The sequence below is a fragment of the Micromonospora sp. LOL_021 genome, from assembly GCF_048060215.1.
GTDB lineage: Bacteria > Actinomycetota > Actinomycetes > Mycobacteriales > Micromonosporaceae > Micromonospora_E.
Genome location: NZ_JBHMIN010000001.1, coordinates 284,792 through 399,061, shown reverse-complemented (window position 1 = coordinate 399,061; position 114,270 = coordinate 284,792). Strand labels below are relative to the sequence as shown.

The 114,270-nt window shown below is 71.6% G+C and carries 105 protein-coding genes (2 of these 105 only partly in view); 56 read left to right on the top strand and 49 right to left on the bottom strand.

Annotated elements, in window-relative coordinates; all coding sequences use genetic code 11:
• Together ACFHWT_RS01880 and ACFHWT_RS01875 are read right to left on the bottom strand one after the other, a co-directional pair.
• Positions 1-216 carry the 5' portion of a hypothetical protein gene (locus tag ACFHWT_RS01880; RefSeq protein WP_416592833.1) on the bottom strand. Its footprint begins 390 nt before the window's first position, so 216 of the gene's 606 nt are visible here — the first part of the coding sequence; it begins with the start codon at positions 214-216; the stop codon falls past the left edge of the window.
• Between the two features lie 234 nt (positions 217-450).
• Positions 451-933, bottom strand: coding sequence for an NUDIX domain-containing protein (locus ACFHWT_RS01875; protein WP_416592832.1), 483 nt, complete (start codon positions 931-933; stop codon positions 451-453).
• 105 nt (positions 934-1,038) lie between these two features.
• Between ACFHWT_RS01875 and ACFHWT_RS01870 the strand changes: the two genes are divergently transcribed.
• Genes ACFHWT_RS01870 through ACFHWT_RS01845 form a run of 6 tightly spaced genes read left to right on the top strand, consistent with a single transcriptional unit; the run spans position 1,039 to position 6,531 of the window.
• A complete protein-coding gene (locus ACFHWT_RS01870) occupies positions 1,039-1,527 on the top strand; it encodes a YbaK/EbsC family protein (RefSeq protein ID WP_416592831.1) in 489 nt (162 codons plus the stop codon).
• Positions 1,524-2,336 carry a monooxygenase gene (locus tag ACFHWT_RS01865; protein WP_416592829.1) on the top strand — a complete coding sequence of 271 codons (813 nt, stop codon included), beginning with the start codon at positions 1,524-1,526 and terminating at the stop codon, positions 2,334-2,336. The genes ACFHWT_RS01870 and ACFHWT_RS01865 overlap by 4 nt, the downstream gene beginning before the upstream one ends.
• Before the next feature lie 13 nt (positions 2,337-2,349).
• Entirely contained in the window at positions 2,350-2,952 is a 603-nt protein-coding gene (locus ACFHWT_RS01860; protein WP_281550699.1) for a GNAT family N-acetyltransferase, read from the top strand.
• Positions 2,949-3,785 carry a carotenoid biosynthesis protein gene (locus ACFHWT_RS01855; protein ID WP_416592828.1) on the top strand — a complete coding sequence of 279 codons (837 nt, stop codon included), beginning with the start codon at positions 2,949-2,951 and terminating at the stop codon, positions 3,783-3,785. Before ACFHWT_RS01860 ends, ACFHWT_RS01855 begins: the two co-directional genes overlap by 4 nt.
• A complete protein-coding gene (locus ACFHWT_RS01850) occupies positions 3,782-4,957 on the top strand; it encodes a glycosyltransferase (protein ID WP_416592827.1) in 1,176 nt (391 codons plus the stop codon). The genes ACFHWT_RS01855 and ACFHWT_RS01850 overlap by 4 nt, the downstream gene beginning before the upstream one ends.
• Before the next feature lie 53 nt (positions 4,958-5,010).
• Positions 5,011-6,531, top strand: a complete 1,521-nt coding sequence (locus ACFHWT_RS01845; protein WP_416592826.1) for a phytoene desaturase family protein — start codon at positions 5,011-5,013, stop codon at positions 6,529-6,531.
• A gap of 38 nt (positions 6,532-6,569) precedes the next feature.
• On the opposite strand, the gene ACFHWT_RS01840 is transcribed toward ACFHWT_RS01845, so the two are convergent.
• Both ACFHWT_RS01840 and metF read right to left on the bottom strand, forming a co-directional pair.
• Positions 6,570-7,247, bottom strand: coding sequence for a CDP-alcohol phosphatidyltransferase family protein (locus ACFHWT_RS01840; protein WP_416592825.1), 678 nt, complete (start codon positions 7,245-7,247; stop codon positions 6,570-6,572).
• 41 nt (positions 7,248-7,288) lie between these two features.
• A complete protein-coding gene (gene metF / locus ACFHWT_RS01835) occupies positions 7,289-8,206 on the bottom strand; it encodes a methylenetetrahydrofolate reductase [NAD(P)H] (protein ID WP_416592824.1) in 918 nt (305 codons plus the stop codon).
• 60 nt (positions 8,207-8,266) lie between these two features.
• Between metF and ACFHWT_RS01830 the strand changes: the two genes are divergently transcribed.
• Positions 8,267-9,349 carry a polyprenyl synthetase family protein gene (locus ACFHWT_RS01830; protein ID WP_416592823.1) on the top strand — a complete coding sequence of 361 codons (1,083 nt, stop codon included), beginning with the start codon at positions 8,267-8,269 and terminating at the stop codon, positions 9,347-9,349.
• Positions 9,350-9,371: 22 nt separating this feature from the next.
• Here the strand turns inward: ACFHWT_RS01830 and ACFHWT_RS01825 are convergent, their stop codons facing one another.
• The 4 genes from ACFHWT_RS01825 to ACFHWT_RS01810 all read right to left on the bottom strand — a co-directional run bounded on the left by ACFHWT_RS01825 (position 9,372) and on the right by ACFHWT_RS01810 (position 12,685).
• Entirely contained in the window at positions 9,372-11,315 is a 1,944-nt protein-coding gene (locus tag ACFHWT_RS01825; protein WP_416592822.1) for a S8 family peptidase, read from the bottom strand.
• A 166-nt stretch (positions 11,316-11,481) separates the two neighbouring features.
• The gene (locus ACFHWT_RS01820; RefSeq protein ID WP_416592821.1) at positions 11,482-11,874 is read right to left on the bottom strand and encodes a lycopene cyclase domain-containing protein; all 393 of its coding nucleotides are present in this window, start codon (positions 11,872-11,874) and stop codon (positions 11,482-11,484) included.
• Positions 11,871-12,284 (bottom strand): lycopene cyclase domain-containing protein, encoded by a 414-nt coding sequence (locus ACFHWT_RS01815; protein ID WP_416592820.1) that lies wholly within the window; start codon positions 12,282-12,284, stop codon positions 11,871-11,873. Before ACFHWT_RS01815 ends, ACFHWT_RS01820 begins: the two co-directional genes overlap by 4 nt.
• A 5-nt stretch (positions 12,285-12,289) precedes the next feature.
• A complete protein-coding gene (locus ACFHWT_RS01810; RefSeq protein WP_416592819.1) occupies positions 12,290-12,685 on the bottom strand; it encodes an Rv2175c family DNA-binding protein in 396 nt (131 codons plus the stop codon).
• A gap of 225 nt (positions 12,686-12,910) precedes the next feature.
• Here ACFHWT_RS01810 and pknB point away from each other — a divergent pair, with 225 nt between their 5' ends.
• On the top strand, positions 12,911-14,992 hold the full coding sequence (gene pknB / locus ACFHWT_RS01805) for a Stk1 family PASTA domain-containing Ser/Thr kinase (protein ID WP_416592818.1): 2,082 nt from the start codon (positions 12,911-12,913) through the stop codon (positions 14,990-14,992).
• A 1-nt stretch (position 14,993) separates the two neighbouring features.
• Positions 14,994-15,884: a deoxyribonuclease IV gene (locus tag ACFHWT_RS01800; RefSeq protein WP_416592817.1), complete on the top strand. Its 891-nt coding sequence runs from the start codon at positions 14,994-14,996 to the stop codon at positions 15,882-15,884.
• Here the strand turns inward: ACFHWT_RS01800 and ACFHWT_RS01795 are convergent.
• The 3 genes from ACFHWT_RS01795 to ACFHWT_RS01785 are packed head-to-tail and all read right to left on the bottom strand — an operon-like array spanning position 15,881 to position 18,958.
• Positions 15,881-16,903 carry a threonine aldolase family protein gene (locus tag ACFHWT_RS01795; RefSeq protein WP_416592816.1) on the bottom strand — a complete coding sequence of 341 codons (1,023 nt, stop codon included), beginning with the start codon at positions 16,901-16,903 and terminating at the stop codon, positions 15,881-15,883. The genes ACFHWT_RS01800 and ACFHWT_RS01795 overlap by 4 nt on opposite strands.
• 30 nt (positions 16,904-16,933) lie before the next feature.
• Positions 16,934-18,340, bottom strand: coding sequence for a class II 3-deoxy-7-phosphoheptulonate synthase (locus tag ACFHWT_RS01790; RefSeq protein WP_416592815.1), 1,407 nt, complete (start codon positions 18,338-18,340; stop codon positions 16,934-16,936).
• A gap of 9 nt (positions 18,341-18,349) precedes the next feature.
• Positions 18,350-18,958 carry a nuclear transport factor 2 family protein gene (locus ACFHWT_RS01785; RefSeq protein ID WP_416592814.1) on the bottom strand — a complete coding sequence of 203 codons (609 nt, stop codon included), beginning with the start codon at positions 18,956-18,958 and terminating at the stop codon, positions 18,350-18,352.
• 316 nt (positions 18,959-19,274) lie between these two features.
• On the opposite strand from ACFHWT_RS01785, the gene ACFHWT_RS01780 reads away from it, so the two are divergent.
• Genes ACFHWT_RS01780 through yicI form a run of 4 tightly spaced genes read left to right on the top strand, consistent with a single transcriptional unit; the run spans position 19,275 to position 24,754 of the window.
• Positions 19,275-20,585, top strand: coding sequence for an extracellular solute-binding protein (locus ACFHWT_RS01780; RefSeq protein WP_416592813.1), 1,311 nt, complete (start codon positions 19,275-19,277; stop codon positions 20,583-20,585).
• A 59-nt stretch (positions 20,586-20,644) separates the two neighbouring features.
• Positions 20,645-21,592, top strand: a complete 948-nt coding sequence (locus tag ACFHWT_RS01775) for a carbohydrate ABC transporter permease (RefSeq protein ID WP_416592812.1) — start codon at positions 20,645-20,647, stop codon at positions 21,590-21,592.
• Between the two features lies 1 nt (position 21,593).
• Positions 21,594-22,448 (top strand): carbohydrate ABC transporter permease, encoded by an 855-nt coding sequence (locus ACFHWT_RS01770; RefSeq protein ID WP_278170317.1) that lies wholly within the window; start codon positions 21,594-21,596, stop codon positions 22,446-22,448.
• A gap of 23 nt (positions 22,449-22,471) precedes the next feature.
• Complete coding sequence (yicI, locus tag ACFHWT_RS01765; RefSeq protein ID WP_416592811.1) at positions 22,472-24,754, top strand: alpha-xylosidase; 2,283 nt, start codon at positions 22,472-22,474, stop codon at positions 24,752-24,754.
• Here the strand turns inward: yicI and ACFHWT_RS01760 are convergent.
• On the bottom strand, positions 24,720-25,403 hold the full coding sequence (locus tag ACFHWT_RS01760) for a TetR/AcrR family transcriptional regulator (RefSeq protein WP_416592810.1): 684 nt from the start codon (positions 25,401-25,403) through the stop codon (positions 24,720-24,722). The genes yicI and ACFHWT_RS01760 overlap by 35 nt on opposite strands.
• Before the next feature lie 264 nt (positions 25,404-25,667).
• Here ACFHWT_RS01760 and ACFHWT_RS01755 point away from each other — a divergent pair, with 264 nt between their 5' ends.
• Entirely contained in the window at positions 25,668-26,573 is a 906-nt protein-coding gene (locus tag ACFHWT_RS01755; protein WP_278170320.1) for an ABC transporter permease, read from the top strand.
• On the top strand, positions 26,566-27,366 hold the full coding sequence (locus ACFHWT_RS01750; RefSeq protein WP_416592809.1) for an ABC transporter ATP-binding protein: 801 nt from the start codon (positions 26,566-26,568) through the stop codon (positions 27,364-27,366). The genes ACFHWT_RS01755 and ACFHWT_RS01750 overlap by 8 nt, the downstream gene beginning before the upstream one ends.
• Positions 27,367-27,435: 69 nt before the next feature.
• On the opposite strand, the gene ACFHWT_RS01745 is transcribed toward ACFHWT_RS01750, so the two are convergent.
• The 5 genes from ACFHWT_RS01745 to ACFHWT_RS01725 all read right to left on the bottom strand — a co-directional run bounded on the left by ACFHWT_RS01745 (position 27,436) and on the right by ACFHWT_RS01725 (position 32,492).
• Entirely contained in the window at positions 27,436-29,034 is a 1,599-nt protein-coding gene (locus ACFHWT_RS01745) for a glycosyl hydrolase family 18 protein (protein WP_416592808.1), read from the bottom strand.
• A 158-nt stretch (positions 29,035-29,192) separates the two neighbouring features.
• Positions 29,193-29,543 (bottom strand): DUF2203 domain-containing protein, encoded by a 351-nt coding sequence (locus ACFHWT_RS01740; protein ID WP_123602715.1) that lies wholly within the window; start codon positions 29,541-29,543, stop codon positions 29,193-29,195.
• A 298-nt stretch (positions 29,544-29,841) separates the two neighbouring features.
• Entirely contained in the window at positions 29,842-30,660 is an 819-nt protein-coding gene (proC, locus tag ACFHWT_RS01735; RefSeq protein WP_416592807.1) for a pyrroline-5-carboxylate reductase, read from the bottom strand.
• A 119-nt stretch (positions 30,661-30,779) separates the two neighbouring features.
• Entirely contained in the window at positions 30,780-31,808 is a 1,029-nt protein-coding gene (locus ACFHWT_RS01730) for a 6-phosphofructokinase (RefSeq protein WP_278170326.1), read from the bottom strand.
• Positions 31,809-31,985: 177 nt separating this feature from the next.
• Positions 31,986-32,492 carry a polyadenylate-specific 3'-exoribonuclease AS gene (locus tag ACFHWT_RS01725; RefSeq protein WP_416592806.1) on the bottom strand — a complete coding sequence of 169 codons (507 nt, stop codon included), beginning with the start codon at positions 32,490-32,492 and terminating at the stop codon, positions 31,986-31,988.
• Between the two features lie 359 nt (positions 32,493-32,851).
• Here ACFHWT_RS01725 and ACFHWT_RS01720 point away from each other — a divergent pair, with 359 nt between their 5' ends.
• The gene (locus tag ACFHWT_RS01720; RefSeq protein WP_123602718.1) at positions 32,852-33,544 is read left to right on the top strand and encodes a Crp/Fnr family transcriptional regulator; all 693 of its coding nucleotides are present in this window, start codon (positions 32,852-32,854) and stop codon (positions 33,542-33,544) included.
• A 60-nt stretch (positions 33,545-33,604) separates the two neighbouring features.
• Here ACFHWT_RS01720 and ACFHWT_RS01715 read toward each other — a convergent pair whose 3' ends face one another.
• Positions 33,605-33,799 (bottom strand): hypothetical protein, encoded by a 195-nt coding sequence (locus tag ACFHWT_RS01715; RefSeq protein WP_416592805.1) that lies wholly within the window; start codon positions 33,797-33,799, stop codon positions 33,605-33,607.
• A gap of 218 nt (positions 33,800-34,017) precedes the next feature.
• On the opposite strand from ACFHWT_RS01715, the gene ACFHWT_RS01710 reads away from it, so the two are divergent.
• From ACFHWT_RS01710 to ACFHWT_RS01700, 3 genes are all read left to right on the top strand, one after another.
• Positions 34,018-37,599 (top strand): ATP-binding protein, encoded by a 3,582-nt coding sequence (locus ACFHWT_RS01710; RefSeq protein ID WP_416592804.1) that lies wholly within the window; start codon positions 34,018-34,020, stop codon positions 37,597-37,599.
• 150 nt (positions 37,600-37,749) lie between these two features.
• Positions 37,750-38,760 carry a DUF308 domain-containing protein gene (locus ACFHWT_RS01705; RefSeq protein ID WP_416592803.1) on the top strand — a complete coding sequence of 337 codons (1,011 nt, stop codon included), beginning with the start codon at positions 37,750-37,752 and terminating at the stop codon, positions 38,758-38,760.
• 164 nt (positions 38,761-38,924) lie between these two features.
• Positions 38,925-40,337, top strand: a complete 1,413-nt coding sequence (locus ACFHWT_RS01700) for an alpha,alpha-trehalose-phosphate synthase (UDP-forming) (RefSeq protein WP_278170335.1) — start codon at positions 38,925-38,927, stop codon at positions 40,335-40,337.
• Positions 40,338-40,360: 23 nt separating this feature from the next.
• On the opposite strand, the gene ACFHWT_RS01695 is transcribed toward ACFHWT_RS01700, so the two are convergent.
• From ACFHWT_RS01695 to ACFHWT_RS01675, 5 genes are all read right to left on the bottom strand, one after another.
• On the bottom strand, positions 40,361-41,179 hold the full coding sequence (locus ACFHWT_RS01695; protein WP_416592802.1) for an alpha/beta hydrolase: 819 nt from the start codon (positions 41,177-41,179) through the stop codon (positions 40,361-40,363).
• Positions 41,176-42,579 carry a flavin-containing monooxygenase gene (locus ACFHWT_RS01690; protein ID WP_416592801.1) on the bottom strand — a complete coding sequence of 468 codons (1,404 nt, stop codon included), beginning with the start codon at positions 42,577-42,579 and terminating at the stop codon, positions 41,176-41,178. The genes ACFHWT_RS01695 and ACFHWT_RS01690 overlap by 4 nt, the downstream gene beginning before the upstream one ends.
• Positions 42,580-42,616: 37 nt before the next feature.
• Positions 42,617-43,444, bottom strand: a complete 828-nt coding sequence (locus ACFHWT_RS01685) for an endonuclease/exonuclease/phosphatase family protein (protein ID WP_416592800.1) — start codon at positions 43,442-43,444, stop codon at positions 42,617-42,619.
• Between the two features lie 24 nt (positions 43,445-43,468).
• Positions 43,469-44,416, bottom strand: a complete 948-nt coding sequence (locus ACFHWT_RS01680) for an ROK family glucokinase (protein WP_416592898.1) — start codon at positions 44,414-44,416, stop codon at positions 43,469-43,471.
• Positions 44,417-45,240: 824 nt separating this feature from the next.
• Positions 45,241-45,702: an SRPBCC family protein gene (locus ACFHWT_RS01675; protein ID WP_278170342.1), complete on the bottom strand. Its 462-nt coding sequence runs from the start codon at positions 45,700-45,702 to the stop codon at positions 45,241-45,243.
• 172 nt (positions 45,703-45,874) lie between these two features.
• Between ACFHWT_RS01675 and ACFHWT_RS01670 the strand changes: the two genes are divergently transcribed.
• From ACFHWT_RS01670 to ACFHWT_RS01650, 5 genes are all read left to right on the top strand, one after another.
• Positions 45,875-47,671, top strand: coding sequence for an AMP-dependent synthetase/ligase (locus tag ACFHWT_RS01670; RefSeq protein ID WP_416592799.1), 1,797 nt, complete (start codon positions 45,875-45,877; stop codon positions 47,669-47,671).
• 71 nt (positions 47,672-47,742) lie between these two features.
• On the top strand, positions 47,743-49,383 hold the full coding sequence (locus ACFHWT_RS01665) for a GAF domain-containing sensor histidine kinase (protein WP_416592897.1): 1,641 nt from the start codon (positions 47,743-47,745) through the stop codon (positions 49,381-49,383).
• A gap of 7 nt (positions 49,384-49,390) precedes the next feature.
• Positions 49,391-50,059, top strand: coding sequence for a response regulator transcription factor (locus ACFHWT_RS01660; protein ID WP_123602728.1), 669 nt, complete (start codon positions 49,391-49,393; stop codon positions 50,057-50,059).
• 178 nt (positions 50,060-50,237) lie between these two features.
• The gene (locus ACFHWT_RS01655; protein ID WP_416592798.1) at positions 50,238-51,047 is read left to right on the top strand and encodes an SAM-dependent methyltransferase; all 810 of its coding nucleotides are present in this window, start codon (positions 50,238-50,240) and stop codon (positions 51,045-51,047) included.
• Positions 51,040-52,821 (top strand): putative bifunctional diguanylate cyclase/phosphodiesterase, encoded by a 1,782-nt coding sequence (locus tag ACFHWT_RS01650; protein ID WP_416592797.1) that lies wholly within the window; start codon positions 51,040-51,042, stop codon positions 52,819-52,821. Before ACFHWT_RS01655 ends, ACFHWT_RS01650 begins: the two co-directional genes overlap by 8 nt.
• A 59-nt stretch (positions 52,822-52,880) precedes the next feature.
• Here the strand turns inward: ACFHWT_RS01650 and ACFHWT_RS01645 are convergent, their stop codons facing one another.
• The 4 genes from ACFHWT_RS01645 to ACFHWT_RS01630 all read right to left on the bottom strand — a co-directional run bounded on the left by ACFHWT_RS01645 (position 52,881) and on the right by ACFHWT_RS01630 (position 57,142).
• Entirely contained in the window at positions 52,881-54,005 is a 1,125-nt protein-coding gene (locus ACFHWT_RS01645; protein WP_416592796.1) for a glycosyltransferase family 4 protein, read from the bottom strand.
• Complete coding sequence (locus tag ACFHWT_RS01640) at positions 54,002-55,261, bottom strand: M48 family metalloprotease (protein ID WP_416592795.1); 1,260 nt, start codon at positions 55,259-55,261, stop codon at positions 54,002-54,004. The genes ACFHWT_RS01645 and ACFHWT_RS01640 overlap by 4 nt, the downstream gene beginning before the upstream one ends.
• Before the next feature lie 108 nt (positions 55,262-55,369).
• Positions 55,370-55,603 carry a hypothetical protein gene (locus ACFHWT_RS01635; protein ID WP_416592794.1) on the bottom strand — a complete coding sequence of 78 codons (234 nt, stop codon included), beginning with the start codon at positions 55,601-55,603 and terminating at the stop codon, positions 55,370-55,372.
• A gap of 144 nt (positions 55,604-55,747) precedes the next feature.
• Positions 55,748-57,142 carry an NYN domain-containing protein gene (locus tag ACFHWT_RS01630; RefSeq protein ID WP_416592793.1) on the bottom strand — a complete coding sequence of 465 codons (1,395 nt, stop codon included), beginning with the start codon at positions 57,140-57,142 and terminating at the stop codon, positions 55,748-55,750.
• Positions 57,143-57,319: 177 nt separating this feature from the next.
• On the opposite strand from ACFHWT_RS01630, the gene ACFHWT_RS01625 reads away from it, so the two are divergent.
• The 5 genes from ACFHWT_RS01625 (at position 57,320) to ACFHWT_RS01605 (ending at position 62,774) form a co-directional block, all read left to right on the top strand.
• Positions 57,320-59,089 carry a DEDD exonuclease domain-containing protein gene (locus tag ACFHWT_RS01625; protein ID WP_416592896.1) on the top strand — a complete coding sequence of 590 codons (1,770 nt, stop codon included), beginning with the start codon at positions 57,320-57,322 and terminating at the stop codon, positions 59,087-59,089.
• A 124-nt stretch (positions 59,090-59,213) separates the two neighbouring features.
• Complete coding sequence (locus ACFHWT_RS01620; protein WP_416592792.1) at positions 59,214-60,995, top strand: RelA/SpoT family protein; 1,782 nt, start codon at positions 59,214-59,216, stop codon at positions 60,993-60,995.
• A gap of 42 nt (positions 60,996-61,037) precedes the next feature.
• Entirely contained in the window at positions 61,038-61,574 is a 537-nt protein-coding gene (locus tag ACFHWT_RS01615; RefSeq protein ID WP_416592791.1) for an NUDIX hydrolase, read from the top strand.
• Positions 61,571-62,431: a sugar phosphate nucleotidyltransferase gene (locus ACFHWT_RS01610; RefSeq protein ID WP_416592790.1), complete on the top strand. Its 861-nt coding sequence runs from the start codon at positions 61,571-61,573 to the stop codon at positions 62,429-62,431. Before ACFHWT_RS01615 ends, ACFHWT_RS01610 begins: the two co-directional genes overlap by 4 nt.
• A 55-nt stretch (positions 62,432-62,486) precedes the next feature.
• Positions 62,487-62,774 carry an Lrp/AsnC family transcriptional regulator gene (locus ACFHWT_RS01605; RefSeq protein WP_416592789.1) on the top strand — a complete coding sequence of 96 codons (288 nt, stop codon included), beginning with the start codon at positions 62,487-62,489 and terminating at the stop codon, positions 62,772-62,774.
• A 147-nt stretch (positions 62,775-62,921) separates the two neighbouring features.
• Here the strand turns inward: ACFHWT_RS01605 and ACFHWT_RS01600 are convergent, their stop codons facing one another.
• From ACFHWT_RS01600 to ACFHWT_RS01580, 5 genes are all read right to left on the bottom strand, one after another.
• On the bottom strand, positions 62,922-63,314 hold the full coding sequence (locus ACFHWT_RS01600; RefSeq protein ID WP_416592788.1) for a peptidase inhibitor family I36 protein: 393 nt from the start codon (positions 63,312-63,314) through the stop codon (positions 62,922-62,924).
• A gap of 223 nt (positions 63,315-63,537) precedes the next feature.
• Positions 63,538-65,202 carry a cytochrome b gene (locus ACFHWT_RS01595; RefSeq protein ID WP_416592787.1) on the bottom strand — a complete coding sequence of 555 codons (1,665 nt, stop codon included), beginning with the start codon at positions 65,200-65,202 and terminating at the stop codon, positions 63,538-63,540.
• On the bottom strand, positions 65,199-66,305 hold the full coding sequence (locus ACFHWT_RS01590) for a ubiquinol-cytochrome c reductase iron-sulfur subunit (protein WP_416592786.1): 1,107 nt from the start codon (positions 66,303-66,305) through the stop codon (positions 65,199-65,201). The genes ACFHWT_RS01595 and ACFHWT_RS01590 overlap by 4 nt, the downstream gene beginning before the upstream one ends.
• Positions 66,302-67,162 (bottom strand): cytochrome c, encoded by an 861-nt coding sequence (locus ACFHWT_RS01585; RefSeq protein ID WP_281550749.1) that lies wholly within the window; start codon positions 67,160-67,162, stop codon positions 66,302-66,304. Before ACFHWT_RS01585 ends, ACFHWT_RS01590 begins: the two co-directional genes overlap by 4 nt.
• Positions 67,163-67,241: 79 nt before the next feature.
• The gene (locus ACFHWT_RS01580; RefSeq protein WP_416592785.1) at positions 67,242-67,841 is read right to left on the bottom strand and encodes a cytochrome c oxidase subunit 3; all 600 of its coding nucleotides are present in this window, start codon (positions 67,839-67,841) and stop codon (positions 67,242-67,244) included.
• A gap of 107 nt (positions 67,842-67,948) precedes the next feature.
• Between ACFHWT_RS01580 and ACFHWT_RS01575 the strand changes: the two genes are divergently transcribed.
• From ACFHWT_RS01575 to ACFHWT_RS01555, 5 genes are all read left to right on the top strand, one after another.
• Complete coding sequence (locus tag ACFHWT_RS01575; protein ID WP_416592784.1) at positions 67,949-68,854, top strand: cytochrome c oxidase assembly protein; 906 nt, start codon at positions 67,949-67,951, stop codon at positions 68,852-68,854.
• 73 nt (positions 68,855-68,927) lie between these two features.
• Positions 68,928-69,335, top strand: a complete 408-nt coding sequence (locus ACFHWT_RS01570) for a hypothetical protein (protein ID WP_278170359.1) — start codon at positions 68,928-68,930, stop codon at positions 69,333-69,335.
• Between the two features lie 128 nt (positions 69,336-69,463).
• Positions 69,464-70,543, top strand: a complete 1,080-nt coding sequence (gene trpD, locus ACFHWT_RS01565) for an anthranilate phosphoribosyltransferase (protein WP_416592783.1) — start codon at positions 69,464-69,466, stop codon at positions 70,541-70,543.
• A 165-nt stretch (positions 70,544-70,708) separates the two neighbouring features.
• Complete coding sequence (locus tag ACFHWT_RS01560; protein WP_416592782.1) at positions 70,709-71,935, top strand: glycosyltransferase family 2 protein; 1,227 nt, start codon at positions 70,709-70,711, stop codon at positions 71,933-71,935.
• A gap of 63 nt (positions 71,936-71,998) precedes the next feature.
• Positions 71,999-72,142: a hypothetical protein gene (locus ACFHWT_RS01555; protein ID WP_416592781.1), complete on the top strand. Its 144-nt coding sequence runs from the start codon at positions 71,999-72,001 to the stop codon at positions 72,140-72,142.
• 34 nt (positions 72,143-72,176) lie between these two features.
• Here ACFHWT_RS01555 and ACFHWT_RS01550 read toward each other — a convergent pair whose 3' ends face one another.
• Both ACFHWT_RS01550 and coxB read right to left on the bottom strand, forming a co-directional pair.
• On the bottom strand, positions 72,177-72,602 hold the full coding sequence (locus ACFHWT_RS01550) for a cytochrome c oxidase subunit 4 (RefSeq protein ID WP_416592780.1): 426 nt from the start codon (positions 72,600-72,602) through the stop codon (positions 72,177-72,179).
• Between the two features lie 9 nt (positions 72,603-72,611).
• Positions 72,612-73,577 (bottom strand): cytochrome c oxidase subunit II, encoded by a 966-nt coding sequence (gene coxB / locus ACFHWT_RS01545; protein ID WP_416592779.1) that lies wholly within the window; start codon positions 73,575-73,577, stop codon positions 72,612-72,614.
• 167 nt (positions 73,578-73,744) lie between these two features.
• Between coxB and ACFHWT_RS01540 the strand changes: the two genes are divergently transcribed.
• From ACFHWT_RS01540 to ACFHWT_RS01530, 3 genes are all read left to right on the top strand, one after another.
• Positions 73,745-74,920: a cysteine desulfurase family protein gene (locus ACFHWT_RS01540; RefSeq protein ID WP_416592895.1), complete on the top strand. Its 1,176-nt coding sequence runs from the start codon at positions 73,745-73,747 to the stop codon at positions 74,918-74,920.
• A gap of 62 nt (positions 74,921-74,982) precedes the next feature.
• Positions 74,983-75,207, top strand: coding sequence for a sulfurtransferase TusA family protein (locus ACFHWT_RS01535; RefSeq protein WP_123604854.1), 225 nt, complete (start codon positions 74,983-74,985; stop codon positions 75,205-75,207).
• A 231-nt stretch (positions 75,208-75,438) separates the two neighbouring features.
• Positions 75,439-76,053, top strand: a complete 615-nt coding sequence (locus ACFHWT_RS01530) for a class I SAM-dependent methyltransferase (RefSeq protein WP_416592778.1) — start codon at positions 75,439-75,441, stop codon at positions 76,051-76,053.
• A gap of 10 nt (positions 76,054-76,063) precedes the next feature.
• Here the strand turns inward: ACFHWT_RS01530 and ACFHWT_RS01525 are convergent, their stop codons facing one another.
• The gene (locus ACFHWT_RS01525) at positions 76,064-76,327 is read right to left on the bottom strand and encodes a hypothetical protein (protein WP_416592777.1); all 264 of its coding nucleotides are present in this window, start codon (positions 76,325-76,327) and stop codon (positions 76,064-76,066) included.
• 134 nt (positions 76,328-76,461) lie between these two features.
• On the opposite strand from ACFHWT_RS01525, the gene ACFHWT_RS01520 reads away from it, so the two are divergent.
• Positions 76,462-77,328, top strand: a complete 867-nt coding sequence (locus ACFHWT_RS01520) for a helix-turn-helix domain-containing protein (RefSeq protein ID WP_416592776.1) — start codon at positions 76,462-76,464, stop codon at positions 77,326-77,328.
• A gap of 164 nt (positions 77,329-77,492) precedes the next feature.
• Here the strand turns inward: ACFHWT_RS01520 and ACFHWT_RS01515 are convergent, their stop codons facing one another.
• The 3 genes from ACFHWT_RS01515 to ACFHWT_RS01505 form a co-directional block, all read right to left on the bottom strand.
• Positions 77,493-78,470 carry a carbohydrate kinase family protein gene (locus tag ACFHWT_RS01515; protein WP_416592775.1) on the bottom strand — a complete coding sequence of 326 codons (978 nt, stop codon included), beginning with the start codon at positions 78,468-78,470 and terminating at the stop codon, positions 77,493-77,495.
• Between the two features lie 172 nt (positions 78,471-78,642).
• Positions 78,643-79,011 carry an iron-sulfur cluster insertion protein ErpA gene (erpA, locus tag ACFHWT_RS01510; RefSeq protein ID WP_278170370.1) on the bottom strand — a complete coding sequence of 123 codons (369 nt, stop codon included), beginning with the start codon at positions 79,009-79,011 and terminating at the stop codon, positions 78,643-78,645.
• Positions 79,012-79,192: 181 nt separating this feature from the next.
• Positions 79,193-80,359 carry a glycerate kinase gene (locus ACFHWT_RS01505; RefSeq protein ID WP_416592774.1) on the bottom strand — a complete coding sequence of 389 codons (1,167 nt, stop codon included), beginning with the start codon at positions 80,357-80,359 and terminating at the stop codon, positions 79,193-79,195.
• Between the two features lie 69 nt (positions 80,360-80,428).
• Here ACFHWT_RS01505 and nadA point away from each other — a divergent pair, with 69 nt between their 5' ends.
• From nadA to ACFHWT_RS01480, 5 genes are all read left to right on the top strand, one after another.
• The gene (gene nadA, locus ACFHWT_RS01500) at positions 80,429-81,598 is read left to right on the top strand and encodes a quinolinate synthase NadA (protein ID WP_416592773.1); all 1,170 of its coding nucleotides are present in this window, start codon (positions 80,429-80,431) and stop codon (positions 81,596-81,598) included.
• 281 nt (positions 81,599-81,879) lie between these two features.
• The gene (gene murA, locus ACFHWT_RS01495; RefSeq protein ID WP_416592772.1) at positions 81,880-83,304 is read left to right on the top strand and encodes a UDP-N-acetylglucosamine 1-carboxyvinyltransferase; all 1,425 of its coding nucleotides are present in this window, start codon (positions 81,880-81,882) and stop codon (positions 83,302-83,304) included.
• Between the two features lie 178 nt (positions 83,305-83,482).
• Complete coding sequence (locus ACFHWT_RS01490) at positions 83,483-84,100, top strand: DUF3043 domain-containing protein (protein ID WP_416592771.1); 618 nt, start codon at positions 83,483-83,485, stop codon at positions 84,098-84,100.
• 300 nt (positions 84,101-84,400) lie between these two features.
• Positions 84,401-87,592, top strand: coding sequence for a WG repeat-containing protein (locus tag ACFHWT_RS01485; protein WP_416592770.1), 3,192 nt, complete (start codon positions 84,401-84,403; stop codon positions 87,590-87,592).
• Positions 87,593-87,717: 125 nt separating this feature from the next.
• A complete protein-coding gene (locus tag ACFHWT_RS01480; RefSeq protein ID WP_282231587.1) occupies positions 87,718-88,716 on the top strand; it encodes an aldo/keto reductase family protein in 999 nt (332 codons plus the stop codon).
• A gap of 106 nt (positions 88,717-88,822) precedes the next feature.
• Here the strand turns inward: ACFHWT_RS01480 and ACFHWT_RS01475 are convergent, their stop codons facing one another.
• Both ACFHWT_RS01475 and ACFHWT_RS01470 read right to left on the bottom strand, forming a co-directional pair.
• Positions 88,823-89,623, bottom strand: a complete 801-nt coding sequence (locus ACFHWT_RS01475) for a site-2 protease family protein (RefSeq protein ID WP_416592769.1) — start codon at positions 89,621-89,623, stop codon at positions 88,823-88,825.
• Position 89,624: 1 nt separating this feature from the next.
• Positions 89,625-89,825, bottom strand: coding sequence for a hypothetical protein (locus ACFHWT_RS01470; RefSeq protein WP_123602758.1), 201 nt, complete (start codon positions 89,823-89,825; stop codon positions 89,625-89,627).
• 182 nt (positions 89,826-90,007) lie between these two features.
• On the opposite strand from ACFHWT_RS01470, the gene ACFHWT_RS01465 reads away from it, so the two are divergent.
• From ACFHWT_RS01465 to ACFHWT_RS01455, 3 genes are all read left to right on the top strand, one after another.
• Positions 90,008-91,702, top strand: a complete 1,695-nt coding sequence (locus tag ACFHWT_RS01465; RefSeq protein ID WP_416592768.1) for a bifunctional adenosylcobinamide kinase/adenosylcobinamide-phosphate guanylyltransferase — start codon at positions 90,008-90,010, stop codon at positions 91,700-91,702.
• Positions 91,699-92,496: an adenosylcobinamide-GDP ribazoletransferase gene (locus tag ACFHWT_RS01460; protein ID WP_416592767.1), complete on the top strand. Its 798-nt coding sequence runs from the start codon at positions 91,699-91,701 to the stop codon at positions 92,494-92,496. Before ACFHWT_RS01465 ends, ACFHWT_RS01460 begins: the two co-directional genes overlap by 4 nt.
• Before the next feature lie 151 nt (positions 92,497-92,647).
• The gene (locus tag ACFHWT_RS01455; protein WP_416592766.1) at positions 92,648-93,952 is read left to right on the top strand and encodes a DUF2314 domain-containing protein; all 1,305 of its coding nucleotides are present in this window, start codon (positions 92,648-92,650) and stop codon (positions 93,950-93,952) included.
• Between the two features lie 29 nt (positions 93,953-93,981).
• Here ACFHWT_RS01455 and gcvT read toward each other — a convergent pair whose 3' ends face one another.
• The gene (gene gcvT / locus ACFHWT_RS01450; protein ID WP_416592765.1) at positions 93,982-95,109 is read right to left on the bottom strand and encodes a glycine cleavage system aminomethyltransferase GcvT; all 1,128 of its coding nucleotides are present in this window, start codon (positions 95,107-95,109) and stop codon (positions 93,982-93,984) included.
• 135 nt (positions 95,110-95,244) lie between these two features.
• On the opposite strand from gcvT, the gene ACFHWT_RS01445 reads away from it, so the two are divergent.
• Positions 95,245-96,837 carry a leucyl aminopeptidase gene (locus ACFHWT_RS01445; RefSeq protein ID WP_416592764.1) on the top strand — a complete coding sequence of 531 codons (1,593 nt, stop codon included), beginning with the start codon at positions 95,245-95,247 and terminating at the stop codon, positions 96,835-96,837.
• A gap of 86 nt (positions 96,838-96,923) precedes the next feature.
• Here the strand turns inward: ACFHWT_RS01445 and ACFHWT_RS01440 are convergent, their stop codons facing one another.
• Complete coding sequence (locus ACFHWT_RS01440; protein ID WP_278170383.1) at positions 96,924-97,259, bottom strand: hypothetical protein; 336 nt, start codon at positions 97,257-97,259, stop codon at positions 96,924-96,926.
• Positions 97,260-97,516: 257 nt separating this feature from the next.
• Here ACFHWT_RS01440 and lpdA point away from each other — a divergent pair, with 257 nt between their 5' ends.
• The 3 genes from lpdA (at position 97,517) to ACFHWT_RS01425 (ending at position 101,789) form a co-directional block, all read left to right on the top strand.
• Positions 97,517-98,905, top strand: a complete 1,389-nt coding sequence (gene lpdA / locus ACFHWT_RS01435) for a dihydrolipoyl dehydrogenase (RefSeq protein WP_416592763.1) — start codon at positions 97,517-97,519, stop codon at positions 98,903-98,905.
• A 19-nt stretch (positions 98,906-98,924) separates the two neighbouring features.
• The gene (gene sucB, locus ACFHWT_RS01430) at positions 98,925-100,751 is read left to right on the top strand and encodes a 2-oxoglutarate dehydrogenase, E2 component, dihydrolipoamide succinyltransferase (RefSeq protein ID WP_416592762.1); all 1,827 of its coding nucleotides are present in this window, start codon (positions 98,925-98,927) and stop codon (positions 100,749-100,751) included.
• Between the two features lie 135 nt (positions 100,752-100,886).
• On the top strand, positions 100,887-101,789 hold the full coding sequence (locus ACFHWT_RS01425) for a TIGR01777 family oxidoreductase (RefSeq protein WP_416592761.1): 903 nt from the start codon (positions 100,887-100,889) through the stop codon (positions 101,787-101,789).
• Positions 101,790-101,821: 32 nt separating this feature from the next.
• Here the strand turns inward: ACFHWT_RS01425 and ACFHWT_RS01420 are convergent, their stop codons facing one another.
• Genes ACFHWT_RS01420 through ACFHWT_RS01410 form a run of 3 tightly spaced genes read right to left on the bottom strand, consistent with a single transcriptional unit; the run spans position 101,822 to position 104,228 of the window.
• Positions 101,822-102,844 carry an LLM class flavin-dependent oxidoreductase gene (locus tag ACFHWT_RS01420; RefSeq protein ID WP_416592760.1) on the bottom strand — a complete coding sequence of 341 codons (1,023 nt, stop codon included), beginning with the start codon at positions 102,842-102,844 and terminating at the stop codon, positions 101,822-101,824.
• The gene (locus tag ACFHWT_RS01415) at positions 102,834-103,226 is read right to left on the bottom strand and encodes an SCO5389 family protein (protein ID WP_416592759.1); all 393 of its coding nucleotides are present in this window, start codon (positions 103,224-103,226) and stop codon (positions 102,834-102,836) included. The genes ACFHWT_RS01420 and ACFHWT_RS01415 overlap by 11 nt, the downstream gene beginning before the upstream one ends.
• 21 nt (positions 103,227-103,247) lie before the next feature.
• Positions 103,248-104,228, bottom strand: a complete 981-nt coding sequence (locus tag ACFHWT_RS01410) for an ATP-binding protein (protein ID WP_416592758.1) — start codon at positions 104,226-104,228, stop codon at positions 103,248-103,250.
• A 167-nt stretch (positions 104,229-104,395) separates the two neighbouring features.
• Between ACFHWT_RS01410 and ACFHWT_RS01405 the strand changes: the two genes are divergently transcribed.
• The 4 genes from ACFHWT_RS01405 (at position 104,396) to ACFHWT_RS01390 (ending at position 108,734) form a co-directional block, all read left to right on the top strand.
• Entirely contained in the window at positions 104,396-106,258 is a 1,863-nt protein-coding gene (locus ACFHWT_RS01405; protein ID WP_416592894.1) for a DUF2079 domain-containing protein, read from the top strand.
• Between the two features lie 80 nt (positions 106,259-106,338).
• Positions 106,339-106,980, top strand: coding sequence for a lipoyl(octanoyl) transferase LipB (lipB, locus tag ACFHWT_RS01400; RefSeq protein WP_416592757.1), 642 nt, complete (start codon positions 106,339-106,341; stop codon positions 106,978-106,980).
• Positions 106,981-107,058: 78 nt separating this feature from the next.
• Positions 107,059-108,000 carry a lipoyl synthase gene (gene lipA / locus ACFHWT_RS01395; protein WP_416592756.1) on the top strand — a complete coding sequence of 314 codons (942 nt, stop codon included), beginning with the start codon at positions 107,059-107,061 and terminating at the stop codon, positions 107,998-108,000.
• Positions 108,001-108,044: 44 nt separating this feature from the next.
• On the top strand, positions 108,045-108,734 hold the full coding sequence (locus tag ACFHWT_RS01390) for a DUF4191 domain-containing protein (protein WP_416592755.1): 690 nt from the start codon (positions 108,045-108,047) through the stop codon (positions 108,732-108,734).
• 55 nt (positions 108,735-108,789) lie between these two features.
• Here the strand turns inward: ACFHWT_RS01390 and ACFHWT_RS01385 are convergent, their stop codons facing one another.
• Positions 108,790-109,131, bottom strand: coding sequence for an RDD family protein (locus ACFHWT_RS01385; RefSeq protein ID WP_416592893.1), 342 nt, complete (start codon positions 109,129-109,131; stop codon positions 108,790-108,792).
• A gap of 262 nt (positions 109,132-109,393) precedes the next feature.
• Here ACFHWT_RS01385 and glnA point away from each other — a divergent pair, with 262 nt between their 5' ends.
• The gene (glnA, locus tag ACFHWT_RS01380) at positions 109,394-110,818 is read left to right on the top strand and encodes a type I glutamate--ammonia ligase (RefSeq protein ID WP_416592754.1); all 1,425 of its coding nucleotides are present in this window, start codon (positions 109,394-109,396) and stop codon (positions 110,816-110,818) included.
• A 271-nt stretch (positions 110,819-111,089) separates the two neighbouring features.
• Here the strand turns inward: glnA and ACFHWT_RS01375 are convergent, their stop codons facing one another.
• Positions 111,090-111,731: a TetR/AcrR family transcriptional regulator gene (locus tag ACFHWT_RS01375; protein ID WP_416592753.1), complete on the bottom strand. Its 642-nt coding sequence runs from the start codon at positions 111,729-111,731 to the stop codon at positions 111,090-111,092.
• Positions 111,732-111,744: 13 nt separating this feature from the next.
• Here ACFHWT_RS01375 and ACFHWT_RS01370 point away from each other — a divergent pair, with 13 nt between their 5' ends.
• Positions 111,745-112,071, top strand: a complete 327-nt coding sequence (locus tag ACFHWT_RS01370) for a rhodanese-like domain-containing protein (RefSeq protein WP_416592752.1) — start codon at positions 111,745-111,747, stop codon at positions 112,069-112,071.
• A 240-nt stretch (positions 112,072-112,311) separates the two neighbouring features.
• On the opposite strand, the gene mptB is transcribed toward ACFHWT_RS01370, so the two are convergent.
• Together mptB and ACFHWT_RS01360 are read right to left on the bottom strand one after the other, a co-directional pair.
• The gene (gene mptB / locus ACFHWT_RS01365; protein ID WP_416592751.1) at positions 112,312-113,814 is read right to left on the bottom strand and encodes a polyprenol phosphomannose-dependent alpha 1,6 mannosyltransferase MptB; all 1,503 of its coding nucleotides are present in this window, start codon (positions 113,812-113,814) and stop codon (positions 112,312-112,314) included.
• On the bottom strand, positions 113,807-114,270 hold the final stretch of the coding sequence (locus ACFHWT_RS01360) for a bifunctional [glutamine synthetase] adenylyltransferase/[glutamine synthetase]-adenylyl-L-tyrosine phosphorylase (RefSeq protein ID WP_416592750.1). 2,629 nt of this gene lie beyond the right edge of the window; the window shows 464 of its 3,093 coding nt (coding positions 2,630-3,093); its start codon lies beyond the right edge, outside the window — the gene reads right to left on this strand; the stop codon is at positions 113,807-113,809. The genes mptB and ACFHWT_RS01360 overlap by 8 nt, the downstream gene beginning before the upstream one ends.

The following is a 114,270-nucleotide window of genomic DNA, read 5'->3' as shown; positions in this document are numbered from 1 at the left end:
CACCACCGATCCGGCGGTGGCCGCCGCGGCCCGCTGGTGCTGGTAGTCGTTGAGCAGCCAGCCGCCGAGGCCGCCCACGGCCGCGCCGGCCAGCAGTACACCGACCAGCCGGCCCGGTCCGCGAAAGCGTCGCCGCGCCGCGTCGCCAGCCGGTGCCCCGGGCGCTGTCGCGCCGGTCGGCCGGTCGAGATCGATGAGCCGCCCCTCCGCCGTCACCGGCCCAGGCTAGTCGCAACGCCGACCCGGTCAGGCAATGGCCGCTGCACAGCGGACGCAGCGTCACCACTTCGGGTTCGGAGCACCGGCCGGCAGCATGAGCCGAACACCAGATACCTGTTCCGGCGTCGATCAGGTATCTGACGTTCGGCTCGCGCCGGAGCGGGCAGGCGTGCAGACGGAGCACAGCGGGTGAGCCGGTGCGCGGGGCGGGGGGCGGGTGAACGGCCGGGTTCAGTGGCGGAGCAGGCCGTGTACCGGGACCGGGGTGACGTGGCCGCTCGCCGGGCGGGTGCGGTCGAGCTCCAGTCCGACGTCGACGATCACCGCCCGGGTCAGCTGCGGCACCTGCGACAGCGGCACCCACTGCGCCAGGTCGGTGGAGCCGCCGACCTCGGGCCGCAGCGCGCCGCCGACGACCCGTACCCGGTAGAAGACGCCCAGGTTGTGCCGTTCGCCGCGGCCGGGCAGCCGGCGCTGCGTGGGCACCGTACGGGAGTCGACCCCGAGCAGCGACTCCACCTCGACCTGGTAGCCGGTCTCCTCAGCCGCCTCACGGACCACCGCGTCGACCGGATCCTCGGCGTGTTCGACCTTGCCGCCGGGCAGCGTCCAGTGCCGCCGGGAGCCGCCCGGCGAGACGTAGCGGGCCAGCAGCAGCTGCCCCTGGTCGACACAGACCGCGTAGGCGGCCACTCGCAGATGGTAGGCAGCCATGCTCAATCCTCCGCACTAGATCCGCCGCAAGGAGCATAACTCTCTCAAATAGGGTGTAAATAGTCCGGCGGCGGCACCATCCGGGTCACGAGCAAGATAGAGGCCATGCAGACACATCCGAACGTGCAGGCGGTGCAGGACGCGCTCGACGCCGCCGACGCCCGGGACGGCTCCGGTGCCGGCTGCCGGGTCCGGCTGTTGCCGGACGCGGTGCACACCGCCGCCGCAGCGGCGGCCGCCCTCGACATCGAGGTAGGGCAGATCGCCAACTCGTTGATCTTCGACGCGGACGGTGAACCGCTGCTGGTGCTCACCTCGGGCGCGCACCGGGTGGACACCGCGAAGGTCGCCGCCGACCTCGGGATCGACGCGCTGCGCCGGGCCACCCCCGAGTTCGTCCGGGAACACACCGGGCAGCCGATCGGCGGGGTCGCGCCGCTGGGCCACCCCAAGCCGGTCCGTACCCTGGTCGACGTGGCCCTGGAGCAGTACCCGGAGATCTGGGCGGCCGGCGGCGTGCCCCGGGCGGTCTTCCCGACCACCTACGCCGAGTTGCTGCGGATCACCGCCGGCTCCGCCGCCGAGGTGGCGTGAACGGTCCCGCCGACCGCACGACCCCGGTCCCCGACCACGCGGCCCCGGTCCCCGGGCTGGTCACGCTGCACGTCTGGCGGGTCCCCCGCCGACGGTTGCCGCGCGTGCTGGCCCGGATGGCCGTCGACGCCCGCCGGCTACGGCGCGTCGACGGCGTACGGTTCGCCAAACTGCTCGGTACCGGGACCGGCACCGGATTCGGGCCCACCGACGTCGACCCGACCCGGTGGGCGGCGCTGGTGGTGTGGGACGACCCGGCGACGGCGGCCGGGTTCGACACCTCGCCGGTCGGGCAGGCGTGGCTACGGATCGCCGACGCGCGGGTCCGCGTCGACCTGCGGCCGCTGCACAGCCGGGGCCGCTGGTCCGGCGTCGCCCCGTTCGGTGAGCCGGGCGGTGGGCAGCCGGGCGGTGGGCCGGGCGGTGGGCAGCCTGGCGCCGGGCGACCGGTGCTGGCGTTGACCAGGGCTCGGCTGCGGCCCGCGAAGGCGGTCACCTTCTGGCGGGCGGTGCCGCCGGTCGCCGCCGCCCTGGCCGACGCCGACGGGCTGCGCTGCCGGTTCGGCGTCGGCGAGGCACCGCTCGGCTGGCAGGGCACCGTCAGCGTGTGGCGGGACACGGCGGATCTGACCCGGTTCGCGTACCGTCACCCGCAGCACCGGGCGGCCATCACCCGGACCCCGGTGACACAGTGGTACGCCGAGGAGCTCTTCGCCCGGTTCGAGGTGCTCGGTGTCGCCGGCGACCGGGCCGTGCTGGGCTGGGCCGGAGACGACGAGGATGGGACATGCGGTGCTGGCGGCGGATGAGAGGCGGACCCCGATGAGGCTGGTGCCGTGGCTGCCGGACGACCTGCTGCGGCGGCTCGACGACGTGGTCACCGTGTACGGCGAGGCGATGAACTACCGGGCCGAGCTGTTGGAGGTACGCCGCGGCTACATCGCCACCCACGTACGGCGCCCCGGATTCCGGGCGGTCGCCACGCTCACCGCCGAAGGCGCGCTCGCCGGATTCGGCTACGGCTACCGGTCGGCCGCCGGGCAGTGGTGGCACGACCAGGTACGCGGCGCGCTGCCGAAAACCGCCCGCGGTACCTGGCTCACCGACTGCTTCGAAGTGGTGGAGCTGCACGTTCACCCGCAGGCGCAGGGGCACGGAATCGGCGCGCACCAGCTGCGTACCCTGCTCGGGATGGCCGCCGGAGCGACCACCCTGTTGTCCACCCCGGAGGCCGACGAGCAGCGGTCCCGGGCCTGGCGGCTGTACCGGCGGTTCGGCTACGTCGACGTGCTGCGCAACTTCCACTTCCCCGGCGACGAGCGGGCCTTCGCAGTGCTCGGCCGTACCCTCCCGCTGCCCCACCCGCAGGTAGCACCGGCTGCGGGGGCCGGACCGACGACGGACCCGCAGCCGCGCCGGTCATGAGCGCACGACGGGTGCTGCCCTGGGCGATGTTGGCGCTGCTGGTGCTGGCCCAGATCGGCTACCCGCTGACCGGCGGCGGCACCCGGGCCGGGCTGACCGTCGCCACCGTGGTGATCGGCTTCGTCCTGTCGGTCGGCCACGCGTGGCTGACCCGGGGGCCGCGCAGCGCCGCCGCGCTGCTGCTGGTCACCACCGGCGGCGGGCTGGCGGTCGAGGCCTGCGGGGTGGCGACCGGGTTCCCGTTCGGCGGCTACGACTACGCCGGCACGCTCGGGCCGAAGCTGCTCGGCGTACCGGTGGTCATCCCGCTGGCCTGGACCTGGATGGCCTGGCCGGCGTGGTTGGTCGCGGTGCGGCTGGTCCGCCCGGTGGTGGCCCGGATCGCCGTCGGCGCGGTCGCGCTGGCCGCCTGGGACCTCTTCCTCGACCCGCAGATGGTCACCGAAGGCCACTGGACCTGGCTGGACGCCGACCCGGCGCTGCCCGGGGTGCCGGACGTCCCGGTCGGCAACTACCTGGGCTGGCTGGCCGTGGCGGCAGTGATGATGACGCTGCTGCGGCTCATCGCCGGGGTCGGCGCCCGACGGGCCGACGGGCCGGCGGACGCCCCGATGTACGCGCTGTACCTGTGGACGTACGCGTCGAGTCTGCTCGCCCACGCGGTGTTCCTCGGACTGCCCGCCTCGGCCGGCTGGGGTGGGCTCGGCATGGGGCTGGTGGCGGTGCCGTTCGCGGTGACACTGATCCGCTCGCGGCGGGCGACTGGACCTGCTGGACGCCCGCCGAAGCAGGCGACCGGACCTGCTGGACGCCCGCCACGGCAGGCGACATGACCTGGTGGACGGCGGCTGCGGCGGGTGCGCTCGGCATCGTCGCGGTGCTGCTGGCGCTGACCGCGGCGACGCTGGTCAACACGCTGCGCTGGCTGCGCCGGCCCGGCCCGGCGGCCCCGGTGACCGAGCCGGTGTCGATCCTGCTGCCACTGCGTGACGAGGCCGACCGGGTGACGCCGTGCCTGCGGGCGCTGCTCGCCCAACGGCAGCTGACCGACTGGCGGATCCTTGTGCTCGACGACGGGTCGACCGACGGCACCGCCGAGGTGGTCGCCGAGGTGGCCGGCCACGACCCCCGGGTACGGCTGATCACCGGCGCGCCGCTGCCGGCCGGCTGGCTCGGCAAGCCGCACGCCTGCCAGCAGCTCGCCGACGCGGTCCCCGCCGCACCGGCCGGGGTGCTGGTCTTCGTGGACGCCGACGTGGTCCTCACCCCTGAGGCGGTGGCCGCCGCCGTTGGCACCCTGCGGTCGGTGCCGGCGCAGCTGCTCAGCCCGTACCCGCGGATCGTCGCCGGGTCGGTCGGCGAGCGGCTGGTGCAGCCGCTGCTGCAGTGGAGCTGGTTGACGTTCCTGCCGCTGCGCGCGATGGAACGTTCGCCGCGTACCTCGCTGGCCGCCGCCGGCGGGCAGTTCCTGCTGGTCGACCGGGACGCGTACCGGCGGGCCGGCGGGCACGCCGCCGTGCGGGACCAGGTGCTGGAGGACATCGGGCTGGCCCGTGCGGTCAAGCGGGCCGGCGGGCGGATCGCCCTGGCCGACGGGTCGGCGTTGGCGACCTGCCGGATGTACGGGTCCTGGCGGGAGCTGTCCGCCGGCTACAGCAAGTCGCTGTGGGCGTCGCTGCCGTCGCCGGCCGGCGCGGCCGCCGTCGTGGCCGGACTGATGACGTTGTACGCGGCCCCGCCGGTGTTCGGCGTCGTCGGGCTGGCCGGGCTGGCCACCGGCGCCGGTCCGGCGGCGGCGGTGCTGGTCACGGCCGGTGCCGTCGGGTACGGGCTCGGGGTGGCCGGACGGGTGTTGACCGCCCGGGCCACCGGCGGCCGGGTGATGCCGGACGGATTGGCACATCCGGTCTCGGTCGCGCTGCTCGGTTGGCTCGTGATCCGGTCCTACTATCTGCGCAAGCGGCGGCGCCTCGCCTGGCGCGGTCGTCCGGTGGCCCTGCCCTGACCGGGTGTGCGGTCGGTCGTGCCGGTGCCGAACAGCTGCGAGGAGGAGCACCGATGAGCCGGGTGGTGGTGATCGGCGCCGGGGTCGGCGGGTTGGCCGCCGCGATTCGGCTGGCCCACGGCGGGCACGACGTCACCGTCATCGAACAGGCCGATACCGTCGGCGGGAAACTGGCCCGCTGGACCCGACAGACCCCCGACGGCGCGTTCACCTTCGACACCGGGCCGAGCCTGCTGACCCTGCCGCAGGTCTTCGCCGACCTGTTCGACGGCACCGGCGAGCCGCTGGAGAAGGTGCTCGACCTGGTCGAGCTGGATCCGATCGTGCGGCACCGGTTCCCGGCCGGGCCCGGCGGACCGACCGGGCGGCTCGACCCGTGCTGGCTCGACTCGTGCGCCGACCCGGCGGCGTTCACCGAACGGATCGCGGTGGCCTTCGGTGACGGAGCCGCCGACGACTGGCAGCGGGTGTGGCGGCGGGCCCGGCGGATCTGGGACGCCTCCTGGCGGGACGTGCTGCGCCGGGAGGTCGGCTCGCCGCTGGCGATGGCACGGATGGCGTACCGGCTCGGCGACCTGGCGGCGGTCGCGCCCGGCCGCAGCCTGCGCGGGGTGCTGCGTCGCGAGGTCCGCGACCCGCGGCTGCGGACCCTGCTGGAGCGCTACGCCACCTACACCGGCGCGGACCCACGGCGGGCGCCGGCGGCGCTGCTCGCGGTGCCGTACGCCGAGTTGACCTTCGGCGGCTGGTACGTGTGGGGCGGGCTGGGGGCGCTCGCCGACGCGCTGCTGTCCCGCTGCCTGGACCTGGGCGTGGTGGTGCGTACCGGGTCGACGGTCACCGCGATCGACGCGGCCGGCGGCCGGGTGCACGGCGTACGGGTGGCCGGCGAGACCCGTCCGGTGCCGGCCGACGTGGTGGTGGCCAACGTGGACGCGTCGCGGGTCTACCGGGAGCTGCTGCCGCACGCCCGGCGGTTGGCCCGGCTGACCGACCGCAGCCTCGGCGGTTTCGTTCTGCTGCTCGGGGTACGCGGCCGGACTCCGGAGCTGGCCCACCACACGGTGTTCTTCCCGCGTGACTACGACGCCGAGTTCGACGCGGTGTTCGGTGACCCGGGGCGGGGTCGGCCGGCCCGGCCGGCCACCGAGCCGACGATCTTCGTGACGGTCGCCGACGATCCGGCGGCCCGGCCGGACGGCCACGAAGCGTGGTTCGTGCTGGTCAACGCGGCCCGGCAGGACCTGTCGCTGGCCGGGGTGGACTGGCACCGGCCGGGTCTGGCCGACGCGTACGCCGATCAGGTGCTGCGGGTGCTGGCCGACCGGGGGGTGGATGTGCGGGACCGGCTGCTGTTCCGCGAGGTACGCACTCCGGCGGACCTGGCCGCGTCGACCGGCACGCCGGGCGGGTCGATCTACGGTACGGCCGGCGGGCTGCTGCGGCCGGCGAACCGGGCACCGGCGGCCGGGCTGTTCCTGGTCGGCGGGTCGGTACATCCCGGCGGCGGGCTGCCGATGGTGACCCTGTCGGCGCAGATCGTCGCCGACCAGATCGGCCCGGCCAGCCGGTAGCCCCGGGGCAGGGTCACGCCAGGGCGCGGCGGGCCGGGTCAGGCCAGGGCGCGGCGGACCGCGGTGAACAGTTGGCTGAGCCCGAACAGGCCGAGCAGCACCCAGACCGAGGTGGCCAGGGTGAGCACCCCGGCGGCGAGGTCCGGTGCGATCAGCCCGGCGGCACCGGCCAGCAGCAGCCCGACCAGGGCGATGCTGACCCGGGTCGGTCGCTCCCCGACCGTCACCGCGCCGATCTCCCGCATGCCGGCCGCCGCCGCCCGGGCCCGCAGGTACTCGTGCAGCCAGGACAGCGTGCCGGCGGCGACGACCAGCGGACCGGGGGCGCCGGCCAGCCAGAACCCGAGCAGCCAGAACGCCTCACCCGCCCGGTCGGCGAGCGAGTCGTAGACGTAACCCAGCCGGGTGGTCCGGCCGGTGACCACGGCCAGCGCGCCGTCGACGGTGTCGGCGACCGCGGCCAGCAGCACCAGGCCGGCGGCGGCGAGCAGGCCGGGACCGCCGCGCGGGGCGAGCACCGGCACCCCGAGGCAGAGCAGCACTCCGGCGGCGGTGACCGCGGTCGGGCCGACCTTGGCCCGGCCGAGCAGGTCGGCGACGGCGTGCGCGGCGCGCAGCCAGTACCGCACCACCGGGGTGGCGGTACGTGGGTCGAAACCGCCGTGCAGCCGTGCCCAGGTGACGGCGTAGTCCTGCCAGTTGAGCCGGGTCTCCACGACAGCTCAACCGCTGCGGGACGGCTCGGGTGGCGGGCCGGTCACGCCCGGGTGCCGGCGGCGACGTTCAGCCACACCTCACGGGTGGCCGTCGACCGGTTCATGGTGATGAAGTGCAGACCGGGCACGCCCTCGTCGATCAGCCGCTGGCAGAGCTGGTTGGCCTGGTCGATGCCGAGCCGACTGACCGCGTCGGCGTCGTCGGCGACCCGGGCGAACTGGGCGGCCAGCGCCGGCGGGAACGGGGCCCCGGACAGTTGTTCGGAACGCTCGATGGTGGCCAGTTTGGTGACCGGCATCACGCCTGGCAGGATCGGGGTGTCGCAGCCGGCCGCCGCGACCCGGTCCCGCAGCCGCAGGTAGTCGTCGGCGTCAAAAACCATCTGGGTGATCGCGAAATCCGCACCGGCCCGGCATTTGCGGACGAAGTACCGGGTGTCGGTGGCGATGTCCGGCGAGCGCGGGTGTTTGTACGGGAAGGCGGCCACGCCGACGCTGAAGTCGCCCGACTCGCGGACGAGCCGGACCAGGTCCTCGGCGTAGCGCACGCCCTGCGGGTGGGCCACCCACTCCCCGGTCGGGTCGCCAGGCGGGTCGCCGCGCACGGCGAGCACGTTGCGCACGCCGGCACCAGCCAGCCGGCCGATGACGTTGCGCAGCTCGGCGACCGAATGGTCGACGGCGGTCAGGTGCGCCATCGGCAGCAGGGTCGTCTCGGTGGCGATCCGTTCGGTGAGGTCGACCGTGGTGTCCCGGGTGGTGCCGCCGGCGCCGTAGGTAATCGACACGAATGACGGCCGCAGCGGCTCCAACTCGCGGACCGCCTGCCAGAGCAGCTGCTCGCCGGCGGGGGTCTTGGGCGGAAAGAACTCGAACGAGAAGGTCGGCTGGCCGGCGCGGATCAGCTCCCCGATCGACGGCTGCGAGCCGGGGAGTACGGACGGTAGACCGAGAGCCACGCTGCCGACTGTACCGGGTGGCCTGCGGGCGGCGCATCGACCAGCCGATAGCGTCAAGGAGTGGCAGACAGCATCACGGTGGCGCCGACCGATCGGGCCGACCTGCGTCGACGTGTCGACCGGGCGTTGGCCGACTTCCTCCAGGGCCGGCGACGCTGGCTGGGCGACGTCGACGAGGCGCTGCTGCCGGTGGCCGCGGCGATCGAGGACTTCGTGCTCGGCGGCGGCAAACGGCTGCGGCCGGCGTTCGGCTACTGGGGTTACCGGGGGGCCGGGGGTGGCGACTCGCCCGAGGTGGTCGCGGCCCTGGCTGCGCTGGAGTTCGTGCAGGCCAGCGCCCTGATTCACGACGATCTGGTGGACGGTTCGGACACCCGGCGCGGCGAGCCGTCGATCCACCGGCGGTTCGCCGCGCACCACCGGCGCGGCGGGTGGCGCGGGCCGGCGGACGGCTTCGGTGCTTCGGCGGCGGTGCTGCTGGGCGATCTGTGCCTGGTCTGGTCCGACGAGCTGCTGCACGGTGCCGGGCTGACCGACGGGATGCTGCGTCGGGGCCGGCCGGTCTTCGACGAGATGCGCACCGAGGTCACCGTCGGGCAGTACCTGGACGTGCTCACCCAGTTCACCGGCGACACCTCGGTGCACCGGGCCACCCAGGTGGCCCGGCTCAAATCGGCGAAGTACACCGTGGAGCGACCGCTGCTGCTGGGCGCGGCGTTGGCCGACGCGCCGGCCGCCGTCGCCGCCGGCTACTCCGGGTACGGGCTGCCACTCGGGGAGGCGTTCCAGCTGCGCGACGACGTACTCGGGGTGTTCGGCGATCCGGCGCTCACCGGCAAGCCGGCCGGCGACGACCTGCGGGAGGGCAAACGTACCTTTCTGGTGGCGTCGGCGTACCAGACGACGTCGCCGGCCGGGCGGGCGTTGCTGGACGACCGGCTCGGTGATCCGGTGCTCGACGCCGACGGGATCGAACGGCTGCGCGAGGTGATCGTCGCAAGTGGCGCGTTGGCCGTCACCGAGGCACGGATCACCGAGCTGACCGAGCGGGCGTTGACCGCGCTGGGGCCGGTGCCGGTCGAGCCCGAGGCCGGGCAGGTGCTGCGGGAGCTGGCGGTGGCGGCGACCACCCGTACCGGCTGACCGCCGCCGACCCCAGCCCGGCTCAGCTCAACCGGTAGCTGTTGGCGAAGTTGTTCGGACTGCAGACGTTGAGCTGGCTGCGTACCTGGTCGTAGCTGAACCCGGCCGGCACCCGGCAGGCCCACATCCCGACCACCGGCACCCGGATCCGGTAGCTGTTGGCGAAGTTGTTCGGGCTGCACGTGTTGAGCCGGCTGGTCACCAGGTCGTAGGTGTACCCGGACGGAACGGTGCAGGTGGAGATGTTGTCCCTGGGCACCCGGATCCGGTAGCTGTTGGCAAAGTTGTTCGGGCTGCACGTGTTGAGCCGGCTGGTCACCAGATCGTAGGTGTACCCGGACGGAACGGTGCAGGTGGAGATGTTGTCCCTGGGCAGCCGCAGCCGGTAGCTGTTGGCAAAGTTGTTCGGGCTGCATTCGTTGAGCCGGCTGACCACCAGATCGTAGGTGTACCCGGACGGCACCGAGCAGGCGTAGGTGCCGTCCAGGTTCTGCCCGACCGTCCAGCTGAAGGCGGTCGTGGCGGTCCGGTTGGCGGCGTCGCGGGCGGTCACCGTCACGCTGTACGTCCGGACGGTCGTCGGCGTTCCCGAGATCAGCCCGGTCGAGGAGTTGATCGACAGTCCGGCCGGCAGCCCGGTCGCCGACCAGGTGTACGGCGCGGTCCCGCCGGAGGCGGTCATCCGCAGGCTGACCGCGACACCCCGCAGGGTGTTCTGGGCGCCCGGGTTGTCGACGGCCGGCATGCCCGGCGTACCGCCGCCGGTGTTGACGAACAGCAGCCTGTTCGGCGAGCCGCTCCCCGCGTTGGTGATCTTGTTGGGGGTGGCGATGGTGGACATCGCGGTGGCGATCTGGGCGGGGGTCAGGTTCGGGCTGGCGCCCAGCAGCAGCGCCGCGCCGCCGGCGACGTGCGGTGCCGCCATCGACGTGCCGCTGATGGTGTTCGTGGCGGTGTTTCCGGTGTGCCAGGCCGAGGTGATGCCGACCCCGGGGGCGAAGATGTCGGTGCAGCTTCCGTAGTTGGAGAAGGAGGCCCGGGCGTCGTTGCTGGCGCTGGCGTTGACGGTGATCGCCTGGCTGACCCGGGCCGGGGTGAAGTTGCAGGCGTTGGAGCTGGAGTTGCCGGAGGCGATCGCGTAGACCACGCCGTCGGCGATGGAGTTGCGTACCGCGTTCTCCAGGGTGGTGTTGCTGCCCTGGCCGCCCAGGCTCATGTTGGCCACCGCCGGACCGGAGGTGTGGTGGCCGGTCACCCAGTCGACCCCGGCCGTCACCGCAGCGAACGAGCCGCTGCCGGCGCAGTCGAGCACCTTCACGGCGACCAGGCGGACCGCCTTGGCGACCCCGTACGAGGTGCCGCCGACCGTGCCGGCGACGTGGGTGCCGTGCCCGTTGCAGTCGGAGTTGCTGCCGCCCACCGTGTTGACGCCCCACACCGCCCGGCCGCCGAAGTCGTTGTGCGTGGTGCGGATGCCGGTATCGATGATGTACGCGGTGACGCCGGACGCGGTGTTCGGGTAGGTGTAGGCGTTGTCCAGTGGCAGATTCCGCTGGTCGATCCGGTTCAGGCCCCAGGACGGCGGGTTGGTCTGGGTGGCGGTGGTCCGCACCTCGCCGTTCTGCTCGACGTAGGCCACGTCGGGGTGGGCGGCCAGCCGGCGGGCGGCCCGCTCGCTGAACCGGCCGGCGAAGCCCCGCAACGCATGCCGGTAGGTGTAGTCGACCCGGGCACCGTACCGGCCGGCCAACGTGCTGGTGAGTTCGTCCACCCGGCGGGCAGACGCGCTCCGGTCGGCGAAAACGACCAGGTAGCTGTCCTTGATGGCGGTCGGGTTGGCGGTGCCGAGGATCTCACCCGCCGCCTGCGCAGGTGCCGCGGCGACGGTGCTGAGCGTCAGCAGCGCCGCCAGGGCCGCGCTGACGGCGGCGAGCCGCCCGCCGCGAACATGTCGAACCTTTCCCATGACAGAGATCTCCCTTTCGGGCAGAACAAAACGGGGTAGGAACGGGGTAGGTAGGTTCGCGCGACCCTGGTAGGGACACTAAACGATCAGATGACGCGGATCAATGCATCACATGACGACGAACTTTGCCGTAAACAAATCGGTGCGAATTCATAGCAGTTTCTGGTCAGCGGTCGCCTTCTCCGGCGTCCCCGGGCCGGCGCCCACGACGCCGCCGCAGCCGGGCGAGCAGCCAGTCGCCCTCGCCGGCGACCGGGGCGCGCTGCACGCCGCGTCGCCCCAGCCACACCCACACGGACAGGGTGAACAGCACCATCGCGAATCCGAACAGCAGATCCTCGACCGGCGCGTACGCGATCCGTAGCCCGACGATGGCGGCCGGGTCGTAGCGCACGATGTCACGGCCGGTCAGGATCCCGTTGGAGAGCAACTGGAAGCCGACGATGATCGGGTAGGTCGCCCAGAGGACCGCCCGCAGCACCAGCCGGGTGCGCAGCACCACGAGGTCGACCAGCACGGCGGCCACCACCCCGAGCAGCGCGGCGACGGTGTAGCTCACCGGACCCGCCGCCGACCGGCCTCGGCCTCGTCGCCCACCGAGCGGTGGTCGGCCTCGTCCCCGGCCGACCAGCGGTCGTCGGGCCGACGTGGGCGGCCGGGCGGGGTACGCACCGCGCGGACCGCCTCGAACCCCAGCACCGTGCAGATCGGCACGACCACGAAGAACAGCAGCTCGTCCAGTGGCAGCTGGCCGGGCAGCAGCACCCCGGTCGTCTGGGCGGGGTCGAAACTCCAGTGCCCGACGGCGATCGCGGCCAGGTCCCAGGCCACGAAGACCACCACCACCGCCAGCAGAGTCAGAGACAGCCGACGCCAGCGGCGGAGTACGTTGACCCGTAGCACCGGCTCCAGCCAGATCGCGGCGAACAGGCAGCCGGCCAGCACCGCCAGGTAGCTGAGCTGACCCATCCCGGTCAGAAACCCTCGGCCTGTGCCCGACGTTTCACCTCGCGGGCGCGGTCCCCGCCGAGCGCAGTCGCGGGGGTGCCGGGCAGCGAGTCGTCCGGCCGGTACAGCCAGCCCAGCATCTCCTCGTCGGAGAAGCCGGCGTCGTGCAGCAGGGTCAGGATGCCGGGCAGGTGCTTGCGTACGGTGTGGTTGGCCACCAGTTCGGCCGGCACCCGGCGGACCCCGTCGCGCCGGACGGCGAGCAGCTCCCGGTCCCGGACCATCTGGTGGACCTTGCTGATCGTCACGTCGAGGCGTTCGGCGACCTCGGGCAGGGTCAGCCAACCGGCCGGCTCCCCGGCGGTCACCGGCCCGGTCCCACCGGGCGCCGGCGGTGCTGGGGTCGAGGCGGGATCTGTCACGTCACCACCCTGCCACGCACCACCCCCGCCGGCACCACTGACCCCGTCCTGACGCGTCCGGTGAGCCCGTCCGGTTGCGCCGCGACGGGTCGCCGTTCGGCGGGCCTGGGCGGGTTGCCAGTTGATTGCCGTGCGCTGCCGGCAGGTAACGGTTTGGCCCGGTTCGGTGGACCCGGCCTGATCGGAGTTCTGCCCTCCCCCTGCGGCCGCATAGACTGCCTGCCGATGGACACACAGGTCGCCGACTCGCTGCTGGGCTCGTTGATCGACGGGCGGTACCGGATCCGTGCCCGGGTGGCGCGGGGTGGCATGGCGACCGTGTACACGGCGACCGACGAACGGCTCGAACGCACCGTCGCGCTGAAGATCATCCATCCGACGCAGCTCAACGACGTGCAGGGCCGCGACGCCGGGTTCCTCGAGCGGTTCACCGACGAGGCCAAGACCATCGCCCGACTGACCCACCCCAACGTGGTCGCCGTCTACGACCAGGGCACCCATCTCGGGCTGCCGTACCTGGTGATGGAGTACGTCCGGGGCCGGACGCTGCGCGACGTGCTGGCCGAGCGACGGCGGCTCAACCCGGGCGAGGCGCTGGCGATCCTGGAGCAGATGCTGGCGGCGATCGGTGCCGCCCACCGGGCCGGCCTGGTGCACCGCGACGTCAAACCCGAGAACGTGCTGGTGGCCGAGGCGCCGACCGGCGGCGCCGGGAACCTGATCGACAGCGTCGTGAAGGTGGCCGACTTCGGCCTGGCCCAGGCGGTGCAGGCCAGCGCCGAGGCCGGCGGCGGCCAGCTGATGGCCACCGTGGCGTACGTGGCACCGGAGCTCGTCACCCAGGGCCGGGCCGATCCGCGTACCGACGTCTACTCGGCGGGCATCGTGCTGTTCGAGATGCTGACCGGCCGGGTGCCCTACGACGGCGACCGCCCGGCGGAGGTCGCCTGGCAGCACGTCGATCAGGACGTGCCACCGCCGTCGCAGTCGGTGCCGGGTGTCCCGGCGATGGTCGACGACCTGGTCGTCCGGGCCACCCGCCGGGATCCGGGTCAGCGCCCCACCGACGCCGGGGCGCTGCTGTCCGACGTCCAGGTGGTCCGCGACGACCTCGGCAACGCGAGCGCCAACACGGCGGTGCTGCGCCAGCTGGCGCAGCCGACGATGGCGGTCTCGCCGGTGCCGGAGGCCGAACGCCCCTCCTGGGCCCGGCTGCCGGAGCCGAAGGACCGGCGGGACCGGTCGGCACCGCGCCGCCGGGCCGCCTCCAGCACTGTGGTCCGCTCGGCCGCCGCCGGTGGGCCACCGGTGGTGGCCAGCGGCGGAGCCGACCCGGCACCCGGCCGCCGACGCGGTAGCAAGCGGAGCCGAGCGAAGAGCACCGAGCAGCCTGGCGACGCAGGCCCGTCCGGGCTGCGGGACCGGCTGGCGGAGAACCCGCGGGCCCGGCTGGCGGCGATCGCCGGGGCGCTGGTGTTCCTGCTGCTGCTCGGGGTCGGCGGCTGGTGGCTCGGGGCCGGCCGGTACACCGTCGCGCCCAGCATGGTCGGCCTCGACCAGGCGCAGGCGCAGGCACTGGCCGCGCAGCGTGGCCTGACGATCAGCGTCGCCGACCCCCGGCACGACGAGAACGTCGCCCGGGATCTGGTGCTGGCCCAGGATCCGCCCGGCAACGGCCGGATCGTCCGCGGCGGCGAGATCACCCTGACCTTCTCCCTCGGCCCGGAGCGCTACGCAGTGCCGGATGTGGTCGGCAAGACGCTCGACCTGGCCCGGGTCGACCTGGAGAAGGCGCAGCTGGTGTTGGAGCAGGCGGCCGACCGGTACGACGACAACCTGCCCGCCGGTGTGGTGGCCGCCGTCGACCCGCCGGTCGGCACCGAGGTGCAGGCCGGCGACGTGGTGAAGGTGACGGTCAGCAAGGGCCGGGCCCCGATCACCGTGCCCAACGTGGTGGGGCTCAACGTCGACGAGGCCCGGCGGATGCTGGAGGAGCTCAAGCTCGAGCCGCTGGTCGCCTCCGAGGAGTCGGACAAGCCGAAGGACGAGGTCATCGGTCAGGAGCCGGCGGACGGCGCCGGGGTGGAAGAGGGTACGGAGATCAAGCTCAGGGTGAGCGAGGGCCCGCCAGCGGTCGTCGTGCCGAGGATGATCGACCGGCCCTGTCAGGAGGCGCTGGCCGAACTGCAGGGCCTGGGCTTCCCGGTCCGGGTCGACTTCAACCCCAACGGCACGGTCCGCTACCAGAGCCCCAACGACGGGTCCGAGGTGCCGCCGGGCACCGAGATCGTGATCGGCTGTCTCTGAGATGCCGGTCGACGATTCCGCCGGGCACCGGCCGGTCGGCTCGCACACGCCCACCTCGGGCGGGCTGGCCCGAGCCGCGCTGCCGTACGCCGACGCGGCCGCCTCCGAGGTGGTGCAGGTGTACGTCGGCAACTCGCGCGGCTGGGCGATGCCCGACGGCGACCCGGCCCAGGACGTGGCGTTCCGCGACGGCTGCGCCGAGCGTGGGCTGCGCGCGTACATCCACGTCTCGCTGCTGGTGAACCTCGGCTCGCCGACGACCGCCACGGTGGAACGCTCCGCCGCGACCCTGGCGCACGCGCTGCGCCGGGGCCGGGCGATCGGCGCCGAGGCGGTCGTCTTCCACGCCGGCAGCGCCGTCGACGACGGCTACGCCGACACCGCGATGCGTCAGGTACGTGGGGCGCTGCTGCCGTTGCTGGACGCCGCCGAGGCCGCCGGCGGACCGATGCTGCTGGTGGAGCCGAGCGCTGGCGGCGGCCGGTCACTGGCGTCCCGGGTCGAGCACCTGCGGCCGTACCTCGCCGCGGTGGACTGGCATCCCCGGATGGGGGTCTGCTTCGACACCTGCCACGCGTGGGCCGCCGGGCACGACGTGGCCGGCACGGGTGGCATGACGGCGACGATCGACGCGCTGGTCGACACCGTCGGAGCGGACCGGCTGCGGCTGGTGCACGCCAACGACTCCCGCGACGGCCGCGGGTCCACCCGGGACCGGCACGAGACGATCGGCGCGGGCATGATCGGCGAGGCGGCGTTCGCCGAGTTGATGCGGCACCCGGCCACCGCCGGCGTGCCGGTGCTGGTCGAGACGCCGAGCGAGAAGCACGTCGGGCACGCCGCCGACATCGCGACGCTGCGTCGCCTGGCCGAGGCGGCGACTGTGCGCTAGCGGCGCAGAATGGCACCGAGCACCTCGCCCGCCCGGTCCACCGCTGCGTCGTCAACGTCCAGGTGGGTGACCAGCCGGGCGGCGGTCGGCCCGACCACCGACACCAGTACCCCGTCGACCCGGGCCGCCTCGGCCAACGCCGGGGCGTCCAGCGGGGTCTTGGTCAGGTCAAGACCGACGATGTTGCTGCGCACCTGGTCCGGGCGCACCACACCGTACGGCTCCAACGTCCGCGCCAGCCGGGCCGCCCGCGCATGGTCGTCGGCGAGCCGGTCCACGTGGTGTGCCAGGGCGTACCGCCCGGCGGCGGCGAGCACCCCGGCCTGGCGCATCCCACCGCCCATCCGCTTACGCAGGACGCGGGCGGCCGCGATCCGTTCGGCGTTGCCGACCAGCACCGAGCCGGCCGGCGCACCGAGCCCTTTGGACAGGCACACCGACAGGGTGTCGAACAACGCGCCGTAGTCGACCAACGGCACACCGTCGGCGATGTGCGCGTGCCAGATCCGGGCACCGTCGCAGTGCAGCGCCACCCCGGCGTCGGCGGTGACCGCCCGCAGCCCACGCAGCACGTCCAGCCCGATGATTTGCCCGCCGGAGCGGTTGTGGGTCTGCTCGACGGCGACCGCCCGGGTCGGGACCGCGCCGAAGCCTGCCGGCCGGATCATGGCCGCGACCAGCTCCGGGTCGGGGTCGCCACCGACGGGCGGCCAGGTCCGTGAGGAGATCCCACCGTACGCGGCGGCGGCACCGACCTCGTAGGTGACCACATGCGCATCGGCGTCGCAGAGCAACTCGCCGCCGGGCGGCACCAGGGTCTGCAGGGCGATCTGATTGGCCATCGAACCGGTCGGAGCGAACAGCGCCGACTCGTGGCCGAACATCGCGGCGACCTCGGATTCCAGCGCGTTGACCGTCGGGTCCTCGCCGTACACGTCGTCGCCGACCTCGGCCCCGGCCATCGCCGCCCGCATCCCCGGCGTCGGTCGGGTGACGGTGTCCGACCGAAGATCGATCACCGGCCGGACCGCCCGCCGGACGTCGCTGGCTCAGCCACGGAGCATCTCCGCGACCAGGAAGGCCAGCTCCAGGGACTGCTGGGTGTTGAGCCGCGGGTCGCAGGCGGTCTCGTACCGGTCCGGCAGGTGAATGTCCTCGATCGCCTGGGCACCGCCGAGGCACTCGGTGACGTCCTCGCCGGTCAGCTCGACGTGCAGACCGCCGGGGTGGGTCTGCAGGCCCCGGTGCACCTCGAAGTAGCCGAGCACCTCGTCGACGATCCGGTCGAAGTGACGGGTCTTGTAGCCGTTGGACGACTCGTGGGTGTTGCCGTGCATCGGGTCGCACTGCCACACCACCCGCGCACCAGCGGCGGTGACCTTCTCCACGATCGGCGGCAGCGCGTCGCGGACCTTGTGGTTGCCCATCCGGCTGATCAGCGTGAGCCGTCCGGGAATATTGTCGGGGTTGAGCTTCTCGCACAGTTCGAGGGCCTGCTCGGGACTGGTGCCGGGGCCGAGCTTGACGCCGATCGGGTTGGCGATGCGGGAAATGAAGTCGGTGTGCGCGCCGTCGATCTGCCGGGTCCGCTCACCGACCCACAGGAAGTGCCCGGACAGTCCGTAGGGGCGGTCACCGGAGATCCGGGTCAACGCCCGGTCGTACTCCAGCGCGAGCGCCTCGTGCGAGCAGTAGAGGGTGACGGTCCGCAACGCCTCGTCGTCGGTCATCCCGCAGGCCTGGATGAACGCCAACGCCCGGTCGATCTCCCGGGCGATCGCCTCGTAGCGTTCGCCCGCCGGGGACCGCTTGACGAACCCCTTGTTCCAGTCGTGCACCGCGTGCAGGTCGGCCAGCCCACCGGCGAGGTAGGCGCGGAGCATGTTCATCGCGGCAGCGGAGTTGGCGTACGCCCGGATCATCCGCTGCGGATCGGCGACCCGGGCCTGCGCCGTGGTATCCAGCGAGTTAATCATGTCGCCGCGGTACGCGGGCAGCCCGAGCGCGTCGGTCGGCGACGAGCGGGGCTTGGTGTACTGGCCGGCGACGCGGGCCACCTTGACCACCGGCAGCGACGCGCCGTACGTCAGCACCACCGCCATCTGCAGGATGGTGCGGGCGTTGGCCAGCAGGTGGCTTTCGGTGTTGTCGGTGAAGGTCTCGGCGCAGTCGCCGCCCTGCAGCAGGAAGGCCTTGCCGTCACAGACCAGCGCCAGCCGCTCCCGCAACTGGTCGACCTCGTACGGGGCGACCACCGACGGGACGTTGCCCAGCACCTGGCACACCTCGTCGACCGCGGCCGGATCCGGCCAGGGCGGTGTCTGCGCCCGGGGCAGGCCGCGCCACCGGTCCAGCCCGAACGCCTCGTCCTCGACCGAGTCGGCGGCGGGACGGCTGGTCTGCAGGCTCGGGTGCCCGACCGACGGGTAGCTCAGCTGATGCCATTCTTGGCCCATGGCCAAAGCCTAGACCGGCGGTGCGGCGCCCGACCCGCCGGCCGGTGCGGCACCCGGCGCACCGGCCGGAGCAGCGTCGACGTCGGCGTCGGCCGGACCGGCGTCGCCGGGCTGGTCTGGCGTGGCGGTCTCGTCGTGGATGCACCAGCCGCCGTCGCCGCTGCCGGCCGGCGTCACGGTGAACACGAGACTGACCCGGATCGTCTCCGCCCCGGCCCGCAGCGTGGTGGATCCGACGGCGGCGGTGACGGTGGCGGTGACCTCGTGGCCGACCGGGACCGGCCGGCCAGCCACGATCTCCGCCCGCTCCACCATCAACGACTCGGCGAAGTCGCCGTTGGGGCCGGTGGCGCTCGCGTCGAAGATCTCCTGAGTCGCGGCGCAGAGTTGGGCGCGCCCTTTGTCGAGGTCCTTGGCGACCATCGCGTCGAGGTAGTCCTGCACGAGCCGCCGGGACTCTTCGGCACCAATAGGCACGTCCGTCCCGGTCGGTTCCGGTTGTGGTTGCGGGCTGACGGTGCAGCCGGTGGCCGTCGATGTCAGCAGGGCCAGGGCGCCGACGGCCATGCCGCAGGCTGGTAGCGCCCGGGTCCGCATCCGCAGCGCGCTGGTCCGCATTCCGTCCCTCCCGTGCCCGCTGGCCACCGTCGCCGGCCGCCGCCACCACCAGGCGCCGAGTGTACGACCCGACCGGCGGAAACTGATCCGTCATGGGATTGACATGCCGTCAACACAGTCGTAGCTTCCTTGTCGAATCGCTTCGTCGAAGCGTTTCGACAACCTCATTCGGCCCCCCTTCACCGATCAGCCGCGTTCGAGACCCCGCCGCCAGCGGGCAGCCTCACCGCGGTCCCTGACCATCATCCGACCCCTGTCCCCGTGGCGGCGCCTGCACCGCGCCGCCCCTGCGGCACACCCGCGAGGAGGCTGGAAAATGTTCCGTCGACAGAGAACAAGCACCCGCACCCTGATAGCCGCCGTACTCACCGCCACCGCCCTGACCCTGTCGGCCTGCGGCGCCGATGCCGACGACAGCGGCGACGGCAGCACCCTGCGCCTGTGGCACTACGAAGGCGCCAACAGCGCCATGGGCATCGCCTGGGCCGAAGCCATCAAGCAGTTCGAGGCCAGCCATCCCGGCGTCACCGTGGTCTACGAGGAGAAGGGTTTCGAGCAGATCCGGCAGAACGCCGGCATGATCCTCAACTCCGACCAGGGACCGGACATCCTGGAGTACAACAAGGGCAACGCCACCGCCGGCCTGCTGTCCAAGCAAGGACTGCTCACCGACCTCAGCGACGTGGTGGCCGAACGCGGCTGGGACGAGATGATCTCGCCGAGCGTCGCCACCACCTGCCGGTACGACGGCAACGGGGTGATGGGTGGCGACACCTGGTACGGCATCCCCAACTACGGCGAATTCGTGATGGTTTACTACAACAAGGACATGTTCGCCGAGTACGACCTGTCGGTGCCGACCACCTTCGCCGAGTTCGAGGGCGTCCTGGACACCTTCGTCGACAACGGCGTCACTCCGATCTCGGTCGGCGGCGCCGAGTACCCGGCCCAGCAGATTCTCTACGAGTTGGCGTTGACCCGGGCCGACCGGTCCTTCGTCGACGACTTCCAGCTCTACGCAAACCCGGTCGACTTCCACGGTCCGGAGTTCAGCTACGCGGCCACCACGTTCGCCGAGTGGGTCGACAAGGGCTACATCGGCGCCGACTCCGCCGGCATCAAGGCCGAGGACATGGGCGTCGCCTTCACCCAGGGCAGCTTCCCGATCATGATCTCCGGCAGCTGGTGGTACGGCCGGATGAGCGACGAGATCACCGACTTCGAGTGGGGCACCTTCCTCTTCCCCGGCAGCGACCTGCACCCCGGCTCCGGCGGAAACATCTGGGTGGTGCCGAGCAACGCCAAGAACAAGGACCTCGCCTACGACTTCATCGACATCACCATGCAGCCGGACATCCAGAACCTGCTCGGCGAGTCCGGCGGGGTGCCGCTGGCCGCGGACCCGGCCGCGATCACCACCCCGAAGGCCAAGGAGCTGATCGAGAACTTCAACACGCTCAACGACTCCGACGGGCTGGCCTTCTACCCGGACTGGCCGGCACCGGGCTACTACGACGTCCTGGTCGCCGGGGTCCAGCAGCTGATCAACGGCAGCAAGTCGCCGGACGAGGTGCTCGACGAGATCGCCAAGCCGTACAACGACAACCTGGCCAGCATCGGCGAGTGAGCGACGACCGTGCGCCGGGGACGCCGGTCCCCGGCGCGCGGTCTGCTCCGGGAGGTTCCATGGTCAAGCCGCTCACCCGCCCCCACCCCCGTACCCGCATCGGCACCAGCGCCCGGAAAGCGGACTACGGATACGTGGCCTTCCTGCTGCCCGGGATCGTGCTGTTCCTCGCCGTGATCGTCGTGCCGCTGCTGATGAACATCGGGATCAGCTTCACCCGGTGGTCCGGCGTCGGGACGCCGGAGTGGATCGGGTTCGACAACTACGACCGGTTGCTGCACGACACCAACTTCTGGGTCTCGTTCCGCAACATCGGCTTCATCATCCTCGCGATGGCGGTGCTGCCGACGCTGCTCGGCCTGTTTCTCGCCGCGATCCTGTTCGACTACGTGGCCAAGCGGATCGGCCCGCGGACGGCGAGCGTGTTCCGGTCCGGGCTGTACCTGCCGCAGGTGCTGCCGGTCGCGGTGACCGGCATCGTCTGGGGCTGGATCCTGCACCCCAGCTACGGTGCGCTGAACTCGATCCTGGACCGCGTCGGTCTGGGCGCCCTCGCTCAGAACTGGCTCGGTGACCCGGCGTACGCCCTGCTCAGCGTCATGGCGGTGATGGTCTGGTTCCAGCTCGGCTACCCGGTCGTGATGTTCATGGCCGGTCTGCAACGGGTCGATCCGGAGCTCTACGAGGCGGCCGACCTCGACGGCGCCGGATGGTTCCAGCGGTTCACCCGCATCGCGGTGCACCAGATCAGGCCGGAGATCTACGTCGTACTGGTCACCACGACCATCGCCGCGCTGAAGATCTTCGGGCAGATCTTCGTGCTGACCCGGGGCGGCCCGGGCAACGCCACCCTGGTGCCGTCGTACTTCGCCTACCAGAACTTCTTCGAGAAGGCCGACGCCGGATACGGCTCGGCGATCGCCACCGTACTGACCGCCATCATCGTCGTGCTGACCTACCTGTTCCTGCGGATCCAGACCCGCGACGAGCGCCTGGAAAGGAGCTGAGATGGTCGCCGCCACAACTGCCCGGCGCGGCCGGCCCGGCCGGCTGACCGCCTCGACCGTCCTGATCGGCCTGACCGTACTCACCCTGCTGGTACTGGCGCCGTTCCTGGTCGTGGCGCTCAACGCGGTGAAGGCGCCGGCCGAGTACGCCGCCAACGGTCCGCTCTCCCTACCCGGCGAGCTCTACCTGCGCGGCATCGTCGACTTCTGGTTCCGGGTCGACTTCGGCGAGAAGCTGTGGAACAGCTTCCTGATCAGCGCCACGGTCGCCGTCGGCGCGGTGGTGATCTCGGTGCTCAACGCGTACGCGATCGGCATCGGCCGGATGCGCGGACGCCTCGCCTTCCTGATGTTCTTCCTACTGGCCAACCTGCTGCCGCAGGAGGCGCTGGTCTACCCGCTCTACTATTTGTCCAAACAGGTCGGCCTCTACAACAGCCGAATCGCCGTCATCATCATCTTCACCGCGATCCAGGCGGCGTTCGGCACCTACCTGCTCTCCTCGGTGTTCCGGGACTTCCCGCGACAGTTGCTGGAGGCCGCCGCGATGGACGGGGCGGGCAAGTGGCGGGTGCTGTGGAAGGTGGTGGTGCCGACCAGTTGGCCGACCCTGTCGGTGCTGTTCACCTTCTTCTTCATCTGGACCTGGAACGAGTTCTTCCTGCCGCTGATCTTCCTCATCTCCAACGACAAGCAGACGGTTCCGGTCGCGCTCGGCGTCCTGCAGGGAGACCGGATGATGGACGCCACCACCACCAGCGCGTCGGCGCTGCTCGGCATCGTGCCGGCGGTGCTGTTCTTCCTCATCTTCCAGCGCACCCTGACCCGGGGCGTGCTGGCCGGCGCGGTCAAGTAGGACCTGATCCGAGAGAGAGTTCGATGAAATTCAGCAACGGCTACTGGCGGATGCGTGACGGCGTACGGCCGCTCTATCCGGCTCAGGTGCACGACGTCGAGGTCGAGCCGGCGGCGCTGACCGTGTACGCCCCGACCCGGCGGATCACCGGTCGCGGCGACACCCTCAACCAGCCGCTGCTCACCGTACGCTGCACCTCCCCCGCCCCCGACGTGATATCCGTCCAGATGGGACACTTCCTCGGCCGGCGGCCCCGGCATCCGGACTTCGCCCTGGCCAGCGAGCCGGGCACCGAGGTCCAGGTGACTGACGACGCCGAGCACGCCAGCATCACCTCGGGCGAGCTGACCGCCCGATTCGCCCGGGGCGACGGCTGGCGGCTGGAGTTCGTGGCCGCCGACCGGGTGCTCACCGGCAGCGGCTACAAGAGCATGGCCGCGCTGGACACCGACGACGGGTCGTACGTGCGGGAACAGCTCAGCCTCGGTGTCGGCGAGACGGTGTACGGACTCGGTGAGCGGTTCGGCCCGCTGGTTCGCAACGGCCAGGTGGTCGACATCTGGCAGGAGGACGGCGGCACCAGCAGCGAGCAGGCGTACAAGAACGTTCCGTTCTATCTCACCACCGGCGGCTACGGGGTGTTCGTCAACCACCCCGGGCTGGTCTCGTTCGAGGTCGGCTCCGAGGTGGTCTCCCGGGTGTCGTTCAGCGTCGCCGGGCAGAGCCTGGAGTACCTGGTCATCTACGGCCCGACGCCGCACGAGATCCTGCGCAAGTACACCGCCCTGACCGGCCGTCCGGCCCTGCCGCCGGCCTGGTCGTTCGGGCTGTGGCTGAGCACCTCGTTCACCACCTCCTACGACGAGCAGACGGTCAGCTCGTTCATCGACACCATGGCGGAGCTGGAGCTGCCGCTGTCGGTGTTCCACTTCGACTGTTTCTGGATGCGCGAGTTCCACTGGTCGAACTTCGAATGGGATCCGCGGGTCTTTCCCGAACCCGAGCTGATGTTGGAGCGGCTACGCAAGCGGGACCTGAAGGTCTGCGTGTGGATCAACCCGTACATCGCGCAGCGGTCGGCGCTGTTCGCCGAGGGGGCGGCGCGGGGCTACCTGGTCCGGACCGCCGACGGCGACGTCTGGCAGTGCGACCTCTGGCAGGCCGGGATGGGTCTGGTCGACTTCACCAACCCGGACGCCCGACGCTGGTACGCCGACAAGTTGCGGGTGTTGCTGGACATGGGCGTCGACGCGTTCAAAACCGATTTCGGGGAGCGGATCCCGACCGACGTCATCTGGCACGACGGCGCCGATCCCGAACGGATGCACAACTACTACACGCACCTGTACAACCAGACGGTGTTCGACCTGCTCCGGGAGCACCGCGGTGAGGGCGAGGCGGTGCTGTTCGCCCGGTCGGCGACTGCTGGCGGGCAGCAGTTCCCGGTGCACTGGGGCGGTGACTGCGAATCCACCTTCGAGTCGATGGCGGAGAGCCTGCGCGGCGGACTGTCGCTGGCGATGTCCGGGTTCGGCTTCTGGAGTCACGACATCGGCGGTTTCGAGGGCCGGCCGGCACCGGAGGTGTTCAAGCGCTGGATCCCGTTCGGGCTGCTCTCCACGCACAGCCGGTTGCACGGCAGCCAGACCTACCGGGTGCCGTGGACGTTCGGCGAAGAGGCGGTCGACGTGCTGCGGATCTTCACCCGGCTCAAGGCACGGCTGATGCCGTACCTGTTCGGGCAGGCGGTACTGGCCCACGCCGAGGGGATCCCGGTGATGCGTCCGCTGGTCGCCGACTTCCCGGACGACCCGGCGGTGACCCACCTGGAGCGGCAGTACCTGCTCGGGGACAGCCTGCTGGTGGCGCCGGTGTTCCGGGCCGACGGGCAGGTTGACTTCTACCTGCCCGCCGGCACCTGGACCCACCTGCAGACCGGCGAGGAGATCACCGGCCCGGGCTGGGTGCGCCGGACGGTCGGGTTCGACCAGGTGCCGGTGCTGGTGCGCCCCGGCACGGTGCTGCCGCTCGGGGCGAACGCGGACCGACCGGACTACTCGTACGCCGACGGGGTGACCCTGGCGGTGTACCAGCTCGCCGACGGGCAGCAGGTACAGGTGTCGGTGCCGGCGCTGGACGGGTCCGAGGCCGCCCGGTTCGTGGTCGCCCGGCACGGCAGGGCGGTCACCGCGGACCGGGTCGCCGGGGCGGCCCTGCCGTGGCGGGTGCAGCTGGTCGGCCACGGCGAGGTCCGGGAGGTGGCCGCCGACATCAGCCGGTGGCAGGGGGAGCTGACGGACCGGTAGCCGGGTTGGCCGCCAGGCTGCCCGCCGGGTTGGTTGCCGGGTTGGTCGCCGCCCCGGTGGTGAGGGCGGCGGCGACCGAGGCGGCCAGCCGGGCGACGTAGCCGCGCGGCAGCGGGGTACGGGCCACCGCGAGCCGCCAGTAGAGCGGGCCGACCATCAGGTCGACGACGAAGTCGGGATCGGTGTCGGCGGGCAGTTCCCCCCGCCGCACCGCCCGGTTCGTCACCAGGGTGCCGATCCCCCGCTGGTTGTCCCGCAGGGCTGCCTGCAGGGTCTGCGCGATCGCCGGGTTGCGGGCCGCCTCGGCGAGCAGGTCCGGCACGATCTGCCCGGCCAACGGATGACGCAACGCCCGGGCCGCGATGGTCAGCACCAGCTCGAGGTCACCGCGCAAGGTGCCGGTGTCCGGCACGGCGGTCACCCCGAGGGCGACCTCGGAGACGATCCCGATGACCATCTCCAGTTTCGAACCCCACCGCCGGTAGACGGCGGTCTTGCCGACCCCGGCCCGGCGGGCCACCGCTTCGATCGACATCCTGCCGTAGCCGACTGCGGCCAGTTCCTGCAACGCGGCAGCCCGGATCGCCTGCGTCACATCCTCCCGCAGTACCGCCGCGCCCGCCGGCGGTCGCTTTCCGTCGCCCTGCATTCGAGCCAGTGTAACCGCACGACGATACGGTTGCGTATCGTCGTCGCCTCCCCTACCGTTTCCGTCAGGACGCGACGGTATCGTTCCGTGCCATCGGACATGAAGATGAGGAGCCGGGCATGAACCGGCCTCACCGGTCCGGCACCACCCGTGCCAGCGGGTCGCGCGGCACCGTCGTCGCGGCGTCCGGGACGAGAGGTACCCGTCGGAGAGGGGCGCGGGTGTGCACGAGCGGCAGCGTTGGCTGATGGAAGGACAGATCGGATGCGGCAGCCAACCAGTGGCACGACCGTGACGCTGGAACCGGATAGCGGGCCCACCCTCGCCGAGCTGGCCCGACAACACGGCCTGGCGGTGAGCGGTGCCCGCCCGTCGCTGGGTGCCTACGTCAAGCAGTTGTGGTCGCGGCGGCACTTCATCTGGGCGTACTCCAACGCCCGGCTGATCGCCATGTACACCAACGCCCGGCTGGGCCAGATCTGGCAGGTGATCACACCGCTGGCCAACGCCGGGGTGTACTTCCTGGTCTTCGGGCTGCTGCTGGGCACCGACCGCGGCATCGACAACTACATCGCGTACCTCTGCACCGGGATCTTCATCTTCACCTTCACCCAGCAGGCGGTGACCACCTCGGCCCGGTCGATCGGCGACAACATGAACCTGATCCGGGCGGTGCACTTCCCCCGGGCCAGCCTGCCGTTGACCTCGGTGCTGGTGCAGTTGCAGCAACTCGCCCCGTCGATGACCGTGCTGGCGGTCATCATGCTGGCCACCGGTGAGGGGATCGACTTCAGCTGGCTGCTGCTGATCCCGGCGCTGCTGCTGCAGACGCTGTTCAGCGGCGGGCTGGCCATGATGGTGGCCCGCTGGGCGGCGCGCACCAGTGACCTCTCCCAACTGCTGCCGTTCGTGATGCGGACCTGGCTGTACTCATCCGGCGTGTTCTACAGCATCGACCGGTTCACCGGCGACCTGCCCGGCTGGGTGGTCACCGTGCTGCAGTTCAACCCGATGGCGGTCTACATCGACCTGGTCCGCTACGCGTTGATGGACTCGATGGGCAGCCCGCCCGGGTACCTGTGGCCGGCGGCCGGCGGTTGGGCCGTGCTGATGGGTGTGGTGGGCTTCATCTACTTCTGGCGTGCCGAGGAGGAGTACGGCCGTGGCTGACCTGCTGGACGCACCGGCTTCCGGGGCCGACACCCGGGTGCCCACCGTGATCGTCGACGACCTGCACGTCGTCTACCGGATCAACACCGGCGGCGGCGGGCGCAACAGCCCGGTCGCGGCGCTGCGACGGATCGCGACCCGCAAGCAAGCCCCGACGGTACGCGAGGTGCACGCCATCCGCGGCGTCAGCTTCGTGGCGCACCGTGGCGAGGCGATCGGGCTGATCGGCAGCAACGGCTCCGGCAAGTCGACCCTGCTGCGTGCGGTGGCCGGCCTGCTGCCGCCGCGCCGGGGCAGGGTCTACACCCAGGGTCAGCCGTCCCTGCTCGGGGTGAACGCCGCCCTGATGAACGACCTGACCGGCGAGCGTAACGTCGTGCTCGGCTGTCTGGCGATGGGGATGAGCCCGGCGGAGGTGCGGGCGAAGTACGACGGGATCGTCCAGTTCTCTGGCATCAACGAACGGGACGATTTCGCGTCGCTGCCGATGCGGACCTACTCGTCGGGTATGGCGGCCCGACTGCGGTTCTCGATCGCCGCGGCGAAGAGCCACGATGTGCTGATGATCGACGAGGCGCTGGCCACCGGCGACGCCGCGTTCCAGCGGCGCAGCGAGGAACGGGTCCGTGAGCTGCGGGCCGAGGCCGGGACCGTCTTCCTGGTCAGTCACAGCAACAAGTCGATCCTGGACACCTGTGAGCGCAGTATCTGGCTGGAGTCCGGCGTGATCCGCATGGACGGGCCGAGCACCGAGGTGGTCAAGGCCTACCAGGAGTACGCCAACCGCAGGTGACCCGAGCCGGGTGTCCGGGGACGGCGTACCCGTCGCCCCCGGACACCCGTGCGGATGATGGTCTCAGCCTCAGCCGAGACCGTTGCGGATCGCGGTGACCAGTTCACCGTTGCCGGTGTCGCCGGACAACTCCCAGAAGAACGCCCCGCCGAGGCCCTGCCCCTTGGCGTAGTTCATCTTGCCGCCGATGGTGGCCGGGGTGTCGTAGCTCCACCAGTTGTTGCCGCACTTGGCGTACGCGGTGCCGCCGATGGTGCCGGTCGCCGGGCAGGTGTTCTTGAGTACCTTGTAGTCCTCGATGCCCTGCTCGTAGGTGCCCGGCGCCGGACCGGTGGCGGTGCCACCCGGAGCGCTCTGGCTGACGCCGGTCCAGCCCCGACCATAGAAGCCGATGCCGAGCAGCAGCTTGTTCGCCGGGATGCCCTTGCTCTTCAGCTTCTGGATCGCCGCGTCCGACCAGAAGCCCTGCTGCGGAATTCCCGGATACGAGGTCAGTGGTGAATGCGGGGCGGTCGGTCCCTGCGCGTTGAAGGCACCGAAGTAGTCGTACGTCATCGGCATGATCCAGTTCAGGTCGCCGATGGCTCCGGCGTAGTCGGCCGCGTCGATCTTGCCGCCGTTGCTGCCGTCCGCGGTGATCGCCGCGGTCACCAACGCGCTCGACCCGAACCGGTCACGCAGTGCCGAGATCAGGTTCCGGAACGCCGCAGGGCCGCTGGAGTCGCAGGTCAGGCCGCAGGCGTTGGGGTACTCCCAGTCGATGTCGATGCCGTCGAACACGTCCGCCCAGCGTGGGTCCTCCACCAGGTTGTAGCAGGACTCGGCGAACGCGGCCGGGTTCTGCGCGGCCTGGGTGAAGCCGCCGGACCAGGTCCAGCCGCCGAACGACCAGATCACCTTCAGGTGTGGATACATCGCCTTGAGCTTGCGCAGCTGGTTGAAGTTGCCGCGCAACGGCTGGTCCCAGGTGTCGGCGACCCCGTCGACACTGTCCGCGGCGGTGTACGCCTTCTCGTAGTCGGCGTAGCTGTCCCCGATGGCGCAGCGCCCACCGGCGGTGTTACCGAAGGCGTACATGATGTGGGTCATCTTCGACGCCGACCCGCTCGTGTGGATGTTGCGCACGTGGTAGTTGCGGGCGTACACCCCCCACTGGGTGAAGTAGCCAACCACCTTCTGCCCACCGGGCGGCGGTGGCGGAGTCGTCGGCGGTGGCGTGGTGGGCGGCGCGGTCGTCGGGGGCGGGGCGGTGGTCGGTGCCGGGCCGCCGGTGCAGGACACCCCGTTGATGGTGCAGTTCTGCGGCGCTTGGAAGGCGCCGGTGCCGATGTAGCCCCAGCTGAACGAGGCTCCCGGCGCGAGGCCACCGGCCCAGCTCTTCTTCACCGCGGTGTACCGGTTGCCGCTGCGCGTCACATCGGCGTCCCAGAAGCTGCTGATGGTGGTGCCGGCCGGCAGGTCGAACTCGATCCGCCAGGTGCCGACGGTGGCGTCGGAGCCGTTGGCGACCGTCACCCGGACCTCGTGCCCGGTACCCCAGTCGGAGCTGGCGACGAAGTTGGCGGAGATGGTGCCGGCGCCGAAGGCCGCGGTGACCGGCACCGCCGCCGCGGCCGTCACCACGGCCAGCGCCCCGGCCCAGACGGCGCGGCGCAGTGATCTTCTCATCAGGCGTCTCCCCATTTAGTTAGGAAACTTTCCATAAAGTTCCTGAGACGCTACTCACACATCGACCAGTTCGTCAAGATGTCGATATCTCGATGGCTGCGCGACCAGGCTGGAACGCCGGCCGGCACTGCCGGGGACCGCGCGGACGAACCCGGGGCTCAGATCCGGCGTCGGCCGGAGAACCCACACTCCAGGCGGTGGTACCAGCGGATTTCGCCGTCGCCTTCCAGCCAGCACCACAGGACCGGACGGTCGTCCAGCTCGCCCGGGAAGTCGAGCAGCACTGGGGCGACGCCCTTCACCTGGATCTCCTGCTCGTTGAGCTCGTCGAGAATTCCGTAGATCCGCGCTTCCAGCCCTTTCACCTCGGCCAGACCGCCGTGCGGGCTGTCCGATCCGGCCGCCAGGTCCGCCCGCAACTCAGCCAGGTCCGCGCGGAGCAGGACCAACTCGTCGATCCGGGGACGCAGGGTTGCCATCAGGTGGCGGGCCTGGGCGAGGGTGAACACGTTCGCCAGTATGGTCCATCACCACCCGTCTTCGCCGCCGCCCCGGGCCGCCGCCGGTCGCCGTGCGCCGGCGGCGGCACTGGGCGCGTCGGCGGAACGCGCCCGGCAGCCGGCCGTAGGGGGGCAGCCAGGGCCGGCTGTCGACGTCGCCGCAGGGGAAGTCACGACACGACGCCGGTACGGCGGTCGCCCAGCTCCGGCGGACCTCGTTCCCGTCGAGCCACCTACGACCACCTATGTCGCAAACGGTAGCCACACCGACACGTTCAGCGGAAGGGGGTGAGCGTGAATGAATACCTCAGCCGTGCTGCGCGGCCAGCTCCCGGGCGCGGTCGCGGGCCGCTTCCAGGGCGGCGAGCAACGCCGCCCGGACCCCGTGGTTCTCCAGCTCGCGGATGGCCGAAATGGTGGTGCCGGCCGGCGAGGTGACGGCCTCGCGCAGCTTGACCGGATGCTCGCCGGAGTCCCGCAGCATCACCGCCGAACCGATCGCCGTCTGCACGATCAGGTCGTGTGCCACCTGGCGGGGCAGCCCGAGCAGGATTCCAGCGTCGATCATTGCCTCGACCAGCAGGTAGAAGTAGGCCGGGCCAGAGCCGGACAACGCGGTGACCGCGTCCTGCTGGGTCTCCGGCACCCGGATCGTGACACCGAGCGGCTGGAACATCTCCTCGGCGAGGGCCAGATGCTCGGCGGTGGCGTGCCGGCCGGCGGAGATGGCGGTCATCGCCTGGTCCACCAGCGCCGGGGTGTTGGTCATCACCCGTACCACCGGGGTGCCGTCCGGTAGACGGCGGGCGAAGAACTCGGTCGGTAGTCCCGCGCAGAGCGAGATGACCAGTTTGTCCGCCGGCACCTTGGGGCCGATCTGGTCCAGCAGGGTGGCGGCGTCCTGCGGCTTGACCGCCACGGCCAGCACCTCCGCCTCGGCCACCGCGGTGTGGTTGTCCACCACCGACACGCCGTAGCGCACCGCGATGTCCTCGGCCCGCTCCCGCCGCCGAGTCGTCGCCAGCAGTTGATCGGCCGGCCAGCCGGCCCGCAACAGGCCGGAGAGGACCAGCTCGCCGATCTTGCCGGCGCCGATCACGGCCACCTTGTGCGCGCCGGGAGGCATCCGGACCCATCCTCTCTCGAACCGAACCGAACCGAACCGAAGCCGGACCGGGACCGAAGCCGGACCGGGCGGAGCGGCGCCCTGGCGGGAGCCGCCCGTCCCGGCCCGGAACCGGGTGGTCAGCTGCCGAAGAAGACCTCGGCCTCGGTGTAGCGCTCCAGCGGTACGGTCTTGAGCTCCCGGGTCGCCTCGGCCAGCGGCACCCGGACGATGTCGGTACCCCGGATACCGACCATCTTGCCCCAGTCGCCGTCGTTGGCGGCGTCGATGGCGTGCAGGCCGAGCCGGGTGGCGAGCACCCGGTCGAAGGCGGTGGGGGTGCCGCCGCGCTGGATGTGACCCAGCACGACGGTCCGGGCCTCCTTGCCCGTCTTGGCCTCCAGCTGCTCGGCGAGCCACTGGCCGATGCCACCGAGCCGGACGTGGCCAAAGGAGTCGAGCTCCTTGTTCTGCAGGACCATCTGGCCCTCCATCGGGTGGGCGCCCTCGGCGACCACCACGATCGGGGCGTACTGCTTCTGGAAGCGCTTCTCGACGTAGGTGGCGACCTGCTCGACGTCGAACTCGCGCTCCGGCAGCAGGATCACGTTCGCCCCACCGGCGAGTCCGGCGTGCAGCGCGATCCAGCCAGCGTGCCGGCCCATCACCTCGACGACCAGGGTGCGGTGGTGGCTCTCGGCGGTGGTGTGCAGCCGGTCGATGGCCTCCATCGCGATGTTGACCGCGGTGTCGAAGCCGAAGGTGTAGTCGGTGGCGCCGAGGTCGTTGTCGATCGTCTTCGGGACACCGACCACCTGGACGCCGAGCTCGTGCAGCTTGGTGGCGACGCCGAGGGTGTCCTCGCCGCCGATCGCGACCAGGGCGTCCACGCCCTGGGACGCCAGGTTCTCCTTGATCCGCTCGACCCCGCCGTCGATCTTGAACGGGTTGGTCCGGGACGAACCGAGGATGGTGCCGCCCCGGGGCAGGATGCCCCGTACCTCGTCGATGCCGAGAGGCCGGCTCAGCCCTTCCAGCGGTCCGCGCCAGCCGTCGCGGAATCCGATGAACTCGTGACCGTAGCTGGCGACGCCCTTGCGCACCACCGCCCTGATCACTGCGTTCAGGCCGGGGCAGTCGCCGCCGCCGGTGAGCACGCCGATACGCATGATCCGCTCATCCTCCAGGAAACTGTGCGGTAGACCCACTCGAGCCCCAGGAACGAAGTCCGGTCAGACCGTCGGCATCGTTGCCGGCCCGGGGCGGGCCGTCAGTGCGCACTTTATCGGCCCGGCCGGCAACCGGGCGAGCAGACCCCGAGGATCACCGGACCGTCGGTGGCCCGGTCACCGCCGGTAGGCCCGGCTGATCACCTGCCAACGGGCAAGGTTGTGGCGTGCGTCGACGAGCGCGTCGTGCCGGTCGGCGGCCGACGCCGGCAGATCCGGCCGACCGGCGTCGTCCCACCGCTGCCGCAGGTCCTTGGTGAACCGGGGAATCTCCCGGGGCAGCGCCGGCATGGCCCCCCACAACTGGGCCAGCGCCACATGGTCGTACGCGGCGTACCAGGCCCACAGCTCCAACTCGGCGGCCGAACCGTCGCGCAGCGGCGCGACCAGGAACGCGTACAGATCGTCGCGGATCCGCGCCCGGGACCGCCAGGCCGGATCGGCCGGTGACGGCAGCTTGTCGAGCACGTGGCGACGCACCCATGGCACCGCCCGGGCGCCGTCGAACTCGGTGGAAACCGCGTAGAACTCCCGGCCGTGCTCGTCGACGACACCGATCGAAACCAGGTCGACGAGGCGCCCGTCCTCGATGAACTCGCAGTCGTAGAAGTAGCGGTAGATCATTACCGCCATCCTCGCCGATACCGGAAATAGACCCCCATCGGGGTACCGGCCGGAGCGTCGCCGTCGACCGGCTCGCTCCGACCGGCACCGCATCCCCACGGCCGGATCCGCCGGGCCCCCGTGTCGGCCCCCACCCGCCGGTGGATCTGGCCGCTAGCCTGCCGGTTTGTCGGGCACAGGACTGTCACAGAAATGATTGTGGGGGTGTACACCACGCGACACGGCAGCCATGATCTGATGTTGACACCGTTCTCCGAACGGTATCTATTTCATGTTCGCCTGGGTCGGGTGATGCACCCCGGACGGGCACGTTGGTGCCCCCCGGTGGGATGGTGCCCTTGGTGGGGAGGGGTTGGACCGTGGAGATGCGCCTGCCGGAGCCGGGTGATGCGCTCACCGGCGTGGACATGTTCGCCGGCCTCGAACCCGAGGTCCGGCAACGGGTCATCGCTGCCGCAGTGCCCCGCACCTACCGCAGGGGTCAGTTGCTCTTCGTCGAGAACGACCCGGGCGAGTCGCTCATCGTGCTCAAAAGGGGCGCCGTCGCGGTCTTTCGCACCGCGCCGACCGGCGAACGTGCGGTGTTGTCCGTCGTCCGCCCGCCCGACGTGCTGGGCGAGGTGTCGCTGCTGGACGCGTCGACCCGGTCGGCGTCCGCCGAGGCCATCGAGGACTGCACCGCGCTGGCGTTGTCCCGGGGCGCGTTCATGGATCTGGTGCACTCCAACCCGCGCATTCTCGACGCGGTGATGCGCTCGCTCGGTGCGCTGATCCGCCGGCTCACCGAGCAGAACGCCGATCACGTCTTCCTCGATCTGCCCGGTCGGGTGGCCAAGACGCTGGTCCGGCTGGCCGGGGAGAGCCAGGCCCCGATGATCACCATCGAGCTGAACCAGAGCCAGCTGGCAGAGATGGCCGGCGGCTCCCGACAGAGCGTCAACCAGGCGATTGGCTCGTTCAGCAACCGGGGTTGGCTGCGTACCGAAGGTCGGCGGATCGTGGTGACCGACGTGGCCGCGCTGCGCCGCCGGGCCGGAATGGCCGACCGGTGAGGACGACCCCGGCGGTACGCGCGTGGCGCGCGTACCGCCGGGCCTGACGTCTGCCGGCTGTCAGGGCTGGGTGCTGGTCGGGCCGATCCAGTTGGTGCCGACCTTCTCCCCGGTCGGGCCGATCCACTCCTCGGCCACGACCCCCTCCTCCTGCAGCTTCGCCAGCGTGCCGGCGTCGAGATCGATCATCTCCCCCGCGCCGTGGCTGACCCCGGACGAGTCCGTCCAGTCCTTCTCCAACTTGACGTACACCATGTCAGGACTCCCCTGCTCGGTCTGATCTGGCCAGATGAATGTATCCCGGTACCACCGGTAGATGGACTGTCCATTAACCAACAGCCCGGTTATGGACAGTTGACCGCACCGGCGATACTCGGGCTGACGCACCCGCCGTGACCTGCGAGTCCGGCCACCCCGGCAGGTCGGGTCCGGCACCGCCACGCCCGGCCGGGCATAGCCGCTGGCCAGGGCAGGTGGCCAGATGCGACAGTAGGCTCCCGACTCGACGTTCCCGCGAGGAGGCTGGCATCGCTGCCCCGTGCGAAAAATGTGGCCGGACCGCGGCCGACGACGACCGCTACTGCGGCGGCTGCGGTACGGCGCTCATCCCTGTCTGCGCGCACTGCGACCGCCCGCTGGCGGCCGACGCGAGCTTCTGCACCTCCTGTGGGCAGCCGCAGGGCGGCCGACGACCGACCGAGCCGAGTCAGGAGGACCGACGTCGGGTCAGCGTCCTGTTCATCGACCTGATCAACTTCACGCCGTACGTGGAACGGGTCGATCCCGAGCAGGTCCGGCGGATGCAAACGAACTTCTTCTCCATCGCGCGCCGGGTCGTCGGCCAGTACGGCGGGGTGGTGGAGAAGTACATCGGCGACGCGGTGATGGCGCTGTTCGGTGCGCCGGTGGCCACCGAGAACGACGCCCTGCGCTGCGTCCGGGCCGGGCTCGACCTGCGCCGCGCCCTGACCGAGTTCACCGCTTCCGCCGGCGAGGGACTCCGGTTCCGTATCGGCGTGGCCACCGGCGAGGCACTGGTCGACACCGGCGCGGCCCGCGACGGTGGCCAGGCGTTCCTGGCCGGCGACGTGGTCAACACCGCGTCCCGGATGCAGTCGGTGGCACCGGCCGACGGGTTGCTGGTGTGCGGTGTCACGCACGGACTGACCAAGGAGGCGATCCGCTACGACCCGCAGCCAGCGGTGACGCTGCGCGGACGGTCGTCGCCGACCGAGGTGTGGTTGGCGCTGGCCCCGTTGCGTCCCGTGCCGGCCGACCGGCAGACCGACGCGACCCCGCTGATCGACCGCGAACACGAACTGGGGCTGCTGGTCAACGCGCTGTACCGGTCGATCCGCGACCAGCGGCCCCAGGTGCTCACCGTGCTCGGCCAGGCCGGCATCGGCAAGAGCCGACTGGTCCGGGAACTGCTGCGGCACACCGAACGGCTGGTCGACCAGCCGGTCACCTGGCGGATCGGGCGGTGCCCGCCGTTCGGGGAGAACGTCACGTTCGCCGCGCTCGCCGACATCGTCAAGGCCGAGGCCGGCATCCTCGACACCGACCTGGCCACCGTCGCCGAGCAGAAGTTGGCCACCGGGGTCCAGGCCCTGGTCGGGCCGGAGGCGGACCGGCTGGTCGACGCGCTGCGCCCACTGGTCGGGCTGCCGCACCGCAACCTGCCGGCCGAGGAGACCGAGTCAGCGTGGCGGCGCTTCCTGCTCGCCCTGGCCGCCCGGCAGCCGACCGTGCTGGTCTTCGAGGACCTGCACTGGGCCGACGAGGCGATGCTGCGCTTCGTCGAGCTGCTCGGCGCCTCCGCCCGGCAGGTGCCACTGCTGCTGCTGTGCACCGCCCGACCCGAGTTGACCAGCCGTGAGCCGGCCTGGGCGGGCACCACCCCGGGCGCGCTGACCGTCACCCTGCCGCCGCTGCGCGACACCGGGGTGGCCGCACTGTACGCGCACATGTTCGGTGCGGCGCCGTTCTCGGCCGATCTGCTCGGCCCGTTGATCGAGGTGGCCGACGGCAACCCGCTCTACGCACACGAGTACGTGCGAATGCTGATGGAGCAGGGGGCGTTGCGGCGCAGCGGCCGTGGTTGGGCGTTGACCCGCAGCGATCGGCTGCCGATCCCGGACAGTGTGCACGGGGTGATCGCCAACCGGATGGATCTGCTGGACGCCACCGACCGGGCGGTGCTGCTCGCCGCAGCCGTGGTCGGGGTGCAGTTCTGGCCCGGCGCGGTCGCCGCCGCCCTCGGCCAGCCGGTGGAGCTGGTCGACCGGGCGCTGCGCCGGTTGGAGCAGCGCGACTTCGTCCACGAACAGCCGGATTCGACGATGGCGCAGCAACCCGAGTTCCGGTTCCGCCACGTGCTGGTCCGCGACGTCTGCTACCAGCGGTTGCCCCGTAACGAACGGGTTGCCCGGCACGCCCGGACCGCCGACTGGTTGGACACCCTCGCTGGCGACCGGGACACCGACCTGGCCGAGGTGCTGGCCCATCACCGGTGGGCGGCGCACGAGATCGCGGACACGCTGGGTCTGGAGACCCACGGGTACGCCGGGGCCGCCCGGGACGCCCTGCACCGTGCGGCCCGCCGGGCGTACGCCCTGCACGCGCTGGACGTGGCGAGCGGGCACGTGGAACGCGCGCTGCGCCTGGTGACCGTCGCCGGCACCGACGGGCTGGGTGAGCGGTTGCAGCTCGAACTGCTCGGTGCCGAGCTCGCGTTTCTGCGCGACGGCCCGGGTTTCCTCGCCGACGGGGGCACCGAACGGCTGGGTACGCTCGCCGACCAGCTGGCCGACGTCAACGATCAGGGGTGCGCGGCCCGGGCCTGGACCCTGCTCGGTCGGGCCGCCTGGCTGCGGACCGACCGGGACGAGGCGCTGCGCTGCCTGGACCGGGCGGTGGAGCTGTTCGACGCGCTGCCGGACACCGATCAGAAGGCCGACGCGTACGCCGAGCTGGGCCGGCTGCACATGCTCAACCTGGAACGGGATCCGGCGGTCGCGGCGGCCGGCGCGGCGGCCGAGATCGCCGACCGGCTGGGGCTGATCGAAACGCTGGTCAACGCCCGGATCACCGTTGCCATGGCCCGGTACCAGTCCGGGGACCGGTCCGGGCTCGACGAACTGCTGGCGGCCACCGCGATGTGTCGCGAGCACCAACTGCTCGCGCTGCCCCGGGCGCTGCAGAACCTGTCGTACGCGTTGTGCGAAGAGGGTGACTGGTCCGGCGCCCAGGAGCTGATGTCCGGTGCCGCCTCCGGCTCCGGGCTGAGCACCGGATACTCCGGCGAGGCCATGCGTGCCTACTTCGCCGGGGACTTCGCCGCTTTCCTCGCCGCCGCCGATGCCTTCGTCGCGACGCCCAGTGGCCGGTGGGACATCCAGGTACGGGGCCTACGGGCGTGTCTGCGGGTACTGCGTGGCGATCCGGTACCGATGGCCGACCAGAGCGGGGTCGACGACGTCGCCGACGCGGTGCGCGCGGCCCGGGACAGCGGCTTCCGCCGGCCGTACTGGAACAGCCTCGGCCTGGGCGCACTGTGCCGGGCGCTGCAGGGGCGGGGTGTGGAGGCCGCAGCGCTGCTCGACGAGCTGGACCGGTCCTGGTCGAAGGTGCCCGCACTGGCCAGCGGCGAGTGGATCGCGGCAGCCGCGTTCGCCGCCGCGGCCGCCGGGCGTGGCGCGGCGGTGCAGGTCCGGGCGATGCTCGACCGGGTGCAGCATCGCACCCCGTGGGCCGAGGCGGCGCTGCGGACGGTGACCGCGGCGGTGGCGGCGGCCGACGGAGAGAATCGCGCGGCAGGTGAGCTGTACGCCGCTGCGGCGGCCGGTTTCGCCGACATCGACGCGACCACCGACCGGATGATCGCGTTGGCGTTGGCCGTGGCGGCGTGGCGGCGTGGCGGCGACCGCGATGCCGACGCGGCGGCGCTGGCCGAGGTGCGAAGCTTCGCGCTGCGCAACAAGGCACCCGGGTTGCTGCACCTCAGTGACCAGGGTACGGGCGGCTACCGCTGGTCTCCGACCCTGGCGTCGTGACCACTGGCGGCGGGATCGACGGACACGGCACCGCACAACGCCCTCCCACAACCACCTACCGGCGTGTCACGATTCAAGGGCACGGCACGCCCCCGGCCGGGGGCCCGCCGGCGGATAGGACGCGACGGCGGCCGGTGAGGAGTTGATTCGGTGTCTGCGGGTGGCGCGCGTCGGGGGCGGCGGGACAACGGCCTCGACGCATCCGAGTACGCCGTGGCCGGCGACGTCGACCCACGGGTCGGGGAACACCTGCTCGACGTGCTCGCCGCCGGTGGTATCGCGGCATACCTGCAGCCGTCGTCGGACGTCAATCCGGTCACCCGCACGACCACCGTGCCGGCCCGGCCGGTGGACCGGCTCTTCGTCGATCGGGCGCACCTGGACACCGCCCGGGGCTTTCTGGTGCAGCTGGCCGAGGACGGTCCGGTCGCACCGGGCAGCCGCTCCGGGTCCCCGGCGGCCGGGTCCGGGCAGATCCCGTCGCCGGCGTCGGACCCGACTGCTCCGGCCGGCGCGGGGCAGCCGGCCGGTCGGGACGCCGACGCCGACGCCGTCTGGGCCGGCATCATCGCCAACTACCACGCTCCGGCTCCGGCGGACCCCACCGCCGCGCCCTGGCCGGCCGCCGAGAACCTCCCCCCGGTCGAGAACCTGCCGCCGGTCGAGGACCGGTCGACCGGCCGGGACGCCACCGAGCGAGGCCCGGCGGATCGGGCCGGCGACAGCCGGGACAGCGACAGCCGGGCCGGCGACGATGCTCACGGCCGCGCCGAGCCGGAGTCCACGGCCACCGGCACACCGGACCCGTTGCCGTGGGCGGTCGGCTACACCAACATCTCTGTCGGACGGCGGGACGACGAACCGTCCCTGCTGGACGGGTTGGACACCTTCGGCGCCCGGTTGCCGGACGAGCCGGAGGAGGGTTACACGCCTCCCCTGCCGCCCCCGTTGCCCCGGTTGTCGTCCGCTGCGGTCCTCGGGGTACTGGCGATCATCGCCGGCTTCATCCTCTTCGTCTTCCCGACAGTGCTTCCGGTGGATCGTGGACTGGCCATCCTGCTCGGTTTCGCTGGCGTGGTCGGTGGGTTTGTCACGCTGATCTGGCGGCTGCGGCCGGATCACGACGAGGATGACGACCTGGACGACGGCGCGGTCGTCTGAAACTGACCAACGGATGGCGAAAATCCGGATTCATTGACGGCTGTGGTCACTCTGTAACACTCGCGTAACTTGGTCTCAGTAGGAATAATTCTCGTAGCCGATCCCCACGAGTTCGTGATCACTCGCCATGCGCGGCAACCGCCGCAGCGAAACGAGGTCCCCTCATGCGTCAGAGTTCTCTCGTCGTGGTGGCGAACCGGCTGCCGGTGGACGACAGCGTCGCACGCGACGGCGCGTGCGAATGGCGTCGCAGCCCCGGTGGTCTGGTCAGCGCCCTGCACCCGATCCTGCAGCACACCCCCGCCACCTGGGTCGGCTGGGCCGGCGGCACCGGCCCGGCACCGAGCCTGCCCGACATCGACGGCGTACGGATGCACACCGTCGCTTTGTCCCAGGAGGACATCAGGGACCACTACGAGGGGTTCGCCAACGCCACGCTCTGGCCGCTGTACCACGACTCCGTCGAGCAGCCCGCGTACCACCGCAGGTGGTGGGAGGCGTACCAGCGGGTGAACCAGCGCTTCGCCGAGGCGGCGGCGGCCGCCGCCGAGCCGGGCGCGCTGGTCTGGGTGCAGGACTACCACCTGCAACTGGTACCCGGAATGCTCCGGGCGCTACGGCCCGACCTGCTGATCGGATTCTTCCTGCACGTTCCGTTCCCGCCGCCGGAGCTGTTCATGCAGCTGCCCCGCCGGGCCGAGCTAATGCTCGGCATGCTCGGCGCCGACCTGGTGGGGTTCCAGCGCGCCCAGGCCGCGCACAACTTCGCCCAGCTGGCGACGAAAGTGCTCAAGGTGCCGGCCACCGACCGACGGATCGCCATCGACGACCGGGTGGTACGTATCGGTGCCTTCCCGGTGTCGATCAACATGTCCGAGATGGAGTCCCTCGCCGGCCGGCCGGACGTGCTGGAACGGGCCCGTCAGCTGCGGTCCGACCTCGGTGACCCGCAGCACGTCATCCTCAGCGTGGACCGGATGGACTACACCAAGGGCATCGAGCAACGACTCAAGGCGTACAGCGAACTGATCGCCGACGGGCACATCAAGGTCCGCGACACGGTGATGGTCCAGGTCGCGGTGCCCAGTCGGGAACGGGTCGAGCAGTACCGCATCCTGCGCGACCGGGTGGAACGCGAGGTCGGACGGATCAACGGCGAGTTCGGCCGGGTCGGCGAACCGGCGATCCACTACCTCAACCAGTCGTTCAGCCGGGCCGACCTGGCGGCGCTGTACCGGGTCGCCGACATCATGGCGGTCACCCCGCTACGGGACGGGATGAACCTGGTCGCCAAGGAGTACGTGGCCGCCCGGGTCGACGACGACGGTGCGCTGCTGCTCAGCGAGTTCGCCGGTGCCGCCGCCGAGTTCCAGCAGGCGTACCTGGTCAACCCGCACGACCTCGACGGGCTCAAATTGACGCTGATGCACGCGCTGGAGGCATCACCGACCGACGTGGCGGACCGGATGCGCTCCATGCGCGAGCATCTGCGCACCCACGACATCCGAGCCTGGGTACACGGCTACCTCACCGCGCTGGACCGCACCGGTTCCCTGGCCGCCCGGCTCACCGCCTGACCCCACCGGCCGATCGCCAGCGGTCAGCCGGCGCCCTTGTCCAGCCAGTCGAGGATCGCGTCGACCGGCTCCGTCCAGCGGGCGTCGAGCATCAGATCGTGACCCATCCCTGGGAACAGCAACGGAGCGCCTCCGTACCGCCGGGCCGCGCGGTCCAACACCGCAGCCGGCACCACGCGGTCGTCGGGGCTGCCGAGGACCAGCACCGGTGGATCGCCGACCGGCGGCTCGACCCGCTGGCGGACCAGCAGCTGCCACTGGGCCCGGACCGACGCGCGCCCCAAACGATCCACGTAGGACAGCGCGACGGCCTCCGGAAGCTCCCGGCTGAACAGTTGACCGGCGCGCAGCCGCAACGCCCCGCCGAAGACGGCCGGCAGGGTGCCGAACGGATTGCGCCGCAGCGCCGCGCCGAGCAGCGACCAGCCACCGAGCACGGGGGCGGCCAGCACCGCGGCCCGCGCCGGATAGCGGGCCAACGCGTGACCGACCACCAACGCCCCGGCGCCGTGCCCGATCAGCACCGCCTGCCGGGGCAGGCCGGCTGCGGCCTGCACCACGTCGTGCACGTACGCCCGCAGGTCGGCCCGCGGCGCCGTCCCGCTGTCCCCGTGCCCGCGCAGACTGACCGCGTACGCCGGGAACCCGCGCTCGGCGGCCCGCTCCAGCCAGTGCTCGGCGAACACCCACGCGCCGTGCCCGAACCCGGGCACGAACAGCAGCGGCGGTCGGCCCTCGTCGCGCGACACGTCGGCGTGCAGCACCTCGCGACGCACCGCCGGGACCGGTCTGGCCCACTCCCGGGTACGGACGATGCGTTGGGCCGCAAGGGTACGACTCATCGGGCCGCAACCTCCAGACTGTCCAGGGTCTCCTGCAGCGCGCGCAGGTAGGTGACGTGGCTGACCTCGAACCAGCGCCGGGCCGGGTCGGTCGCCTTGGCGTCGTGCCAGGGCCGTCCCGCGCCGGCCTCGATCCGGGCGGCGAGGGCCGCGGTGGCCGCCGGGTCCGCCGACCGGGCACGCAGCCACCGGGCGACCACCACGCTCTGCCAGTGGACCAGCGGCAAAACCCCGAACTCCGCCTGCACCAGCCCGACCACCGACAGCGTCGGGTGTCCCGGAACGAAGGCGTGCAGGTGCAGGCGGGGCCGGCCATCCGCGTCGACGCCGAGTACCCGCGGGTCGAGAAAGTCGAACTGGGGCTGGTAACCGGTGGCGAGCACGACGAGGTCGGGATCCACCTCGGTGCCGTCGGTGAGCTCCACGGTGTGCCGGCGGAACCTGGCCACGTCGGGCACCGGGCGGACCGTACCGTGCCCGATGTGCAGGACGAGTTGGCTGTTGACCACCGGATGGGCGTCGAACACCCGATGCTCCGGAGCCGGTAGCCCGAACCGGGTCTGGTCACCGACGACCAACCGGAGCAGCCGGTGGAGAACTCCCTGGCGCAGCCAGCGCGGCAGACGCCAGGCGAGCAGCCCTGCGTGGACCTGGTCACTCGGCCGGCCGAACAGGTACTTCGGGGTGTACCAGTAGCCCCGGCGGGTGGAGTGCCAGCAGCGGGCCGCCTGTTGCCCGGCCTCGACCGCGATGTCGCAGCCGGTGTTGCCGCCGCCCACCACCAGTACCCGCCGGCCGCGCAGCTGGGTCGCGTCATGGTAGGCCGACGCGTGGATCACCTGCCCGGTGAAATCGGACAGTCCTTCGTAGTCGGGCAACCGGGGTGCCCAGTTGTGTCCGTTGGCGACGACCACGGCGGCGTAGCGCTGAGTGCGTTGGGCACCGTTGCCGCCGGCGCTGCGGGTCGTCACGTCCCACCGGTCCCCCGGCGCCGGTTCGACCCGTACCACCTCGGTGCCGAACCAGATGTGCCGGCGCAGATCGAAATGGTCGGCGTAGCGTTCCAGATAGGCCAGCAGCTGGCTGTGGTGCGGGTAGTCGGGCCAGCTGTCCGGCAGCGGGAAGTCGGGGTACTGGCTGAACGGCTTCGACGAGATCAGATGGGTGCTGGCGTAGACCGGACTGCGGTCGTGGCGCCAGTTCCAGGCACCGCCGACGCCCGTCTCCCGCTCGTAACAGTCGACCCCGAACCCCTGTTCGCGCAGGTTCTTGACCGCGCACAACCCGCTCGCCCCGGCACCGATGACGCAGACGTTCTCACCCTGTTCGGAGATCGGGCGGTCGTCCCGCCACCGGTCGGCACCGGTGGTGGGGCTGTCGTAGTCAGCGGAAGTAGACACCGGCAATCTCCTTCGTACGGCTGCGAAATCGTGCCGGCTAGCCGCCCCGCTTGTCCAGTCCCGGTGCCGGATCGGTGAGCACCAGATCGGCAACGACCGGAAGATGGTCACTCGCCCGCCGCGCCGCCGGGGTGTCCACCACCCGGCAGCCGGCCACCTCGATCCGCGGATCGACGAAGATCGCGTCGATCCGTCGGCGCGGGTCGCGGCCCGGGAACGTGCCGGCCCGGCCCGACCCGGCGGCGGCAGCGGCGTCGGTGAATCCGGCGGCGGCCAACCGCCACGCCTCACCGGTGTCGCCTGGCGGTGGGGTGTCGGAGCCGGGCACAAGCCGGGTGTCGGAGCCGGGCGACGGCGGGCCGTCGGGGTTCGCCGGCTGGTCGTTCACGTCCAGACCGAGGATCACCGGCGCATCGACCTCGGCGCAGGCCTGGCGGAGCAGCCGGGCCTGCGCCGGCCGCTCCGTCGGGTCAGTGGACAGATGCGACCCGGCTACCACGAAGCGGGCCGGGCCGACCGCGCAGCGGGCGAACACCGCGCCGCGCAGGTGCCGGCCGGGCGTCAGCGGGAACCGGACCGACCAGGTGCTCCTCACCCGTACCCGCAGCGTGGTCAGCACCAGGTTGCCCAACGGCGGTGGCCCACCGGCTCCGACCACCATGTCGAACGCGTTCGCCAACGCGGCGGACCTGGTACGCCACCGCCACCGGCGCGGTGCCTCCTGCAGGATCGCCACATCCGGTGCGATCTGGCGGACCACCTCGGCCAGCGCGGCCCGGTCGTCACGCTGGCCGTGGATGTTGTACGTGAGCACCCGCAGCCGCACACCGGGCCGCTGCGGCGCGGTCGTCTGGTCAGCCGTCACAGTCTCCTCCTCGGCCCGATGGGCTCAGATCCGCCGGGCGAGGTCGGCCGCACCGACCACCCCGGCGGCGTTGCCCAGTTCGGCCGGCCGCACCTCGGCCACCGGGATGCGGACCCGTTGGGCCAGCGCGTCGGTGTACGCCCGTTGAGCGGGGCCGAGCAGCAGTTCACCAGCGTCGACCACGCCGCCACCGATCACCATCACCTCGGGATCGAGGATCTGCGCCAGGTCGGCCAGGCCGATGCCGAGCCAACGCCCGATCTGCGCGAACGCCTCGCAGGAGACCGGGTCACCGGACCGGGCCGCGGTGGTGACCATCGGCCCGGTGACCGCCTCGGCGTCGCCGCCGGCCAGGGCGAGCAGTTTGGTCGCCCGGTCCGGTTCCTGCCGGGCGCCGGCACGGGCGAACCGGACCAGGGCGTTGCCGCTGGCGTACTGCTCGATACAGCCCTGCCGGCCGCAGCCGCACTGATGTCCGTCCGGGACCGCCAGCATGTGGCCGAGTTCCGCGGCGATGCCGTGCGCACCGCGGACGAGTTCGCCGCCGTACACGATGCCGCCGCCGATGCCGGTGCCCACGGTGAACATGACCATCGAGTCGGCGGCGTCCCGGCCGGCGCCGTGCCGAAACTCTGCCCAGGCCGCGACGTTGGCGTCGTTCTCGACGATCACCGGCAGGTCGACCGCCGCGCTCACGTAGTCCCGCAGCGGTTCGTCCCGCCAGGCGAGGTTCGGGGCGAACAGCACAGTTGATCGATGCGCGTCGATCCATCCGGCAGCCCCGATACCGACCGCGCCGACCGGGTGGTTCGCCGCCAGCTCGAGCACCACCTCGATGATCACGTCCCGGGTCTTGGCCACGTCGTCGGCCGGCGTCTCGTGCCGGGTCCGGGCCAGGACCTTTCCGTCCGGATCGACGACCCCGCCGGCGACCTTGGTGCCACCGATGTCGACTCCGATGGTCAGCGTCACCGCTGCCGCTCCCCTCTGCTGTGCTCTTCGCGCGGTGTCCGCACCGGGTCCGGTCCGGCGGCTGTCCACCGCCGGGGCAGTCGTCCGGCCGGACGGTGCCGGATCAGGCCGGATCAGGTCCCGCCGGCCGTGGTCCGGCCGGGTGGCACCCGACCGGTCCGGCTCCGCCCCGGCGGCATCCGCGCCGGGTGTCGCCGGGGCGGTCACCGCCGGACCGCCGGAGCGGCCCTGGGCTGGTGGTGCGCCTGTCCCGGCGACGTCGACGGGGGCGTTCGTCGCGGCCGACCAGACGTCCCGATCACCCGCTGAGTCCGAATCATCCATGGTCCAGGTGGCCTGGCGCCAGACCTCGTCGTCCGAGGTCATCCGGCCGGTCGGCGGATCGTGCCGATTCGGCGGCGGGCCGGCGGGATCCGCAGCCGGCGAACCGGCTGCCGGCTCCGGCGGCGCCGCGGGGTCAGCCGTACGGTCCGGGGCCGCCGCGGGGTCAGCCGGACGGTCCGGGGCCAGGGCACGCAACAGGCTGGCGACTCCGGCGGCGAGGTCCCCGGCACCGGCGGCCAGCCGGTCGGCCAGCTCCGGGCTGGGATCACGCAGTGCCGTGATGGCCCGGCAGACCGGGCAGACGCAGCAGGCCGGGTCGCCGGTGGCGACCGGACCGGTGCCGCCCAGCAGGTCACGCAGCAGGCCGAGGCCGCCGGCGGCGCCAGCACCGAGCCGCTGGCCGCGCGCCGCCAGCTGCGCCATCGCCAACGCGGTCGCCACCAACCGTTCCGCTTCCGCCCGCGCGGAGCGAGGATCTGTTCCCACCGTCGGCCCGCCCCCTAGCCTGTCTCCGTCGCACCGAGCTGTTCCACTCGGTGCTTGAGCTGTGTCAGGGCGGCATCCATGATCATTTTTTCGGCCTTGCGACGGAACATCCCGAGCATCCCGACGGAGAGCTCGACCTCCAGCGTGTAGGTCACCGTGGTGGTTCCGTCCCCGTTGTCCTCGATGTCGTACGCACCGTCCTGCCGGCGCTGCATCCGGGACGGCTCAGCCAGCCGCCACTCGATCCGGGACAGGTCCTCGGAGTACTCGTAGATCAACGTGTACTCGTCTGCGAGCACTCCGGCGTCAAGCACGAAGCGGACCTCACGGGCGTATCCGTCCTCGTACTCCTGGCGCACCTCGACCCGGTCCAGCGCCTCGGTCCACTCGGGGTAGCGCACGAAGTCGCAGATCACCGCCGTCACCCGGGACGCGGGCGCGGCGACGACGATCGACTTGGTGGAGGACTCCGCCATGTGGGGCAGGCTACCCGGTGCCGGGCCAAGATCAAGCCAGTGGCCGACAACCGTCCGGCCGCCGCCGGCAGCGGGCTGACCGCGCAGGTCATCGGTCGCCCGGTAGGTTGCGGGTAGCCGGACGTGCACCGCCGGTCCGGTCCGCCTCAGCCCGCGAGCACAAGGAGTGCAGGTGCGCGAGTTCTCCGTACCACCGGTCGTCACGGTCGGTGATGCCGCCAACCTGACCGATCCGGTCTGGGACAACGCCGAGACCGCACCGGACGCGGTCCAGTTCACCCGGCCCGGACCCCACGGGCTGCAGGAGGTGACCTGCCGGGAGTTCCGCGACGAGGTGGTGGCGGTCGCCTGCGGCCTGATCGGCGCGGGAATCAACGCCGGCGACCGGGTCGGTCTGATGAGCCGGACGCGGTACGAGTGGACGCTGCTCGACTACGCGATCTGGTCGATCGGCGCGGTGACCGTGCCGGTGTACGAGACGTCCAGCGCCGAACAGGTCAGCTGGATCCTGGCCGACTCCGGGGCAGTCGCCTGCGTGCTGGAGACCAACGGGCACGCGATCACCCTGGCCTCGGTCCGCGACCGGCTGCCCGCGCTACGCGAGGTGTGGCAGCTGGAAACCGGCGGTCTCGACGAGATCCTGGCCCGGGGCGGGACCGTCGACCCCGCCCAGGTGCAGCTCCGCCGCCAGCAGATGACCTCCACCGACATCGCCACGATCATCTACACCAGTGGAACCACCGGACGGCCGAAGGGCTGTGTGCTCAGCCACCGGAACATGTACGCCGACATCGCCAACGCGATCCCCGGTCTGCCGAACCTGTTCCACGAGGGCGCGTCGACTCTGTTGTTCCTGCCGCTGGCGCACTCGTTCGCCCGGCTGATCCAGATCGGCGCGGTGCACGCCCGGGCCACCATGACTCACGCCGCCGACCCGAAGAACCTGGTCGACGACCTGGCCAGCGTCCGCCCGACTTTCGTGTTGTCCGTACCCCGGGTCTTCGAGAAGGTCTACAACGCGGCCCGGCAGCGCGCCTACGACGGCGGCAAGGGCGCCATCTTCGACCGGGCCGACCAGGTGGCCGTCGCCTACAGCGAGGCACTGGACACTCCCGGCGGGCCGGGGCTCGGGCTGCGCACCCGGCACGCGGTGTTCGACCGGCTGGTCTACCGGAGGCTGCGGGCCGCGCTCGGCGGCCGGTGCCGCACCGCGATCTCCGGTGGCGCCCCGCTGGGCGCCCGGTTGGCGCACTTCTTCCGCGGCGTCGGGGTGACCGTCTACGAGGGGTACGGGCTGACCGAGACCTCACCGGCGGTGTCGGTCAACCTGCAGCACGCGATCCGGATCGGCACCGTCGGCCGGCCGCTGCCCGGCGTCAGCGTCCGGATCGCCGACGACGGCGAGGTACTGATCAGCGGCGACCTGGTGTTCCAGGGGTACTGGAACAACCGGCAGCAGACCGATGAGGTGCTCACCGACGACGGCTGGTTCCGCAGTGGCGACCTCGGCCGGCTCGACGACGACGGATTCCTGACCATCACCGGGCGCAAGAAGGAGCTGATCGTCACCGCCGGCGGCAAGAACGTCGCGCCCGCCGTGCTGGAGGACCAGTTGCGCGCCCACCCGCTGGTCAGCCAGTGCGTGGTGGTCGGCGACCGACGGCCGTTCATCGCCGCGCTGCTCACCGTCGACGAGGACGCCTGGCCGGGCTGGCTGGAACGCAACGGTCACCCGGCCGGTCGCACCGTCGCCGACCTGCGCGACGATCCGACGCTGCTGGCCGAACTCCAGCAGGCCGTGGACGAGGCGAACCGCGCCGTCTCGGCCGCCGAATCGATCCGGCGGTTCCGGGTGCTGGCCCGGGACTTCACCGAGGCGAGCGGCGAGTTGACCCCGTCGCTGAAGGTGAAACGGGCGGTGGTGCACGCCAACTACGAAGCCGAGATCGCCGAAATCTACGGGGGCTGACTACCATCCGTCACGTGTCCGCACCGACATCCGACGCGCCCCGTCCGCATCCACTCGCCGCGGTGGCGCGCCTGGTCATGCTCGCGCTCGTCGCGGTGCTGACCCTGGTCACCACCCGGGACCTCGGCGAACTGCGCTGGGTGGCGCTGCTGGCGATCGCCGGCGCCCCGGCGGTGCTCGTTCCCCGCCATCCGGTCCTCGCCGTACTCGGCCGCCTCGCCGAGGTCGTCATCGTCGGTCTGGCGACGAGCGAGGTGGCCGCCGCCGCCACCCTGCGCGGCTCCATCGGTGCCGGGCTGGGCGCCTCGGCGATGCTGCCGTACCTGTCGGTGCCGTTGACGGTGGCGGTGCTGCAACGGCGGACCCGCGAGGCGACCGCGCTGCTCGGCGTCACCGCGCTCACCCTGGCCCTCAGCGGGTGGTTCACCACGATCGACGGCCGACCGCAGCTGGCCCAGCTCGGCTACGTCGCGGTCTGTACGCAGTGGCTGATCCTGGCCAGCCTCGGCATCCTGGCCGCCGGCACCCTGCAGCAGGTGATGCAGGCCCGTGGGGAGAGCAAGCCGGCCCCGTACGCGGAAGCCACCCGGTTGCTCACCCAGCTGCGCAGCGTCGCGCGGCAGCTGCCCGGTGCCACACTCGACCCCGGCAGCATCTCCGAGCATCTGATCGAGGAACTGCGGGCGGTGGCGCCGACCGGTCGCACTGCGGTGCTCTCCGGCAGCGGTGGGGGGCGGCTGGTGGTGCTCGCCCAGGCCGGTCTGGATCGGGTCGACTGGGAGACGACCCTGGATGCCGATTCGGCCATCGCCGACGCCTGGGCCAGCCAACTGCCGCAGACCGCGGCCCGATCGCAGGCCCGGTCGCATCCTGGCGGTGACGTGTCGGCGCTGGTGGTGCCGCTGGTCGCCGGGGTGCGCACGGTCGGTCTGGTGATTTTGGAGACGGACAGCGCCAACGCCTACCCACCGCCGGTGGTCGGCCGGATCACCGCGTTGACCCGCCCGGCGGCGCTGCGGCTGGAGGCCGCGCTGCTGTTCGACGAGGTCCGGTCGCTGGCCACGAACGAGGAACGGCAACGGCTGGCCCGGGAGATCCACGACGGGGTGGCTCAGGAGCTGGTGATGGTCGGCTACGGCATCGACAACGCCCTGGCCACCCTGCCGGAGGGCAGTGACGAGACCGCCGAGGACCTACGGACGCTGCGCGGCGAGGTCACCCGGGTGATCACCGAGCTTCGGCTGAGCCTGTTCGAGCTGCGCAGTGAGGTGGACCGGCACGGCGGGCTGGCGGCCGCGATCGCCGAGTACGCCCGTACCGTCGGATCGTCCGGCCGGTTGCGGGTGCATCTGTCGCTGGACGAGTCCGGGGCCCGGCTGCCAGCGGCCACCGAGGCGGAACTGCTGCGCATCGCGCAGGAGGCGATTACCAATGCGCGCAAGCATGCCGGTGCCGCGAATCTGTGGGTCACGTGTGACATTGACCCGCCGTACGCGCAAATAGAAGTGTCGGATGACGGTCAGGGGATCGCGGACCAGCGTCCGGATGGGCGGTACGGTCTTGCGATCATGGCAGAGAGAGCGGAACGTATCCGGGGCCGGTTGGAGATCAGGCCACGACACCCGAGCGGAACGACCGTGGCAGTGGTGCTCGGAACCTCGCCCCGGCGCGATAGCGTGCGCGATAGCGTGACAGCACCAGAAGGGGAGTAGCCACAGCATGACCACCAGCCCCACACCGACCACCCGGACCAAGGTCCTGCTTGTCGATGATCACGACCTCATCCGGAAGGGCCTGCGGCACGCTTTCGAGCGCGACCGCCAGTTCGAGGTCGTCGGTGAGGCCGCGACGGCGGCCGAGGGTGTACGCCAGGCGGGCGCCCTGCAACCAGATGTTGTGATCATGGACCTGCGGCTGCCGGACGGCAGCGGCCTCGAAGCGACCCGGGCGCTGCGCAAGTCCAGCTCCACGATGGGCATCGTGGTGTTGACCATGTACGCCGGCGACGACCAGCTGTTCGGCGCGCTCGAGGCAGGGGCCAGCGCGTTCGTGCCGAAGACCGCACCGGCGGACGAGGTGGTCGCGGCGGCCCGGCACGCGGCCTCCTCGCCGAGCGCGTTCACCGCGGCTGACCTGGCCGAGGCGATGAAACGCCGGCTCGCGCCGTCCGGACCGCAACTGTCCCCCCGGGAAGGCCAGGTGCTGCGCCTGCTCGCCGACGGGATGAGCGTGGCCGGGATCGCCAAGCAGTTGTTCGTCAGCGAGTCGACGGCGAAGACGCACATTTCCAAGTTGTACGAGAAGCTCGGCGCGGCGAACCGGGCCCAGGCGCTGATGACGGCGCTACGCCTCGGTCTGCTCGAGGCGCCGGACGCTCCAAAGTTCTGACCTGGTCACGTGGTGCCGGCGACGGGTGGGCCGGCCCACGTCGACCACGGCGAGTCTGCTCGGTGCGGGCGGGAACCGCACGGTTCGGACGCTCTGGATGCCCGGGCACGCAGCGGGCACAATGGCTAGCGCCACCAGCCAGCCAGCAAACGGCCAGAAATGGACAAAAGGGGCGAAAATGGATCGGCCGCACTGGGCACCGGAGAGCATCGACGTCGAGCGGCCGAGCGTCGCCCGAATGTACGACTACTACCTCGGCGGCTCACACAACTTCGCCGCCGATCGGGCCGCCGCCCAGGCGATGATCACGGCCGTTCCCGATGCCCCGTTGATGGCCCAGGCGAACCGGGCCTTCATGCGCCGCGTCGTGCAATTCCTCGTCCAGTCGGGAATCCGGCAGTTCCTTGACATCGGCTCCGGTATCCCCACCGTGGGCAACGTACACGAGATCGCCCAACGGCTGGCACCGGAATCGAAGGTCGCCTACGTGGACGTCGATCCGGTCGCCGTCGCACACAGCCGGGAGATCCTCGCCGGCAACGACCGGACCACGATCCTGCAGGAGGACCTGCGCAACCCGGAACGGATCCTGCACGATCCCCAGGTGCGCAAGCTACTCGACTTCGACCAGCCGGTCGCGGTGCTGATCGTCGCGGTGCTGCATTTCGTGCCGGACTCCGACGACCCCGCCGGGATCCTGGCCGAGCTGCGCGCCGCCCTCGCGCCCGGCAGCCATCTGGTCCTGTCGCAGGCCAGCGACGACGGCCGCAGCGACGAGGAACGCCGCGAGGCGGACCAGATCTACCGGCGCACCGACAACCCGCTCAACATCCGGTCGCGGGCCGCGCTGACCAGCTTCTTCGACGGGTTCGACCTGCTACCGCCGGGCGTGGTCTGGGTGCCGCAGTGGCGCCCCGAGTCTCCCGAGGCGGCCGAGGACGCCGAGCGTGCCGTCTTCATGGGCGGGGTAGGCCGACTCGGTGGCTGAGCAGTCCGGGCCGGCCGCCGATCCGCCCGGTGGACGGCCACCGGGCGTCGCCACCGTCGCTCGGGCCTGGGCCAAGGCGGTCACCGGGACCAGCTACCTGCCGCTGACCCAGGCCCAGCTGGAGGCGTTTCTCGGCGACCTGACCGTACGGCTCGTCACGGCGCTGCGCGCCGAGCCGTTCACCGTCCGGGTCGGCTACCAGGTCGGGTCGGAACTGGTCGCCGCGCACATCGCCTCGGCGGAAGGGCTCGGCCGCACCATTGAGGTACTCGACCTGCGACTACTGCGCGACCTGGACATCGACGACCCCGACATGCCGGACCGGATGGCACGGCTGCTCGGCGGTATCGCCACCGGCTACACCCGGGCGCTGCGCGACCGCACCCTGGACGAACAGGAGACCATCCGCCGCGCGGCGTTGGTCGCCCGGGAGCAGGCCGAGATCGCGCTGCGGGAGAGCGAGGCCCGATACCGGCACCGGGCCACCCACGACCCGCTCACCGACCTGCCCAACCGGAGCCTGTTCACCCAGCGGCTGGACGACGTGTTCAGCAAGGCCGGGCGTACCGGCGGGGACGGACGCCGACTCGGCGTCTGCTTCGTCGACCTCGACGGCTTCAAGATCGTCAACGACACCCTCGGCCACCACATCGGGGACCTGCTGTTGATCTCCGTCGCCGAGCGGCTGCGCCGTGGCGTCGGCGAACACCTGGTGGCCCGCATCGGTGGCGACGAATTCGTCATCCTGGTCGCCGACACCACCTGCACCGACGACGTGCTCAAGGTCGCCGAGGCCGCGCTCGCCGCGATCGGCGAACCGGTCGTCGTCGACGGCCACGAGCTGACCGTGACCGCCAGCATCGGCATCGTGGAGCGCACGGTCGCAGGCACCACCCCGAGCGAGGTGATGCGGGCCGCCGACGTCACCCTGCACTGGGCGAAATCGGCGGGCAAGGGCCGGTGGGCGCTGTTCGATCCAGTGCGCAACGACCACCAGCTGGCCCGGTACGCGCTGTCCGCGGCGATGCCCGCCGCTCTCGACCGGGGCGAGTTCTTCCTGGACTACCAGCCGCTGGTCGCGCTCGCCGGCGGCGCGCTGCTCGGCGTCGAGGCGCTGGTCCGCTGGCGGCACCCGACGATGGGGGTACTCGGTCCGGACCGGTTCATCTCCCTCGCCGAGGACTCCGGGCTGATCGTCCGGCTCGGGTCATGGGTGCTGGCCGAAGCCTGCCGGGAGGCCCGGCGCTGGCTGGACCGCAGCGCGAACGCCCCGTTCGTCAGCGTCAACCTGGCTGTCCGGCAGGTCAACGACCCCGGTCTGGTCCGGCACGTGACCGAGGTGCTCGCCGACACCCGGCTACCGGCCGGCCGGCTGCAGCTGGAGATCACCGAGAGCGCCCTGATGAGCACCGCCGACGGACCGGTCCGCACCCTGCGCGAGCTGGCCGATCTGGGCGTACGGATCGCCATCGACGACTTCGGGACGGGCTACTCCAACCTGTCCTACCTCCGCTCGCTGCCGGTGCAGGAGCTGAAGCTGGCCGGCAAGTTCGTCGAAGGACTCCGTGCCCCGGCGGGCACCGACCGGACCGACGAGAGCATCCTGCTCACCCTGGTGACGCTGGCCCACACGCTGCGGCTGACGGTCACCGCCGAAGGAGTGGAGACCGCGGGGCAGGCCGAGCGGCTCCGGGCGATCGGCTGCGACGCCGCCCAGGGCTGGCATTTCGGCCGTCCCGGACCAGCCGACGGGATCACCGAACGACTCGGCTGACGCCGCAAGCAGCCCGCCACCGCAGGAGGGCCAGGCGACGCCGCCGGGGGTCACGCCGCTCAACCGGCCAGCAGCGACGCCATCCGCTGCGCCTGGGTGTCCCACCGCCACTCACGCTCCACCCAGGCCCGACCGGCGGCGCCCATCCGCCGGGCCAGCTCCCGGTCGGTCAGCAGGCCCACCAGCCGGTCGGCCAGCTGGCTCGGGTCCCGGCCGTTCACGACGTACCCGGTCTCGCCGTCGCGGACCGCATCCGGCGCGCCGCCGGAAGACCCGGCCACCACCGGCAGCCCGGTCGCCGATCCTTCCAGGTAGACGATACCCAGGCCTTCCACGTCGAGCCCGCCGCGACGGGTGCGGCAGGGCATCGCGTACACGTCCCCGGCGGCGTAGTGCGCCGGCAGCTCCGCCCAGGGCACCGCCCCGGTGAAGGTGACGTCGTCGGCCACCCCGGCGCGCCGGGCGAGCCGTTGCAACCGGCTGCGGTCCGGGCCACCGCCGACGATCAGCAACGCGGCGCCCGGCACCCGACGCCGTACCAGCGGCCAGGCCCGGATCAACGTGTCCTGACCCTTGCGGGGCACCAGCCGGGACACGCAGACCACCACCGGCCGGTCCGACAACCGGTGCCGGCGGCGCACCTCGCCGCCGTCGACGCCCGGATGGTAGGCATCGGTGTCCACCCCCGGGGCGAGCCGACGCAGCTCGGTCAGCCCGCCGACCGCGCGGTCCAGCCGCACCCGGGTGTACTCGCCCAGGTAGGTCACCACGTCGGAGGCGCGGGCGATCCGGCGCAGCATCGACCTCGCGCCGGGCAGCGCGGCCCACCCCACCTCGTGCCCGTGGGTCAAAGCCACCGCCCGGCTGATCCCGGCCCGTCGACGCAGGCCGCCGGCGAGCAGCCCGAGCGGCGCGGCCGCGCCGAACCAGACCGTGTCGCAGCTCCGGGCCCGCGCCAGGGCGGCGGTCTGCCGGGCCACCGCCGGTGTGGGCAGCAGCATGCCGGTCGGGTTACGGACCACCTCGAACGGCTGGTCGGCGTCGAACCGCTCGGCACCGTCGTAGCTCGACGCGTAGACCACGATGGTCTGCGCGGGCTGCCGCAGCGCCAGATTGTGCACGAACGACTGGATGCCGCCGGGTCGTGGCGGGAAGTCGTTGGTGACCAGCAGGGTACGGCTCATCGGCCCGCCCGGTCGGCGTACCTGCGGGCCGCCGCGATCCGTTCCACGGTCGACGGGTGCGTGGCGGAGTAGAGGTACTCCCAGCGGGGCGGATCCGGATCGGCGAGATTGATCGCGGACAGCCGGCGGTGCACCGCTGCGTACGCCGCCGGATCACCGTGCAGCGCCAGCGCGTGCGCGTCGGCGCGGACCTCGACCCGGCGCGACACCAGCGCCTGCACCGGTGTCGCCACCAGGCCGACCAGCGTGACCACCGCCAGCAGCAGGGCGATCGCCCGCGGCTCGGCGATGTCGGCGACGCCGGCCGCCCGCAGCACCGGCCGCCAGCCGCCGAGCAGGTACAGCCCGACCACGGCTGCGGCGGCACCGAGCGCGCCCAATCCGGTGCCGGTCAGCACGTCGCGCGCGCGGGCGTGGCCCAGCTCGTGGGCGACCACGGCGGCCAGCTCCGCCGGGGGCGCCTCGCGCAGCAAATTGTCGTAGACGACGATCCGCCGGGTGGGACCGAACCCGGACACGTAGGCGTTGACCGCGCGGGTACGCCGGGACGCGTCGGCGACCAGCACGTCCCGCACCGGGACACCGTCGCGTTCGGCCAGCTCCAGCAGCTGCGTGCGCACCGGACCGTCCGGCATCGGGGTGAACTTGTTGAACACCGGCTCGACCAGCACCGGCAGGACGAACGACAGCAGCACCACCAGGGCGGCCGCGCCGGTCGCGGCCAGCGCCCACCACCAGCGGGGGGCGAGCCGGACGACGGTGTAGAAGCCGAGCAGGGCCACCGTCGCGATGACCGCGCCGACCGCGTACGACCGGACCAGGTCCAGTCCCCAGCCGGCCCAGCCCTGGGTGGCCAGCCCGTGCTCGGTCAGGATCCGGTGCCGCCAGGCGGCGAACGGCAGGGTCAGCAGGTCGGCCAGGAACACCACGAGCAGCCCACCGAGCAGCGCCTGGGCGACCCAGTGGTCGCCGAACGGCCGGCCGGCGACCGCCACCAGCCGGGCACCGACCGGGGTGAATCCGAGCAGCAGCGCCGCCAGCAGGCCGGCCAGCATCGCGCCGTAGCGCCCCGGGCGCAACGCCGCCCGCAGGGCCCGCCCCCGCTCGACCTGGTCGACGGGCAGCTCACGCAGGGCGGCGAGCTGGTCGGCGCGGGGCACCGGCGGCCGGTGCCACGGCACCAGCACGGCCGCTGCGACGACGACCGCCACCACCAGGACGACGAAGGTGACCAGCGCCCATGCGCGAGGCGTCATCAGGCTCCTCTCGCCGGCCGGTCGCCCGACCATCCTAGGTGTGCCGGCGCGGTCCCGGTCCGCGCTCGGGCGACAGACCGCATCCTGTCAGGCGGACCGGTCGATCCCTCAGGCGACCTGTCTTCGGGACCGGGGCCGGCGCTGCCGGCGGCCGCGCGCCGCATCCGTCGGCCCGCCGAGCACCTCGACGTCGAACCCGGCGCGCGCGAACACCTCGATTGCGTACCGCTCGCCGGCGTCCAGGTGGGCCACCGCGTCCGGGCTGTCGATCAGGGCACTGACCAGGCAACCCCGGCAGCTCGGGCCGCGCTCGACGGCGCAGGTGTCACAGTCGATCAGCATGGTCGTCTCCTCACGTGGCGGTGCGGTCGAACGGTCGGCCGGCGGTGACCGGCCCCCGTACGACGCAGCATCGCCGACCGACCACCGCCAGTGACATCGACGATAGGCGTCAGGTACGACAGTTCCGCGCGACCGGATGTCGGGTCAGGAACGAGCCAGTCGACGCAGCAGCGAGTCGGCGCCCATCGGGTACGCGCCGTGCCGCCGGACCCCGTCGGCCACCTCCCGGTCGGAGGAGACCACCACGATCACCCGGCCGGACGGCTCGGCACGAACCAGCCGACGGATGAGTTCGTCGGCCGTCTCCCCTTTGCGGGAGAACAGCACCCGCACGCCGCGTGGGGCCGGCGGCAACCCGTGCATCCGCTCGGCGCCGTCGAAAACCACGGTCACCTCGTCCCCGGTCTGCGCGGCGATCCCACCGAGCCCGGTGATCAACCGCTTGCGTTGCTGCTCCAGCGGCATCTCACCGAAGCCCCGCTTGGTCACGTTGTAGCCGTCGACGACGAGGTGGGCCCGGGGCAGGGCGAGCAGGTCGTCCAGCCGGGCCGGGTCGTCGGTGTCGCGGGCCCGGGTCGACGTCGCCGCCGCCGGTCGGTCGGTGAACGCGTCGGCGACGTAGTCGGCCGGCAACCGGTCGGCCGGGTCCAGGGCGAGCTCCCGCCGCAGTCCCTGGGCCGCCTGCCCGATCGTCTCCAGCAGCAGCCACAGCCGGGCGTCGTCGACCGCCCGGGCCTCCTTCGCCGACTGCCGGGCGGCCCCGGCGGTCAGCTCCGCGTCGGCCAGCTTGGCGCGCAGCCGCCGCAGTTCCGCGTCGTGGTCGGCGGCGGCCCGCGCGGCGCGGCCGCGTTCGGTGGCGAGCAGCTCGTTGGCCCGCCGCTGCTGCGCCTGTGCCTCACGCAGCGTGCGGGACAGCTGCCGGGACTCCTCGCGGAGCTGGCCCAGCTCCTCGCGTACCCGGGCCAGCTCGTCGCGAAGCTTCTCCGCCTCGACCCGGGCCACGGTGCGGTCGTGTTCGGCCCGATTGGCGCGGGCCTCGGCATCGCGGATCAGCTCGGCGACGGCGGCCCGGTCGGCCTCGGCCCGGACCGCCGCACCGGCGGCGCCGACCAGCTCACGCCAGCCCGCCGGCCGCATCAGGTACGCCAGGGCGGCGACCTCGACCGGGTCCGCCGCCGCGGGTGAGACCCCTTCGCTGACCGCCGTGCCCAGCTCACCTGCCTCGGCCAGCGTGCGGGCAGCCACCCGCTGCCGCAGCGACGGATCGTTGGTGAGCGCCGCCGCGATCGCCGCGGCGCCGTAGCGGGCCCGCCGGTTCGGCGCGAACTTGGCGACCTTGCGCAGCTGGGGTGGCATCTCGTCGGTCGGGATCTCGGGCAGTGCGGCGGCGGCGAGCACGACGATGCGCGCCCGCACCGGCTCCGGCAGCACCGGCTCGGCGGGTGGACCACCGGCCGGCTGGTCGGCGGACGGGGGCAGGGCGCCGGTCGTCGGCGCCGCCCCCTCGGGACGAGCGTCGGTCGGATCCGGTGCGGCCATGCACCCCAGTCTCCCACCGGGTGGCCGCCGCGTGCCCGACAGGAAGAATGATCTCGCTGAGTCGATCGGATCGTTACCGATGGTACCCATGGGACGGCTGTGTCGTACCCACGTCCTATCGTCTGCGCCGTGGCACCGCCTCATCCCGCACCTCGACCGGCCTACACCCAGGGCTCGATCGACTCGCTGCTGTCAGCCGGGCCGGACCAGTCGCTGTCGACCGGCGCGGACCGGTCGCTGCGGGAGACCACCTTCGTCGTGCTGGATCTGGAGACCACCGGCGGCGCGCCGGACGGCGGCGGCATCACCGAGATCGGCGCGGTCAAGGTGCGCGGCGGGGAGGAGCTCGGCGTCTTCGCCACGCTGGTCAACCCGGGCCGACCGGTGCCGCCGTTCATCACCGTGCTCACCGGCATCACCGAGGCGATGCTCGTTCCCGCGCCGCCGATCGAGCAGGTGCTGCCCAGCCTGCTGGAATTTCTCGGCGGCGCGGTGCTGGTGGCACACAACGCGCCGTACGACGTGGGTTTTCTCAAGGCCGCGTGCGCCCGGCACGGCTATTCCTGGCCGGCGCCGACGGTGTTGGACACTGCGGCCCTCGCCCGCCGGGTGCTGACCCGCGACGAGGTGCCCAACCGCAAGCTCGGCACCCTCGCCGGCTACTTCCGCACCCCTCGCCGCCCCACCCACCGGGCACTTGCCGACGCCCAGGCGACCGTGGACGTGCTGCACGGGCTGATCGCCCGGCTCGGCGGGCACCAGGTGACGAGCATCGGCGACGCGGTCGAGTTCAGCCGGGCGGTCAGCGACGTCCAGCGACGCAAGCGGCACCTCGCCGACGGACTACCCCGCTCCCCCGGGGTGTACATCTTCCGGGCGGCCGACGACCGACCGCTGTACGTCGGTACCTCGGGCGACGTCGCCACCCGGGTACGCAGCTACTTCACCGCTGCCGAGCGACGGGCGCGGATGTCCGAGATGCTGGCCGCTGCGGTGCGGGTCGACGCGGTCGAATGCGCCCACCGGCTGGAGGCCGAGGTACGTGAGCTGCGGCTGATCGCCGCCCACGCGCCGCCGTACAACCGCCGGTCGAAGTTCCCGGAGCGGATGGTCTGGTTGAAGGTCACCGACGAGGTCTATCCACGGCTGTCCACGGTCCGGGCGATCTCACCGGCCGACACCACCGTACTCGGGCCGTTCGCCTCCCGCCGGGCGGCCGAGCTGGCCGCCGCCGGCATCCACGACGCGCTGCCGCTGCGTCAGTGCACCCACCGGTTGTCCACCCGGACCCGGACCCCGGCCTGCGCGCTGGCCGAGCTGGGTCGGTGTCCGGCACCGTGCGAGCACCAGATCGACCCGCAACAGTACGCCGAGCTGGCCGTCACCCCGCTGCGTACGGCCCTCGACACCGACCCGCAGCCACTGATCGACACGTTGCTCGCCCGGATCGACCGGCTCGCCGCCGGGCAGCGGTTCGAGGAGGCGGCGGTGGTCCGGGGCCGGTTGGCCGCGTTCCTGCGGGCGACCGTCCGGATGCAGCGGTTGACCGCGCTGACCCGGATCGCCGAGCTGGTCGCGGCGCGACGGGCCGGGCACGGTGGCTGGGAGCTGGCGATCGTCCGGCACGGTCGGCTCGCCGCCGCCGGCGTGTCGCCCCCACGGCAGCATCCTCGGGCCACCATCGACCTGCTGTGCGCCACCGCCGAGACGGTGCCGGCCGGGCACGGTCCGGTGCCCCGGGCCAGCGCGGCCGAGAGCGAGCGGATCCTGTCCTGGTTGGAGCCGGAACAGACCCGACTGGTCAGGGTGAGCGGGGACTGGTCCTCGCCGGTGCGCGGTGCCGGCCGATTCCACCATCTGCTGGTCAAGGCCGAGGAAGCCGCCCGGACGACGGCCGGCGTCGACGAAGCGGACCAAAGACTCGACCGATCGATCACCCGCAAGTAGCCGATCGTACTACGCTCGCTCGCTTAGGCTGTTAGAGAAGTGCAGTCCTGTCAGCCAACGCCCGATTCGTGGCGTGCGTCCGGGCGGTCGACCGGCCGGGCGATGGGTGAGGAGGTGTCTCCGCGTGGACGTCGACGCCGGTCCCGGCGCCGCCATCGGACGTTTCCTGCCCACCGCCACACCCTTGTCCGCCCGCCTGCGGGCCTGGCTGTCCTGGTCGCCCGGCGCGCCGGAACCGGTCGCCGAACTGATCCGCGTCCACCGGTCGATCCACCCGTCGGCGGACCCGGCGGTGCTGCGCCGCGGCTACCAGATCGCCGACAGCATGCACGCCGGCCAGTACCGCAAGAGCGGCGAGCCGTACATCACCCACCCGTTGGCCGTCGCGGAGATCTGCGCCGGGCTCGGCATGGACACCACCACTCTGGTGGCCGCACTGCTGCACGACACCGTCGAGGACACCACGTACGACCTGCCGACACTGGCCGCAGACTTCGGTGACGAGGTCGCCCACCTGGTCGACGGGGTGACCAAGTTCGACAAGGCGTTCTATGGCAAGGCCGCCGAGGCGGAGACCATCCGAAAGATGATCATCGCCGCGGCGAAGGACGTCCGGGTGCTGGTCATCAAACTCGCCGACCGGCTGCACAACATGCGGACCCTCGGTGTGCGCTCCCCTGCCTCCCGGGCCCGGATCGCCAAGGCGACCCTGGACGTGCTGGTCCCGCTCTGCGACCGGCTAGGCATCCAGAAACTGAAGCGGGAGCTCGACGACATCGTCCTGTTCCATCTGGAGCCGGAGGCCTACCAGCAGATCGAGGAACACCTGGCCAACCGACCGGGCTGGACGACGTACCTGGACACTGTCTGCGGACAGGCGCGGGTGTCGCTACGCCGCGAAAAGGTCACCGCCCGGGTCGCACCCCGGCCCCGGCACCGCTACTCGATCTGGAAGGACACTGTCGCCGGCGGCCACCGGGCGCCGTTCGATCTACCCCGAATCGAGGTCGTGGTCACCGGGCCGGACACCGACTGTTACGCGGCGCTCGGCGCGATCCACTGCCGCTGGCGCCCGGTACCGGGCAGGTTCAAGGACTTCATCGCGGCACCGAAGAACAACCTCTACCGCTCGCTGCACACCACCGTCATCGGCCCGGACGAACGTCCACTCGAGGTGCTGATCCGGACCGACGCGATGCACCGCTCCGCCGAGTTCGGCATCGCCGCGCCGTACCACTTCCCCAAACCCGGCCGCAGTCGTGCCGCCGCCCGCGCCGACGAGCTGGCCTGGCTCCGCAGGGCAATCGACTGGTCGCAGGAAAACATCGACGCCGACCAGTTCGTTCACTCGCTGCGCTGCGACCTGGTGGACGCGCAGATCCAGGTCTTCACCGACGGCCGCCCGATCGTGCTGCCCGCCGGGTCGACGCCGGTCGACCTCGCATACGAGCTGGATCCACGCAAAGGCGCGCACTGTCTCGCCGTACGGATCAACGGCCGACTGGCACCACTGGCCTCCGAGTTGACCGACGGCGACGTGGTCGAGATCTTCACCGAGAGCGACGACCAGCCGGCCGGGACGGCACCGACGTCAGCCGGGCCACGAAAGGAGTGGCTGGGTTTCGTCAAGTCGCCGCAGGCTCAGATGCAGATCAACCGCTGGTTCGCCGAACACTCCGAACCGGGCATCAGCATCAGCGACAAGGTACGCCTCGGCCGCGCCACCGTCAGCCTGATCCTGCGCAAACACGACCGGGCGTTGTCCAACGACAAACCACTGCGCCAGCTCGCGGAGAACCTCAAGTACCCGGACATGGAGACCCTGCTGGTCGCGGTGGTGGACCGGACCATCGAGCCCGAGGCCGTCGTCGACCAGCTCATCGCCCTGGTCGACCAGCCGGGCTGACCTGACCCGGCGCCGGCGACCGGCTACCTCTAGCCTGAACGTATGATCATCCGCCGATCCCCCGCACGCGCGCTGCTGTACGGCGTGTTCTACCGGTTGCCGCACCCGGCCCGTCGGCGGTTGGTCCGGCTCGCCGTGCAGAGGTACATCGTCGGCGCCGTGACGCTGGTGACCGACTCCGAAGTCGATCCGTCGGCACCCGCCCGGCTACTGCTGCTGCGCCAGCCACCCGGCCGGGGCTGGACACTGCCCGCCGGTCTGCTGCGACACCGCGAGGCACCGGTGGTCGGCGCGGCCCGGGAGCTCGCCGAGGAGACCGGCATCCGGCTGGCCCCGGACCAGCTACGCCCAGCGGTGCCGAATGCCGTGGTGCACGCCAAGGGTTGGGTGGACGTGGTCTTCGAAGCCTCCGTGGCAGCGTCGCGAACCCAACTGGTGGTCGACGGGGCCGAGGTGTACGAAGCCGCCTGGCACCGGCTCGACGACCTGCCCCGGCTGACCCCGGCGACCGCCCGGCTGCTGGCGCATTACGGCATCGGTCCACTCGTCAGCCCGCCAGCGGCCCAGGAGCCGGGGTGAGCGCACCGGCGGCCGGTCCGGACCGGATCTGCGCGGTGGTCCTCGCCGCCGGTGCAGGCCGCCGGTTGCGGCCGTTGACCGGTCTCGTCCCGAAGGCGCTCTGCCCGGTCGGGAACGTACCGCTGCTGGACCGGGCCCTCGCCCGAGTCGGTGCCCTCGGCTTCACCGGGCCGGCGGCGGTCGCGGTCAACGCCTGCTACCTCGGCCGGCAGGTGGTGACCCATGTCGGAGACCGGGCACAGCTGTCCGTGGAGCCAGGAGACCCGTTGGGCACCGCCGGCGGCGTCGGCCGGCTACGCGACTGGATCGGCGGTCGCGGCGTGCTGGTCGGCAATGTCGACGGCTATCTCGCCCATCCAGATCTCGATCCTGGGCCGGACATCGCGACACTGCTCGACGGCTGGGACGGCGAGACCGTCCGGCTGCTGGGCAAGCGGTTCACCGACCCGGCCGCACGGGGCGGCTTCGACGGGCACCGGTTCGCTGGCTTCTCGCTGCTGCCGTGGCGCTACGTCAGCGAACTAGCGGCCGCCCCCGGCGAGCTGGTCCATACCGTGTGGCGGCCGGCGGAGGCGGCCGGTGCACTACAGGTGATCAACTATCCGGGTACCTACCTGGACACCGGGACACCACCGGACTATCTCGCGGCCAATCTGCACGCGGCAGGTGGCCGGAGCCTCGTCGACCCGTCGGCCACGGTGACCGGCCCGGTCGACCGCTCCGTCGTCGGCGCCGGCGCGGTGGTACGGGGGACGCTGGTCCGCTCGGTGGTGTGGCCCGGCGCGCAGGTGCATGCGGGGGAGCGGCTGACCGACGCGATCCGGGTGGGCAGCGATCTGACGGTGTCCGCCGGCTGAGCACTCGGCTTGAGTAACATCGGCGGCGGACGCCGGTGAGAAACGGAGGACCTGCGTGATCACTGCCATCGTGTTGGTCGACTGCGCCACGGACTCGATCCCGGAGGTGGCCGAGGCGCTCGCCGGTCTCGACGGGGTGAGCGAGGTCTACTCGGTGGCCGGGCACGTGGACCTGATCGCGATCGTCCGGGTGCGGGAGTTCGACCAGATCGCCGACGTGATCGCCGGGCGGATCTCGAAGGTTCCGGGTGTACTCAGCACCGAGTCGCACATCGCCTTTCGCGCCTACTCGCAGCACGATCTGGAATCGGCCTTCGCCATCGGGCTGGCCGACGCGGACTGACCGGCGACAACGCTGAGCCAACAGCGGGAACTCGCAGCAGCCGCAGGCAGAGCCGCCCAGGAGACATAACGATGCGGCTGGTCGTCGGGGCCGCAGACCCCTGGCGACCAGCCGCGTTACCGTACGGTGTCTTACGTCTACTGCCCGTCAGCAGACGGGCGGTGAGGTCGACGGTGCCCAGCGAAACGAAGTGATCTGATCGTTCGCAAGCGGATCGACGTTGCCACCGCCGCTGTACGGCGGAACGAAGATGTACCAGTTGCCATCGTAGTTGAGGTCGGGATACAGGCAGACGCCCTGGGCAGAAGTGTTCCGGACCGAGCTGATCTTGTCGTCGAAGCTCCATGCCCGTAGGTCCGGCTGGTTGCCGGTGTTGACCGATACCCAGACCATCAGGCCATTACCTCCGCTGTGCTCCCACATGCACATGGCGTTGGCCGGACAGTCCCAGTACGCGGCTTGCGCAGGCGACGGCGTCACGACTACCAGGGCCATGGTGGCGCCCATGGCCCACGTCAGCAACTTCCTTGCCAGCTTCACGTAGCTCCTCCTCCGAGCGACTACCTTGCGGTTGATCGATCGCTGTCGACCATGACGCTACGTCGAGAAGAAACCGTCACCAATGGAATACCGCAGTCTCTTAGGGATACCGCTACTACCGTGGCGACAGGGCTTGTGGGGGCGGCCGGTGCAGGTGTGAGATCACAGAGGCGCCCGCCGATCTGCTCGGCGGACGCCTCTGTCGACTCCGGGTGCGCGGTGGTCAGCGACTACCGCTGCTGATCTCCTCGCGGTCGGCCGGCTGCTTCTCCTTGTCAGCCGACCGCAGTTCGGCCGGCTGTTCCTCGGCTGGGTCGATTGCCACATGCGCCGGCGGCGGGACTTGCACCGGCTTCTCGATCGGGAAGAAGAAGCCCTTGACCGCCGGGCCGAGCGCACCGAGCCGGTTCATCTTTTTCGGCACCACCCAGCCGACGTACTCCAGCTTGCCGTGGCCGTGCTCGTCGGTCGGTCCCAGCGGCTGGTGCACTTCGACGAAGCGGCCGTCAGGCAGCCGTCGGATGATGCCGGTCTCGACACCGTGCGCCAGCACTTCCCGGTCGTGCTGCTGCAGACCGAGACAGATCCGGTAGGTGACGTAGTAGGCCAACGGCGGGAGCAGGATCAATCCGATCCGGCCGGCCCAGGTCATCGCGTTCAGGCTGATGAAGAACTTGTCAGCGAACACGTCGTTGCCGCCGGAGATGGTCAGCACGATGAAGAAGGTGACGGCCATCGCGCCGACGGCGGTCCGGGCTGGCACGTCCCGGGGCCGCTGCAGCAGGTTGTGGCTGGCCTTGTCCTTCGTGTACCGGGCTTCGAGGAACGGGTACGCCAGGGAGAGCATGACCAGGATGCCGGGCAGCACCACGGTCGGCCAGAACAGCGGCGGGATCACGTACCCGTCGCCGATCGGGATGGTCAGCTCCCAGGCTGGCATCAACCGGGTGGAGCCGTCCAGGAACATGACGTACCAGTCAGGTTGGCTCGCCGCCGAGACGACGGCGGCCTCGTACGGGCCGAACAGCCACACCGGGTTGATTTGGAAGATTCCCGCCATCAGGGCGACCACCCCGAAGACGATCATGAAGAAGCCGCCCTGTTTGATCGCGTAGCGGGGGAACATCCGCTCGCCGACCACGTTGTCGTTGGTTCGTCCCGGCCCGGCCCACTGGGTGTGCTTCTGCTTGAAGACCAGGCCGAGGTGTGCGCTGATCAGCGCCACCAGCAGCCCGGGGATCAGCAGTACGTGGGCGATGTAGAACCGGCTGATGATGATCGTGCCCGGGAACTCGCCGCCGAAGATGGACGAGGTGACCCAGGATCCGATCACCGGGATGGACAGCATGATCGCCGACGCGATCCGCAGCCCGGTGCCGGACAGGCCGTCGTCGGGCAGCGAGTAGCCGGTGAAGCCGGCGAGGAAGCCAACCCAGAACAGCAGCGAGCCGATGATCCAGTTGGCCTCACGCGGCTTGCGGAACGCGCCGGTGAAGAACACCCGCAGCATGTGCACCACGATCGACGCCATGAACAGCAGCGCCCCCCAGTGGTGCATCTGCCGCATGATCAGGCCGCCCCGGACGTCGAACGAGATGTCCAGCGTCGACGCGTACGCCGCCGACATGGGGATCCCGCGCAGCGGGGCGTAGCTGCCGTCGTAGGTGACCTCCTCCATCGACGGGTCGAAGAAGAAGGTCAGGTAGACGCCGGTCAGCAGAACGACGACGAACGAGAAGAGCGCGATCTCGCCGAGCAGGAACGACCAGTGGTCCGGGAAGACCTTGTTCAGCAGCTTGCGCAGCGGCGTGGCTGCCTGGAACCGGTCGTCGAGCTGCCCGGCGGCCTTGCCGGGCAGCGCCCGGGCGTCGAACTTACGGCGTTTCATGGCCGCTCCCAGAAGTCGGGTCCGACGATCTCGGTGTAGTCGGAGGTGGCGACGAAGAAGCCTTCGTCGTCGACGGAGATGGGCAGCTGCGGCAGCCGACGGCTGGCCGGGCCGAAGACCGGCTTGGCGTTGTCGGTGATCAGGAACTGCGACTGGTGGCAGGGGCAGAGCAGCCGGTTAGTCTGCTGCTCGTACAGGCTCGCCGGGCAGCCCGCGTGAGTGCAGATCTTCGAGTACGCGATGTAGTTGCCCCACATGTAGTCAGGCTTGCCCACCGCCTCGTTGTTCTCCCGGGCGGTCCGGGCGTCGTCCAGCCGCAGATGGATCAGCAGGGTCGGCGAGTCGGCGTACCGGTTGGTGTGCCCGCCGGGAATCCCCGGGAAGACCGTCATCTGACCACCGACGCTGACGTCCGCGGGCCGGATCGGCGAGCCGTCCTCCCTGGTCAACCGGACCAGCTCGGTGCCGCCACCGACCGTCTCGACCGGTTCCCAGCCGGTGGTGGCCATCTGGTTGTCGGTGTGCGGATCCCGGATCAGGCCGCCGACCAGCGGCGCGGCCGCGACCGCGGCGACCGGCGCCAACCCGGCCAGCAGCGACACCCCGAGCAGCGGACGGCGCTTCACCCCGAGCTCGTCCACCATGTAGGTGAGCGTGCCGCCGGTGATCTTGCGGTCGTCCGGGCTGGACGGGCCGTCGTGCCGATCCTGGATCGCCACCTCGTGGGGCAGCAGCTTCTTGCCCCAGGTGAGGATGCCGGCGCCGATGGCCAGCAGGGTCAGCCCGAGGCTGACGCCGAGCAGCGGGGTGTAGAACTTGCTGATCCCGGTGCCGAGTTCGTACTCCCAAGGCCACCAGATGTACACCACCAGGAACGCGGTCGCGGTGAGCCCGGCGAGCAGGAACAGCCCGGCGACGAACCGGCTGATCCGCCGTTCCGCCCTGGTGCCGGGCACCGGAAATGGCGGCTCGTAGTGGACGATCTCGATGTCGTCGCGCCGGGCGCCCTCGCGCAGCACGTCGAACGACGTCAGCCGAGGGTCGTCCAGGCTCACCTGCGCTGGCTGGCGGTGCTGCTGGGTGGTGTCGATGTCGGTGCTCATGACTTCCCCGCAATCCACAGGCTGGCGAAGACCAGCGCGGTGATGCCGACCAGGAAGATGGCGATGCCCTCGGTCACCGGACCGTACCGGCCGAGGTTGGCCAGCCCGCCGGGGTCACCGTCGGTCTTCAGCCCTTCCTGCACGAAGGCGATGATGTCGCGCTTCTGCTCGGGGGTGAGCTGGTTGTCTCCGAAGACCGGCATGTTCTGCGGACCGGTCAGCATGGCGGCGTACAGCTGCCGGTCGGTGGCCGGCTCCAGGCTCGGTGCGTACTTGCCGGAGGACAGCGCGCCGCCGCCGCCGCTGAACGCGTGGCAGGACGAACAGTTGATCCGGTAGAGATGGCCGCCGACGGCGATGTCACCACCGGTACGCAGCATCTCACCGTCCGGCAGCTGCGGGCCGCCACCCAGCTCCTGGATGTACTGGCCGAGCTGGCGGATCTCCTCCTCGGTGAAGACCACCGGCTTGCGCTCGGCCTGGGCCTCCTGCCGGGCCATCGGCATCCGGCCCGTGCCGACCTGGAACTCCACCGACGCCGATCCGACACCGATCAGGCTCGGGCCGCGTCCCTCGACGCCCTGGGCGTTGCGCCCGTGGCAGGAGATGCAGCTCTGGTCGAACAGCGCCTTGCCGTCCTCGGCCGCCTGGGACAGCTGCGGGGTGTCCTGCGCCTGCAGGCCCGGGGCGAAGACGGTGTACGCACCGCCGGCCAGGAACAGCGCGGCGAGCAACCGGACCGCGGTGCCCAGCCGGCGGCGGCCCCGGCCTCGCGGCGTGGCCCGCCCGCTGCGCAGCCGGGCGAGGAGACCGCGTCCGCGGTCGGCTCGCCGGTCGGCGGGGGTGTCAGATGTCATTGACCTGAATCCTTGTCGGTTTTGCGACCTGCCTGGTCGGCACGACGCCGCACCATCACGGTGAGTGACCGCTCGATGATCATTGCAGCCAGTAGATCATGAAGTAGAGGCCGATCCAGACCACGTCGACGAAGTGCCAGTAGTACGACACGACGATGGCCGAGGTGGCCTGCGCCGGGGTGAACCGCCCCATCGTGGTACGGACCATGTAGATCAGGAAGGCGACCAGGCCGCCCGCCACGTGCAGGCCGTGGAAGCCGGTGGTGAGGTAGAACACCGAGCCGTACCCGTCGCCGTTGATCTTGATGCCGTGGTGGACCAGTTCCCGGTACTCGTTGATCTGGCCGAGCAGGAAGATCAGGCCCATCACGAAGGTGATCGTGAACCACCGCCGCAGCGCGTGTACGTCCCCCCGCTCCGCGGCGAACACCCCGATCTGGCAGGTGACCGAGGAGGCCACCAGGATCGTGGTGAAGACCGTCGCGTACGGGATGTTCAGCAGTGGGGTGTGCTCCTCCCACATGCTGTAGTCCGCCGCACGGATGGAGAAGTACATCGCGAACAGCGCCGCGAAGAACATCAGTTCGCTGGAGAGCCACACGATCGTCCCGACGCTGACCATGTTCGGTCGGGTCAGCGAGTGGATCCGGCTCTTGTCAATCGCTGGGGCCGCAGTCACGCGGTCATTATTGCTGCCGGTCAGTGCCCACGGACGGCGGGGTGGCAAACCCGACCCGCTGGAGGGCCGGATAACGTCGACCGAGGCCGCTGGCCTAGCCTCGGCACGTGGCAGATGTCGCTGCGATCGCCGTCCCGCCGTTCACGGTCTCGGCCCTGTTCACCGAGATCCAGCTGACCAACTGGCTGGCGCTGGTGCTCGTCGTGGCCGCCGGCCTCTACCTGTACGGGGTGCACCGGCTGCGACTGCGCGGCGACCGCTGGCCGGTGTCACGCACCGTGCTGTTCCTCGGCCCCGGACTGGGTGGCATCGCCGCCGTCACGGTGAGCGGACTCGGTGCCTACGACACCACGCTGCTGTCGGTGCACATGGTCCAGCACATGGTGCTGTCGATGGTCGCGCCGATCTTCCTCGCCCTGGGTGCACCGGTCACCCTGGCGCTGCGCACCCTGCCCGGTACCCCACGGCGCCGCCTGCTCGCCGTCCTGCACAGCAGGTACGCCCGGGTGGTCACCTTCCCGCTGGTCGCGTTCGGCCTGTTCGTCATCAACCCGTTTGTGCTGTATTTCACTGATCTGTACCGGTTGACCCTGGAGAGCACACTCGCCCACGAGTTCGTCCACGCCCACTTCATCATGACCGGCTGCCTGTTCTTCTGGCCGCTGGTCGGGCTCGACCCGCTGCCCGGCCGCTGGCCGTACCCGGCCCGGGCGCTGCTGATGGTGCTCTCCGTGCCGTTCCACACCGTGCTCGGGCTCACCGTCATGCAGAGCAGCACCCTGTTCGGCGGCGACTGGTACCCGTCGCTCGGGCTGACCTGGGCGGACCCGTGGGCCGACCAGGAGGTGGCCGGCGGCATCCTGTGGGCCGGCGGGGAGTTCGTCAGCGTCACCATGCTCGCCGTACTGGTGGTGCAGTGGATGCGTCAGTCCGAGCGGGAGGCCCGACGCATCGACCGGGAGCTCGACCGTGAGGAGGCGCGGCAGGCCCGCGCGGTGGCCGCCGCCGACTGACCCGCTCGCCGGACCGGACCCGGTCGGACGGTACGATCAGCGCGCAGCTACGAGGTGGGAGTCGAGCGACAAGATGACCGAGCGCGTGCACACCGTCCTGCTCTACAGCGACGACCCGCAGGTGCGGGACCGGATGCGGCTGGCCGTCGGGACCCGCCCCGCCACCGACCTGACCGTCGAGTTCGTCGAGGCGTCCGACTACGCCGGCTGCGTCCGGCTGGTCGACGAGTACGAGATCGACCTGATGCTGCTCGACGGTGAGGCCACCCCCGGCGGCGGGCTCGGCATCGCCCGGCAGATCAAGGACGACCGCGCCGACGCTCCCCCGACCTGCGTGGTGATCGCCCGCGCCGCCGACCGCTGGCTGGCCTCGTTCGCCGAGGTCGACGCCACCCTGATGCACCCGCTCGACCCGGTGACCACCGGCCAGACCGTCGCCGGCATGCTGCGCGGCCGATCCGGCAAGCTGCCCGCCGCCTGAGCCGCACGGCACCACCCACGCTGCACCGCACCACCCCACGCCGCACCGCAACCGCACCGCACCGTCCACGTTCCGCCGCACCGCCCGTACCGCATCGCGCACGCCCCATCGCACCTGGGAGAGACCCCATGGGTGAACGGTCCTGGCCGAATCTGCTCAGCGCGCTGCTCGCCGGCGAGCAGCTCTCCACCGCCGACACCACCTGGGCGATGGGCGAGATCATGACGGGCTCCGCCACACCCGCGCAGATCGCCGGCTTCGCCGTCGCGCTGCGGGCCAAGGGTGAGACGTCGGCCGAACTGGTCGGGCTGGTGGAGGCGATGATCGCCAACGCGGTGCCGGTCGGTCTGCCGGACGGACTGCGCGCGGAGACGGTGGACGTGGTCGGCACCGGCGGGGACCGGGCCCACACGGTGAACATCTCCACCATGGCCGCGATCGTCACGGCGGCCGCCGGTGCCCGGGTGGTCAAGCACGGCAACCGGGCGGCCTCGTCCTCGTGCGGCGCGGCCGACCTGCTGGAGCACTTCGGCATCCCACTCGACCTGGGGCCCGAAGGGGTGGCCCGGTGCGTGGCCGAGGTCGGCATCGGGTTCTGCTTCGCCGCCCGGTACCACCCGGGGATGCGCCACACCGGGACCACCCGGCGGGAGATCGGCGTACCGACCGTGTTCAACTTCCTCGGCCCGCTGACCAACCCGGCCCGGCCCCGGGCCGGGGCAATCGGCTGCTTCGACACCCGGATGGCGCCGGTGATGGCCGAGGTGTTCGCCGGCCGGGGTGACACCGCGCTGGTGATGCGCGGCGACGACGGGCTGGACGAGCTCAGTACCGCCGCCCCGACCAGGGTCTGGTTCGCCGCCGACGGCGTGGTCCGCGCGATGGTCGTGGACGCCGCCGAGGACCTGGGGGTCGCCCGCAGCGCCCCCGGTGATCTCCGTGGCGGGGACGCCGCCTTCAACGCCGACGTCACCCGCCGGCTGCTCGACGGCCAGTCCGGTCCGGTCCGGGACGCGGTGCTGGTCAACGCCGCAGCGGCGCTGACCGCTCAGGCCGTACAGACCGGCACCGCGCCGGGTGCCGAGCTGCTGGAGACGATGCGGGCGCAGTTGAGCCGGGCCGCCGAGTCGGTGGACAGCGGCGCAGCCGCCGCGCTGCTGGACCGATGGGTGCAGGTGGCCAAGTCGGCGGGTGCCACCACCGGGTGACCGCCGGCTGGGCTTCTGGGGCCGGTGAGATCACTGCGACACCTTCACAGCCAGCTACCAGCATATTCCCAGCTTTGCCCCTTTTATCCGCAGATTCGATGACGTAGCGTAATCGCTGACCGCAAGGATGCGGCGTCCCCGCCCCCTCCCCCCTTGAGGTCAGCGATGTTGCGGATCTTCCTCACCGCACTGGTCGTCCTCGGCGGTGTCTTCCTCGTCTCCCTGCTGGCCGCGTTCGGCTACGGTCTGCTGCGCCCGGAACGGGTCCACCGCGCTGCCCGGACGCGCGGCGTCAACCACCCCCGGTACAGCCCGATACGCCACGATCAGGTGGCCGTCCTCGTCGCCTGCCGCAACGGCGCCGGCACCATCGGCGCCGCGGTGACCGCGGCGCTCCGTACCGGAGCACCGGTCTTCGTCGTCTCCGACGCCTCGACCGACGACACCGCTCGTCGGGCGGCCGACGCTGGCGCCGACGTGCTGGACCTGGCCGCCAACGTCGGCAAGCCGGCGGCGCTGCACGCCGGGTACCGGCACTTCCGGCTCGGCGCCCGGTTCCGGGCGGTGGCGATCCTCGACGACGACGTGATCATCGCCGAGAACTTCGTCACCGAGGCGCTGGCCACGATGACCGATCAGGTGGCGATCGCGGTCGGCCACAACGTCACCTGGTGGCCGCGCGAGCACCGGTGGAATCCCTGGCTGGCCAAGCGGGCCTACAGCTACTGGAACTATCAGCTGTTCCTGCGCCGGATCCAGAGCCACTTCAACGTGATGAACTGCATTTCCGGCTCGAACTCGCTGTACCGGGTGGAACTGCTCGACCGGGTGCTGCCGCAGCAGCCGCCGTACATCGTCGACGACACCTACTGGGTGCTGGAGACCCACCGCCGCGGCCTGGGCCGGGTCGTCTACGCACCCCGGGCCACCGCCCTGTTGCAGGACCCGACCTCGCTGCGGGACTGGTACAAGCAGAATCTGCGCTGGCTCTGGGGCACCTTCCAGGGCATCCTCGGTCACCGGGTAGGGCGGCAGGTCAGCACCTTCGACTACGCGTACCTGCTGCTGATCCTGCACTGGGTGCTGTACGTGGCGGGTGCCCCGGTCACCGTGTGGGTGCTGGCCACCGCCGGACCAGGGCTGCTGCCCGGACTGCTGCTACTGGCCGCTGGTCAGAGTATCTGGGTGGCGCTGGCCGCCTGGCGGCTACGGCACCCGCAACTGCTGCTCCTGCTGCCGCTGATCATGGTCGCCGATTTGATCTACCGGGTGATCTTCGTCCACGCGGCGGTCAAGGCCGTCCAACAGCCCACCGTCGATCGCTGTGTCTGGTCCTCGCCGGAGCGGATCGGCACCCCGGCAGCCGCCACCCCGGCAGCCGCCACCCTGTGAGCCGCCGGCAAACCTGAACCAGTCAGCCCGGCCCGAACCATCTCGAACGCCTCAGGAGGCAAAATGTCCGCGAGTCAGGATCTCCCGGTTACCGGAGCACCGGCCGCAGCCGTCGGGCTGGTCGGCGCGATCTCCCTCGCCATCGGTACGGCCCTGGTCACTGTCGCCGGCTGGGGCGCGAGGCTACGCCGCCGCAACAACCGGTGACGGTCGGCTCAGCCGAAGCCGGCGACGAACCGGCTCAGTGTTCGGCGGTACGCCGGGTACCGGTGTAGTACTCGAACAGCAGCCCGGCCGCGGTGGCGATCACCGAGAGCAGGCCGAAGACGAGCAGCCACCACTGCCAGAAGACCAAGCCGAGACCGGCGACGGTGGCGGCCAGCGCCACCCCGAACGGCCAGTAGCTGCCCGGGCTGAAGAAGCCGACCTCTCCCGCTCCGTCGGAGACCTCAGCGTCCGGCCGGTCCTCGGGGCGTAGATCGATCCGGCGCGACACGAACCAGAAGAATCCGCCACACATCGCGCAAAGCAGGAAGGACAGGAACAGAGCGGTCGCGCCGATCCACTCGACGTACCCGAGCTGGAACGCCGTCCAGGTCGGGTAGACCCAGGATGCCACGAACAGGAACGCCGCGACGATGCCGAACAGTCGCCACTCGGTCTTCATGACCGGCCCTCAGCTTCCCGCGCCCTGGGCGCTCGCGTTCCCGAAGTTCTGCGCGTCACGCTTGGTCTCGAAGGGGAAGGTGGTCACCGCGTACGGCTCCTCCCCGATCGCGGCCAGCGCGTCCGGCGTCGAGCTACCGGTCTGCTTCGCCGCGATGAACTGGTCGTACTGCTCCGGGTCAACTACCCGCATCTCGAAGTTCATCATCGAGTGGTACGTGCCACACAGCTCGGCGCACCGGCCGACGTAGGCGCCGTTCTGTTCAATGGTCACCTCGAACTGGTTGCGGATGCTGCCCGGGAAGACGTCCCGCTTGAACAGCAGCTCCGGCACCCAGAACGAGTGGATCACGTCGGTGCTGGTCTCCTCGAACCGAATGGTCCGCTCCGACGGGACCACCAGCACCGGGATGATGTCGGAGGAACCCACCGTCGACGCCACCGTGTTGGCGTCCTCACCGACCCCGTCGCGGTAGTTGAACTGCCAGTTCCACTTGAACGCGACGACCTCGACGGTGACGTCCGGGTCCTCACTGAGCCGGTCGACGTCGGTCTGCACCACGGCCGTGTAGTAGAACAGCACCGACACGACCAGGATCGGCGCGATGGTGTAGAGGAACTCCATCGGCATGTTGAACCGGGTCTGCACCGGCAACTGGTCACCGCGCTTGCGGTACCGGATGATGCACCAGAAGATCAGGCCCCAGACGAAGACGCCGACCGCGAGCGCCGCGATCACCGAAGCGATCCACAGGTCGTACATCCGGTGGGCCTGCGGGGTGATGCCCTGCGGCCAGCCGAAGCCGCCGAACGCCGCCCCGACGTCGCAGCCAGTGAGCAGGGTGAGCAGTGCCGCGCCACCGAGACCGAGCCCGACGGCCCGCAACCGGGGCTGACGCCGGCCGGGTGCCGGCCACGCGTGCGTCGGTTGCCGTCCGGCAACCGACGACTGCCCTGCTGAATCGCTTGCGACCACCTGGTCCTGCCTCCCTCGCGGTGCCACCGATGCCACCTGTGGCAACCGGAATGACCTGGCCACGCGTGACGACATCGGCGATCAAAGGCGTCACCGACGGTCGCAGATTACTCGACCCGACAGGTCACCATCGGCGTGGGGTCTGGTTTGTCACCCGCCACGACCACCTGCGGGCCAGCCCACGGCCGGTACCGTCGACGGCTGTGGACTATCTCGACGCCGCGACCGCCGCACCGCTGCACCCGGTCGCCCGGGAGGCACTGTCTGCGGCGTTGACCGACGGATGGGCCGACCCGGCCAAGCTGTACGCCCGGGCCCGCCGGGCCGGTCAGCTCCTCGACGCGGCCCGCGAGGTCACCGCCGACGTGCTGCGGGTCCGCGCCGACGAGATCTCCTTCACACCCAGCGGTACGGTCGCCGCGCACGCCGCCGTGCTCGGCGGGCTCGCCGGGCGGCGGCGGGTCGGGCGTGCCCTGGTGCACTCGGCGATCGAACATTCGGCGGTGCTGCACGCCGGGCAGCGGCACACCGCCGACGGCGGCGAGGCGGTGTCGGTGCCGGTGGACCGGCTCGGCCGGCTCGACCTGGCCGCCTGGTCGGCGGCGGTGGCCCGGCCGGGTGTGGCGTTCGCCGCACTGATCAGCGCCAGCCACGAGGTGGGTACCGTCCAGCCGGTCGCCGAGGCGGCCCGGGCCTGCGCCGCGCACGAGGTGCCGCTGTACGTCGACGCCGCCCAGTCGGTCGCGCGGGTGGCGGTGCCGGGCGGCTGGTCGGTGCTGACAGCCAGCGCTCACAAGTGGGGCGGGCTGCCGGGCGTCGGGGTGCTGGTGGTCCGCAAGGGCACCCGGTGGGAGTCGCCCTACCCGGCTGACGAGCGGGAATTCGGCCGTACGCCCGGAGCGGTGAACCTGCCGGCGGTGGTCGCGTCGGCGGCGGCGCTGCGCGCGGCGGCCGCCGAGGCGCACGCGCAGGCCGCCCGGTTGTCGGCGCTGGTGGACCGGATCCGCGCGACGGTGGCCGCGACGGTGCCCGACGTGGAGGTGGTCGGCGACCCGACCGACCGGCTGCCGCACCTGGTCACCTTCTCCTGCCTGTACGTCGACGGTGAGGCGCTGCTGCACGCGCTGGACCGGCGCGGCTTCGCCGTCTCCTCCGGTTCATCGTGTACGTCGTCCACGCTGCGCCCGTCACACGTGCTGGAGGCGATGGGGGTGCTGTCGCACGGCAACGTCCGGGTGTCGCTGCACCGGGACACCACCGACGCGGAGGTGGACCGGTTCCTGGCCGAGCTGCCGCAGGTGGTGGCCGACCTGCGGGCCGAGGCCGGAGTGGTCGGCCTGTGACCGACGACGACGCGGCACCGCAGCCCTCCGGCGGCGAGACGGCGCAGCCACCTGGTAGCGAGGTGGCGGAGACTCTCGACTGCCTGGGTCAGCGCTGCCCGCTGCCGGTGATCGCGCTGGCCCGGCGGCTGCCGCAGCTGCCGGTCGGGTCGGTGGTCCGGGTGCTGGCCGACGATCCGGCGGCCGCCCTGGACATCCCGGCCTGGTGCCGGATCCGGGGCCAGGAGTTCGTCGCCGCGTCGACCGTCGCCGGCTCCCCCGCCTTCGACGTCCGCCGCACCAGCTGAGCTGTCCGCCGCACCCGCTGCGCGAATGGTGGCGCCACCGATGTGAGGCTGAGGTACCTAACCTGCTCGTTGATACGTATCTCAGCCTCACATCGGCGTGTCCTCGACAGCCGGTTGAGACACCTTTTCGAGATACACCTCAACCGCCCTCCTTCGGAGCGCACGTCGTGCCGGTTCGGCCAGGCCTGTTGGTCCACGGCACCAGGCCCGGCAGAATGCCGGCGTGCGACGATGGCGGGCGTGGGCACGCAGAACGGGTGGAGCCAGCTGCTGAAGTCCAACCCTGGGCACTCACAGTGGTACGTCGACCGGTTCCGGTCGCTGGCCCGCGACGGGGCCGACCTCGACGGTGAGGCCCGGCTGGTCGACGCGATGCTGCCCCGTACGGCACGGGTGCTGGACGCCGGCTGCGGTCCAGGCCGGGTCGGCGCGGCGCTGGCCGCCGCCGGTCACGACGTCGTCGGCGTCGACCTGGACCCGGTGCTGATCGACGCCGCCCGGCAGGACCACCCCGGCCCACGCTGGCTGGTCGGCGACCTGGCCGAGTTGGACCTGCCCGCACAGGGCATCACCGACGGCTTCGACGCGATCGTCAGCGCCGGCAACGTCATGACGTTCCTGGCTCCGGACACCCGCCAGGAGGTGCTGCGCCGGATGCGGCTGCACCTGCGCGACGGCGGCCGAATCGTGGTCGGGTTCGGCACCGACCGGGGCTACCCGGTCACCGACTTCCTGGCCGACATGCACGCCGCCGATCTGGTCGAGGACCTGCTGCTGGCCACCTGGGACCTGCGCCCGTACCGCGACGACTCGGACTTCCTGGTCGCGGTGCTGCGACCGGCCTGACCTCCGCGGTTCAGGTCAGCTGGCGACTGTCGGGCGGGTCGACCCACACCAGCTGTACGGGGTGGACCATCCTGTACAGCCGCAGTGCTGCCTTGATGCCGCTGAACGGGTTGGGCAGGCCGCCGTTGGTCGGTACGACCACGGCTTCGTCGTCGAACGCCAGTCCCCAGCCGAGCACTCCACCGTCCTCGCCGGCCTCGGTCTCCGCACAGATGGCGAAGCGCGCCGGCACCTGCTCGGACGCCTGCTTTGTCATCATCTGCCGGACACTCACAGGCGTCTCCGACTGACGTCCTACCTCGTCGAGCCCCATAGCAGCCTCCTTCGAACGTTTATGGATACGTATAGGTAAGTGGCTACGCGTGCGCTCGGCTAGACTTATCTGGGTACGAGAATCGGGAGACGGTGATGGACACTCGGGTGGATCCACTTGCGCTACGTTGGCTGCTCGGCGTGGAACTGAGTCGGCACCGGCGAGCGGCGCAGCTCAGCCTCAGCGAACTCGCCGCCACAACCGGGATCGGCAAACCCAAGCTCGGACACATGGAATCCGGTCGCTACCATCAGGCACCGGACGACGTGCAGCTTGTCCTTCAGGCCTGCGGAGTACCGGCGACAACTGTCCAGCAACTGGTGACACTGGCCGCTGCACGGGCGGGCGCCAAGTCCTGGCTGAGTCGCTGGACGGACCTGATTCCGGGCTTCCTCCGGACGTACGTAGGGTTGCTCGACATGGCCGAGCGGCTCTTCACGTTCGAGCCGATGGTGGTGCCTGGGCTACTCCAGTCCCGCGACTACGCTCAAGCACTGACCTCGGCCAACCGCTTCTACCGGCCCGATCAGGCACAGTCGTTCGCCGAGTTCCGGCAAGTGCGGGCAAGCAGGCTGGCTGCCCAGCATAATCTGACCTTCCAGACCGTGATCGGCGAAGCTGCCATCCGCACACCCGTAGGCGAGCCGTCGATCCGCCAAGCGCAGCTGGAGCATCTGATAGACGTGGCTCGCGGCGGACGAGTCACCTTACAGTTGCTGCGGCCCGAGGACGGCCCGCATCAGGCCAGCGCCATTGGGCAGTTCGCACTACTCGAGTTCGGTCACGGCATCCGGCCGGTGGCGTACACGGAGCTTCTCGACGACGCCATATTCGTACATGACCTCGATCGGGTCCGCACGTACCAGTGGGTCGCCGACAACCTTCGCGAGCTCGCGCTCCCGCCCGCCGAGACGCTCAACTGTCTTCAGACAGAGCTGAACCGGTGGTCGAAGGCGGGGTGAGCTGAGCAGAGACCAAGATCAGGTGAGCGCTGTGGACGTCTCAACCGCGAGGTGAGGTCCATGGCGCTCACCTGATCTTGGCTACCGACGCTGTCGTGGGTGCGCAAGCCGACGCTGTCGTGGGCGAGCCGGTAGGCGGCGTGGCCGGCGGTGCAAGCAGTTGGTCAGGCCGGCAGGTAGGGGCGGACGTCGTCGGCGGCGGCGTCGCCGTACGAGTCGGCGAGCCGCTTGAGGAAGAGGTCCGGCTTGACGGCGTACTCCTGCGGTCCGGTGGTCTCCAGCACCAGCGCGGCGAGCAGGCAGCCGACCTGCGCGGCGCGTTCCAGACCGAGGCCCCAGCCGAGGGCGGCGAAGAAGCCGGCACGGAAGCCGTCGCCGACACCGGTCGGGTCGTCCGCGACCACGTCACGGGCCACCGGTACGTGGATCCGCTCGATGCCCCGGCCGGTGATCTCCACCCCGTCGGCACCGAGCGTGGTGACCCGTACCGTCACCAGGTCGAGCACCTGGTCGCCGGTGAGGCCGACCTTGCTCTCCAGCAGCGACCGCTCGTACTCGTTGGTCAGCAGGTACTCGGCACCGTCGATCAGCTGCCGGACGTCCTCGCCGCTCATCCGGGCCAACTGCTGGGACGGGTCGGCGGCGAACCGGTAGCCACGGGCCCGGCACTCGGCCGAGTGGCGCAGCATCGCCTCGGGGTCGTTGGCGCTGACCAGCACCAGGTCGAGGCCACCCACCCGGGCGGCGACCGGCGCCAACTCGATGTTGCGGGCCTCGCTCATCGCACCGGCGTAGAAGGACGCGATCTGGCACAGGTCGTCGTCGGTGGTGCAGACGAAGCGGGCCGTGTGCGCCAACTCGCTGACATGCACCGAGTCGCAGTCGACGCCGTGGCGCTCCAGCCAGGAACGGTAGTCGGCGAAGTCGGCGCCGACCGCGCCGAGCAGCACCGGACGCAGACCGAGCTGGGCCATCCCGAAGGCGATGTTCGCCGCCACCCCGCCCCGGCGGACGACCAGGTCGTCGACGAGGAACGACAGGGACACCTTGTCCAGCTGGTCCGCGATGAGCTGACCCGCGAACCGGCCGGGAAAGTGCATCAGATGGTCGGTCGCGATCGAGCCGGTGACGGCGATCTTCATGTCGGCCCTCGGGTGTCGGGGTGGGGAATCGTGCGCGGGCCAGCTTACCGGGACGCGGGCCACCGTACCCCGCACCTGTCTCAACTATGCACGTTCAGCGCACAACCGACCGACTGCCGCCCAGGGCCGGACTGACGTCTGCCCCGGACGGCACCGATACGGACCGATCGGATCAGTGGAAGGAGTCGCCGCAGGCGCAGGAGTTCTGCGCGTTCGGGTTGTCGATGGTGAAACCCTGAGCGTCGATCCGGTCCGCAAAGTCGATCTTCGCGCCGGTCAGGTACGGGGCGCTCATCCGGTCCACCACGACCTCGACGCCGCCGAAGTCGTCGACGATGTCCCCGTCGAGCGACCGCTCGTCGAAGAACAGCTGGTACCGCAGGCCGGAGCAGCCGCCGGGCTGGACGGCGACCCGCAGCCGCAGGTCGTCGCGGCCTTCCTGGTCGAGCAGTGCCTTGACCTTCTCGGCCGCCACGTCGGTGAGGACGACGGTGGTCGAGGCGGCGGTCTCGGCCGTTTCGGACTGCGCTGATGTGCTCACGTGAAGGTCTCCCCTGCGACGGTGCGAATTCGTCCGTATCAGGTAACGCTAACCGGCCGGGCGACGATTCCCAATCCGGGTGGCCACAATCCGTACGTGATCCGCCGCGCATCCCAGCATCCGGAAGATCACCAGCGGAAGATCACCGGGAACTCGCCGTTCCCCGGCCGCCGGCACGTCGTCAGCGGCTCCATTGGCCGGCCAGCCGGGCGGCGATGCCACGCAGCCCGTCCGCCGGCCGGGCCAGCGCCTGCGCCAGCCCACCGCCGGTCTCCCCGCCGAAGTGGTCGACCAGGGCGTACGCCTCGGTGACGCCGGCCGCGGCCGACTCCCGCCGGCCGGTGGACACCTGGCCGGCGACCACCACGCAGGGCAGTCCCCGGTCCCGGGCCGCGCCGGCCACCCCGGCGACCACCTTGCCGCGCAGCGACTGGTGGTCGAACGACCCTTCGCCGGTGATCACCAGGTCGGCGGCGTCCAACGCGGCGGGCAGCCCGATCAACGCGGTGACGAGGTCGATGCCGGACTCGCACCGCCCGCCGAGGGCGAGCAGCGCGGCGCCGATGCCTCCGGCGGCGCCGGCCCCGGGCAGCGCGGCCAGCTCGGGCGGGCAGCCGGGCAGCTCCGCGACCAGGATGCCGGCGAACCGCTGCAGCGCGGCGTCGAGCAGCAGTACGTCGGCCCGGTCGGCACCCTTCTGCGGCCCGTACACGTTGCTGGCCCCGTGCAGCCCGGTCAGCGGGTTGTCGACGTCGGTCGCGGCGACCAGCTCGACCCCGCGCAGCCGGGGTACGCCGTCGAGGCGGTCGACCCCGGCGAGGGCCGCGCCGCCGTACGGCAGGGCGTAGCCGGCGGCGTCGAGCGGGGTGACCCCCAGCGCGGTGAACATGCCGGCTCCGGCGTCGTTGGTGGCCGACCCGCCGAGCCCGACGACCACCCGACGGGCGCCGTGTTCGACCGCCGCGACCAGCAGCAGCCCCAGGCCGTACGAGGTGGTGTGTTTCGGGTCACGTTCGGCCTCGGTGAGCAGGTGCAGGCCGCACGCCTGGGCGCTCTCCACGTACGCGGTCGGTCCGGCGGTCGCGGTCCCCCCGGCCCCCGGGCCGTCGACCAACAGGATCTCCCCGGGTACCGGTCGGCCGAGTGGGTCGACCGTCGGCACCGGGACCCGCCGGCCGGCGGTCGACTCGGCCAGCACCTCGACGAATCCCGGACCGCCGTCGGACAACGGGCGCAGCACCAGCTCGTCGGCGGGCGCCCGGTCCCGCCACCCGGTGGCGACGGCGGCGGCCACCTCGGCGGCGGGCAGGGTGCCGGCGAACTTGTCCGGACAGATCAGGACCCGCATGGTCTGGCAGTGTGGCAGGCCACACTTGGGCTGGTCGCAGGCGGGCGGACCTGTGCGAGCATGGATCTCGTGACTTCGACGTGGGTTGAGCCTTCCAGCACCGCGACCGCTCTGTTGCTGCTCGGCCGGGGCAGCGACCCGGCCAGCGAGCGGGGCGTCGACTGCCCGGGGGAGCTCCCGGCACCCAGCGATCCGGACCTGGTCGCCCGGGCCACCGCCGCCAAGGCCGCGCTCGGCGACCGGGTCTTCGTGCTCGGTCACCACTACCAGCGCGACGAGGTCATCCAGTTCGCCGATGTCACCGGCGACTCGTTCAAGCTGGCCAGGGAGGCCGCCGCCCGGCCGTCGGCCGAGTTCATCGTCTTCTGCGGCGTGCACTTCATGGCGGAGAGCGCCGACATCCTGACCGGCGACGCCCAGCGCGTGGTGCTGCCGGATCTGGCCGCCGGCTGTTCGATGGCGGACATGGCGGCCCTCGGCCAGGTGGAGACCGCCTGGGAGGCGCTGGCCGAGGCAGGCGCGGCCGACTCGACAGTGCCGGTGACGTACATGAACTCGTCGGCGGACATCAAGGGCTTCGTCGGCCGCAACGGCGGGGTGGTCTGCACCTCGTCGAACGCCAAGCGCGCGTTGACCTGGGCGTTCGAGCGCGGCCAGCGGGTGCTGTTCCTGCCGGACCAGCATCTGGGCCGCAACACGGCGGTGCTGGAGATGGGGCTGGACGCCGACGACTGTGTGCTCTACGACCCGCACAAGCCCGGTGGTGGGCTGACCGCGCAGCAGTTGCGCGAGGCGAAGATGGTGCTCTGGCGGGGGCACTGTTCGGTGCACGGCCGGTTCACCCGCAGCAGCGTCGACGAGGTGCGGATGCGGGTGCCCGGGGTGAACGTCCTGGTCCACCCGGAGTGCCGCTACGACGTGGTCACCGCCGCCGACCAGATCGGCTCGACGGAGTACATCATCCGGACCATCGAGGCCGCCCCGGCCGGATCGGCGTGGGCCGTGGGCACGGAGCTGAACCTCGTCCGCCGGTTGGCGCTGGCCCACCCGGACAAGCAGGTCATGTTCCTGGACCGGACGGTCTGCTACTGCTCGACGATGAACCGGATCGACCTGCCGCACCTGGTGTGGGCGTTGGAGGAACTGGTCGCCGGCCGGGTGCCGAACCAGATCACCGTCGAGGCGCGTACGGCGCACTTCGCGCGGGTCGCGTTGGACCAGATGCTGGCACTGCCCTGATCGGACAGGCTCCCTGATCGGATTGCAGACACCGCATCACCAGATCACCCAACGTAATCTAGGTCCTACGTATACGTGCCATCGTTCCCGAATTCGTGCCAATCGCAGCCGCTGCGGGATCCCACTCTCATCACGGAGCGCTATGCTGCCTCAGGCGACGAACGGGCAGCGCGGATCTTCGATGCTCCCCGGTGACAGCCGGTAACCGGATGTCACCCGAGGTCCACCGACCGCCAGCTCCGTACGCGGGTCGTCCGGTTTCACCCACCGCCGGCCGGGACATGTTCATCCCATCTCGCCGGGCCAGCTCCACCCCACAAGACGGCAGCATCGACGCGCTGGAGGTTCCCTTGACCGACGACGTCCTGATCGTGCATGGCGGCACCCCCCTGCACGGGCAGATCCGGGTCCGAGGCGCCAAGAATCTCGTCTCCAAGGCGATGGTGGCCGCCCTGCTCGGCGACGAGCCGAGCAGGTTGTACGACGTACCGCGGATCCGCGACGTCGAAATCGTCCGTGGCCTGCTCGAACTGCACGGGGTCAAGGTCAGCGACGGCATTGAGGACGGCGAGCTGGTGCTCGATCCGGCCAATGTGGAGAGCGCCTCGTTCGACCAGATCAACGTGCACGCGGGTTCCAGCCGGATCCCGATTTTGTTCTGCGGCCCGCTGCTGCACCGGCTCGGCCATGCGTTCATCCCGGACCTCGGCGGTTGCCACATCGGTCCCCGGCCGATCGACTTCCACATGCAGGCGCTGCGCGAGTTCGGCGCGGTCGTCGAGAAGACCCCGCAAGGGCTGCATCTGACCGCACCCAACGGTCTGCATGGCACCAAGTTCGAGCTGCCGTACCCGAGCGTCGGCGCCACCGAGCAGGTGCTGCTGACCGCGGTGCTCGCCGACGGGGTGACCGAGCTGCGCAACGCCGCGGTCGAGCCGGAGATCGTCGACCTGATCTGCGTCATGCAGAAGATGGGCGCGATCATCAAGGTGCACACCGACCGGGTGATCGAGATCCACGGCGTTCCCCGGCTCGGCGGCTACTCGCACCGGCCGATCCCGGACCGGATCGAGGCGGCCAGCTGGGCGGCGGCGGCGTTGGCCACCGGCGGCGACGTCAACGTGCTCGGCGCGCAGCAGGCCGACATGATGACCTTCCTGAACGTGTTCCGGTCGGTCGGCGGCGCGTACCAGGTCACCGACGCCCGCCCACCGCGCGTCGGCAGCGCCGGTCAGGAGGGTGGCATCAGGTTCTGGCACCCGGGCAACGAACTGCGCGCGGTGGCCCTGGAGACCGACGTGCACCCGGGCTTCATGACCGACTGGCAGCAGCCGCTGGTCGTCGCGTTGACCCAGGCCCGTGGGCTGTCGATCGTCCACGAGACGGTGTACGAGCAGCGGCTGGGCTACACCGAGGCGCTCAACACGATGGGCGCGACGATCCAGGTCTACCGGGAGTGCCTGGGCGGAACCCCGTGCCGATTCGGTCGCCGCAACTTCAAGCACTCGGCGGTGATCGCCGGGCCGAGCAAGCTGCACGCCGCCGACCTGGTCATCCCGGACCTGCGGGCCGGGTTCAGCCACCTGATCGCGGCGCTCGCCGCCGAGGGCACCTCCCGGGTGTACGGCGTCGACCTGATCAACCGTGGCTACGAGGACTTCGAGGCCAAGCTGGCCGACCTCGGCGCCCACGTGGAACGTCCCTGATCCGGCGTGACCCGTCGCTGATCCGACGCGTCCGCGCCCGCATTCGACGTACCCGCGCCCGGTTCGTGTCCTCGCGGACCGGACCGGGCCGGCGCGTCCAGTGCCCTCGCGCGCCGGCCGGCGCGCGAGGGCCGGGTGCGAGGTGCGGGTGACGCACCTGGTTGGCTACCCTTCACGCGTGCCGTCGCTGTTTCGCCGCAAGTCCGCCGATGTCGTGGAAGCCGACCTGCCGGAGGACGATGTTCCCCCGTCGCAGGACGAGGCCGGGTCCGCCCGTGCCCGCAGCCACACGCCGAGCAAGAAGGAACTCGGTGTGGTCACCCCGAAGCGGCCGGCCGCCGGCCGCCGGCCAGCGGCGAACGCCAAGCCGCTGACCAAGCAGGAGGCCCGCGAGCAGCGGCGGGCCCGACGGGCGGCGATCTCGGAGGAGTTCCGGCGCGAGGGCGGGCCACGCGACCGGGCCCCGGAGCGCGGACTCGCTCGCGACGTGGTGGATTCCCGGCGTACGGTCGGCACCTGGTTCTTCGGCGGCGCGCTGCTCGTGCTGATCGGATCCGGGCCGACGATGCCACCGGTGGTGCAGCTGGCGTCGAACCTGCTCTGGGTGACCCTGGCGGTGCTGGTGGTCCTCGACTCGGTGTTGATCTCCCGCCGGATTCGTAAGCTGGTCCGGGAGCGGTTCCCGAAGTCGGACCAGCGGATGGGCGGCCTGTACTTCTACGCCATCATGCGCGCGATGACGTTCCGCCGGATGCGCACCCCGATCCCCCGGGTGGAGCTCGGCGACAAGATCTGACCTGCCCGGCAGGCGCTGGCCGGGCTTCGGCACGCGAGCAGCCGGAGCACCTCGGCGGGGGCGGAAAAGACACTGTTTCGATTCGGTACGGGCGGTTCGGTGGCGTCGACCGAGCCCACGCGGCTACCCTCCATCCGCAACCACGCCGCCACTGGGCCGGGGGGACCCGATCGGGTTGCCACGGTCGCTCAGCGAGTATTCGACGAGGTGACACGCCGTGAGCGAGCCACACGGACCGCTGACACGGTTCTCGCCTGCCCGGCGGGCCGCCGGTAACGACACCCGCGACGAGGTGCCGGCGTGACCGAGGGGTACTTCGACCGCCGTTGGCAATCTTGGCAGTGGGAGGACGACGGCGCACCGGACCGTTCGGCCGACGGACATCGTGACGTCGGCTGGGACGACGACGACCGGTGGGAAGCGATGCGCCGGGCGCGGGACCACCGGCCGCAGGAACCGGGCTGGGTCACCGATCCGACCAATGAATGGGTGCCGCTGCCGGGTCAGCGGTACCCCGGCGACAACGGCGCGGGTAGGTCGGTCCGGCGGGAGCCGACCAGCCGCGATGTCAGCCGTGGGCGAGCCAACGTCTACCAGTCCGGTTCCGGATCCGGGCGGGCACCTGTCGGCGACCGAACAGATCAGCCCCTGGCTCGCAGGTCGCAGTTTGACGCCGACCGGGCCCGGCGGGACGGGCACCGCGAGGCCCCACGACCGCACGAACCTGCGCCGGAGACCGCCGGGGCCGCAGGCTGGTTCGCCGAGGGCGGCCAGCAACAGCCGTCCCACACCGACGGGACCGGCCGTCGGCAGCATCCCGACGAGGTGTTCCACCAACGCCGCCGGCATCCGGACGATGTCTTCCACGAGCGCCCGTACCCACCGGAGCGACGCCGTGGTGGTCCACCCGCCGAACGGGACCGGCCCCAGTGGCAGCCGGCTGAGCCGTTCGACCGGGACCGGCCGCAGCCTCGTGATCAACGACCGCCGGTGCGGCCGGACGGCCCGGCGTCCCGGTGGGACCAGCACCACCGGGCAGGCCCACCGGACGGCCCTCGCCGGGACGGACAGCAGCCCTCGGACGCCGGCCCGCGCCGCGCACCGCAGGGCTGGCACCCGCCACCACCGGCACCCGCACCACCGACGGCACCGCCACCGGCGCCGGATCGCCCGGCTGCCGGCCGCCCGCCCGCCCGGCAGCCGGGACCGGGCGAGGTGTACCGGGTCAAGCCCGCCGCCCAGGCACCCCCGCCGGTACCCACGTCTCCGGCGGCACCGCCCCGGCCAGCCGATCCGGTCGCCCCGTCTCGTCCGGCGACGTCCCGGGAGCGTCCGGCAGCGCCCCCGGAGCGTCCGATCTCCGGCGCGGTTGCGCCGCCGTCGGGTCGGCTGCCCACGGGAGGGCCGGGCACCGATGGCCGGGGTCACCGACCGGATCCGGGTCAGACCGGCGAGCAACTGCCGATTCCGGTCTCCGCCCCGGCCGGGCCGCCCCCGGAGTTCCGGGTACAGACACCGACCGGCGAGCACCCGCAGATTCGGCCGGTCCCCCGAGGGGAGGATGCCGCCGAACCGGAGTACGTGGTACGGGCCAAGGCCGAGCCGCGGCACGCCCCGCCGCCGTACATCGTGCGCCCGCAGTCAGACCAGCCAGCACCGCCGCGACCGGTGCAGGTCTCCCCGGCGGTGCCCGTGGCTGCCCAGCCGACGACGGTCTCCCCCACCACCGCGCCGTCCGGTCGGGTCCCGGCGGAGGCCCCGGCCCCAGCCCCGGTTCCGGCCGAGGCCCCACTCCAGTCGGACGTCCCGGCGGCACCGGCCGCCGCGCTGGCACGGCCGGACACAGCGCCCGCTGCGGAAACCTCCGCAGCTGCCACTGCTGCGGACAGCGACGGCGGACCGTCGCCGCTGCCCGACCAACTCGGCACCGACCCGGCCGGCGGACTCACCGACGATCCGATCGGTACCGCCCTGGAGGACAACGATGACGGGTCCGGCTCCGGCCCTGCCGGGCCGCCAGCGAGTCCGGACACCGTCCTACCGGTCACCGGAACCGCCGCCGGTTCGGCCACGGCGCTCGGCGCACCCACCATGCTGGCCCCGCTCGTACAGCCGGACCAGCCGGTCGACGAACCCGACCCGGCGCAGGATCCCGAGACCGCACCGGACGAAACCGAGTCCCAGCTCAGCGATCCCGAACAGATGCTGTCGTCGTACCACTGGCGTTTCCACCACGAGACGCTGCGTGAGCTGGTGGACAATCCCGACGAGTTCCGGGCCATCCGGGACCGGCTCACCGAGAAGATCGAGCCGGCGACTGACAACGCCACCCGGGCCCGGCTGTTGAGCCTGCGGGCGGTCGTCTCCCGGATCCTCGGCGATCTCGGCAAGGCACTGGCCGACGCCAAACTGGCGCTGGCGCACGCCGAGGCGACCGGGGAGCTGCGCCGGGTCGCCATCGCCCAGGCGCGGCTGGCGCACGTGCTGCAGTGGCGGGGTGACTTCGCCGAGGCGGACCGGTTGTTCGAGGAGGCCAACTCGGCCGAGCTACCGGACCGGCTCCGGGCCACGATGCACGAACACGCCGGTCGGTCCTGCTACGACCAGGGCCGCTACATGGAGGCGTGCAACCACTTCGAACGTGCGCTGGAACTGCGCAAGGTCGAGGATCCGGACCTGATCGCCCGTACCGAACTGGCACTGGACGCGGTGTTCGCCAAGGTCGCCGAGAACGGTTGGGGGCCGTACCCCCGGGACCGGGAGGAGATTCTGCGGCTGCACCGCCCGCCGCGACCGACCTTCAGCGACCAGGCCCAGCAATGGGGGTACGCGGGGGTCGACGGTGAGCTGGTGATCGCTCCCGGCTACGCCGACGTCCAGCCGTTCCACGAGGGGGTGGCCTGGGTCCGCCGGCCGGAGGCCAAATGGTGGGAGCTGATCGACGAGTCGGGGACAACGGTGATCGCGCCAACCGCCGGCTACATCGGGGTCGGCTCGTTCTCCGACGGACTCGCCTGGGTCACCGCCGACGGCACCGGCAGCTGGATCGCCATCGACCGGAACAACACCGTGGTGATCGGGACCGGCTTCGAGGACGTACGCCCGTTCCGGCGCGGCGTCGCGGTGGTCCGTCGCGGGGGCTGGGGCGCGGTTGACAAGACCGGCCGGATGCTGCTCCCGCCCCGGTTCGGCGGCTTCCCGACCGCACTCACCGACGGCCGCTACATCGACGGCTTCACCGACGAGGGTTTGGCGATCATCGACTCGGGTGGGCGCAAGGGCGTGGTCGACCGGTCCGGACGGATGGTCGTACCACCGGTGCATCCGGCGATGGCGATCCATCCGGTGGCGTTCCTCGTCGCGGCCCCCGACGGACACTGGGGGGCGTTGGACCGGCGCGGGGAACCGCTGATCGACCCGGTACTGCCCAGCCGCGCGGATGTGATGGACGAGATCGACCGGCTGCTGGCCGACACCAAACCGCTGCTGTGACGCGGCGGTACTCGGCACCCGTACCGGACAACTGGTCCGTCGGCACCATCGCGAGATCGATTTACCGCTGTACGCAAGCTCATGCCGAACGCCCCGGCGGGCCGACGGCCGACTAGGGTTGAGGCATGGAATTCCGACACCTAGGCCGCTCCGGCATGCTCGTCAGCGAGATCTCCTACGGAAACTGGATCACCCACGGATCGCAGGTGGAGGAAGAAGCAGCCAACGCCTGCGTACGCGCCGCGCTGGACGTCGGCATCACCACCTTCGACACCGCCGACACGTACGCCGGCACTCGGGCCGAGGAGGTGCTCGGCCGGGCGCTGCGTGGCGAACGCCGGGAAGGGCTGGAGATCCTGACCAAGGTCTTCTGGCCGACCGGCGAGGGGCGCAACGACCGGGGATTGTCCCGCAAGCACATCATGGAGTCGATCAACGGCTCGCTGCGCCGGCTGCAGACCGACTACGTCGACCTCTACCAGGCGCACCGGTTCGACTACGCCACTCCGCTGGAGGAGACGATGGAGGCCTTCGCCGACATCGTGCATTCCGGCAAGGCCCACTACATCGGGGTCTCGGAGTGGAACGCCGCACAGATCCGCCAGGGCCACGCCCTGGCCCGTGAGCTGAAGATCCCGCTGGTGTCCAACCAGCCGCAGTACTCGATGCTGTGGCGGGTCATCGAGGCCGAGGTGATCCCGGCCAGCGAGGAACTCGGCGTCGGGCAGATCGTCTTCTCGCCGCTGGGTCAGGGTGTGCTCACCGGCAAGTACCAGCCTGGTCAGCCACCGCCGGCCGGCTCGCGGGCCACCGACCAGTCCGGGGGTGCGACCTTCATCGCCCGGTTCATGACCGACCAGACGCTGAGCACCGTGGCGCAGCTCAAGCCGCTGGCCGAGCAGGCCGGCCTGTCGATGGCCCAGCTGGCCCTCGCCTGGGTGCTGCAGAACCCCAACGTGTCGTCGGCCATCATCGGTGCCACCCGGCCCGAGCAGGTGCGCGACAACGTCAAGGCCAGCGGGGTCCAGCTGGACGGTGGTCTGATGAAGGCCATCGACGAGATCCTGGAGCCGATCGTCGAGCGGGACCCGGGCCGGACCGTCAGCCCGGCCAGTCGGCCGTAGCCGGCGCCGTGCCAGGTCATGCCGCTGCGGCACACCGCAGCGGCATGACACACCGGCCGACGCGTTCGGCCCGGCACGGGTACCCCGCCGCCGGACCAGGCAGCCGTCAAGACCAGAACCGGATCAGCGCCAGACCGTAGCTGTAGAGCGGGGCGGGCAGCCCGAGCAGGTCGCCGAGCCGGAACACGGCCTGGAAGAACGCGCCGCCGATCTGGTCGTCCCACAGCAACGCGAACAGGCCGATGAAGCCGAACGGCGCGAGCACCTGGTAACCGCGCTGCCAGGCCGGCGGCAGCCACGGCTGGATCATGTTGCCGCCGTCCAGTCCGGGGACCGGCAGCAGGTTGAGCACACTGGCGGTCAACTGCAGGAAGCTCAGCAGGGCGATGCCCGCCCAGAACTCCTGTCGGCCGCCCGGATCCACGCCGACGAGGAACGGCACCGTGAGTGCCACGGCCAGGGATACGTTGACCGCCGGACCGGCGAGGCTGACCAGGGTGTGCCGGAGCCGGCCCGGAATCCGGTGCCGGTCCACCCAGACCGCGCCCCCAGGCAGGCCGATCCCGCCGAGCAGGACCACCAGCACCGGCAGCGCGACGGACAGCAGCGGATGGGTGTACCTGAACGGGTTGAGCGTCAGGTAGCCCCGGTGCGCCACGCTGCGGTCACCGAACCGGTAGGCGACCAGCGCGTGCGCGTACTCGTGCAAGCAGAGTGAGACCAGCCAGCCGCTGACCACCAGCACGAAGACGGCCAACCGGGCGTACCGCTCACTTGACCAGGCGAGTGCGCCGCTGCCGGCCACCAGGGCGACCAGGACGAGGAAGACCGGGCTGGGCCGCCAGCTCGTCGGCGGCCGACCGGCCAGCGGGCCACCCGACGGCCCGTCGGACGGCTCCGGCCGCATCTCACTTGCCTGCCGGCAGCAGACTCATCCGGTACTCGGTGCGGTCGTCCTCCAGCAGCTCGACCGAGGCGACGCCCGCCGCGGCCAACTCCCGCCAGGCCTGGCCGATCCAGGACTCGGCGTCGGCCTGGGTGCCGAACGTCTCGGTCGGCCCCTGCGCGGGCTGACCTTCCGCGTCCACGTACCGCCAACTCCATGGCATATCGCTGCTCCCGTTTAGCTTTCCTGCGCTTCGACCCAGTGCGTGTCGACCCAGTGCGTGTCGACCCTCGGCGATGGACGCCCGCAAGCCTATCCGCGACCGGTGACATCCCACCGCACCGGAGCGCGGCCGGCACCGCCCCGGCAGGTCACGGCCGGCACCGCCCGCCGTAAGGTACGGGCATGTCCGTTGGCGGGTGGCAGTCCATTCTCGTACTCGGTGGAATCCGGTCCGGTAAGTCCGACTACGCGGAATCCCTGGTCACCGGGGATCCGGTGGTGCGTTACGTGGCGACGGGCGCGGCCGATCCAGCCGACGCCGAGTGGCTCGCCCGGATCGAGGAGCACCGGGCCCGCCGGCCGGCCGACTGGCAGACCGACGAGGTCACCGGGGATCCGGGCCGGCTGATCGAGACGATCTCATCGGCCCGCGCGGACGAGACGCTGCTCGTCGACGACCTGGGCGGCTGGGTCGCCGCGCTGCTCGATCCGGCCCGACAACCGGCCGACGACCGGGCCACCATCGCTGAGCTCGCCGCCGCGGTGCGGTCCTGCCCGGCCCGGTTGGTGCTGGTCAGCCCGGAGGTCGGCCTGGCACTGGTACCCTCCACCCCGGTCGGCCGGGCCTTCGCCGACGCGCTCGGCCTGACCAACCAACTGCTGGCCGAGGTGTCCGACGCGGTGGTGCTGGTCGTCGCCGGACAGCCGGTGTGGCTCAAGTCGACCGGTCCGGCCGCGACCGCCACGGTGATCAGTCAGGATCCGGGCGAACCGACCGGCCCGGAGTCGGGCGAGCCGACCGGCCCGGAGCTGGCGGCGGCCAACGGGTCCGGCGCGGCGGCGCAGATCACCGCCGGGATGACCTTGCCGATGCCCGCGGAGCGGACCCGGACCGCCGGCGTCGCCAGGCTGGGTCGGCTGGACCTGCCCGGTGCCGGATTCGGTGCCCTCGAAAACGTCATCGGGTTCGCCGCCGGTACGCAGGACTCGGCCAGCCCGCGACCGTGGGACCAGGTCCAGGTGGTGCTGATCCACGGCGACCACGAAGGTGGAGTCGCCGCCGGCGACAGCCCGCAGGACTCGGCGCGCCGGGCGGACCAGGCCCGCGCCGGCCACGGGGCGCTGGCGCGGCTGGCCGCCACCGCCGGTGCGGTCGTCGACGTCGTCTCCGCCCCCGTCGCCGCCCCGATCGAACACCGGCCGGCGCTCACCGCCGACGAGGTGGACAGCGCGTTGGCGACCGGGTGGGAGGTGGCGCAGCGGGCCGGCCGGGCAGGCGTGGCGGCGATCGTCATCGCCGCATGCGGCGCGGGCGGTGCCGCCGCGGCGGCCGCCGTCGTCGCGGCGACCACCGGCGCGGAGCCGGCGGCGCTGCTCGGCCGGGTGCCCGCGGTGGGCGGGAAGGTCGACGACGCCGCGTGGATGTCGCGGTGCGCCGCGGTACGAGACGCGCTGCACCGTACCCGGCGTGGCACCCGTGGGGCTCGGGAGGTGCTGGCGGAGTACGCCGGCGGGGACATCGCGGTGGCCACCGGGGTGCTGCTCGGTGCGACCGCCAACCGGATCCCGGTGCTGCTGGACGGCCCGGTCGGGGTGGCCGCCGCGCTGGTCAGCCGGGATCTCGCCGGCCAGGCCCGGCACTGGTGCCTGCTGCCCGACCATGGTCGCCAGCCGACCGTGCGGCACGCGGCGGACGTACTCGGCCTGACCCCGCTGCTGGACCTGCGGCTCGACCTGGGTGAGGGCGCCACCGCGCTGGCCGCGTTGCCGCTGCTGCGTTCGGCGCTCGCCCTGGCCGACACGCTCGGCGAACACCCGACGTTCGCCGAACCGGAGCCGGCCGGTCCCGGTCCGGCCGCTACCGACCCGGTACGGTGACCGGCGACCGGCCCACCGGTGCGGGGGACACCGTCTCCGCTGGCGTCCGGCTCGCCGTCACCACCTTCACCGTGTTTCCGCTGCGGCCCGGTCCGGTGCACCGGGCGGTGGCGGCCGTGGCGATGGCGGTCGCGCCGGTGGTCGGCCTCGGTCTCGGCGTGCTCCTCGCCGTTGCCCTGCTCGCGCTCTCGGCCGCCGGAACCCCGGCGCTGGTCGCCGCTGCGGTGGTGACGGGCCTGGCCGCGTCGTCGACCCGGGGACTGCACCTGGACGGACTGGCCGACACCGTCGACGCGCTCGGCTCACACCGGCCCGCTGACGGCGCGCTGGCGGTCATGCGCCGGCCGGACATCGGTCCGTTCGGCGTGGTGGCCCTGGTCGTCGTGCTGCTGGCGCAGACGGCGTCGCTCGGGTCGCTACCGGTCGGACGATCATGGCCGGCGGTCCTGGCAACGGTCGCCGCCGCAGTCGCGGCAGGCCGGCTCGCGGTCACCTGGGCCTGCCGGCGGGGGGTGCCCGCCGCCCGACCAGATGGGCTCGGCGCTCTGGTGGCCGGCAGCCAGCGGTGGCCGGCGGTGGCGGCCGGCACGGTCCTGGTCGCCGCCGTGGCGGTCGCCGCCGTACCCGGCCGTCCCTGGCAGGGGCCGCTGGTCGTGCTGGGTGCGGTGCTGCTGTGGCTGACCTGGCTGCGCCATCTGGTGCGCCGGTTCGGCGGAATCACCGGTGATGTGCTGGGCGCCGGGGTCGAATTCACCACCACCGCCGTCTACCTGGGCCTGGTGACCGTACGGTGACCCGGTGCCCGGTGACCGGCGGCGCCGGCCGCACCCCGACCGTGCGCGGGCAGCGGGCCACGGCGATCGGCAACCTCGGCCGCCACGGGTCCGGCGCGCGGTAGCGTTCACCTCGCCAGCGACGCCACGACCCGGGGAGCAGTGAGCACCTATGGCCGCCAGTTCGGACGACCTGTTGCTGCCGGTGCCGGTGCCGGAGTCGCTGGCCGCCACCTACCTGGTCCCGGTGGTACCGCCGGATGCGGCCGTACCGGACGCGGTGGACGCGGTGGACTGGCTCGGTGACCGGCTGTCCCGGCCGGTGCGTGACCTGGCCCGGCAGATGCTCGGCAGCCCGCTGATGACCGTGCAGACCCGCCCGGTCGACCGGCTGCCGGAGCTGCCGCCGGATCTGCTGGCCGCGTTCGGTGCCACCGGTGGTCAACTCGCCCGGCTGCGCACCGCACAGCGTTGCGTGGTGGTGCAGGCCAGCTACCGGCCGGGTTGGCCGCCGGCGCACGAGTGGGCAGCGCGGGCGGTCGGTGCGGCGCTGGCCGACGCGCTCGACGTCGACCTGATCGACCTGTTCGGGCTGCAGTTCCTCGACCCGGCGGGTGCGTTGCGGTCACTGCCCGACGCCGAGGGACGGATTCGCCTGGTCGACTGGGTCCTGGTGCCCTACTCCCCCGACGACGACGGGCTCTGGTTCACCACGAAAGGGCTGCGTCGGTTCGGGCTGCTGGAGCTGCAGGCGCAGCAGGTGCCGCCGAGGTTCGTCCGGGCCTGGGGGGCGATCATGACCGGGACCGCCCGACGGCTGCTGCGGATCTGGACCGAGGCGTTGGCTGAACCGGAGCCGCCGGCCTTCGTCCAGTTGCCGGTGAACCTTCCGGTGTCCGGCCACGACATCGCCGTCGCGTACGGCAACCAGGATCGGCACGATTCGGCGGGTTCGGCGCTGCTGCGGATCGTGCTGGACCCGTCGACCGATCCGGAGGCCGACTCCTTCCTCACCCTCCGTCCGCCGCCGCAGGTCGCCGACAGCGACGCCGGGGACTATTTCGCCCATGTCTGCGGCGAGCTCTTCGGCGCCGGGCAGCCGGAGATCCACTACGCCCGGCGCAGCGACGCGATGGCGCAGGCGATCACCACCGCCCGCCGGTCGCTGGGCGAGGTCCGAGCCCGGTTCCTCGCCCACACGCTCGGCGGTCAACTGCTGGTCAAGTACGGTCTCACCGCGCCGGACGGCCACGAGTACGTGTGGGCCAGCGTCACCGGCTGGCCGCACCCCGGCCGGATCCACGCGGCCAGCACGGTCGACGCGGTCTGCGACCCGACCGTACGGGTCGGCAGCCCGGTCGAGGTGGACGTCGCGGACCTGGTCGACTGGGCGCTGATCAGCGGGGGCCGGATGGTGGAGGGCGGGTGGACCGAGTCGGTGCTCGATCACGGCGACCGAGGTGCGGCCGGGCGCTGAGCCGCGCCCGCCGTCAGCGCAGCTGGCAGTCAGCGCACCGACGACGGCACGAACGGCGGGGTCACCACCCGCATCGGCGCGTGCCGGCCGCGCACGTCGACCTGCACCTCGACACCGTCCGTCGGCACCGCGGCGGTGTCCAGCAGCGCCAGGCCGACACCGACCCTGCGGGTCGGCGAGAACGTGCCGCTGGTCACCGCACCGACGGGCGCTCCGTCGAGCAGCACCGCCATGCCCGGTCGCGGGATGGCCCGCTGCACGGCCTGCAGACCGCGCAGCAGCCGGGCAGGCCCGGCCGATTTCTCCGCCAGCAGCACGGTCCGACCCCAGAAGTCCGGTTTGCGCCAGCCAACCGCCCAGCCGAGCCGGGCCTGCACCGGGGTGACCGCCACCGTCAAGTCCTGACCGTGCAGCGCGTACCCCATCTCGGTACGCAGCGTGTCTCGCGCGCCCAGCCCGCAGGCCCGCGCGGCGACCGGTGTCTCGGCGGCCAGCAGCAGGTCCCACACCCGGCCCGCCGCCTCGGTCGGCACCACCAGTTCGTAGCCGTGCTCGCCGGTGTACCCGGTCCGGCAGACGACCAGTTCGGTGCCGGCCAGCCGACCGGCGACGAAGCTCATGTACGGATGTCCGGTGGGCAGCCCCAGCCCGGCGAGGAGTCCGGCCGAGGCAGGTCCCTGCACCGCCAGTACGGCGTACCCGGTGTGCTCGTCGGTCACCGTGACCCCGCCCGGCGCCGCCGCCCGCAGCCGGCCGACCACCTCGCCGGTGTTGGCCGCGTTGGGTACCAGGAACACGTGGTCGTCGGCGTACCGGTAGGCGATGATGTCGTCGACGACGCCGCCGGTGGCGTCGTCGCAGCAGAGCGTGTACTGGGCCGAGCCGGCGGTGATCCGGTCCAGGTCGTTGCTGAGGCAGGAGTTGACGAACGCCGCCGCGCCGGGTCCGGTGACCCGGGCCTTGCCGAGGTGCGACACGTCGAACACGCCGACGGCGTTACGCACCGACTCGTGCTCGCGCAGCACGCCGCCGCCGGCGTACTCCAGCGGCATCTGCCAGCCGCCGAAGGCGGCGAACTTCGCGCCGAGCGCGACGTGCCGGTCGTGCAGCGGGGATCTGCGCAGCGCGCCGTCCCCGGTCATGGTCACCTCGGTCATGGGAGGCAACTTACCGGCGGACCCGCAGGTGGCTAGCATCGGCGGGGCACCACCCCGTCCGGCGGAGCAAGTTGCGCCGGAGACCAACCCGCCGGTCGCCCACAAGGTGACCGGCCCAGCCGCCGGAGACGCCGAGTGACATCAACCACCACAACCCTGGACCTGGTCGACACCGACCCCGCTGAGCTGGCCGTCGACGCGCTGGTGATCGGCGTACACAGTCAGGACCAGCCGGACACAGACCAGGCGGCGGCGGACGGCGCGCCGGGCACGACGCCCGCCCTGTTGCTGGCGACCGGGGCGGAGAGCATCGCGGTCGCGTTCGAGGGTCGACTGACCGAGGCTCTCAGCCTGCTCGGCGCCACCGGTGCCGCTGGCGAGGTGATCAAGCTGGCCACGCTCGGTACGGTCGGGCCGCCGCTGCTGGTCGCGGTCGGGCTGGGTCCGGAGCCGACCGGCGCGGCGCCCGCCCCGGAGACGCTGCGCCGAGCGACCGGCGCGGCGGTACGGGCACTCGCCGGCACCGTACGGGTCGCCGTGGCGTTGCCGGTCCCGGACGACGCGGACGGACCGGCGGCGCTGCGCGCGGTCGCCGAGGGCGCGCTGCTCGGTAGCTACCGGTTCGCCGGCTACAAGACCCGGCCGCAGCCGGGCCGACGGGCACCGGTCGCCTCGATCGCCCTGCACGTGACCGACGCCGCCGACCCTGCGGTGCAGGCCGAGGTGGCCCGGGCGGAGGCGGTCGCCGCGGCGGTGATCGCCTGCCGGGACTGGGTGAACACCCCGCCGAACGAGCTGCGGCCACCGGCGTTCGCCGATTCGGTACGGGACGCGGCGGTCGCCGCCGGGCTGACCGTGCAGGTGCTGGACGAGCAGGCGCTGGTCGACGGGGGCTACGGCGGGATCCTCGCCGTGGGCGGCGGCTCGGCCGCCCCGCCCCGGCTGGTGATCGTCTCCTACACGCCGCCGGAGGCGGCCCCGGACGCCCCACGGGTCGCGCTGGTCGGCAAGGGCATCACCTTCGACACCGGCGGCGTGTCGATCAAGCCGGCGCAGGGCATGTGGGAGATGAAGTCGGACATGGCCGGCGCGGCCGCCGCCGGGGCGGCGATGCTGGCGATCGCGGCGCTACGGCCGTCGGTGCCGGTCACCGCGTACCTGCCGATGGCGGAGAACATGCCGTCGGGTACGGCGTACCGGCCCGGCGATGTGGTGACCATGTTCGACGGCAAGCGGGTGGAGGTGCTCAACACCGACGCCGAGGGCCGGATGGTGCTCGCCGATGCGATGGCCCGGGCCTGCGCGGACGGATGCGACTACCTGCTGGAGACCTCGACGCTGACCGGCGGGCAGGTGGTCGCGCTGGGCAAGCGGATGGCCGGGGTGATGGGCAGCGACGAGCTGTGCGCCCGGGTACGGGCCAGCGGGGACGCGGTGGGCGAGCCGGCCTGGCCGATGCCGCTGCCCGACGACGTCCGCAAGGGCATGGAGTCGGAGGTGGCGGACATCTGCCAGGTGAACTCGGCGATGGACCGGGCCGGCCACATGCTGCAGGGCGGGGTGTTCCTCCGCGAGTTCGTCGACGAAGGGATCGCCTGGGCGCACCTCGACGTCGCCGGCCCGGCCTACCACGCCGGCGAGCCGTTCGGCTACTGGAGCAAGGGCGGCACCGGCGTCCCGGTGCGCACCCTGGTGCACCTGGTGCAGGACATCGCGGCCAACGGCTGACCCGGCGCAGCCCGGACCTCTGGGTCCGGGTGCCGGCCGGCACCCGGACCCAGGTCGGGGACGTCAGCCCCGACAGGTCGGCGACGTCAGCCCCGGTCGGCCCGGTCGGCCCGCTTGCGCCGTTCGTTGAAGTCCCGCATCCGCTGTGGGTAGCCGACCAGCGCCACGTCGTAGATCGGGATGGCCATCTTGTGCGCGAAGCGCCGGGCGGTGTCCGGGCCGTCGACCCGGCGACGGGTCCACTCGCCGTCGTACGCGATGAGCATCACGGTCGTCTCGGTGACCGTGGTCCGGGGCTCGATGAACGCCTCGACTCCGCGGCGGCTACGGACAAACTCCTCGAGATGGTCGAGATCGGCCCGGTTCGCCGGCCTTCCTCCCGGTGCCCCACTCGACTGCTTGCGCCGACGAAACCACGCCACCGGCGTTCCCCTCCCCCAGCTGACAGACCGCGCAGGTGCCGGCCGGGCGGCCTGGTGCGGTCGGGCCGGGCCCGGCTGTCCGACGCCCGCGCGCATAGACGGACAGGGCAAGCCTACGTTGCGACCACGTGTCCTTGGGCACCTCGTTGAGCGTTCAGACACTACAAGTGACAAGATGACCGGGGAAAGTCTGCCCGTTCCATGGGACGACGCAGGGGACGGCCCTCCTGTGCAGCGACGTGACCTGGGAGTGAACTGTGAGTGAGCCGAACGGCGGGACCTTCGACCTGGTCATCCTCGGCGGCGGTAGTGGAGGCTACGCGGCTGCCCTGCGCGCCGTACAACTCGATCTGTCGGTGGCCCTGATCGAGAAGGACAAGGTCGGCGGCACCTGCCTGCACCGTGGCTGCATCCCCACCAAGGCGCTGCTGCACGCCGCTGAGGTGGCCGACAACGCGCGCGAGTCCGAGCAGTTCGGCGTCAAGGCGGACCTGGTCGGCATCGACATGGCCGGGGTGAACAGTTACAAGGACGGCGTGGTCGGCCGGCTGTACAAGGGCCTGCAGGGCATGATCAAGTCTTCGAAGATCACCTACGTGGCGGGTACCGGCCGGCTGGTCGGCCCGGACACCGTCGAGGTCGACGGGGCCCGGTACACCGGCCGCAACGTGATCCTGGCCACCGGGTCCTACTCGCGCAGCCTGCCCGGCATCGAGGTCGACGGCGAGCGGATCCTGACCAGCGAGCACGCGCTCGAGCTGGACCGGGTGCCGTCGTCGGCGATCGTGCTCGGCGGCGGGGTGATCGGTGTCGAGTTCGCCAGCGTCTGGCGGTCCTTCGGCGTCGACGTGACCATCGTCGAGGCGCTGCCCCGGCTGGTCGCCGCCGAGGACGAGGAGTCGTCCAAGGCGCTGGAGCGGGCGTTCCGCAAGCGCGGCATCGGGTTCAAGACCGGCAAGCCGTTCGAGAAGGTCGAGCGCACCGAGTCCGGCGTCCGGATGACGATCGCCGGCGGCGAGACCCTGGAGGCCGAGCTGTTGCTGGTCGCCGTCGGACGCGGGCCGGTCACCGCCGGCCTCGGGTACGAAGAGCAGGGTCTGAAGATGGACCGTGGCTTCGTGCTGACCGACGAGCGGCTGCGGACCAACCTGCCGAACGTCTACGCCGTGGGCGACATCGTGCCTGGCCTGCAGCTGGCCCACCGCGGTTTCCAGCAGGGCATCTTCATCGCCGAGGAGATCGCCGGCCGTAACCCTGCGGTGATCGACGAGAGCGGCATCCCCCGGGTCACCTACTCGGACCCGGAGCTCGCGTCGGTCGGGCTGACCGAGGCGAAGGCCAAGGAGCAGTACGGGGCCGACAAGGTCAAGACCTACAACTACAACCTCGGCGGTAACGGCAAGAGCCAGATCCTCAAGACCACCGGCTTCGTCAAGCTCGTCCGAGTCGTCGACGGCCCGGTCGTCGGACTGCACCTGGTCGGTGCCCGGGTCGGCGAGCTGATCGGCGAGGCGCAGTTGATCTACAACTGGGAGGCCGACCCGGCCGATGTCGCACCACTCGTGCACGCCCACCCGACCCAGGGCGAGGCGCTGGGCGAGGCCCACCTGGCCCTGGCCGGCAAGCCGCTGCACGCACACGCCTGACTAGAGGAGTCTTGTAGATATGCCGGTATCGGTCACCATGCCCCGGCTCGGCGAGAGCGTCACCGAGGGCACCGTCACCCGCTGGTTGAAGCAGGAAGGCGACCGGGTCGAGGTCGACGAACCGTTGCTGGAGGTCTCCACCGACAAGGTCGACACCGAGATCCCGTCGCCCGCGGCCGGAGTGCTCACCCGGATCGTGGTGAGCGAGGACGAGACCGCCGAGGTGGGCAGCGAACTCGCGGTCATCTCCGGCGGCCAGGAGGACGCTGGGCAGCAGACCGACGGTGGGCAGACCGACGGTGGGCAGACCGACGGTGGGCAGACCGTCCCTGCCGAGCCCGCCGCGAGCGCGCCCCAGGAACAGCCCGCCGAGCCGGAGCCGGCCCAGCCGGCCGCCGACAGCACGCCGCCGACGGCCGGTGGCGACGCCACCGCAGTCCGGATGCCGGCTCTCGGCGAGAGCGTCACCGAGGGCACCGTCACCCGCTGGCTCAAGCAGGTCGGTGACTCCGTCGAGGTCGACGAACCGCTGCTGGAGGTCTCCACCGACAAGGTCGACACTGAGATCCCGTCGCCGGTCGCGGGGACGCTGCTGGAGATCAAGGTGCCGGAGGACGACACCGCCGACGTCGGGGCCGAGCTGGCACTGGTCGGCAGCCCCGGTGGGGCCTCGGCTCCTTCGGCGCAGCAGCCGGCCGCCGCAGCGGAGCCAGCCGCCGCGCCGCAGGTCGAACCCGCCCAGCCAAAGCCGGCGGCCCAGCCGGAGCCGGCCGCGCCAGCACCGGCCCAGCCGGGTGCCTCGTACGCCAGCCCGGCTCCGGCCGCCGAGTCCGCCGCACCGACGCAGGCCGCACCGCCGGCACCGGCGCGACAGACCGCACCTGCGGCCCCGCCGGCCAGTGCCAACGGTGACGGCGGTTACGTCACCCCGCTGGTCCGCAAGCTCGCCGCCGAGCAGGGGGTCGACCTGGCTTCGGTGCGCGGCACCGGGGTCGGCGGGCGGATCCGCAAGCAGGACGTGCTGACCGCGGCCGAACAGGCGCGGGCCGCCGCCGAGCGGGCCAAGGCCGAACAGGCCAAGCCGGCGGCACCGACGGCGGCCAAGGCCCAGCCCAGCCCACTGCGCGGCCGGACCGAGAAGATGAGCCGGACCCGGACGGTCATCGCCAAGCGGATGCACGAGTCGCTGCAGAGCTCTGCCCAGCTGACCACGGTCGTCGAGGTCGACGTGACCAAGATCGCCCGGTTGCGGGCCCGGGTCAAGGGCGACTTCCAGGCCAAGCACGGCGTCAAACTGTCGTTCCTGCCGTTCTTCGCGCTGGCGGCGGTGGAGGCACTGCGCACCTACCCGGTGGTCAACGCCTCCATCGACATGCAGGCCGGCACGATCACCTATCCCGACGGGGAGCACCTCGGCGTCGCGGTGGACACCGAGCGGGGGCTGCTGGTGCCGGTGATCCGCGACGCCGGCGATTTCAACCTCGGTGGGCTGGCGCGGCGGATCGCCGACGTGGCCGAGCGGACCCGGACCAACAAGATCGGGCCAGACGAGTTGTCCGGTGCCACCTTCACGCTGACCAACACCGGCAGCCGGGGGGCGCTGTTCGACACCCCGATCGTGCCGTTGCCGCAGGCCGCCATCCTCGGCACCGGAGCGGTGGTGAAACGCGCCGCCGTGGTCAACGACCCGGAGCTCGGCGAGATCATCGCACCACGGTCGATGGTCTTCCTGGCGCTGTCCTACGACCACCGGCTGGTCGACGGCGCGGACGCCGCCCGGTTCCTCAGCGCGGTCAAGGAACGGCTGGAGGCCGGCGCGTTCGAAGGCGAGCTCGGCCTGTCCTGACGGCGTTCGACGATTAGGCGACCCCGGTTGCCGCAGCGGTGGGTGCTGGCCGATCCTGGCCGGCACCCACCGCCGTTTTGTGCCGGATGGCGGTGGTCCGCATCCGGCACCACCGCGATCAGCGAAGATGTCGGCATGCGCATCCTGCTGGCCGGCGCGTCCGGCTTCCTCGGCACCAGATTGACCGACCACTTGCACAGCTGCGGACACGAGACCGTACAACTGGTCCGCCGGCCGGCGCGCGGGCCGGCGGAGTTCAGCTGGTCGCCGTCGGCCGGGCAGCTCGACCCGGCGGTGTTCACCGGCATCGACGCGGTGATCAACCTGGCCGGTGCCGGGGTCGGCGACAAGCGCTGGACCGACGGTTACAAGGCGTTGATCCGGTCCAGCCGGGTGGACAGCACCACCACGCTGGCCACCGCTATCTCCGGTCTCGCGGCGGCGGACCGGCCAGCGGTGCTGCTGAACTCGTCGGCGGTCGGCTGGTACGGGGACACCGGCGACCAGCCGGTCGAGGAGAACGCCCCGGCCGGTGAGGGTTTCCTGGCTGACGTGGCCCGGGTCTGGGAGGCGGCCACCGGGCCGGCCGAGAACGCCGGCGTACGGGTGGTCCGGTTACGTACCGGTCTGCCGCTGCACCGCGACGGCGGCCTGCTCAAGCCGCAGCTGCTGCCGTTCCGGCTCGGTCTGGGCGGCAAGCTCGGCAGCGGGCGGCAGTGGGTGCCGTGGATCGCCATGCAGGACTGGCTGCGGGCGGTGACCTTCCTGCTGGACCACGACGACATCTCCGGCCCGGTCAACGTGGTCGGGCCGGCACCGGTGACGAACGCGGCGTTCGGCAAGGCGCTCGGCGCGGCGGTGCACCGACCGGCGGTGCTGCCGATCCCGGCGTTCGCGCTGCACGTGGCCCTGGGCGAGTTCGCCACCGAGGCGCTGCGCTCCTCCCGGGTGTTGCCCGGGGCGCTGACCGAGGCCGGGTTCACCTACCGGTACCCGGACCTACCGGACGCGCTGCACGCCGCCCTGACGCAGGGGTGACCCGGCACCGGGTGGCGTCCAGACCGGTCAGGTCAGGGCAGGGCCGGGAGCAGATCGGTGCCGATGGCACTGATCAGGTCGCCGGTGGCGGCCGGGCCGACGCCCTCGACCATCAGCACCAGCCGGTGGGCGCCGACGGTCGCCGCGCTGGCGGCCAGTCGCGCGGCGCATTCGGCCGCGCTGCCCAGTGGGTGGATTCGCAGCAGGTGCTCGGCGTAGGCGTCGAGGTCCCGGTGGGCCGGCGCCGAGCCGTCGATCCGGACGTACTCCCGGGTGGTGGCCAGCCAGGGTGGCAGGGTCCGGCGGAGCTGACGCTCGGCGGCGGCCCGGGAGTCAGCGAGCCCGATCAGATGCACCGAGGCGTGCGGCACGATGGCCGGATCGTGCCCGTGGTCGGCGGCGACCTCGGCGTACCGGGCCAGCGTGGCGGCCTTCGCCGTGTCGTCGTCGTGCACCCCGAGCAGCAAGGGAAGCCCGCGGCCGGCGGCGAGGTCGACCGTCGCTGGCGAGGTCGCCGCCACCCAGACCGGGATCGGGCGCGCCGGTCGGGGCACCACCGGCACGTCGCGGAACGCGAAGAACCCGCCGTCGGCGCCGACCGTCGCCGCGCCGGAGAGCCAGCGGCCCAGCAGGTCCAGCGATTCGGCGAACCCGTCCCGGTACCGGTCCAGGCCGGTACCGAAGACCTCCAGGTCCACCCAGGGACCGCCGCGGGCGACCCCGAGCCGGAACCGGCCGGCGGAGACCGTGTCCAGCAGGACCGTCTCCTCGGCGAGCGCGACCGGATGCCGGTTGGACAGTACGGCCGCCGCGGTGCCGACGGCGATCCGGTGGGTGGCACCGAGCAGGTAGCCGGCGAGGGTGGTGGCGGACGGGCACTGCCCGTACGAGACGAAATGGTGTTCGGCCAGCCACACGCCGCCGAGGCCGGCTGCCTCGGCGGCGCGCGCGTAGCCGACGGTGGCTGGCAGACCGTGTGCCGCCAGCAGGAACAGGTCCACCGCCGGCTGGTTCAGGGCGCCGGCCACCGGCGCGGTGGTCGGTTCAGCAGTCACGCAGCTCGGGTGACTGGTTGCGCAGCTGGGCCACCGGGGAGATGAACTCCTGGTAGGTCTCGCCGCCGACGGCGGACAGTTTGAAGGCGGCCACCCGGTGGCAGTTCTGGAAGGCGAATTTGACGCCGAAGTGCCGCTCCAGGCCGCCCCGGATCGCGTCGCTGGCCAGCGCCCGCAGCAACTGGCCACGCTCGGCCTCGCTGGGTGGCGGCACCGCGTGGTCGGCGAACTCGGCCGTGCCGCTTTGGGCCTGGGCGGCCACCTGGGACACCACCGACCAGGCGTACGGCAGTGACTGGCGTACGCAGTCGACGAACTCGGCGTCGTCGACCCGGCCGGCTTCGGCCTGCTCCAGCAGAGCGGCGGGTACGTCGAGGGACATGCTTTCTCCTCACGCTGACGGTCAGCGGACCAGCAGGTCTGGTCCGAGTACGAACTCCGGGTCGACCTGGTCGGCGAGGTTCTCGCCGACCCGGTCGTTGGCCCAGGCGGCGGCGTTGCGCAGGTGGAACTCCACCGCCTGCCGGGTATAGCTGGCCCAGTCCTTCACACAAGCATCGACGGCTGTACGCATCGTGTCCAGCGCGTCACGGTTCGCCGGCTCCATCGCGGTGATTGGTTGGTGTCGACCCCGCTCGGCGGCCTTGACGAAGGCCGACCGGCCGACCCAGGTCAGCAGGTCGGCGCCGACGTGCTCGCGCAGGAAGTCCACGTCCGACTCGTCGTCGATCTTGTTGCCGATCACGTGCACCCGTACGCCGTAGTCACGGGCGTATCCGACGTACTGCCGGTAGACGCCGACGCTGCGCACCGTCGGCTCGCAGACCAGGAAGGTGGCGTCGAACCGGGTGAACAGCCCGGAGGCGAACGAGTCCGCCCCGGCGGTCATGTCGACGACCACGTACTCGCCCGGGCCGTCGACCAGATGGTTGAGCAGCAGTTCCACCGCGCCGACCTTGGAGTGGTAGCAGGCGACACCGAGATCGTCGGTGGCGAACGGCCCGGTCACGGCGAGCCGGATGCCGGCCACCTCGCGGACCAGCGCGTCGTAGATCGGATTGGCCCCGGCGACGGTGAGCAGCCGCGAGCCACGCCCGGGCGGGGTGGTCTTGACCATCGCCGCAGCCGAGCTGATCCGGGGATTTTCGCCGCGCAGGTACTCCTTGATGTCGGCCAGGTGGTCACCCAGCGCCGGCAGCAGCACCGCCTCGTCGTCGCTGGCGCCGAGGGCAGCGGCGAGATGCTGGTTGATGTCGGCGTCGACCGCGAGCAGCGGCGGCGGCCCGCCGTCGGTACCGGTCGGGGTGGCCGCCAGGTGGCGGGCGAACAGGGCCGCCAGGGTGGTCTTGCCACTGCCACCCTTACCGACAAAACAGATCTTCACCGTGGATCTCTCCCAAACAACTCAACAGGTACGCGTACATTGGAAGTCATTTCCAATAACTTCGTCAAGCCTAGGTACGGCACGGGCGTGTCGGGCGAAATTGGTACTCTCCGCCGGTGCCGACCGCTCCGTCCCCACTGCCCGACAGCGCCGCGACCGACCGGCCGGTGACCAGCGACCGTCCCCGGGGCCGGCTCAGCGGCCCGGCCGGGTGGCGCGCTGACCTGGTCGTCGCGGTGGTCGCGGTGGCGCTCGCCGGCTGGGTCACCAGCGGCCTGTGGGCCGGACCGGACAGCCGGACGATCACCGTCAACTCCAGTGACCAGGCGCTGTTCGAGTGGCTGCTGAGCTACGGCGCGTACGCGTTGACCCACGGCGAGAACCCGCTGTTCACCTACCTGCTCAACGCCCCGGACGGGGTGAACCTCGCGGTCAACACCTCGATCACCGTGTACGCGGTGCTGTTCGCGCCGCTGACCTTCCTGATCGGGCCGCCGGCGACCTTCCTGGTGATCCTCACCCTCAACCTGGCCGGCACCGGTTTCGCCTGGTACTGGCTGCTGTCCCGGCTACCCACCGGCGACGGCGGCGCGCCGTTCGTGCCGTCCCGGCTGGCCGCCGCCGTCGGCGGGCTGTTCTGCGGATTCGCGCCGGCGATGGTGTCGCACGCCAACGCCCACCTCAACTGGACCGCCGGCTGGCTGGTGCCGATCATCGTCTGGCGGGTGCTCGCACTGCGCGGGCGTCCCGGGGCCCGGCCGCTGGCCCGGGGCGGCTGGGCACGCAACGGCCTGATCCTCGGCGTAGCCGTCGCGGCGGCCTTCTCGATCGCCGCCGAGGGCCTGTTCTTCACCGCCCTGGCCTGCGGCGTGTTCCTCGGCGTCTGGGCGCTGGACCGCAGCCGAGCCGCCGAGGTCCGCGACGCGCTCCCCCGCCTGCTGCGCGCCCTGGCGGTGACCGCAGCGGTCGCCACCACGCTGTTGGCGTACCCGTTGTGGTTGCACTTCTTCGGCCCGCAGGTGTTCCACGGCACCGGGTTCGACGCCCGGGTGCACAGCGAGGACCTCCTCGCCTACGGGGCGTTCCCGGAACGCTCGCTGGCCGGGGTCGCCGGGCTGGGCACCGGGCTGGCGCCGAACGAGACCGAGGAGAACAGCTTCTTCGGCGTACCGCTGCTGGTGTTGACCGTCGGCTGCCTGGTGCTGCTCTGGCGGGCCGCCGATCCCGGCCGGCGAGCCACCCTGCGGGCCCTCGCCGTCACCGTCGCCGTGTTCGCGGTGCTCTCCCTCGGCCCCCGGCTGAAGATCGGCGGGACGATCACCGACATCCCGCTGCCGTACGCCCCGCTGGCCGGCGCGCCGGTGTTCAACGCCGCGCTGCCGGCTCGGCTGGCCATGGTGGTCACCCCGGTCATCGGCATCCTGCTGGCGCTGACGCTCAGCCTGCTACTCACCCGCCGGGCCGCCGGGCAGGCGCGGTACGGCCGGTGGTGGGCCGCGGCGTTCGTCGCGGCGCTGCTGCCGCTGACCCCGGCCAGTCTGCTCACCGTCGAACGGGAGCCGATCCCCGACTTCATCGCCTCGGGTGCCTGGCGCGACCACATCAGCCAGGGTGGGGTGCTCGCCCCGGTACCGTTCACCCTCGACGTGCTCCCCGACGGTCAGCGCTGGCAGGCGTACGCGTTCGCGCACCGGCAGGGCGAGTTCGCCATCCCGTCCGGCTTCTTCCTCGGCCCCGGCGGGCCGGACGGCCGGGGCCGGATCGGGCCGGTCCCTCGGGCCACCGACGGGCTGCTGCACGAGGTCGCCCGCACCGGCGTGGTCCCGCCGATCACCGACGCCGACCGGGCCGCCGCCCGCGCCGACCTGCGGTACTGGGATGCCGAGGCGGTGGTGCTCGCTGACCGGGTGCACGGCGCGAAGTTCCCGGTCGACGCCGAGGCCCTGCTGACCGCGACCACCGAGTTGCTCGGCCCGCCACAGCGGGTCACCGACGTCTGGCTCTGGCCGGCGCCGGAGGGGGGCTGGTGAGCCCGCCGCCCCGGCGTCCGCCACGGTGAGCCGGGCCACGGACCGGCCCGACCGGCCGGTAACGGACTAGGCTGGACGACGTGACCAGCACCGTTTCCCGCCTGCGCGGGGTCCGAGCCGGAGTCGTCGATTACCAGACCGCCTGGCAGGAGCAGCGTCGACTGCATGCCGCGGTGGTCGCCGGTGAGGAGCCGGACACCGTGCTCCTGCTGGAGCATCCGAGCGTCTACACGGCCGGCAAGCGCACCGAGCCGTGGGACCGCCCGGTCGACGGCACTCCGGTGGTGGACGTCGACCGGGGCGGCAAGATCACCTGGCACGGCCCGGGGCAGCTGGTCGGCTACCCCATCGTCCGGTTGCCGGAGCCGATCGACGTGGTCGCCTACGTACGCCGGGTCGAACAGCTGCTGATCGACGTGTGCGCCGAGTTCGGGCTGGCCGCCACCCGACTCGACGGGCCGAACCACAGTGGAGTCTGGGTGCCGGCCGACGACCGTGGACCGGCGCGCAAGGTGGCGGCGATCGGCATCCGGGTGGCCCGGGGGGTCACCCAGCACGGCTTCGCGATCAACTGCGATCCGGACCTGACGGCGTACGACCGGATCGTGCCGTGCGGTCTGCGCGACGTCGGTGTCACCTCGCTGAGCGCCGAACTCGGCCGGCCGGTGACCGTCGCCGAGGTGCTGCCGGTCGTCGAGCGGCACCTGCCTACTCTCGGGTGAGCCAACTCACCCGGTGAGCGGCGCCCGCGCGGTCGCCTGGCCGCCCGGTCGGGCACCGGCCGGCGTAGGCTGACAAGGGTGACCATTGCTCCGGAGGGACGACGCCTGCTGCGCCTGGAGGTCCGCAACGCCGAGACCCCGATCGAGCGGAAACCCCCGTGGATCAAGGTCAAGGCCAGGATGGGGCCGGAGTTCACCGAGCTGCGTGGGCTGGTGCAGCGGGAAGGGCTGCACACCGTCTGCCAGGAGGCCGGCTGCCCCAACATCTACGAATGTTGGGAGGACCGGGAGGCCACCTTCCTCATCGGTGGAGACCAGTGCACCCGGCGCTGCGACTTCTGTCAGATCGACACCGGCAAGCCGGCCGAGTTCGACGCCGACGAGCCCCGCCGGGTCGGCGAGTCGGTCGCGGCGATGGGTCTGCGCTACGCCACGGTCACCGGGGTGGCCCGCGACGACCTGCCCGACGGTGGTGCCTGGCTGTACGCCGAGACCGTCCGGCAGATCCACGCGCTGCAGCCCGGCTGCGGCGTCGAGTTGCTGATCCCGGACTTCAACGGCGACGCCGGCCAGCTCGACGAGGTGTTCGCCGCCCGACCGGAGGTGCTGGCCCACAACGTCGAGACGGTGCCCCGGATCTTCAAGCGGATCCGCCCCGGCTTCCGGTACGAACGCTCGCTCGACGTGCTCACCCGGGCCCGCACGGCCGGCCTGGTGACCAAGTCCAACCTGATCCTCGGCCTCGGCGAGGAACGCTCCGAGGTGTCACAGGCGCTGCGCGATCTGCACGCCGCCGGGTGCGAGCTGATCACCATCACCCAGTATCTGCGCCCGACGCCGCGACATCACCCGGTGCAGCGCTGGGTCAAGCCGGAGGAGTTCGTCGAGCTGCGCGAGGAGGCCGAGCAGATCGGCTTCTCCGGGGTGATGAGCGGCCCGCTGGTGCGCTCGTCGTACCGCGCCGGCCGGCTCTACCAGCAGGCGTTGCGCCAGCGCGAGGCCCAGCCGCTGGCCGGCTGACCGCCCGGTGAACGGCTTCGCCCCCGGCAACTAGACTCCCTCGCATGGCGAAACCCCAGGAGAAGGTGTCGTTCGGCCAGCGGCTGAAGCAGATCGGCATGGTGTTCTCGTTCACCGCCAAGCGCGACAAGTGGTTCGTCCCGCTGGCGGTGGCCGCCGTCGTGCTGCCGCTGGCGGTCACCGTGCCGGTGTCGCTGGCCTTGGGGTGGATGTGGCTGCCGGTCGGCATCCTGGTGGCGCTGCTCGCCGTACTGATCGTGCTGAACCTGAGGTCGAACACGGCGATGATGAACGTCGCCGAGGGCCAGCCGGGTGCGGCGGCCTCGCTGCTGGAGAACATGCGTGGTGACTGGCGGGTGACGCCCGCGGTCAGTTCGACTACCCAGATGGACATGGTCCATCTGGTGATCGGGCGGCCCGGGGTGATCCTGCTCGCCGAGGGCAACCCGCAGCGGGTCCGAGGGCTGCTCGGTCAGGAGAAGCGGCGGCTGGCCAAGGTGATCGGCAGCGCGCCGCTGTACGACTACGTGATCGGCACCGACGAGGGTGAGTTGTCGATTCGCAAGATGCGTACGACGTTGATGCGCTTACCGCGCAACCTGACCGGCAAGGACGTCAACGCGTTGGACAAGCGGCTGACCGCGTTGTCGGCCCGGCCGCAGTTGCCCAAGGGCGCCATTCCGAAGAACATGCGCCCACCGAAGGGCGCGTTCCGGCAGACCCGGGGCCGCTGACCGCCAGTCGCCGCCAGTCCGGTCCGGGTCGCGGGCCGGGCGGTGCGGTGGTGGGTCAGCTGGGGACGGCGACGACGACCGATCCGGCGGCCCGGTCGTGCAGACCGCGCCGCCGCTCGTCCATCACCAGGGGCGGGATCACCAGGGCCAGCAGCAGTCCGCGCAGCAGTGCCCGGGGTACGCCGATCCGGCCGCCGTCGGCCGAGACGCACCGGATCCGGGCCAGCCACATTCCCGGGGTCTGGGCGAACAGGCCGAGGAAGATGCCGTACTCGGCGATCAGCACCACCACCGGTGGCCAGCCGGACCGGGCCGGGTCGGCGAAGAGGCTGGAGATCAGCACACAGAGTATCCAGTCAATCACCAGGGCGCCGGTGCGGCGAAGCAGGCTGGGCACCTCGGCACCCGACCCCGCCGGGCCGTCCGTCGCTCCGCCCGCAGCCGCGTTTGCGCTTGCCGCCACGCTGCTCCTCCTTCCGATACCCACGAACGGCCAGACTAGTCTGGGCCGTCTGCCGTATCCTGCGGGGGACGATTGGTCGGGATCACGCTCCGCACGGGACGTAACACGGCGGAAACATTAGGGACATGGTGGGGCAACCCCGCGGCCATAGCGTCGCGACCAGCATAGCCATCAGTGCGACGTGCCAGGAGGACGTGTGTTCGCCAATCCCGAGGAACTACTGCGGTACCTCAAAGACGAGGGCGTGAAATTCGTCGACGTACGCTTCTGTGACCTGCCCGGCGTGATGCAGCACTTCAACTTGCCGGTCGAGTCGGTCGACGAGGACATTTTCACCACCGGCCTCGCCTTCGACGGGTCTTCGATCCGTGGTTTCCAGGCGATCCACGAGTCGGACATGCTGCTGCTGCCGGATGTCGCCACCGCCTTCATCGACCCGTTCCGGATCGAAAAGACGCTGGCGCTCAACTTCTTCATCCACGACCCGTTCACCCGGGAGCCGTACTCCCGGGACCCGCGCAACGTGGCCAAGAAGGCAGAGGCCTATCTGGCGGCGAGCGGCATCGCCGACACCGCCTACTTCGGCCCCGAGGCGGAGTTCTACATCTTCGACTCGATCCGCCACGAGACCTCCGCGAACCAGGCCTACTACTACATCGACTCCATCGAGGGCTGGTGGAACAGCGGTCGCGAGGAAGAGGGCGGCAACCGCGGATACAAGACCAACTACAAGGGCGGCTACTTCCCGGTGCCGCCGGTCGACCACTACGCCGACCTGCGTGACAAGATCGTCCGCAAGCTGATCGACACCGGCTTCACCGTGGAGCGGTCGCACCACGAGGTCGGCACCGCCGGCCAGGCCGAGATCAACTACAAGTTCTCCACCCTGCTGCACGCCGGCGACCAGCTGCAGCTGTTCAAGTACATCGTGAAGAACACCGCCTGGGCCAGTGGCAAGACGGCGACCTTCATGCCGAAGCCGCTGTTCGGCGACAACGGCTCCGGCATGCACACCCACCAGAGCCTGTGGCTCAACGGTGAGCCGCTGTTCTACGACGAGACCGGCTACGCCGGCCTGTCGGACACCGCCCGCTGGTACATCGGCGGTCTGCTGAACCACGCGCCGTCGCTGCTGGCCTTCACCAACCCGACGGTCAACTCGTACCGCCGGCTGGTGCCCGGCTTCGAGGCGCCGGTCAACCTGGTGTACTCGCAGCGCAACCGGTCCGCCTGCACCCGTATCCCGGTCACCGGCAGCAACGCCAAGGCCAAGCGGGTCGAGTTCCGGGTGCCGGACCCGTCGGCCAACGTCTACCTGGCCTTCTCGGCCATGCTGATGGCCGGCCTGGACGGCATCAAGAGCAAGATCGAGCCGCCGGAGCCGATCGACAAGGACCTGTACGACCTGCCGCCGGAGGAGTGGGGCAACGTCAAGCAGGTGCCGGGTTCGCTGCCGGCCGTGCTGGACTCGCTGGAGGCCGACCACGACTTCCTGCTCGAGGGTGGGGTCTTCACGCCGGACCTCATCTCCACCTGGATTGACTGGAAGCGGTCCAACGAGGTCGACCCGGTCCGTCTGCGGCCGACCCCGCACGAGTTCGCGATGTACTTCGACTGCTGAGACTGATCAAGGCGCTGACCTGGATCAACAGGATTGCCACTGATTCTGGGTCCAGGTTGGGTACAACCTCACGAACGGCGGTCATGCCGGGCTCACAGCCGGCGTGGCCGCCGTTCCGCGTTGGCCGAGCGCGCCGTCAACGAGCAGCCGGGTTCGGTCGAGCACCGACACCCAAGAACAGCAGGCGTGCGGCCCGGCCGACGACGGTCCGTATCGTCATCGACTTCGACCGCGTCGCAGCCGTCGGCCAGGTGTGGACGCAGCGTCGCCGCTACAGCATTGCTACGTGGGCGAGGCGGATGAGGCCGGCTCGTATTCGTTGCTCGCCGAGTTCTGGCAGGAGTGCGGCTACGTGTTCAGCGCCCAGGGCGGCGAGCAGGGCGTGGGCGGCGTGTTCGGGGTCGGGCGTGCCGTCCAGCAAGATCGCTGTGTGGCGGTGCCAGAACCGGTAGGCACCAATCCGGTACCGGGCACCCGGTACCGCCGTCTCCGACATCCTGATCAGGGCCAGGTGTTCCAGCAGGTAGTCGAGGTAGGCGTTGATGAACGCGGCCAGGCGCTCGCCGGCCGTGGCGCCGGGGCCGATGGGCGGTGGGCCGTGCAGGATCGCCTCCTGTAGCACACGCTCCCGGCTGTCCAGGAGCGCGGCGGCCAGCCCGGACTTGTCACCGAAGCGCCGGAACAGTGTGCCCTTGCCGACGCCGGCGGCTGCCGCCACCTGGTCCATGGATACCGCTTCGACGCCGTGTTCGGCGAAAAGTCTGCCTGCCGCCTCCAGCACGGCGGCGCGGTTACGTGCCGCGTCTGCTCGCTCCTTGGGCTGTGGGGTACGCAGGAGTTCCAACGACGTTGCAGAACCGGACTGCAGTCCGGTAACATGGCGAGACACAAGCGGACTATAGTCCAAATCCATCGGAGGTAGTGGTATGACCGCACTCGTCAGCCGCGACGAGCTGAAGACAGCCATCGATGCGGGCACCGTGACCGTGCTGGACACGCTGGGCGGCGAGTACTACGCCAAGCAGCATCTGCCCGGCGCCATCGAACTGGTCCTGGCCGACGTGGAAGCCCAGGCGCCCGCCCTGCTCCCCGACCGCGACGCCGCGATCGTCACCTACTGCTCCAACCCGGCCTGCCCGAACAGCGGACAGGTCGCCGACCGGCTCACCGCTCTCGGCTACACCAACGTCCGGAAGTACCGCGAGGGCATCCAGGACTGGGCAGAGGCCGGCCTCCCCACCGAGTCCGCCTGACCGCTTCCAAGGGAAGGCAACGCCAGACCTGCCTTCCCTTGACGGTCGCAGGCGATCGTGCCGGATCGAGAATCCGCCAAGCACCCAGAGGCACAGACAGCATGGACGGCGCCCACCGGCTTTGGCCCCGCCACCGGCCGCCAATCATGGCGTCGACATGCGGCAGCACCGGGCTCGTGCCCGAAACCTTCCACCCTTACGCCACTCCACCTGCAATCTTCCGCCGTCCTGCCTTGCCGGTCAGCTCGCGGCGGAGCGCCGGGCGGACCGAACCACCCGCACCACCAGCACGACGATCAGCGCGCACATGGCCACGGTGCCCGGTGCCTTGGTGAGCGCGGCAACCCCCGAACCGTCCGGCAGGACCAGGAAACCGGCGACCGCCACCGGCAGCAGGAACCACCCGGTGCGGTACGCGGCGACGGCCAGCAAGGCCAACGGCCAGCTGAGGTACCACGGGTAGACGACCGGCGCGGCGAGCACCGTGGCGGCCAAGGCCAGCCCTGCTCCGAACACCACGGTCCCCCGGTCCCAGGTCGCCGGTGGGTTGGCGGGCTCCGCCACCGGCACCGCCCGGCCGTCCGGACCTCGCCAGCCGGCCAACGGACCGCCGCCGCGCCACACCCGCCACCACAACCACACCAGGAAGCCGGCGAGCAGCACGAGGCCCACCACGCGGACCGCCCCGACCGCGTCCAGCCGCACCCCGACCAGCCGCGCCAAGTAGTCGATCAGCAGCCCGACGGCGGTCGGCGGTGAGGTCCACTGCCGCGAGTCACCGCTGTGGGTCAGCCCCGCCACCCAGCCCAGGCCGAGCCCGGACAGCGCGGTGGTGGCCGCGACCGCGCCGACCACCCCCGCCACCACCAGCGCCCCGGCCCGGACCAGGGCGGCCGGCCGGCGCGGCCCGGCCACCGCGAGTATCGCCGCGAACGGCACGACCACCAGGGCCGTCGCCTTCACCGCGACAGCCAGCCCGAGCAGCAGCCCGCCGACGACGGCCGCCACGGCGGGCCGGCGGGCCGATCCGGCGGCGATCACCCACAGCGCAGCGACCAGCAGACCGACCATCAACGCGTCGTTGTGCGCACCCGAGACCAGGTGGATCAGCACCATCGGGCAGCCGACGGTCAGCCACAGCGCCCGGCCGGCCGGCAGACCGCACCTGGCGGCCAGACCGGGCAGCGCAACCGCCATCAGCACCAGCCCGGCCACGGCGGTCAGCCGCAGCACCAACAGGGTGCCGGCCAGGCCGGCACCGACCGCGACCGCCAGCCCGGCGAGCCAGACGAACAGCGGCCCGTACGGGGCCGGGGTGTCGCGCCACAGCGGGGCGACCGCGTCGACCCAGGGACAGCCCTGACCGGCCACTCCGGAGTACGGGTCACCACCGTCGCGCAGGATCCAGCCCTGGCAGGCGTACGAGTAGACGTCCCGGCTGCCCAGCGGCGGTGCCACCAGCAGCGGCACCACCCAGAGGCCGACGGTGGTCGACGCCCACCGTACCGACGGCACACCGTGCCGGGCCGACCACCAGGCCCACACCATCGCGCCGGTGCCGGCGGCCCAGGCGACCACGCTGAGCACGCCGGTTCCGCTGGTGAAGACCGCCCAGCCGGCGGCCGGCGGGTCGGGCAGCGCGCCGCCCAGGCCGGCGGCGACCGCGAGGGCGACCGCGCCGGCCAGACCGACATAGCGGATGAGGTGGTACCGCGTCCCGGGGTCGCCGGAGCGGTCAGGCACCGAGGACCCGCTCCGCCGCAGCCCGGCAGCGGCGGGCGGTCCGCAGGTAGTCGTCGAGGAACTGGCCGGGGTCGGTGCCGCCGAGCAACCGGACCACGCCGGCCAGCTCGGCACCGTGCCGGGGCAGCTGGTCGGTGGCCCGGCCCCGGACCAGCATCAGCGCGTCGCGGACCCGGGAGGCGAGGACCCATCCGTCGCGCAGCGCGGTCGCGTCAGCCCGGTCGACCAGGCCGGCGTCGCGGGCCGCAGCCAGCGCGACCAGGGTACGGGTGTCGCGCAGCGCCGGCACCGCGTGCCCGTGCCGCAGCTGGGTCAGCTGCACCGCCCATTCGACGTCGGCGAGCCCGCCCCGGCCGAGCTTGGTGTGGGTGGCCGGGTCGGCACCGCGCGGCAGTCGTTCGGTCTCCACCCGGGCCTTGATCCGGCGGATCTCGATGACGTGCTCCCGACTCAACC

Bases quoted from the DNA above. Each gene is read 5' to 3' on its own strand.
- ACFHWT_RS01515 (WP_416592775.1), bottom strand. From the start codon at position 78,470: ATGAAGATCGCCGTCACCGGCTCGATCGCGACCGACCATCTGATGCAC.
- murA (WP_416592772.1), top strand. From the start codon at position 81,880: ATGTTCATCCCATCTCGCCGGGCCAGCTCCACCCCACAAGACGGCAGC.
- ACFHWT_RS01550 (WP_416592780.1), bottom strand. From the start codon at position 72,602: ATGAAGACCGAGTGGCGACTGTTCGGCATCGTCGCGGCGTTCCTGTTC.
- sucB (WP_416592762.1), top strand. From the start codon at position 98,925: ATGCCGGTATCGGTCACCATGCCCCGGCTCGGCGAGAGCGTCACCGAG.
- ACFHWT_RS01745 (WP_416592808.1), bottom strand. From the start codon at position 29,034: ATGAGAAGATCACTGCGCCGCGCCGTCTGGGCCGGGGCGCTGGCCGTG.
- ACFHWT_RS01695 (WP_416592802.1), bottom strand. From the start codon at position 41,179: ATGAGTCGTACCCTTGCGGCCCAACGCATCGTCCGTACCCGGGAGTGG.
- ACFHWT_RS01415 (WP_416592759.1), bottom strand. From the start codon at position 103,226: ATGTCCCTCGACGTACCCGCCGCTCTGCTGGAGCAGGCCGAAGCCGGC.
- ACFHWT_RS01700 (WP_278170335.1), top strand. From the start codon at position 38,925: ATGCGTCAGAGTTCTCTCGTCGTGGTGGCGAACCGGCTGCCGGTGGAC.
- ACFHWT_RS01755 (WP_278170320.1), top strand. From the start codon at position 25,668: ATGCGGCAGCCAACCAGTGGCACGACCGTGACGCTGGAACCGGATAGC.
- ACFHWT_RS01475 (WP_416592769.1), bottom strand. From the start codon at position 89,623: ATGCGGCCGGAGCCGTCCGACGGGCCGTCGGGTGGCCCGCTGGCCGGT.
- trpD (WP_416592783.1), top strand. From the start codon at position 69,464: ATGGGTGAACGGTCCTGGCCGAATCTGCTCAGCGCGCTGCTCGCCGGC.
- ACFHWT_RS01505 (WP_416592774.1), bottom strand. From the start codon at position 80,359: ATGCGGGTCCTGATCTGTCCGGACAAGTTCGCCGGCACCCTGCCCGCC.
- ACFHWT_RS01760 (WP_416592810.1), bottom strand. From the start codon at position 25,403: ATGCAGGGCGACGGAAAGCGACCGCCGGCGGGCGCGGCGGTACTGCGG.
- ACFHWT_RS01815 (WP_416592820.1), bottom strand. From the start codon at position 12,284: ATGGGTCAGCTCAGCTACCTGGCGGTGCTGGCCGGCTGCCTGTTCGCC.
- pknB (WP_416592818.1), top strand. From the start codon at position 12,911: ATGGACACACAGGTCGCCGACTCGCTGCTGGGCTCGTTGATCGACGGG.
- ACFHWT_RS01875 (WP_416592832.1), bottom strand. From the start codon at position 933: ATGGCTGCCTACCATCTGCGAGTGGCCGCCTACGCGGTCTGTGTCGAC.
- ACFHWT_RS01780 (WP_416592813.1), top strand. From the start codon at position 19,275: ATGTTCCGTCGACAGAGAACAAGCACCCGCACCCTGATAGCCGCCGTA.
- ACFHWT_RS01825 (WP_416592822.1), bottom strand. From the start codon at position 11,315: ATGGGAAAGGTTCGACATGTTCGCGGCGGGCGGCTCGCCGCCGTCAGC.
- ACFHWT_RS01855 (WP_416592828.1), top strand. From the start codon at position 2,949: ATGAGCGCACGACGGGTGCTGCCCTGGGCGATGTTGGCGCTGCTGGTG.
- ACFHWT_RS01465 (WP_416592768.1), top strand. From the start codon at position 90,008: ATGTCCGTTGGCGGGTGGCAGTCCATTCTCGTACTCGGTGGAATCCGG.
- ACFHWT_RS01480 (WP_282231587.1), top strand. From the start codon at position 87,718: ATGGAATTCCGACACCTAGGCCGCTCCGGCATGCTCGTCAGCGAGATC.
- ACFHWT_RS01715 (WP_416592805.1), bottom strand. From the start codon at position 33,799: ATGGTGTACGTCAAGTTGGAGAAGGACTGGACGGACTCGTCCGGGGTC.
- ACFHWT_RS01725 (WP_416592806.1), bottom strand. From the start codon at position 32,492: ATGATCTACCGCTACTTCTACGACTGCGAGTTCATCGAGGACGGGCGC.
- ACFHWT_RS01790 (WP_416592815.1), bottom strand. From the start codon at position 18,340: ATGGGCCAAGAATGGCATCAGCTGAGCTACCCGTCGGTCGGGCACCCG.
- ACFHWT_RS01860 (WP_281550699.1), top strand. From the start codon at position 2,350: ATGAGGCTGGTGCCGTGGCTGCCGGACGACCTGCTGCGGCGGCTCGAC.
- ACFHWT_RS01655 (WP_416592798.1), top strand. From the start codon at position 50,238: ATGGATCGGCCGCACTGGGCACCGGAGAGCATCGACGTCGAGCGGCCG.
- yicI (WP_416592811.1), top strand. From the start codon at position 22,472: ATGAAATTCAGCAACGGCTACTGGCGGATGCGTGACGGCGTACGGCCG.
- ACFHWT_RS01730 (WP_278170326.1), bottom strand. From the start codon at position 31,808: ATGCGTATCGGCGTGCTCACCGGCGGCGGCGACTGCCCCGGCCTGAAC.
- ACFHWT_RS01845 (WP_416592826.1), top strand. From the start codon at position 5,011: ATGAGCCGGGTGGTGGTGATCGGCGCCGGGGTCGGCGGGTTGGCCGCC.
- ACFHWT_RS01800 (WP_416592817.1), top strand. From the start codon at position 14,994: ATGCCGGTCGACGATTCCGCCGGGCACCGGCCGGTCGGCTCGCACACG.
- ACFHWT_RS01455 (WP_416592766.1), top strand. From the start codon at position 92,648: ATGGCCGCCAGTTCGGACGACCTGTTGCTGCCGGTGCCGGTGCCGGAG.
- proC (WP_416592807.1), bottom strand. From the start codon at position 30,660: ATGCCTCCCGGCGCGCACAAGGTGGCCGTGATCGGCGCCGGCAAGATC.
- ACFHWT_RS01585 (WP_281550749.1), bottom strand. From the start codon at position 67,162: ATGACATCTGACACCCCCGCCGACCGGCGAGCCGACCGCGGACGCGGT.
- ACFHWT_RS01560 (WP_416592782.1), top strand. From the start codon at position 70,709: ATGTTGCGGATCTTCCTCACCGCACTGGTCGTCCTCGGCGGTGTCTTC.
- ACFHWT_RS01570 (WP_278170359.1), top strand. From the start codon at position 68,928: ATGACCGAGCGCGTGCACACCGTCCTGCTCTACAGCGACGACCCGCAG.
- ACFHWT_RS01635 (WP_416592794.1), bottom strand. From the start codon at position 55,603: ATGCTGATCGACTGTGACACCTGCGCCGTCGAGCGCGGCCCGAGCTGC.
- ACFHWT_RS01870 (WP_416592831.1), top strand. From the start codon at position 1,039: ATGCAGACACATCCGAACGTGCAGGCGGTGCAGGACGCGCTCGACGCC.
- ACFHWT_RS01775 (WP_416592812.1), top strand. From the start codon at position 20,645: ATGGTCAAGCCGCTCACCCGCCCCCACCCCCGTACCCGCATCGGCACC.
- ACFHWT_RS01630 (WP_416592793.1), bottom strand. From the start codon at position 57,142: ATGGCCGCACCGGATCCGACCGACGCTCGTCCCGAGGGGGCGGCGCCG.
- gcvT (WP_416592765.1), bottom strand. From the start codon at position 95,109: ATGACCGAGGTGACCATGACCGGGGACGGCGCGCTGCGCAGATCCCCG.
- ACFHWT_RS01615 (WP_416592791.1), top strand. From the start codon at position 61,038: ATGATCATCCGCCGATCCCCCGCACGCGCGCTGCTGTACGGCGTGTTC.
- ACFHWT_RS01640 (WP_416592795.1), bottom strand. From the start codon at position 55,261: ATGACGCCTCGCGCATGGGCGCTGGTCACCTTCGTCGTCCTGGTGGTG.
- ACFHWT_RS01370 (WP_416592752.1), top strand. From the start codon at position 111,745: ATGACCGCACTCGTCAGCCGCGACGAGCTGAAGACAGCCATCGATGCG.
- ACFHWT_RS01590 (WP_416592786.1), bottom strand. From the start codon at position 66,305: ATGAGCACCGACATCGACACCACCCAGCAGCACCGCCAGCCAGCGCAG.
- ACFHWT_RS01595 (WP_416592787.1), bottom strand. From the start codon at position 65,202: ATGAAACGCCGTAAGTTCGACGCCCGGGCGCTGCCCGGCAAGGCCGCC.
- ACFHWT_RS01645 (WP_416592796.1), bottom strand. From the start codon at position 54,005: ATGAGCCGTACCCTGCTGGTCACCAACGACTTCCCGCCACGACCCGGC.
- ACFHWT_RS01520 (WP_416592776.1), top strand. From the start codon at position 76,462: ATGGACACTCGGGTGGATCCACTTGCGCTACGTTGGCTGCTCGGCGTG.
- ACFHWT_RS01660 (WP_123602728.1), top strand. From the start codon at position 49,391: ATGACCACCAGCCCCACACCGACCACCCGGACCAAGGTCCTGCTTGTC.
- ACFHWT_RS01785 (WP_416592814.1), bottom strand. From the start codon at position 18,958: ATGCGGACCAGCGCGCTGCGGATGCGGACCCGGGCGCTACCAGCCTGC.
- ACFHWT_RS01375 (WP_416592753.1), bottom strand. From the start codon at position 111,731: ATGGATTTGGACTATAGTCCGCTTGTGTCTCGCCATGTTACCGGACTG.
- ACFHWT_RS01770 (WP_278170317.1), top strand. From the start codon at position 21,594: ATGGTCGCCGCCACAACTGCCCGGCGCGGCCGGCCCGGCCGGCTGACC.
- ACFHWT_RS01675 (WP_278170342.1), bottom strand. From the start codon at position 45,702: ATGGCGGAGTCCTCCACCAAGTCGATCGTCGTCGCCGCGCCCGCGTCC.
- ACFHWT_RS01470 (WP_123602758.1), bottom strand. From the start codon at position 89,825: ATGCCATGGAGTTGGCGGTACGTGGACGCGGAAGGTCAGCCCGCGCAG.
- ACFHWT_RS01425 (WP_416592761.1), top strand. From the start codon at position 100,887: ATGCGCATCCTGCTGGCCGGCGCGTCCGGCTTCCTCGGCACCAGATTG.
- ACFHWT_RS01555 (WP_416592781.1), top strand. From the start codon at position 71,999: ATGTCCGCGAGTCAGGATCTCCCGGTTACCGGAGCACCGGCCGCAGCC.
- ACFHWT_RS01390 (WP_416592755.1), top strand. From the start codon at position 108,045: ATGGCGAAACCCCAGGAGAAGGTGTCGTTCGGCCAGCGGCTGAAGCAG.
- ACFHWT_RS01530 (WP_416592778.1), top strand. From the start codon at position 75,439: ATGGCGGGCGTGGGCACGCAGAACGGGTGGAGCCAGCTGCTGAAGTCC.
- ACFHWT_RS01850 (WP_416592827.1), top strand. From the start codon at position 3,782: ATGACCTGGTGGACGGCGGCTGCGGCGGGTGCGCTCGGCATCGTCGCG.